Consider the following 115,343-nt stretch of genomic DNA (forward strand, 5'->3'; position numbering starts at 1 on the left):
CCAATCCATAAAAAAACCACCATAAAGGTGGTTTTTGACTGCTTCCGAATTCAGTCGCCCCGATATTCGCAGCCACTAGGACATGAGCGATACCTGCCAATCAAAAATGAAGGGTGCATTAGTTTTCGCAGTTAGTGCTTCGAAGATCGTGCCACATATGCACTTTTGAAACGAACCGCCGCCCTACTGCTACCGCCAAAGGTTCTACTCCAAAAAGCTTGAACCCCATTCGTTCATAGAGCCCTTGCGCACCCCTATTACCTTCGGTGACGGTGAGCTGAACGAGCAAAAGCTGAGGCTGAGATTTCGCAAAAGCCAAGACAGTGCGTAGCAGTTCATATCCGATGCCTTTCTCTCGATGAGCGAGTGGAACGTACATTCCGAAGAGCGTGGATTTGTGGTTGGCCTTTCTTCTTTTCTCAACAGAAAGGCCGACGACGCCAAGCAAATCCAAGCCCTCAAATGCAGCGAATACGACATCGGCAGCATCAGATCCAATATCCAGCCTTTTCTCCCACCAGCCGATGGACAAGGCTTCGCGCTCTTCGACATCTGAAGTAAAAGCATCGGGATGAAGACGGTAAGCCTCAAGCATCAGCGCTCGATATGCAGATGCATGATCCGGGATCAGTCGCTGAATCAACGTAGTCATAAGGGCGCATCTCATAATCGTGTAACGATTTTTCGTTTTGAAGGCCAACGCGACAGAGGCTGCGGTGCTCAGTCTCCAACAAATTGGCCATATGCGGTGGGGGAGGCCAATATTTTACTGCCGGGGTTCAAGTGTATGCCCACATATCCTGGGGAGTTACAAAAGCAGAATCGTATGAACCAGGAAAAATGCTGCCTAAGCTAGCGATTTCTGAATTTGATGATCAAAGGTATCGAGAAAATCGCACATGGTGATTTCTCCGAGATCTACAGCTTTAGCGCCGCCGGCAGCAATAAAGGTGACATCGGTGATGCCTAGGACGTTTAGGATCAGTTCTAAATATTGGGTAGCAATGTCACGGTCTCTAATGGGGGAGTCGCTGGTGTATACGCCTCCAGAGGCGAGCAGCACCGTCGCTTTTTTACCAGTCACCAGCCCTTTGCCATCAAGGCCTAAAGTCAGGCCTTTACGTACTACGTGATCCACCCAAGCCTTAAGCGCCGCGGGGACGTTGTAGTTGTAGACCGGCGTTGAAATAACCAAGTGATCGGTTTCGAGCAACTCGGCGGCAAGCTCATCGGATAGCTGCAACACGGTTTTCATTTCAGGCGAATGTTGGGTTTCAGGGGTGAAGTAAGCTTGCAGCCAAGAAGCCGTCACGAATGCAAGCGGGGTGGCCGTTAGATCCCGCACCTTGACGGTTCCTCTAGGGTTCGCTGCTTCCCACGCCTTCACGAATCGGCGAGTGAGCTGCCGGGAGATTGAAGCATCTCCACGTGAGCTGGTTTCTATCGTGAGTAGTCTGGACATCAAAGTAACTCCGGCGCCGTGACACGGCAGCATGTTTTTGCGTTGTCGCTTTAAGCGATGTGCGACACACTCTACTCAAAGAGATCTCTAGGCAGGAGTGATGTAAATATGATCGAGTCCATCTATATAAGTGATGGGTCATGATCGGAAATCTCAGTCTGGATCAGTTGCGGATACTTGCGACCATTGCGGATACAGGCAGTTTTTCGGCAACGGGGCGTCATCTGCGGCGTGCCCAATCGGCCATTAGTCAGTCGATTGCCACGCTTGAGTCAGTTCAAGGGGTGACGCTGTTTGATCGCAGCGGTCATCGTCCAACTCTCACCGAGGTGGGCAGAGTGCTAGTGGTTCAAGCACGCGCAGTGCTGGCAAGCGCCGCCCAGTTTGAAGCGATGGCAGCAAGTACGGCGGCAGGGGTCGAGCCGGAACTGGCTCTTGCCATAGACCCTTTAGTCCCCAGTGCCCCGCTCATCGAAAGCCTCGGCGCTATTCGCGAAGCTTTTCCTCATCTGGCAGTGAGTTTTTCCACAGAAGGCTTAGGCGGCGCAGAGCGCCGATTGCGCAACGGCGATGCGGCGCTGGCACTTTGTACCTTAATTCCCACGGTCCCAGACGATGTCACCGCACTGCCACTGCTCAGCGTCAACTTGAGGCCAGTAGTAGCCAGCGGGCATCCGCTGGCTAAATTAGGCCGTCGGGCAACAAGTGCAGACTTGACGCCTTATGTGCAATTGGTACTTTCCGATCCGGTATCTCCCGGCGGCCCTAGCTATGGAGTGACAGGCAGTCAGCAGTGGCGGTTTGTAGATTTGGCACGGCGGCTGGACTTTTTGCTCGCCGGGTTCGGTTGGTGCCGAATGCCAGAGCATCTGATTGCGGATCATCTGGCTTCAGGGCGCCTACTGCCGCTTGAGTTGGCCGCCGAGCTTGAGCGCACACCAGACACACTTACGATCTACGCAGCGCATATGCAAAATCGGTCTTTAGGAAAAGCGGGGCGGTGGCTTCTGAATGATCTGACCCGTCGTCTTTGCATCTGAGATACGAGGGCGACTAACGACTGCGGTTCGGTTTTCCAGTTGATCAAAGGGCTGATACGGTTAATCGAACGGGTCGTGCAGAAACTACGAGGGCTGTGATCTTCTGTGCGCTTTCGTAAGCCATGATGTGATGTCTACCCGCTTGCGGATATCTACCCCTTTTACGGCGTTATCGGTCACGCCAATATGGCAATCCTCATCACATCGCCTTAAGGTTCGGCCATCAGGTTTAATCAATTCATGAGCCGTCCTCACGCGACACTCGCTGACGGTATCAGTCAAGGAAGCAGCTATGCCGGTTACACCGACGCTCATTGCTGGATTCATGGTTGTCCATGGCAACCGACTGGACGTATTGCGCAGTCTGGTCGTTTCCTGGATGCGCCGTTATCCGCTGGCCCCGCTGGAGAATGAAATTGCCTTGGTACAAAGCAACGGCATTGCCCAGTGGTTGAAGCTCGCGTTAGCTGAAGATCCCCAGGAAGGCGACCTTGGCGGCTGCGGCATCTCTGCGGCGATAGACGTTCAACTGCCAGGAAGTTTCATGTGGCAACTGTACCGAATAGTGCTAGGTCGCGATGAAATTCCGGCAGCCTCGCTGTTGGACAAAGCCCCGCTGACGTGGCGCTTAATGCGATTGCTACCGTCGCTGATTGATCAGCCACATTTCGAACCCTTACAGCGCTTCCTCACGGCCGATACCGATTTGCGAAAGCGCTATCAACTGTCCGAGCGCTTGGCAGACTTGTTCGACCAATACCAGGTCTACCGAGCAGACTGGCTGGAAGACTGGGCGGCAGGCCGGCACCAGTTACGTAACGGTCGGGGAGAGGCTAAAGCCTTGACCCCCGCCAACTGCTGGCAAGCCGAATTGTGGCGTGCGCTATTGCTGGACGTTGGTGAAGAAGGCATGGGCCAGAGCCGGGCGGGCGTTCATCAGCGCTTTATCGAACGCATAAATACTCTGACCGAAGCGCCTGCTGGATTACCCTCGCGGGTCATCGTTTTCGGCATTTCCTCCCTGCCTGCCCAAGCGCTAGAAGCACTGGCCGGTCTGGCCAAATTCAGCCAGGTGTTGCTCTGCGTACATAACCCTTGTCGTCACCATTGGGCAGACATCGTCGCCGATAAAGACTTATTGCGGCACCAATACAAACGTCAGACGCGCAAAGCTGGAATGCCAGTCGTGCTGGACCCTGAAGCATTGCATCAACATGCCCATCCGCTGCTTGCGGCCTGGGGCAAGCAAGGCCGCGACTATATCAATCTGCTCGACAGCTACGACGACCCAAACAGCTATCGCGCAGCGTTCAGGGATGGGCGTATCGACTTGTTCAGTGAGAGCGAACCGCACACGCTCTTGAACCAACTCCAGGACGACATACTGGAGTTGCGCCCACTCAATGAGACCCGCGCGCTCTGGCCAGCTGTTGATCCCGCCCATGACCGTTCAATCCGTTTCCACGTTGCCCACAGCGCGCAACGTGAAGTCGAAATTCTTCACGATCAGTTACTGGCTCGCTTCAGTGCAAACGCCAATCTACGGCCCAGAGATGTCATCGTCATGGTCCCGGACATCGACAGCTATGCTCCCCACATTCGAGCGGTGTTCGGCCAGCTTGAGCGCGATGATCGACGCTTTATTCCCTTCACGCTTGCCGACCAAGGCCAGCGCGGTCGCGAGCCCTTGTTAATTGCGGTCGAACATCTGCTGAAAATTCCCGACAGCCGCTTCCCCGTCAGTGAGATTCTCGATCTTCTCGATGTCCCGGCATTGCGCGCCCGTTTCGGTGTTGAAGAGCGTGACCTCGTCACCCTGCATCGCTGGATCGAAGGTGCAGGTGTTCGCTGGGGGCTTAATGCTCAGCAGCGCGCCGGTCTCGGTTTGCCCGATGAGCTGGAACAAAACAGCTGGCATTTTGGCCTGCGTAGAATGTTGCTCGGCTATGCAGTGGGAGCAGGCGCGGCCTTTGATGGCATCGAACCCTATGACGAGATTGGCGGATTGGATGCTGCATTGATTGGTCCGCTGGTTGCTCTGATTGATGCCTTGCAGGTCGCGCACACCGAGCTTTCAATGCCGGCGACCCCGCAGGTGTGGGGCATGCGCATGCAGGCCTTGGTGCAGTTGTTCTTCAGGTCTGACAGTGAGCATGACGACTACTTGCTTGGCCAGCTTGAGCAACTCCGAGAAACCTGGCTGGAAACTTGCGAAACGGTCGGCTTGCTCGACGAGCTGCCGCTGACCGTTGTTCGTGAAGCGTGGCTAGCGGGCCTTGATCAAGGTCGCCTGTCGCAGCGCTTTTTGGCGGGCTCGGTGAATTTCTGCACGCTGATGCCGATGCGCGCTATTCCGTTCAAGCTGGTGTGCCTGCTGGGCATGAATGACGGCGACTACCCGCGCGCACAACCGCCGCTGGACTTCGATCTGATGGGCAGTGACTATCGCCCCGGAGACCGCTCGCGCCGGGAAGATGACCGATATTTACTGTTGGAAGCCCTACTCTCGGCCCGCGATCAGCTGTATATCAGCTGGGTCGGTCGCAGCATTCGCGACAACAGTGCGCGTCCGGCGTCGGTGTTGATTGGTCAGCTTCGCGATCACCTCGCCAGCGGTTGGACGCTGGAAGACGCCGTTCAACCTGAAGACACACAGAAACGCGATCCCGGCCAACAGCTGCTCCACGCGCTCACCCTCGAACATCCGCTACAGCCATTCAGCGCCCAGTACTTTCATCAAGACACCGGTTTTTTCAGTTACGCCCGTGAATGGCAGATGCTCCACCAGCCTCAAACCGTCGTGAAAGAATCCCTGTCGCTGCCCGAGTATGAGCAGGGCGAGCCCCTAAGCCTCCTGCAACTTCAGGATTTTTTGCGCAACCCGGTTCGCCACTTTTTCAGCCAGCGCTTGAAGATTTATTTCGAAGTGGCCCAAGCGCCGCTGGCTGATGAAGAGCCTTTTGTACTCGATGCGCTTGAGCGCTACAGCCTCAGCGAAAGTTTGCTCGGCGCCGCATTGACGTGCCCCGAGCAGGTGAGTGAGGCCTTAACCGCCCAAGCCCGAAGGTTGCAAGGCAGTGGACTACTGCCCATGGCCGGTTTCGGTACGAGCTTGCAAGAGGAGTTGATCGAGCCGTTGCCGGACCTGCTTCAGCGTTACCAGGATTTGCTGGTCCGCTGGCCCCGGCCGTTGAGCAGCGCGCTGCCAGTCAGCTTCATCCATAAAAAAATAAGTCTCGACGGCTGGTTGAGTGGTCTGCATCAAAACAACAACGGCGATTTGCTGGCCGTAACCGCGATCCCCAACGCCATCGGTTCGGAGAAGACCCGTAAATGGCATCGGTTGACGCGGCCGTGGGTGGTGCATCTGGTGGCCTGCGCCTGCGATCTGCCACTGAGTACCGCTGTGGTTGCCAGCGATGAAACGCTCTTATTGGCGCCGCTCGAGAAACAGTCCGCCATAAAAGCGCTTACCTATTTGTTAATGGCCTGGCAAACCGGCATGCAACGACCGTTGCCCGTTGCGGTTAAAACCGCATTCGCCTGGCTTGGCCAGCGTGATGAAAGCAAAGCCGAGGCCGCAGCCTGCAAAGCCTACGAAGGCGACGGCGTGAACACCGATGGTGAGCGACGGGAAAGTACCGCGCTGGCCCGCCAGTTCACGGATTTCGCTGCACTGACCGACAGCGAAGAGTTTGTCGGCTGGTGTGATGCCCTGTATCGACCTCTCTACGAAGCCGCTTGGCAATCCCTGTCCACCGAGGCCAGCGCATGAACGCCGACCAACCGCAGCAACCCACCGGCTCGCTGGCCCTGCGTTTCCCGTTGCACGGCAGCCAACTGATTGAAGCCAGCGCCGGCACCGGTAAAACTTTCACCATTTCTGCGCTGTACCTACGGCTGGTGCTCGGACACGGGGGGGTCTCAGGTTTCGGCCGCGAGCTATTACCGCCGCAAATTCTGGTCGTCACCTTCACCGACGCCGCCACCAAGGAGCTGCGTGACCGAATCCGCACCCGGTTGGCCGAAGCCGCCCGTTACTTTCGCAATGAAATTGCATCGCCCGACGGGCTTATAGCCGAGTTGCGTGACCAGTTCACCCCCGAACAGTGGCCGGCCTGCGCCAGCCGCCTGGACATCGCCGCACAGTGGATGGACGAAGCGGCCGTCTCGACCATTCACAGTTGGTGCCAGCGCATGCTGCGCGAACACGCGTTCGACAGCGGCAGCTTGTTCACCCAAACCCTGGAAACCGATCACAGCGAATTACTCAGCGAAGTCTTGCGCGATTATTGGCGGCGTTTCTGCTACCCCATGTCGGGAGATGCGCTGAAGTGGGTCCGTGCCCATTGGGGCGGACCCGCGACACTGCTGCCTCGGGTCCGCGCCCTGTTTGGCAGCGACCGAAATACAACGACCCAAGAACCCGCCGAACTCATCACGGCTGCCCTTGAAGAGCGCAAACAAGCGCTGCGTGCGCTGAAGTTTCCATGGACTAATTGGGCCGCCGAACTCCACGTTATTTGTCTCGACGGCGTCGCCTGCAAAGTGGTCGACGGCCGCAAGATGCAAGAGCGCTATTTCAGACCGTGGTTTGAAAAGCTCATCGCTTGGGCTGCCGATGAGGATCAGGAGGATTTGGACCTTGGCACCGGCTTCACTCGGCTCACCCCGGATGGCTTCGCCGAAGCGTGGAAAGGGCAAGCGCCCTCACACCCTGCCCTGGAAGCCATGCTGGTACTCCAAGCCAGTCTCGACACGCTGCCCACGCCGGATGCCGTCGTGCTCGAACACGCCGCGCAATGGGTGGGCCAGCGTTTTGAAGAGGAGAAGCGCCGGCGTGCGGAAATGGGTTTCGACGACATGCTGCTGCGGCTGGAAGCTGCGCTGCGCAGCACTGGCGGGGAGCGTTTGGCGACGTTGATTCGTGAGCAGTTTCCGGTAGCGTTGATCGATGAATTTCAAGACACTGACCCCGTGCAGTACCGGATTTTCGACAGTATTTACCGCCTCGAAGAAAACGACCCTGAGACTGGATTGTTCCTGATCGGTGACCCGAAGCAGGCGATCTACGCTTTCCGGGGTGCCGATATTTATACTTACCTGCGCGCACGGATCGCGACCACCGGCCGCTTGCACACCCTCGGCACAAACTTCCGCTCAAGTCACGCCATGGTCGATGCGGTTAATCATGTGTTCAACCTGGCAGAGCAACGTCCCACCGAGCGCGGTGCGTTTTTATTCCGGGACGGTGAGAACAATCAGGTGCCCTTTACCTCGGTCGCGGCCCAAGGGCGCAAAGAAATATTTACCGTAGAAGCGCAGCCAGTTGCTGCGCTGAACATCTGGCAATTACAAAGCGAGCAACCCCTGTCCGGCGCAATCTACCGGCAACAACTGGCGGCTACCTGCGCCAGTGAAATTGCCCAGTTGCTCATCAAGGGCCAGCAAGGCCATGCCGGTTTCGCGCATGCAGGTGAAACGGTACGCGGTCTGTTGCCAGCTGATATCGCGATCCTGGTGCGTGACGGTAAAGAAGCGCAGGCCGTGCGCGGCGAGTTATCGGCCCGAGGTGTGCGCAGCGTTTACCTGTCAGACAAAGACTCAGTATTTGCCGCTCAAGAAGCCCACGACTTGCTGGCCTGGCTCAAGGCCTGTGCCGAGCCGGACTCCGAGCGCTCCGTGCGTGGGGCCTTGGCCTGCATCACGTTGAACCTGTCGCTGGCTGAGCTTGAGCGCCTGAACCAAGACGAGTTGGCTTGGGAAGCGCGGGTAATGCAGTTTCGTGGTTATCGCACCATCTGGCGCACCCAAGGCGTGCTGCCGATGCTGCGGCGATTGCTCCACGACTTCCAACTGCCCCAAGCGCTGATCAGCCGCAGCGACGGCGAACGTATCCTCACTAACTTGCTGCACCTTTCTGAACTGATGCAGCAAGCCGCCGCCGAATTGGACGGCGAGCAAGCGCTCATCCGTCATCTCGGCGAGCACTTGGCATTGTCCGGCCAGGCGGGCGAAGAGCAAATCCTGCGGCTGGAAAGCGACGAGCAGTTGGTTAAAGTCGTGACCATCCACAAGTCCAAGGGACTGGAATATCCCTTGGTCTTTCTGCCTTTCATTTGCTCGTCAAAGCCGGTAGATGGCAGTCGATTGCCGCTGCACTTTCACGACGCCGATGGCAACGCGCACATCAGCCTGAAACCCACCGCCGTCTTGATCGAACAGTCCGACGACGAACGTCTGGCCGAAGATTTACGACTGTTATACGTAGCCCTGACTCGGGCTCAATACGCTTGCTACCTCGGCGTGACAGACCTCAAGCGCGGGAACAACAGCCATTCGGTACTGCACCGTTCGGCGCTGGGGTATTTGCTCGGCGGTGGAGTTTCGCTGGCTGAATCGGCGGCGCTCGCGATATGGCTACGGGACTTGGCAGAGGGCTGCACCGCGGTGAATGTCATGCCGCTGCCCATGCCTACCGCTGACACCTTCAGCCCGCCGCGCAACGACGCAATATTACTCAAGCCGCGTCAGCCAAAACGACGCGCCGCTGAGAACTGGTGGATCGCTTCTTACAGCGCGTTGCGTATCGGCGACACCATTACCGATGGCGACGAATCCCCAGACAGCCCGCAAGCGCAAAAGCTATTTGACGACGAACGACTCGACCCCGATGCCCCTCGCGAAGTATTGGTCAGCGGCGGTGATATCCACCGATTCCCACGTGGGCCCAATCCCGGGACTTTTCTCCATGGCTTGTTGGAATGGGCCGGAGTTGAAGGTTTTGCCGTGGTTGCAGCCCATCCGCTCAAGCTGGAAAAAGCTGTCGGCAGTCGCTGCAATCGTCGGGGTTGGGAAGGCTGGATTCCTACGTTGACCGATTGGATGCAGCACCTGCTGACGATGCCGCTGCGTTTGGCTGCGAACGAGCCACCGGTGTCATTAAGCGCCTTGGACCAGCCACACCAGTACCGCATCGAAATGGAGTTCTGGTTCGCCTGCCACAAAGTCGACGTGGCGCAAATGGACGCCCTGGTCCGGCGCTATACCCATAACGGCGCACCTCGGGCCAAGGCGGAAACCTTCTCGCTCAACGGCATGTTCAAGGGCTTTATCGACCTAACGTTCGAGCACCAAGGGCGTTATTACGTAGCCGATTACAAATCCAACTGGCTCGGCCCAGACGACGATGCCTACACCGAACACAACATGATCGCTTCGATTCTGGAAAACCGTTACGACCTGCAATACGTCCTCTACCTGCTGGCCTTGCATCGCCAGCTCAAGGCACGCTTGGCCGATTACGACTATGACCAGCACATGGGCGGCGCTGTGTATTTGTTCTTGCGCGGCAGTCGAGCGCCGAGTCAGGGCCTCTACTTCACCCGCCCGCCACGTGAACTGATTGAAGGTCTCGACCTGCTGTTTCAAGGCCAAACAATGCTTCAAGAAGATGCGCTGTCAGGAGAGCCCGCATGAGTCGCTCATTCGCCGAATTATTACCCACTGCGTTAGACGCGCAGAGTCTGTCGTCGCTCACCCCCCTGAGTCGAGTCGACGACCTGCTGTTGCTGTTGGAGCGTTGGGTCGAGCGCGGTTGGTTGCGCGCCTTGGACCGGGCATTTGTGGCGTTCCTCAGTGAGTTGGACCCGCAGGCTGACTCATTGGTATTGCTGGCGGCAGCGTTGACCAGCCATCAATTGGGCCATGGGCATGTGTGCCTGGACCTGTATGAAACCCTGAAAGAACCGGATTTCGCGCTGTCGTTGCCACCCGAAGGCGATGCGCAAATGGGTCCGATGCTACTGCCATCGCAACTACTGGAGGCATTGGACGGTAGCGATTGGTATGACGCCTTGGCCGCGAGTGCCTTGGTGGCACAAGCCGATGATCACAGCGAAGCGGCGGCGCAAAAACCGTTGGTGTTGTCGGATCGACGTTTGTATTTGCGCCGCTATTGGAGCTACGAACGGCGCATCGACAGCGCTTTGCGTCAACGTCTGGCGCAGCAGGACGCGGCACCGCAGGATTTGGCGCAACGGCTCGACGCGTTGTTTGGTAAAGCCAACCCTGCCCCTGACGCCCTGATCGATTGGCAAAAACTGGCGTGTGCGGTGGCGACACGCGGCGCCTTCAGCATCGTCACGGGTGGCCCCGGCACCGGTAAAACCACCACCGTGGTGCGTTTGCTGGCATTGCTGCAAGCCCCTGCCGTAGAGAGCGGGCAACCGTTGCGCATTCGTCTGGCGGCGCCCACCGGAAAAGCAGCGGCACGGCTGACTGAATCCATCAGCCATCAAGTTCAGTCGTTGGACGTGACAGAAGCCGTTCGACAGAAAATTCCCAGCGACGTCGCCACCGTGCACCGCTTGTTAGGCAGTCGTCCGGGCACTCGGCACTTTCGTCATCACGCCGGTAACCTGCTGCCGCTGGATGTGTTAGTGGTCGATGAAGCGTCGATGATCGACCTGGAAATGATGGCCAACCTGCTGGACGCATTGCCGCCCCACGCGCGATTGATTTTGCTCGGCGACAAAGACCAACTGGCCTCTGTAGAAGCGGGCGCGGTATTGGGCGATCTGTGTCGTGATGCCGAAACAGGCCGATACAGCCCGCAAACCCAAACATGGCTACAAGCGGTCAGCGGCGAAGACTTGGGCCGCAGCGGTCTGCAACAGGGTGACGCCCTGCAATTTCCATTGGCGCAACAAGTGGTAATGCTGCGGCACTCGCGGCGTTTTGTGCAAGGCAGCGGCATTGGTCAATTGTCCCGGCTGGTCAATCAACAGCAAGCGGGGGAAGCACGGGCCTTGCTCGCGGCACGGACCCACAAAGATCTTTTTGCGCTGGGCTTGAAAGGCGAGCAGGACCACGCATTTGAGCGCGTGTTGATCGAAGGGCACAGTCAAGGCACCGAAGGGCCGCAAGGTTATCGGTATTACTTGGGTCTGCTGGCGGATCAACGCCCGGCCGCGAGCGCTGCCCTTGAAGACCCCTGCTGGACACTCTGGGCGCGTTCAGTGCTGGAAGCGTTCGATTCGTTTCAGTTGTTGTGTGCCGTGCGCAAGGGACCATGGGGTGTTGAAGGATTGAACCAGCGCATCCCCCATGCGCTGTTCAACGCGGGGCTGATCGAAAGCGCCCAGCACTGGTACGAAGGCCGCCCGGTGCTGATGACGCGTAACGACTATGGGTTGGGGTTGATGAACGGCGACATAGGGATCACCCTGCGCCTGCCCGAGCGCGATGGCGTTGAGCCCAGCCGCCACGTATTGCGCGTTGCATTTCCCCGTAACGACGGCAGCGGCGGTGTGCGTTTTGTCCTGCCAAGCCGTTTGAATGACGTCGAAACCGTGTACGCCATGACCGTGCATAAATCCCAAGGCTCGGAATTTGCCCACACTGCGCTGATCCTTCCGGAAGTGCTGAACCCGGTGCTGACCAAGGAATTGATCTACACCGGTATCACCCGCGCAAAACACTGGTTCAGCCTCATCGAACCTCGCCCCGGCGTGTTCGAAGACGCCATCAAGCGCAAGGTCAAGCGGCTTAGCGGGTTGATGCTGGGTTTGTAACCACTGACGCATAAATCCGCTGAAAGGGTGTCCATCAATGCACCAACCCCATAAATCTGCGCACCCGATCCCCAGCGTCGTGTGCGCGGATCACTTGCGGCGCGGCGTCCACTTGAATATTGCCGTCCTCCATAAAAATCACCCGATCAGAGATCGACATCGCGAACTCCATTTCATGGGTGACGATGAGCATGGTCATGCCTTCTTTTGCCAGATCGCGAATGACGTTTAGCACGTCGCCCACCAACTCGGGATCAAGTGCCGAAGTGGGTTCATCAAACAGCATGATCTGTGGGTCCATTGCCAGCGCACGGGCGATGGCCACCCGCTGCTGCTGGCCACCGGACAATTGATGCGGGTACTTATGGGCATGAGCCAGCAGCCCGACCTTATCCAGTAGCGCGTAGGCGCGTTGCTCGCTTTCGTCTCGGTCTTGCCCGTGGTAGCGCGGCGCCAGGGTGATGTTGTCGAGAATGGTGCGGTGCGGGAACAGATTGAAGTTTTGAAACACCATTCCAATCCGCTGCACGCCCTGGCGAATTTGTAGGCTGTTAGGGTTGTCGCCTGCATGAATAAAGCTTTCGCCGAACAGAATAATCTCGCCCTGATCAATACTTTCCAAGCCGTTGATGGTGCGTATCAACGACGTCTTGCCTGAGCCGGACGGGCCAATAATAGAAATCACTTGCCCGGCGCGAACGTCCAGATCGATGCCTTGAAGCACATCATGCTGGCCGTAACTTTTATGGATGTTATTTAACTGCAACGCAGGCGCCGCACCGGGGCCGACATGCGAACGAACCAACGACGGCTGGGCGGTTAAATTCCCTCTCAGCGCGCTCAATCCGTACTCATCCAGTGTCTGAGGCGTGCGGTTGTTCATTTCCAGGTACTGTTCAAATCGCTGCAACAGCCAGCCAAATACCGTGACGATCAGCACGTAATACACCGCCACGGCGGACAAGGTTTCCATCACCAGAAAGTTTGTCGCGTAGAGACGTTGGCCCACTGTGAGAATTTCGGTTAGCGAAATCACCGACACCAGCGAGGTTAGCTTGACCACGGTGATGTATTCGTTGATCAGCGTCGGCAGGGAAATCCGAAACGCCTGTGGGATAACCACCAACCGCTGCAAACCGATCAGGCCGACACCCAGTGCGCGCCCGGCCTCCTTTTGGCCCTTGGCCACCGAAATCAACCCCCCACGATGGATCTCTGCCATGTACGCCGCCTCGGTCACGATCAAGGCGAACAGGCCGGAATAGAAGGGGTTCGATAACACCTCACGGGTAACCGGAAACAGCTGCGGCAGGTTGTAAACGAATACCACCAGCACCAACAACGGGACGCTGCGGAAGAACCAGATATAAATCGCCGCCGGTATGCGCAACCAGCGCGAAGTCGAAAGCTTGGCCGAGGCCAGCAGAAACCCGAGCACCATGCCGATGAACCAGCCTAATGCGCTGAGTTCGATAACGGTGATGCACGCTTCCCAAAAATCCGACACAGAAAACAAAGAAAAAAAGTAGGGCCATTCGAATTGCATGCACACCTCAAGCTGCCGGCTTCGTGGGAAGCCGGCGGGTCAAACGGGGAGAAGAATCAGTTGCTCGGTTCTTCGAGGTTGTATTTCTTCAACAGGGCGGCGTATTCACCGGATTTCTTGCTGTCATCGAAGGCTGTCAGCAACGCTTTATACAGCTCTTCATTTCCTTTTTTGACGAAGATGCCCAAGGTTTGTTGGTAGATGGAATGTTCGGTGCTGACCATCACCCGGCCTTTGGTGTGTTCGGCGATCATGCCGGCCGCCCCGTCGATTTCAACCTGAGCCTGAACGTTGCCGGATAGCAGCGCTTGGGTCACTTCCGGTGCCGACGGAAATTCGCTGACTGCGATGGCGCCCTTGTGGTTCGGCACACAGTAGTCAGTAGACAGCTTGTTGAATTGGGCTACCCAAGTTGTGCCCTTTTCCAGGCCGACTTTAAGACCGCAGAGGTCTTCCGGGACTTTCGGTTTAACCGTGCTGTCTTTGAGCACCATGATCGCTGCGCCGGTCTTGGCATAAGCAATGGTTTGAGCTTGAGTCTGACGTTCCGGGGTGATGTACATCCCGGAAATGATCGCGTCGTAATGGCCAGAGTTCAGGCCGAGGATCAGGCTAGGAAACTTGGTGTCGACGAAATCAGTCTTGAGGCCCATGTGTTTGCCCAGCATTGTGGACAGCTCAGGGTCCGAGCCTACGACGTTCTTGTCTTTGTCATACGACTCAAACGGCGGGTAGGTAATTTCCATGCCCACCTTGAACTGGCCAGGTGTCACGGTCGCTGCTGCTTGCGCCACGGTCGCGCCGAGGAGGGCGACGGCCAATACGGTCAAGCGAACGGCAGTGTTGTTCTTGTTGCGCATCGTCGGTGACTCCACAGTAGGAAAGGAACTGCATTGATCAAATGAATCGTTAAGGCACTGCATTTACGGCGCGTCCGGGGTCTGGTTTTTCAAATGCCCGAAACTCGAGGGTTTACGGGCTTTTTCCGGCAGGATGATTTCGCCGTTTTCCACCCGCTTGCGTAAGTACTGATAGGTTTGCAGCGCTTGGCCGAACATGTGCTCACCGATGGCGATTTCCTCGTAATCCTTGCCGGCCTGCGCAAAACTGGGCAGCGGCTTGATCTGCGTGTGGAAGTCGCAGGCGTAGAACAACGGAAAAGAATACCGCTCCTGACTCACTGTTCTAACCCGATGAGCCGTTGCAACGAACGTACCAGCGGTCATCACCTCAAGCATGTCGCCAATGTTCACCACTAAGGCGCCTTCCACGGGCGGCGCGTCGATCCATTGGCCTTGATCGTTCATCACTTCAAGGCCCGGCTGATCGGCGAGCAATATCGTGAAGCACTCGTAGTCGGTGTGCGCACCAATACCGGGCGCGTCTTGAGCGGTGTCGTCGAATGGGTAATGGATCAAGCGCAGTTTCGATGGCGGGCGCGTCACCATCGCATCGAAATAGCCCTCTTCCAGGCCCAATGCCAGTGCGAAGCCGTCGAACAACCGGCGGCCCAGGGCAAAGATCGCCGCGTAATAGGCTTGCACCGATTCCTTGAAATTGGGCAGCAGCGGCCACTCGTTAGGGCCAAGCAATGGCGTGTTGGCCAGCACCAAAGGGTCATCGGCGGGCACTTCGAACCCGACATCGAAGGCTTCTTTGTGATCCGGCTTGCCCTTGGCGTACACCTCTTCACCTTCGGGAACGAAGCCTTTATGGGTTTTCGAGGTGCCGATGTAATGCTGCATCTTGGTCTCGAAAGACTGATCGAAAAAGTCCTTGGCGGCTTGATACAGTCCCTTGATCAACCGCGCTTCGATGCCGTGGTTCTTGATGTACAGAAATCCGACGTCACGGGCCGCGGCGCCCAGTTTTTCGGCCACTGCTTGACGCTCTTCAAGGTCGGCGCTGAACAGCCCGGCAATGTCCACCATCGGGATGCTGTTGAAGTTAGCGGCCAGCGAGGGCGCTGCTTTGGGTAACAATTCAGGCATGGAAAAGCGCTCCTTAATGGCGAGACGAATGAGTAAAACGTTTGAAATGCTCGCGTTCGGCGTGGGCCATCCACACGTTGAGCGACCACAGATCGGCCACTGGAACGTTGGTAAATGGCAGATTGTGCAAATAGCCGTCGGCGCCAAACTCGGGGGTCAACGTGCTGACCTGATAGCCACGCGCTTGTTGTGAACGCCAGATCGCTTCCCAGTGGTGTTGATGGAAAGCCAACTCTTTGGCGTATTCCGGCGCGGCGGGGTGAGGGACTTGCGGGCCTTGGTCATACCCGACCCGAGCCTGAATGTGATGGACCCGCTCAACGAAGGCGCTCAGGTCGTCCTCGGGATCGTCGAGCAAGCGTTCGCAGGTGACGATCCAGTGGCTGATGTCGCTGGTGAACCGCAAATCGGGCAATTGGCGAATCAGTTCGAGGGTGACCCAGGGGTTGAACAACGACCGCGAGCGGTGGGTTTCAAAGCTGCACACCTGGCCGTGTTTACGCGCCAGCTCCAGTGCGCGGCCGAAAAAGTCTACCTGTTGCGGCAACTGCCAGCGGTCATTACCGGCCAGCACATTGACGAAACGCGGCGACAGCTCTGCGGCCCAAGCGAGTTTTTTGTCGAGATCCTGAAGGTGTTCGTCGACCGGCGCGGCTTGCTCGGGCAACACGTTATAAGCGGTGAACACGCTGCTGATGTAGCCCAGCCGATTGGCCCGCAGAAACGCGGCAAAATCCGCTCGTTCGCGGGCTTCCAGTGGAAGGCGCGCTTCGATGCCGTCAAAACCGGCTTCGAGCAGCTCCTCCAATGCTTGGACCTTACTGGCGGTATAGCCCCAAAGCGTTCGGAATATTTCCAGTTTCATCAACGACCTCAAAGATTCCTCGGGCTACGGCACAGCACGACAACGGCAAGACCGGGTCGGGCAACGGGGGGCAGCAGCAGAAAGAGGTAATCCTTGGGCCGAATCTCTGGGGTTTCGGTCCCGTGTGAGAATGATCTTAGGTGGAGGGCGGGACCGGGAAGAATAGGAAAGCTCAAATCGATAGTTCAGAGATTTATAAACTAACTGCGTCGATGACTACTACAGAACTACCCGAACCGCGCCGGTCCCACAGACGCGGTCATATTTACCCTCCCTGAATCCTTGCAGACTACTCCGAAGCAAACACCATTCCCTTAGTTTCCCCCAGCAACAGCGGGCGGTTCTGCTCAGTTACCACGCGGATGTAATCCCACAACAAGGTAATCCGCTTTAACTTCCGCAGATCCTCGCGGCAGTACATCCAAAACTGCCGCGTGATATTCACCTCATCTTCCAACACCGGCAGTAGCCGCGAATCTTGCGCGGCAAGAAAACACGGCAGTATCGCCAGCGACCGGCCTTGCAGCGCGGCGACGTATTGGGCGATGACGCTGGTGCTGCGCAGGTTGGCGCTGGCGCCGGGCAGCAGGTTGCTCAGGTACAGCAACTCAGAGCTGAACGCCAAGTCATCGACGTAACTGATGAACGAATGATTAGCCAAATCAGCGCTGCGTTTGATCGGCGCATGGCTGTCGAGATAATCCTGAGTCGCGTAGAGCCGCAGGCTGTAATCGCACAGCTTGCAGCACACATAAGGTCCATGTTCCGGGCGCTCCAGCGCGATCACGATGTCGGCCTCGCGTTTGGACAAACTGATGAAGTGCGGCAACGGCAGAATATCCACTGATATCGCCGGGTAAGCGTCGAGGAAATGAGTCAGCTGCGGGGTGATGAAAAAGCTACCAAAGCCTTCGGTGCAGCCCATTCGAATATGTCCGGACAGTGCCACGCCAGAGCCTGAAACTTGCTCGCACGCCAAGTGCAGCGTACTTTCAATCGACTCGGCATACCCCAGCAAACGCTGGCCTTCGGCGGTCAAAATGAAGCCGTTACTGCGGGACTTCTCGAACAGCAATGTGCCCAGTGCCGCTTCCAGAGAATTGATCCGTCGCGACACCGTGGTGTAGTCCACCGCCAACCGTTTGGCCGCAGCGCTAGCCTTGCGGGTGCGGGCGACTTCCAGGAAGAACTTGAGGTCGTCCCAGTTCAGTAGGTTTAACGACGTGATGTTATTTTGCATGTTGATCCGGTTTTTATGTGCGTTCTGGTTAGATGTTTGCACATCTATACTCCAAAACATGCCCTCGACCAAATTCAGGATCAGCGGCTCAGGAGACCTAATCAGCAAGGCCGCTCACCCCATTGCTAAACGAAGCTACATGCCATAACACCCTGCACAAAAATAATAAGCGGAGGAGTTTATGAAGAACGCTACAACTGTGGGCGCAGGTTCCGTCGGCGCCAACCCTGCAAAAAAGGTCGCATCCTATCGGCTCGCCGGCATGGCAAGCATGGCCGGTACCACCATCGAGTGGTATGACTTTTTCCTCTACGGCACGGCTGCCGCGCTGATCTTCGGCAAAATATTTTTCCCCGCACTGGACCCCATCACTGGAGTGTTGGCGGCTTTCGCCACCTACGCCGTGGGCTTTCTCGGTCGGCCGTTGGGCGGGATTATTTTTGGCCATTTCGGTGACCGCATCGGGCGTAAATCCATGCTGTTGCTCACGCTGATGATGATGGGGATTCCGACCATCGTAATCGGGCTGATCCCCTCCTACGATCAAATCGGCTATTGGTCCGCGTTGATCCTGGTGCTGATGCGCTTTCTACAAGGTATGGCGGTCGGGGGCGAATGGGGCGGAGCTGTGCTGATGGCGGTCGAACATGCCCCCGAAGGCAAAAAAGGCTTTTATGGCAGCCTGCCGCAGACCGGTGTCGGTGCGGGCTTAGTCTTGGCGTCGTTGGCCATGGGCCTGGTCGCTAAACTGCCTGAAGCGGATATGCTCTCTTGGGGCTGGCGCCTGCCGTTTGTTGCCAGCGTGGTCTTGCTGGGCATCGGTTGGTTGATCCGCCTAAAAGTGCCCGAATCCCCTGCGTTCGAAAAAATAAAAGCGCAGAACACGGCGGTCAAAGTCCCGCTGTTTCAGGTTTTGCGCAAACACCCACGGGAAACCTTGACGATTATCGGAGCCCGCACGGCAGAGAACGCCTGGTTCTACATGTCAGTAACCTTTGCCTTGGCCTACGCTGCCAACCAATTGCAGATCCCCCGGGCCGATGTGCTCAACGCGATTACCTGTGGAGCGGTGTTGTCGCTGTTCACCATGCCGTTTTGCGGCTACCTCTCGGACAAAGTAGGCCAGCGCCGCTTGTACTTCGCCGGGCTGTTATTGCTCTGCGCGTTTATCTATCCGTTTTTCGCCATGCTCGAAACCCGCGAGCCTGTATGGGTCTGGTGGGCAATGGTGCTGGCGGTCGGGGTGGTCTTCCCGATCATGTATGCCCCTGAATCGCTGTTGTTCGCCCGGCAGTTTCCGGCGGAAATTCGTTACAGCGGCATCTCGGTGTCCGTGCAACTGGCCGGCGTGTTGGGTGGCGGATTCGCGCCGATGATCGCCACCAAATTGCTGACTTACGCCGACGGCAGCCCGCATTACGTCATCGTCTACCTCCTTGGCATGGCCGTGATCGCGCTGTTCTGTACTGCACTGATGAAACCCGATCCGGCGCGGTATCACGCACCCTGAATAGATCTAAAACAAACGGCTTGATCTGAATTTTTCGCTGCCCCTACTGGGCCGTTCGAATACTGGAGAACTTGAATGAACGCTTTGCAGAGTCTTTCAATCAACAACACATCCGGCGCTGTTGCCCGAGTCAAACTGCTGATCGCGGGTGAGTGGGTCGATTCGAAAACCAATGAATGGCGCGACATTGTTAACCCGGCGACCCAAGAAGTCTTGGCGCAAGTGCCGTTCGCGACTGAAGCCGAAGTGAACGCCGCCGTCGCTGCCGCGAAGCAGGCGTTCCAAACCTGGCGCCATACGCCTATCGGTGCGCGGATGCGCATCATGCTCAAGCTTCAGGCGTTGATCCGTGAACACTCCAAGCGCATCGCTATGGTGCTGAGCGCCGAGCAGGGCAAGACCATAGCGGATGCCGAAGGCGACATTTTTCGCGGCCTGGAAGTGGTCGAGCATGCGTGCTCCATCGGCACCCTGCAGATGGGCGAATTCTCGGAAAACGTCGCAGGCGGAGTCGATACCTACACGCTGCGTCAACCTATAGGTGTCTGCGCCGGAATCACCCCGTTCAACTTCCCGGCGATGATTCCGTTGTGGATGTTCCCGATGGCCATCGCCTGCGGCAACACCTTCGTGCTTAAACCTTCTGAGCAAGATCCGATGTCGACCATGTTGCTGGTTGCATTGGCGGTAGAGGCGGGCATACCGGCTGGCGTGCTCAACGTGGTCCACGGCGGCAAGCAAGTGGTGGATGGAATTTGCACCCATAAAGACATCAAAGCTGTGTCATTCGTTGGATCCACCGAAGTGGGCACCCACGTGTACAACCTCGCTGGTCAACACGGCAAGCGCGTGCAATCGATGATGGGCGCGAAAAACCACGCTGTGGTTTTGGCTGATGCCAACCGCGAGCAAACTCTTAACGCGTTAGTGGGCGCGGGCTTCGGCGCTGCGGGTCAACGCTGCATGGCCACCTCAGTGGTGGTGTTGGTAGGCGCGGCTAAACAATGGCTGCCGGACCTCAAAGCCCTGGCGCAAAAACTCACGGTGAATGCCGGTAGCGAAGCGGGCACCGATGTTGGGCCGTTGATTTCCAAACGCGCTAAAGAGCGTGTGTTGAGCTTGATCGAAAGTGGGGTCCGCGAGGGCGCCAAGCTTGAACTGGATGGTCGCGGTGTCTCAGTGCCGGGTTTCGAAGATGGCAATTTTGTTGGGCCGACCCTATTTTCCGGCGTGACCACGCAGATGCAGATCTACACCCAGGAAATCTTCGGCCCGGTATTGGTGGTGCTGGAAGTCGAGACCCTTGATCAGGCAATTGCCTTGGTCAACGCCAACCCTTACGGCAACGGTACTGGCCTGTTTACCCAAAGCGGCGCAGCGGCACGCAAGTTTCAGAATGAGATCGATGTCGGACAGGTCGGGATCAATATTCCGATTCCTGTGCCAGTGCCTTATTTCAGCTTCACCGGCTCGCGCGGTTCGAAACTCGGCGACTTGGGTCCGTATGGCAAGCAAGTGGTGCAGTTCTACACCCAGACCAAAACGGTCACCAGTCGCTGGTTTGATGATGACAGCGTGAACGATGGCGTCAACACCACCATTAATCTGCGCTAAGTCATTGCCTGTAAAAGCCAGCGTGTGGGCGAGGGAAAATATGCGGCGGTTCAGATATGCCGGTTCGCCAACAAGTAGGCATCTACAGACTAAGGAGAATAACCATGAAAATCGCATTCATCGGCCTGGGCAACATGGGCGCGCCCATGGCGCGCAATCTGATCAAAGCTGGCCATTCACTGAATCTGTTTGACCTTAATAAAACTGTGTTGGCGGAACTCGGCGCGTTAGGTGCCACCATCAGCGCATCTCCCAAGGACGCATCCCAGGGCGTCGAGTTGGTGATCACCATGCTTCCCGCCGCGGCCCATGTGCGCAGCGTTTACCTAAACGAAGACGGCGTGCTGGCCGGGATTGGCCGTGGTGTACCCGCTGTGGATTGCAGCACGATTGATCCGCAGACCATCCGCGAGGTGGCGGCGGCAGCGGCCAAACAAGGCGTGGTTCTCGGCGATGCGCCGGTGTCGGGCGGCACTGGGGGGGCTCAGGCCGGGACACTCACCTTTATGGTCGGTGCCAGCCCACAGCATTTCGAAATGCTAAGGCCGGTCTTGGCGCAGATGGGTAAAAACATCGTTCATTGCGGTGACATTGGCACTGGGCAAATTGCCAAAATCTGCAACAACATGCTCTTGGGTATCTCCATGATCGGCGTCGCCGAGGCTATGGCTTTGGGCAATACCCTGGGGATCGATACCGGCATTTTGGCCGGCATTATCAACAGTTCGACCGGGCGCTGCTGGAGCTCTGAAGTCTACAATCCCTGGCCGGGTATCGTGGAAACTGCCCCGGCATCGCGTGGCTATACCGGAGGTTTTGGAGCAGAACTGATGCTTAAGGATTTGGGCCTGGCAACCGAAGCCGCAAGGGTCGCCCATCAACCGGTGATTCTTGGCGCTGTCGCGCAGCAGCTTTACCAGGCCATGAGCTTACGGGGTGAGGGCGGTAAGGATTTCTCGGCCATCATTGAGTCCTATCGTAAACCTGAATAAAACGCGGAGTTTGAAGGCCCTCAATAGGCGGGTATCATCCGCCTATTGGTCTCGATTCCGATGCCTTCTTGTGTGTGTGCCCCGAATGTCGTTGAAGTTCTGGAAATCGATGGACATCAAGCACAGCTTGAAGCAAAGGATCGTGGTGGTCTTTTCGCTGATGAGTGTGCTGGTGGCTGGGGTATTCGCCGTGGGCATTATCGTGACCGTGCACGTGGTCGAGAAAAGATTGACCACTGCCACACTCGGTCGGGATCTTCATCGGCTGATGGTAATGGACAGCGTTGAAAGCTGGAGCCACAAACCGGAAAAAGAAGAGTTGTTTTATGTCGAGGGCGGCGCCGGTGAACTTGCCATTGTCGGCGATTTAGCCGAGCTGGCGCCGGGCTTCCATGAGGTACACCGCGGCGAAAAAGCTTATTACGCTATGGTCGAGATGGTCAGTGGTCGTCGCTACGTGCTGCTGCGTGACCAGCGCAATTTTGAAAAGCGTGAAAGGATTTTGTTTGGGATCGTATGCGTCGGTTTTATCCTCAGCATCCTTCTGGCAATTTTATTGGGTCGCTTGTTGGCGCGCCGTGTGATGGCACCGGTGGTTAATCTCTCGCGTCAAGTCCGCTACCGCGATCAAATTCTTGAACTTGCCCCCGCCTTATCACCCAACTACGCCCGTGATGAGGTCGGCGAGCTTGCAGTATCGTTCGACGCCACCTTGGGTCGCTTGCGTGCAGCACTGGGTCGCGAAAAACTCTTCACCAGTGACGTCAGTCATGAACTGCGAACGCCGCTAATGGTATTGGCCAGCTCGTGTGAATTGCTGTTGGAAAGTTCTCTGCTTGATGATCGATCCCGTAATCAGGTCAAGCGCATAGCTCGGGCCAGCGCCGGGATGAGTCAGTTGGTTGAAACCTTTTTGATGCTGGCGCGGGTCGAGGGCAACGAAAGTCGACACGGGCCCCGCTCGACGCTGTTAGACGTTGCTGAAGAACTGGTCGATCTGTGGCGCAAGCCCATCGAGGAAAAGGGCTTGCAACTGCTGTTTGATCCGGGCGAAACCTTGCCTACATTGTTCAATGCAACTTTGGTGCATTCGGTGATGGGTAACCTGCTGCGCAACGCTTGGCACTACACAGACGTAGGCTTCATACGCCTAGCGCTGAACCCGCACGGTTTTGCCGTCGAAGACAGCGGTATTGGCATTCCTGAAAGCCTTCACGAAGCCATGTTCCAACCCTTCGTCAGGGGGGATGAACAGCGCGGTGAAGGACTGGGTCTTGGTCTTTCACTGGTACAGCGAATCTGCGAAAACCAGCATTGGACCGTCGCGCTCAGAAGCCTGAAGCCCAGCGGGTGTTGTTTTGAAGTTGTGCTGGATCCGGTTCCGCCTGTAGCCAACGTGTTGGCGAAGAACCCTTGAGGTGTTTGGGGCATACCGCCTCGCGTCGGACAGCCTTGAGATGCCGCTTTACATATCCGCGTGGGCGGCTTACTGCGGGTGACCAGTAGCTTCTACAGCAATTTGATCGAAGGGCAGTTTACTGAGCCGGTCACCCTGGCCCCTTCTGCACCTAAGCGCAGTCGCAAAGAGCTGACAGAGTTGGCCATGACCCATATTGGTGCCCAGGAAGCATTCGAGCGGTTGGTCGAGCTAGGGTAGGTAACAGCGGCAATGGCGGATGGGTCTCCGCCATGTGCTTTGACCTGCAATCGAGCTATCAAGCAAAAACAAAATACTTCCTGACCGTCTCAACCACTTCCCAAATCCCTTTCATGCCCGGCTCAACGATAAAGATATCGCCCGCACGTAAGTGAATAGGCTCCATGCCGTCCGGCGTGATGATGCAGTAACCTTCTTGAAAGTGGCAGTATTCCCACTTCACATAGTCCACGCGCCATTTGCCTGGAGTGCAGATCCAGGTGCCCATGATTTTGCTGCCGTCTTCAGAAGTGTAAGCGTTGAGGTTGACGGTGTGCGGATCACCTTCAAGCTTCTCCCATTTGCAGGCGTCAAGCACGGGCAGCGGGTGAGTATCGCGAAGGACGGTAATCGGCGTAGACATGGCAACTCCAGAAGGTAGGCGCGCGGTTAATAGCGCGCGGATACCATAGGGCGATTGCTTGATGGTCAGTTGTCTGTGCTCGACATCGAGGTATCCAGAAACGCTGAGGGCTACGAACCGACCGCGTCAGGTCGGCGCGTGCTGGGCAAGCCAATCAAGCGCGACGGCTATTCGCTCGGGGTGGTGCTCAAGGCGTCCACTAACATCTTGGCGTACCCCGGCAGTACGGAAAAATCAGTCGCGCATAACAGCAGTTTGCGATCAGCCCATGGGTCGCTCAGCGCAATGCTCCTCACCGCATGGGTGCGCTCGTAACGATCAACCGCAGCGCGCGGTACGATTCCCAGGCCCACGCCACGAGCAACCATACGCATTACCCCGGCAAACCCTTCGGCCCGCGCCCGAATTCGCAAGCGTTTGCCAACATGCAACGCTTGTTCTTCGAGGTAAATCGCTATCGCATTGTTGGCCGTCAAGGCCACATGATCGAAGTCCAGCGTTTGCGCAAAGCAGAGCGATTGATGGATGTTTAGCGGGTGATCAACTGGCATGACCAGTGCCAGCGGGTCATCGCGAAACGGCAGTGTTTGTAGATCACTGGCATCGACAGCGTCAGAAATGATGCCGATGTCTGCCGCGCCTTGACGCACGGCGTGTAGGATTCTCAAGCTTGGGTGTTCTTCCAGATCAACATCGATGGAGGGATGCTTGATCAAAAAATCCCCCAGCAGTTCCGGCAGGTATTCGGTCAGCGCGGAGGTATTGCACAGCATTCGGACCTGGCCTTTGAAGCCCTTGGCATAGTCTGTCAGGCAAAACTGCATACGGTCGACCTGCTGCAGGATCAGTCTTGCATGCCGGGCCATGGCCTTGCCGGCAGGCGTCGCTGTCACGCCGCGTCGTCCTCGCTCCAACAATGGTGTGCCCAATGATCCTTCAAGCGCCCGAATCCGGGCGCTCGCTGAAGCCAACGACAAATGACTGCGGCTGGCACCCGCCGTGATGCTGCTGCTCTCAGTCACATTGAGAAAAAGCCGAAGGTCGATCAGATCGAAGTGCATTTAAGTTCACCCTTGTAAACAGCCTCTGCCTATGCCGGAGGCTAGCTCAAAATATGACAGCTTTTCGCATGCGCTTGGCCGCGACATTATTACGTCATGAATACGCTCATAGAACTTTATCAGCATCTGGGCTGGGCGCTGTCGTTACTGGTGCTCTGTGTTTTTATGACGGCAGGCGTGGTCAAAGGCGTCATCGGCCTTGGCTTGCCAACGGTGGCAATGGGATTGTTGGGCTTGGCTATGGTGCCGGCGCAGGCTGCCGCTTTGCTGATCATTCCGGCGACGGTAACTAATGTTTGGCAGTTGGCGACAGGCGGCCAGTTACGGGCATTGTTCCGGCGGTTATGGACGATGCTGTTATTGATTTTTCTTGGCACCGGCCTGGGTACGCTCTGGTTGGGCGTGGGATCGGACCAGACTATGAACCGCGTGCTAGGCGCGGTCTTGGCGCTGTATGCGCTGAGTGGCTTATTCCTGCCGCCCCTGCATGTTGCACCGCGATTTGAGCGTTGGCTCGGGCCGCTTTGTGGATTGATTACAGGCATTTTGACATCTGCCACCGGATTATTTGCGATGCCTGCCGTGCCTTATTTACAAGCGCTAGGCCTGGACCGCAATCAGTTGGTTCAAGCATTGGGACTATCGTTCACCGTCTCGACGTTGGCATTGGCGGCGGGCCTGTATTGGCGGGGTGCGCTGGGCAGCGGTGAGATGGGCGCCTCATTGCTGGCATTAGTGCCCGCGTTGCTGGGCATGATGCTCGGTCAGTGGTTGCGCCAGCGCATCAGTGCGGCACTGTTCAAGCGGGTGTTTTTCGTTGGAATGGGGTTACTTGGATTGCATCTGTTAATGGCCTAGTCGAATCCTTGCAGCAATACCAGATGATTCGTGCGTGTGGGTCAAATAGCGGAGAAGCCGTGCGTCAGTTAGCCTTAGCCGGGGAGGGCGTTGTTTGCCTATCGCACTTCATGACCGACGAAGACATTCGCCTCAAGCCCTTGTAGGTCATTCTTCCTGAAGCCAACAGCGGTTACCGGCAACCGATTCATGCGGTGCACTACCGAAAACTCGCAATTGGCGCTGCGTATTCAATGTTTTCTCGACTTCCTCCAGAGGAAGCTGGCAAATTACGCCGCCTGAGGCTGAGCCTTTACCGATTATTTACTGCGCCGGGCTCGTTGATTGAGGCCGCTGCGGTTAGGCTGCTCGCTTTAGCCGAGCCAACTGATAGGGATGGACTGTGTGGGGTGCATGAATTTTCAACCGAGACACTGGCTTGCTGTGAGTGTGCTGCTTGGCACAATAGGTCTGACCGCCGGCTGCGCTAGCGACCCAGCGGGGGCCCACATTAAATTTATCGAGTTGGTTAACAAAGATCTGACCACCGCGTATCTGCCGGCCCATAACGAAGTCTCCAGTTGGGATGATACGTGGCAGATAGGACGCCAATCGGTGAATGTCGCTTGGCTGGCGCCCGTGAACCATGAGCGTTTGCCGCTGATTATTTATCTGCCGGGCCTCGGTGAATCGGCCACAGCGGGCGAGCAATGGCGCACCGCCTGGGCACAAGCCGGGTATGCCGTGTTATCGGTTCAGGGTCAGGCCTACGGCCCGGCTCTTTACCTGACAGGTCAGGCCCAGGCGGGCGTGTTTCGCGAGTTGGCGGCTGATCGCTATTCCAACGCTTCCCTCCGAGACCGGCTGAGCACACTGCAGAAAGTGTTAAGCGAAGTGCGGGCGCGGGCGGCTAAAGGTGAAGCGCAACTGGCGTCGATCGATTGGAGTCAAGTTGCCGTAGCCGGTTTTGATTTGGGCGCGCAAACCGCCGCTGCGGTGGCGGGAGCGGGACAAGTGGACGTCGCGACCGGTATTGATATTGAGCCCAAGGCTGTGTTGTTGATCAGTCCTTTTGCCGAAATCCAGGCCAAACCTGAGGTGTTCGCACGCATCGCTTCGCCCGTCTTGACAATTACTAGCCAAGACGACGAAGACCCGTTCAACTGGGTCAGTTCTAATCAGCAGCGCGAATTAGTGGGTGCATCCGTGACCGCTGCTGGCAGTCACCGCTTGAGGCTGTCGCGGGCTACCTACAAGACCTTGTCCGGCTCAGATTTGGTGCCCATTCCCACCGAAGGAAAGGAGTTAAAGGTGTCAGAGGACGATCATACTCCCGGGGGAAAATCCCACGCCAAGACCAAACTCCTTCGGTCTGGCGCTCACAGTCCTGTCGGGGCAGAGCCTGTTCCCGATCCGAAACAAGTAGCTTCGATTCAAGCGGTCAGCCAAGCCTTTCTCGACAGCCGGGTGAAACACAATCCGGCCGCCAGCGATTGGCTGCAAAAAACTGCACCGGGCTGGTTGGGAACTGCGGGCTGGCTGCAGTAACAAACGCCCGTGACCTGACCTTCAGTTAGTGATGTTCGCGGGTCGCACGGAATTTTACGTCGGGCCAGCGCTCTTCCATTAATGCAAGGTTGACGCGGGTCGGTGCCAGGTAGGTCAAGTGACCGCCGCCGTCGACCGCCAGGTTTTCCACGGCTTTGATCTGGAACTCTTCAAGTTTCTTCTTATCGCTGCAATCGATCCAGCGAGCTGACCACACAGTGATCGGCTCGTAAGCGCACTCGACCTTGTATTCCTCTTTCAGGCGGCTGGCGACCACATCGAACTGCAACACACCGACAGCACCCAGAATGATGTCGTTGCTGCGTGTCGGGAAGAACACCTGCGTGGCGCCTTCTTCGGCCAATTGCTGCAAACCCTGACGCAGTTGCTTGGACTTCAGTGGGTCTTTCAGACGTACGCGGCGGAACAGCTCCGGGGCAAAGTGCGGGATGCCGGTGAAGCCCAGGTTTTCGCCTTCGGTAAAGGTATCGCCGATCTGAATCGTGCCGTGGTTGTGCAAGCCGATGATGTCGCCAGCGAAAGCTTCTTCGAGCTGTTCACGCTCGGAGGAAAAGAATGTCAGCGCATCGCCGATCCGTACTTCTTTGCCCAACCGTACATGACGCATTTTCATGCCCTTGTCGTAACGGCCTGAGCAGACCCGCATGAACGCGATACGGTCCCGGTGCTTGGGGTCCATGTTTGCTTGAATCTTGAAGATAAAGCCGCTGAATTTCTCTTCATTGGGCTCCACGGTGCGTTCGTTGGCAACACGGGCTAACGGCTGTGGTGCCCAGTTCACAACGGCATCAAGGACGTGATCGACGCCAAAGTTACCCAGCGCCGTACCGAAAAAAACCGGCGTCAGTTGGCCGTCGAGAAATTCTTGTTGGTTGAATTCGTGGCAAGCGCCCTGCACTAATTCCAGCTGATCGCAGAAGCGGTTGTACTCGTCACCCAAGTGGGCGCGGGCTTCGTCGGAATCAAGCTTTTCAATGATTTTGACGTCGGTACGCTCATGGCCATGCCCGGCGGTGTACACAATGATGTAGTCGTCGGCCAGGTGATACACACCCTTGAAATCGCGATAGCAACCAATCGGCCAAGTGATCGGCGCGGCCTTGATCTTGAGTACCGCTTCGATTTCGTCGAGCAACTCAATGGGGTCACGGATGTCGCGGTCGAGCTTGTTGATGAAGCTGACGATAGGCGTGTCACGCAGACGGCAAACGTCCATCAACGCGATGGTCCGTGGCTCAACGCCCTTACCGCCATCAAGGACCATCAGTGCCGAATCCACTGCGGTCAGGGTGCGGTAAGTGTCTTCGGAGAAGTCTTCGTGGCCCGGGGTATCCAGCAGGTTGATCATATGATCGCGATACGGGAACTGCATGACCGAGGTGGTGATGGAAATGCCGCGTTGTTTCTCCATCTCCATCCAGTCAGACGTCGCATGGCGGTCGGACTTACGAGATTTCACCGTGCCCGCAATGGAAATCGCCTTGCCCATCAACAGCAGTTTCTCCGTGATGGTGGTCTTGCCCGCATCCGGGTGGGAAATGATGGCGAAGGTGCGGCGTTTCGCGACTTCGGCGGCCTGGTTGGTCATGGGAAATCGCCTGGCAGGTGATCAAAAAAGGGCGCAGATTATAGCTCAGTTGGAGGCAATAACCGAACCGTTCAGTCGATGCAAGGTGGCCAATTACTATCTTATGTGGGAACCTTTCGCACAGTAGAGACGTCCACTCCTCGGATAGAGCCAGTATGTGAGGCTGATAAATCAACACGTTAGCTTGACGAAGCTACGCTAATGGCTTGTGTTTTCGCCGAGGTTAAACCCTTACCGGCGACCCACCCGCTGCTCTTCGCGAACGTTATTGCAGTTATCAGTGCGGTCAGAATTGGCCCGCTATGGCAACGCGTTCGCCGACGGAAAAAAGGAGTCCGCCTGTGGCTAATCGCTATGGCAAGGGGCTATTGGGAGGTGCAATTGTTATTGCGCTTCTGGCCCTGCTGGTCCATTGGATCGGCATCAGTACCATCGTAAAGTACCAAGACGACCTGTGGTTCTACCTGCAAGCGCATTTGATTTTGGTCGTGGTTTCAATGCTGGCGGCACTGGTGGTCGGTATACCGGCTGGTATTGTCCTCAGCCGACCGAGTATGGTTCGTAGCGCTGAACGCTTCATGCAAGTTTTCAATATTGGCAACACCGTTCCTCCTCTCGCCGTGTTGGCCATTGCCCTTGGGATCCTCGGCATTGGCAGCGGACCCGCCATCTTCGCGCTGTTCCTGGCCTCGTTGCTGCCCATTGTGCGCAACACCTATGAAGGCCTGAAAAACGTTCAGGGCTCACTCAAGGAAGCGGCCGTCGGAATTGGCATGACACCGCGCCAAGTGCTGCTTCGCGTTGAGCTGCCTAATGCCGTGCCGATCATTATCGGTGGCGTGCGGGTCGCGCTGGCAATCAACGTAGGCACTGCGCCGCTGGCGTTTTTGATTGGCGCGAACAGCCTGGGCAGCCTGATTTTCCCAGGCATTGCACTGAACAATCAGCCGCAACTATTGCTCGGGGCGGCGTGTACCGCTTTGCTCGCGCTGTTGCTTGACGGTGTGGTGACGTTAGCCAGCCGTATCTGGCTGGAACGCGGCCTGACCCGCTGAGAGAGGAAAAACCAATGAAAAAATCATGCTTATTCATAGGCTTTGCCTTGCTGCTCTCTGGTTTGGCCAGCGCCGCTGAAAAACCGGTGATTCGTATCGGAGCTCGGGTATTTACTGAGCAAACGATCCTTGCGGAAATGACCGCGCAGTACCTCAGGACCAAGGGCTATGACGTCCAAGTCACCGGGGGACTGGGCAGTAACCTGGCACGTAGTGCTCAGGAAAGCGGGCAGCTAGACATGCTCTGGGAATACACCGGGGTGTCGTTGGTGTCTTACAACCACATCGCTGAAAAACTCGACAGCGCGCAATCCTATGCACGGGTTAAAGAGCTGGACCTGAAAAAAGGTCTGGTTTGGCTGGCGCCGTCCAAGTTCAGCAATACCTACGCGCTGGCATTGCCGAAAAAAATTGCTGATAAATACCCCCTAATAAACAGCATCAGCGACCTGACCAAGGTCTTGAAAGACGAGGCCAAGGAAGATCATATCGTTGCGCTGGATACCGAGTTCGCTAACCGTTCCGACGGTTTGGTCGGCATGGTCAAGGACTACGGCATGAACCTGAACCGGGAGAACACTCGCCAGATGGACGCCGGGCTGGTCTACACCGCGCTACGTAATGGCCAGGTGTTCGCCGGATTGGTCTACACCACCGACGGTCGTCTGAACGCGTTTCACCTCAAGGTGCTCGCCGACGACAAGCACTATTTTCCGGACTACACCGCGGCCCCGGTGATCCGCAAGGACTACCTCGACGCTCACCCGGACTTGGCTGCGCAGCTCAAGCCGCTTGCGGAACTGCTGGACGACGACACCATGCGCGCGTTGAACGCGCGGGTTGATGTGGACCACGACAGCCCCTCCCTCGTTGCCGCAGATTTCCTGCGCGAACATCCACTTAACTGATCAAGGAGAAGACATGAGCATCTTGAACACCTTCTCCCATCTTGACTGGTCGCTGATCCTGCACCTGACTTGGCAGCACATCACGTTGGTCGGCATCGCAGTGACCCTGGCGATTATTGTCGGCGTGCCGCTGGGCATCGTGATGACTCGCTTTCCGACACTGGCCGGACCGCTACAAGCCGGCGCCACGGTGTTGCTGACGGTGCCGTCGATTGCGCTGTTCGGCCTGTTGTTGCCGTTCTATTCAAAGTTCGGTCAAGGGCTGGGCCCGATGCCGGCGATCACCGCTGTATTTCTGTACTCGCTGCTGCCGATCATGCGCAACACCTATTTGGCGCTGACCGGCGTCGAGCCGGGGATCCGCGAAGCCGCCAAAGGCATCGGCATGACCTTCAGCCAGCGCTTGCGCATGGTTGAACTGCCGATTGCAGTTCCGGTGATCCTCGCTGGGGTACGTACTGCCGTGGTGATGAACATTGGCGTCATGACCATCGCCGCCACCATTGGCGCGGGCGGTCTGGGTGTACTTATTCTTGCTTCAATCAGCCGCAGCGATATGTCGATGCTAATCGTGGGCGCAGTACTGGTCAGTCTTCTGGCCATCTTCGCCGACCTGCTTCTGCAATGGCTGCAACGCACGCTGACTCCAAAAGGATTACTGAAATGAACAGTCCCAAGCAAATGATCGAGCTGCAGAACCTGACCAAGACTTTTCACACCAACGGCAAAGACGTCACCGCCGTGGATTCAGTGAGCCTGACCGTTAACGAAGGCGAGATCTGTGTATTCCTCGGCCCGTCGGGGTGCGGCAAGAGCACCACGCTGAAAATGATTAACCGTTTGATCATGCCAACCTCCGGCAAGGTGCTGATCAACGGTGAAGACACCAGCGGTCTGGACGAAGTGACCCTGCGCCGTAATATTGGCTACGTCATTCAGCAGATCGGTCTGTTTCCGAACATGACCATCGAAGAAAACATCACCATCGTCCCGCGCTTGTTGGGGTGGGACAAACAGAAGTGCCGCGACCGCGCTATCGAATTAATGGCGATGGTCAAGCTTGAGCCCAAGCAGTACCTGAGCCGCTACCCGCGAGAATTGTCCGGCGGTCAGCAACAACGGATCGGCGTGATCCGCGCCTTGGCCGCAGACGCGCCACTGTTGTTGATGGATGAGCCGTTCGGCGCGGTTGACCCGATCAACCGTGAGTCAATTCAAAATGAGTTCTTCGAGATGCAGCGGGCGCTAAACAAGACCGTGATCATGGTTAGCCACGACATCGACGAAGCAATAAAGCTCGGCGACAAAATCGCAATTTTTCGTGGCGGAAAACTAATTCAGGTCGACCACCCCGACACCTTGCTGGCACACCCAGCAGATGATTTTGTAAAAAGCTTCGTTGGCCAGGACAGCACCCTCAAGCGTCTGTTGTTGGTAAAAGCCGAAGATGCGGCGGACAACGCGCCGTCGGTCAGCCCTGAAACCCCGGTCGCCGAAGCGTTGGAACTGATGGACGAGCTTGACCGCCGTTACGTGGTAGTCACCGATGCCGAAAACAAAGGCCTTGGTTACGTTCGCCGCCGCGACCTGCACCGTCAAACCGGCACCTGCGCGCAATTCTTGCTTGAGTTCAATGCCACGGCTGCATTCGATGAGCATTTGCGGATTCTGCTGTCGCGGATGTACGAGTTCAACCGATCGTGGCTGCCGGTCATGGATGCCGAACGGGTGTTCCTGGGTGAGGTGACTCAGGAATCCATTGCAGAGTATTTAAGCTCCGGTAAGTCTCGCGGTGGCAAGACCAGCATTGTTTCTCCGGCTGAGTTGGTGGCTTAAGCGTAAGCAGTGTTGCTTGATCCAACGGATGAAAAACCATCTTTCTGGAGGAGCCAAGGTGTTAGCGATATGGCGAACTGATGCGCTACACATGGCGCTTCGCCAACAAGTCGGCCCCTACAGGGAATGCATGGTGTGCCTGGAATGGAACATCAACCATGTCACATGGGTCGGTTACGTAGGTCAGTGAAAGACAGCTCGCGACGGACGTGTGCAAAAACGCGACATTTTTTGTTGATCTCAAGGCTATCAAGTCCTAAAGTTCGCGCCGAACGTCCATGCTGGAAACGATCCATCCGGCTCAAGTACTGACGACGAGACAGCAAGGCCAAGGGAAGCGCTTTTCCCATGGCCTTTTTGCTTTCGGCGATGGCCTTGGGAAGTAGGCGAACCAAAGTGGGGATACACACGGAGGACGTTCATTCGCACCCATTGATTAATCCAGTTTGCCCGTAGGAGATCCAGCATGATCAAAGTCGAAGACTATTTTGAGCTCACCACCTTCAACAAAATGAAGGCGTTTGCCGATCAGCATGAAACCCCGTTTGTGGTCATCGACACTGCGATGATCGACAAGGCCTACGATGACCTGCGAGCAGGCTTCGATTTTGCCAAAATCTATTACGCCGTTAAAGCCAACCCGGCGGTTGAAATCATCAACCTGCTTAAGGACAAAGGCTCCAGTTTCGATATCGCTTCGATCTACGAGCTGGATAAAGTCATGGGTGAGGGTGTAACACCTGATCGCATGAGCTACGGCAACACCATCAAGAAATCCAAGGACATTCGCTACTTCTATGAGAAGGGTGTGCGGTTGTTTGCCACCGACTCTGAAGCTGACCTGCGCAACATCGCCAAAGCCGCGCCGGGCTCCAGGGTTTACGTGCGTATTCTCACCGAGGGCTCGACCACCGCCGATTGGCCGTTGTCGCGTAAATTCGGTTGCCAGACTGACATGGCCATGGACCTGCTTATTCTTGCCCGTGAATTAGGCTTGGTGCCTTATGGCATTTCGTTCCATGTGGGTTCGCAGCAGCGTGACATCAGCGTGTGGGATGCTGCGATTGCCAAGGTCAAAGTGATCTTCGAGCGTCTGAAAGAAGAAGACGGCATTATCCTCAAGCTCATCAACATGGGTGGCGGCTTCCCGGCCAACTACATCACCCGCACCAACAGCCTGGAAACCTACGCAGAAGAAATCATCCGTTTCCTCAAGGAAGACTTCGGCGACGACCTTCCAGAAATCATTCTGGAGCCTGGCCGTTCGTTGATTGCCAACGCCGGTATCCTGGTCAGTGAGGTGGTCTTGGTAGCACGCAAGTCGCGTACCGCCGTTGAGCGATGGGTTTATACCGATGTGGGTAAATTCTCAGGCCTGATCGAAACCATGGACGAAGCCATTAAGTTTCCGATCTGGACCGAGAAAAAAGGCGAAATGGAAGAAGTGGTTATCGCCGGTCCTACCTGCGACAGCGCCGATATCATGTATGAGAACTATAAGTATGGTCTGCCATTAAACTTGGCCATTGGCGACCGTTTGTACTGGTTGTCTACCGGTGCTTACACCACGAGCTATAGTGCTGTGGAATTTAACGGCTTTCCGCCATTGAAATCTTTCTACGTCTGATCAGAGCTATTCAGATAGCCCATGATGACCCATGGGCTTTTGACGCATGACCGTTATAACTTCTGAAGGTGTTCTTTCAGGACGTTCAGGCTCGGCACCATGCCCTTCATTGCCTCGTTAAGCTCATTTATCGTGCTGCTCTGAAATACCCGTGCAATCAGTCTATCGGGTTCGTCCAGTAATGCGCGGATGTTACTGAGATAGGCGTACAAGTCACTAGCAGCGATCAAAGTGTCTGTATAATCGTTCCGTGTCTTATTGGCGGTCTTAATAACAATGTCTAAAGCGCTGTCGGTGATGGTCAAATCTAAGCTGATATTACGTCGCGCGGCATAGATATCAATGCTCGCGTCCATAAAGTTAATGATTCTTGGGGTTATCAGCGAGACACCGTCTGAGAGGGTTGACGAGTGGAACGCGCTGTCGAAACATTTTTTCCAGGCATCATGGATATGAAGTTTTATTTGTTGAAGGAGAATGACCGGTGAGCTTGCGTGAAGGAAGGCTAAGCCTGCGAGAGAGAATGGAGGTTGTTGCAGGTTGAGGGTCGACAACGAATTGCTTCTCTGTGGCTTAGTCATCAACGCAGTAGCCCCTGCGAGCTGATGAGCAAAAAAAATCAAGTCAGCGATAAGCCCGCACAAATTATAATGCCCGTGCAACATTTGGTTAAATTCAATGGGCCAAGAATCTGATTTGTTTTTTGCAATAGGAAGAACATAAACAAGAGAGGGCTCTACCCGTTGCTTAAATTCCTTATCAGAAAACATATTCAGTTCTGTTTTTATGGAGTTAACCTGTTCGGGAAGATTTTTCAAAAATAAACGATAGTTTGCCAATACCTTAAGAAATGGCAAGTCAATTTCGGCGGTGCCCATAATGATTATTTATCTACAGTCCCCGGAGACCATCGTCCGTTAGGACATTAAGTCAGCGAGTTAATGGTAAGGTAACTTGGTAAGAGGGGTGGCCGCCTGCGCGGCACGCCCCTTTGCCTAGGTAAGGTTTATTGTAATCGAGTGTGCTTTTTACCCATGAATGGGGTTAAGGTATTTTTCCAATTGAATGGCGTAGTTAATCAACGTTAAGCTGCGTACATCGTCATCTTGCTCGGGCACATTGTTAAGCTCCAGAAAAAGATAAACGGAGTTAACAATTTTATCGAATTCTGTAGCAAAAATATTCCGATGTTCATTGATGATATGAATAGCCTTGATGAGCTTGATGCGTTCCACAATTCGGCCGATTTCTGCATCACGACTTGCAATATGGCTTGAGCAAGTATCTATTCTAGTCCGCAGACGATCTCTTTCTGCTACCAGATCTAAAAAGCTAAAAGTTGCCTTCGCGTTGTCAATTGATTTTTTAAGCTGATCGACTGCCAGTTGTATAAGTGCCATTTCCGGAGGTTGCACTCCCAGTTCAGCAATTTTTTCTGTAGTCAAAATAGCCTCTTGTGCCCCCGTTGCTACACCCTGTAGTTCAATAACTGCGATAGCCTCTGTGAGTACTGTGCGTTGCTGCGACCAGTCGCTTTCCTGCGCTTTTAAATGCTCTATCTCTGCCTTTAGACTTTGTGACTGAGTTTCGAAGCCGTCTAAATAACTAGTGGTAGCCGATGGGTCAAATGAACCACTGATGTTTGCCAAACATTTATTCAGTTTTTTTGCTTCTTCAAGCGTTTTGTCCACGGTATTGGTGAGAGATTTATTGACTTCATCGAGGATGTCTACTTGTTCATCAGGGTCATCGCATTGACGGTATTCGTCGTTCAGTTGTCGCAGTTTCGGGACGGTCAGATGGAACTCTACAGCCATCCGCTGACTTGATTCTTTGAGGATCTGGCGACCTGTCAATGCGGCATCAACCCACGTCGAGAACGTGCTGATCAGGTTTGGCAAATAACTGACTTTATTAAATGCTACCTGCGCTACTGCCATGTTGTTTTGCATTTCTGCAAGGCTACTGCTCATGACGTTTACATTGGGTTCGATGTAGTTTGCGTTCAGTTTTAGGGAGGTAACGTTGCTCTGAGAGTTCATGTTATAAATATCCAAATTTAATTAAAGGCCGCGGCGTTTGATTTCGTCATCTGCTTCTTTGAAAACATCCAGCAATTCATCGGCGGTTTCACCAATTAGCTTCCACGGTTCTACTACAGACCTGAAATGGGACTCAAACCGGTTCGCTTTTAGCACGTCTGTAATGGATTTCGCTTCATCTTGGGATTTGTCGGCATACAGAGAAAGCGCGTTCCATACAGTGACCAGGTTTTTGGTCGCCGCGTCGGCGTCGATCACTAGCAATTGCAAGTCTTGCATGTCCAATTCAATACGACTTAAATTTCCTGCGATGCTATTTTTCTGGCTTAACAGTTCGATATCCGCCGCTTGTAATTTTTTAAGTCGATTTCGTTCTTTACGGATTTTTTCGGCCTCGGATCCGGTATAGATTGCCATACCTAAACCAAATACACCGCCTGCTGCAGCTGACGCCAACGAGTCGCCCACTAGTTTTTTGTATTCTTTTGTTTTTTCATCAATGTCGAGGGTGCGTTGATTGATGACCACCTGTAATTTTTTGACTTCTTCGTGCAACGGAGTGTTTTTTATTGACGCTAATTTCATGCTTACTTTTGGGCGGACTGACAACGAAAGATCTTTGTCAAAATCGTGTAGCAGTACTTTAACGGCTTCAGCGTCAGCTTTACGCGCTTGGACTTTTTCCAACATCTTTGTTAAGTAGTACCCGAAATCTTTGGCCGTATCGAGACCGGCTGCATCTAATTCGATGTCCGGAAGTTCAATATTCATATCGATTTTTGCACGCTTTAGATCATCATATGTTTCAATATTCAGCTCCCGAAAAGTTTTACTGCCTTTGATTTCAGAAAGGACGCGTGACATGTCATCGCCGTATATCTGTAATTGACCCGCAAATACTTTTAGCTCACTGCCGATGGCTTTGATCTTGACGCTAATAGGGTTCCAGCGTGCTGCGTGGTTGTGCACCACAATAAACGTATCTCGAAAATCGTTGGCTGAGAGTCCTGGTCCTGCTCCGTCGGTATAGCCGAGGTAGGTAATGACATCTTGAACTGCGGTGGGGAGCGCTAATCCTGCGATTTCGTACATCCGAAGTTGAATGATTTCATTTTTTGTCAGTGTAATGCCTTTCCCCCGGATACTGTTTTCAGACCTGCCCGTTGATGCGTTTACAAACTCTTCAGGTGCGTTGATTGCGTTGTCTAAAATTGAATCGTTGTCATAGGTGCTATCTGTATTCGATGTCATAGTTCTTTCCCTTTTATGTTTCGTCAGCACCGATCCTGATGCTATTTGAATCTGCAATGTTAAGTGCAGTGCGACTTGCACTGGAGCCAGACTAGTGGGTTGTTATAGGGACTGTCAAAATAGAAAGATGGGCGAAGTGTGTAGGAAATGTCGAAAGTTAAGTAAGAACTTGGTATTGCATAACACTTACCAAGGTTATGGACCTAGGAGATCTGTATCAGTGTATTAGCTGAGGCCATTGATCCATCTCGTTAAATACTGAGCAGCGTTTTTAACGTGGATGAGAATGTTTACGATTTAAAAGGCACAATGCATCCCTCCGAATGTGTCGAGGTCTTTGAGGTGATAAAGAAAATCCTGTTTCAAGTGCACTGGATCTCAGGCATTAGCGCAGGTCTGGTTTTGGCAATTATGGGGGTTACTGGAGCGATAAGCTCCTTTCAAGACGAGTTGCTGGAGGTTTTCAATCCGCATGCGTTGCAGGTGGAGCGACCTGCTACCGGGATTTTGCCGCCGGTCGAAATGGTGAAAAAGCTGGAAGCCACTACTGGCAAAATTGTTTCCGCGTTGTGGGTCGTTACAGCTGGAGACAAAGCGGCGCAGGTGTCATTTACACCGCCGCTCGGCCAGATCCGTGGTGAACTGATCTATTTCGATCCTTACACGGGCTTACTGCTTGACGTTCATCTGGCTGGCGAGGACTTTTTCGAACGGGTTCTGCAGATGCACCGTTACCTGGTCTTGGGCGAGTTTGGTAAACAGCTCACTGGCGCAAGCACGTTGATCCTGCTGTTCTTTTGTGTGTCTGGTCTGTATCTACGTTGGCCGCGTCGGGTACTGAGCTGGCGTGTCTGGCTGGCTATGGACTGGGCAAAGAAAGGCCGCGCGTTCAAGTGGGACTTACACTCTATCTTCGGCACTTGGTGCTTGGTGTTTTACCTGGTGTCAGCCTTGACTGGCCTGATGTGGTCTTACAGTTGGTACAACAACGGGATGACCCGATTGCTCGCAGACGCAGCCTCAGGTGAGGCGCGCAAAAGTCCACGTGTTAGTCGTGGGCAGCCCCTGCCGGCGGGACCATTACCTACCGTGGATTACGTAGCGGTGTGGAATAGCGTCCAGCGGGTTGCGGGTTCCGAACTCATCAGCTGGAATTTGCGCCTGTCACCGGTGGCGGGCCAGCCCGCGACGGTTTATTACCTGCTGCGCAATGCCGAGCATCAACGGGCGCTGAACCAAATCACCCTCGACCCGGCGAGCGGCAAGGTCAGTGCTCAATCCCGTTACGCCGACAAGAGCCTGTCGGCCAAATTATTGATCAGCAATTACGCGTTGCATGTGGGCAGCTATTTCGGGATCGTCGGGCGGGTCGTCATGTCGCTGGCGGCGCTGATGATGCCGCTGTTTTTCATCACCGGTTGGTTGCTCTACCTGGATCGGCGGCGCAAGAAGCGCCAGATTGCGACCGCCCGCAATGCGCTGGCGGCCAATGTCGACGGCTATGCACCGGCTTGGTTGATCGCTTTCGCCAGCCAAAGTGGCTTCGCCGAACAGTTGGCATGGAAAACTGCCGGGCAGTTACAGGCCGCCGGGTTGCCAGTGCGCGTGCGGCCGTTAGCTGAGGTGACCGAGTGGGATTTACGCCAAAGCCGCAATGCGCTGTTCGTGGTTAGCACGTTTGGAGAGGGTGAGGCACCTGACAGTGCACGTGGGTTCGAGCGGGCGTTGCTCAGCCGGTCGTTAGCGCGACTGGACCTTAACTATGCAGTGCTGGCACTGGGTGATCGGCAGTACCAACAGTTCTGCGCATTCGCCAAGCGCCTGCATGACTGGCTAGCGGTACGCGGTGGTCGTTCGTTTTTCGCGCCCATTGAAGTAGACAGCGGTGACAATCATGCATTGCAACAATGGCAGCACCAGTTAGATGCGTTGACGGGCAGTGCGCCATCGGCCGTGTGGCAGTCTCCTGAGTTCGAACGCTGGGTATTGAGTCGGCGTGAGCTGCTGAACCCTGGCAGTGATGGAGCTAAGGTTTTCTTGGTAGACCTAATGCCGCCCTTCATCCGTGCGTGGGGAGCGGGTGACTTGGTGGAAGTATTGCCGAATGACAGCGCGGTACCACGCCGATACTCCATTGCTTCAATTCTAGCGGACGGTTGTGTACAGCTGATTGTTCGCCAGGAAATACACCCGGACGGTAGTCTGGGATTGGGGTCCGGACTGCTGACCGAGCATGCGCTGCAAGGTTCAGCGATCAGCCTGCGCCTTCGACGTAACAGCAGCTTCCATCTACCAAGCGAAACTGTGCCAATGATTTTAGTGGGAAACGGAACTGGATTGGCGGGCCTGCGCAGCTTGCTCAAGGCGCGGATTGCTCAAGGGCAGACGCGTAACTGGCTGATGTTCGGCGAGCGTAATGTGGCCCACGATTTTTATTGTCGCGACGAGCTGCAAGGCTGGTTGGCGACGGGCGATCTGGCGCGTCTGGATCTGGCGTTCTCGCGTGACCAGGCCGAAAAAATTTATGTGCAGGATCGCTTGCGTGAATCAGCCCATGAGTTGCGCGAGTGGTTGGCCCAAGGCGCGGTGATTTATATCTGTGGCAGCCTGCAAGGCATGGCCATGGGTGTCGAGGAGGTCTTGATTGAGTTGCTAGGCATTCACGAGGTCGAGCAGTTGGTCGAGCACGGGCGTTATCGGCGGGATGTGTATTGACTGAACGATTGGTGAGCGAATTCGCTTCTACAGAAAGTTGAAGTGCGCCCCAGAGGCTGGATTTATGTCCAACCTCTGGGGCGCACTTCAACTCTGCAGGGCTTCAGAGATACTACAGAACGATTACGCAGCATTACCTTCGATGAATTGCTCGGCGTAATGGCAAGCAACCTGACGGTTGTCGACCACGCGCAGCGCAGGTTCATCAGTGGCGCACAGTTCGGTCGCGTAGGGGCAGCGCTTGTGGAAGGCACAGCCGGTTGGCGGGTTGAGCGGGTTAGGCAATTCGCCGATGATTTTGATCTTCGGCTTGAGAGGGTCCGGGTGAATGGTTGGGGTCGCGGATAACAAGGCCCGCGTATACGGATGCAGTGGCCGGTTGTAGATCTCTTCCTTGGGGCCCATTTCCGCAGGGCGCCCGAGGTACATTACCAGCACGGTATCGGCGACGTGACGCACCACCGAAAGGTTGTGCGAAATGAACACGTAAGCGGTATTGAATTCCTGCTGCAAATCCATGAACAGGTTAAGCACTTGGGCCTGAATCGACACGTCCAGCGCTGAGGTCGGTTCGTCCGCCACCAGCACTTTGGGTTGCAGCATCATCGCTCGGGCCAGCGCAATACGCTGACGCTGACCACCGGAAAACATGTGCGGGTAGCGGTGGTAATGCTCAGGGCGCAAACCAACCTGTTGCATCATGGCTTGCACTTTCTCCCGACGCTCTGTGCGTGACAGATTGGTATTAATCAGCAGCGGCTCGCCCAGTTGGTCACCGACTTTCTGCCGTGGGTTTAGCGAGGCATAAGGGCTTTGGAACACCATCTGCACATCGCGTCGCAATTGTTTGAGTTCTGCTTTGCTGGCGCCGGTGACTTCCTGGCCGGCAATTTTCAGCGAACCGGAGGAGGGCTCCTCGATCAACGTCAACGCTCGGGCCAGGGTCGATTTGCCACAACCGGACTCACCGACCACAGCCAGGGTTTTTCCCGCTTCCAGCTCGAACGACACGCCGTTGAGTGCACGAACCAGCGCGTGCCCTTTGAACAGGCCGCGTGATACTTCGTAGTGACGGGTCAGGTCGCGGGCAGTAAGAACGACGGTCATTACGCGACCTCCTGGTTCAGCGGGTAGAAACAGCGAGCGAAGCTATGGTCTTTCAGGTCCAGACCAGGACGCTGGGTCCGGCAGTTGTCCTGAACGTAGGGGCAGCGCGGCGACAGCAGGCAACCTTGTGGCCGGTCATAACGGCCCGGCACCATGCCTGGCAGGGTCGCCAGACGATCGGCGCCCATGCTGTGCTCAGGAATCGCGGCCAGCAAAGCTTCGCTGTACGGATGACCTGGAACGTCGAACAAACCCGGCACCTGGCCAATTTCTACCGCTTGGCCGGCGTACATCACGCACACGCGCTGGGCGGTTTCAGCGACCACGGCGAGGTCGTGGGTGATCAGCACCAACGCCATGTCCCGCTCTTTTTGCAAACTCAGCAGCAGGTCCATGATCTGTGCTTGAATCGTTACGTCCAACGCGGTGGTCGGCTCGTCGGCGATCAGCAGTTTCGGTTCGCCGGCAATCGCCATGGCAATCGCAACACGCTGGCTCATGCCGCCCGACAGTTGGTGCGGGTAAGCATTTAAACGGGCAGCAGCACCGGGGATTTCTACTTTTTCAAGCAACTCAAGCGCACGTTGGCGAGCGGCTTTGCCATTCATGTTCAGGTGCTGACGCAGAACTTCTTCGATCTGGAAACCGACGGTGTAGCTCGGATTGAGCGCCGTCATGGGGTCTTGGAACACCATGGCCATGTCTTTGCCGATAATGCGTCGGCGCTGGCGTGAACTGAGCGTAAGCAGTTCATTGCCGTCAAAGTTCAGCGAGTCGGCGGTGACGACGCCTGGTTTTTCGATCAAGCCCATCAGCGCCATCATGGTTACCGATTTGCCGGAACCCGATTCGCCAACGATGGCCAGTACTTCACCCTTTTCCACGCTGATGCTCAAACCGTCTACCACCGGGATGGCTTTGGCGTCGCCGAAGCGGACGTTGAGATTCTTGATTTCTAGAAGTGACATACGAATCTCCTCAGGCGGCATTTTTGAGTTTCGGGTCCAGCGCATCGCGCAGCCCGTCACCCATCAAGTTGATTGCCAGCACGCTGAGCAAAATGGTCAGGCCAGGCAGACTGACTACCCACCAGGCGCGTTCGATGTAATCCCGAGCCGAGGCCAGCATCGTGCCCCACTCTGGGGTTGGCGGTTGTACGCCCAAGCCGAGGAAGCCCAATGCCGCAGCATCGAGAATCGCCGAGGAGAAACTCAAGGTCGCTTGGACGATCAATGGTGCCATGCAGTTGGGCAGCACAGTGATGAACATCAGGCGTGGCAGCGTGGCGCCGGCCAAACGGGCGGCAGTCACGTAATCACGGTTCAGTTCGCCCATGACCGCAGCTCGGGTCAGTCGTACATACGACGGCAAAGACACCACGGCAATGGCGATGATGGTGTTGATCAGGCCAGGGCCGAGGATGGCGACAATTGCCACAGCCAGCAGCAGTGAAGGCAGTGCCAGCATGATGTCCATCAGGCGCATGATCGACGGGCCAAGAATACGCGGGAAGAACCCGGCCAGCAGGCCCATGAGAATCCCTGGAATCAACGACATGACCACCGAGGACATGCCGATCATCAGCGACAGTCGTGAACCGGTGATCAGACGTGACAGCAAGTCACGCCCCAGCTCATCGGTGCCGAGCAGGAACTGCCATTGGCCTCCCTCCAGCCAGACCGGTGGGGTCAGCAGGAAGTCGCGGTATTGCTCGCTGGGATTGTGAGGAGCGACCCACGGTGCGAACAGCGCGCAGAAAACGACCAGGGTCATGAACATCAGCCCGGCAACGGCGCCTTTGTTCTGCGCAAATGCATTCCAGAATTCTTTGTACGGCGACGGGTATAGCAGGCTTTGATCGACTGCTACCGCGGATGTAGGTGTGTTCATAGGAATGATCTCAGCCGTGGTGACGAATGCGTGGGTTGGCAAAGCCGTAGAGGATGTCCACCACGAAGTTGACCAAAATCACCAGGCAGGCGATTAGCAGGATGCCGTTTTGCACCACGGGATAGTCCCGGGCGCCAATGGCTTCGATCAGCCACTTACCAATACCGGGCCAAGAGAAAATGGTTTCGGTCAACACTGCGCCGGCGAGCAATGTGCCGACTTGCAGGCCGAATACCGTCAGGACCGGGATCAATGCGTTTCGCAGTCCGTGGACGAAGACCACACGGGCGGGCGACAGACCTTTGGCGCGCGCTGTGCGCACGTAATCTTCGCGCAGCACTTCAAGCATCGAAGAGCGGGTCATCCGGGCAATCACTGCCAGCGGGATAGTACCCAACACGATGGCCGGCAAAATAAGGTGGTGCAGGGCATCGAGAAACGAACCAGGCTCGTCACTGAGCAGGGTGTCGATCAGCATGAAGCCAGTTTTGGGCGGAATGTCATAAAGCAGGTTGATGCGCCCGGACACAGGCGTCCAGCCCAGAGTCACCGAGAAAAACATGATCAGAATCAGGCCCCACCAAAAGATCGGCATTGAGTATCCCGCCAAGGAGATACCCATCACCCCATGGTCGAATAGGGATCCTCGTTTGAGTGCCGCAATCACCCCGGCCAGCAGGCCCAGGATGCCAGCGAAAATAAGCGCCGCAGTTGACAGTTCCAGCGTGGCCGGGAACAAAGCTTTGAATTCGGTCCACACGCTTTCTCGGGTGCGCAACGATTCGCCAAGATCACCGTGGGCGAGCTTGCCAACATAATCAAAGTATTGGGCGTAAAGGGGTTTATTCAGACCAAGGCGTTCCATGGCTTGGGCGTGCATCACCGGATCAACCCGGCGCTCCCCCATCATTACCTCCACGGGGTCGCCCGGAATCAAACGAATCAGGGCAAAAGTCAGCAGGGTGATGCCGAAGAAGGTGGGTATTAACAACCCCACGCGGCGGGCAATAAAACTAAACATCTTCTGGTGTACCTCATCAGCCGGTTAGGCGTGCGCCGACGAAGCTCGGGTGACGAGCCGCGCCGGTGTTTTTCTCTACTTCACCCGTGTAGTGGCAAAGTTATTAGTGGTCAGGGGGCTGATGTGATAGCCCTCGACATTTTTGCGCATGGCAGTGAACAGTTTGGGGTAAGCCAGGCTGATCCACGGTTGTTCTTTGTGGAACTCTTGCTGGGCTTTTTCGTAAAACGCAGCACGCTCAGCAGGATCTGTTTTGACGCGGGCCTGGGAAATGGCATCTTCGAATGTCTTGTCACACCAGCGTGCGTAATTCTCACCATTTTTTGCCGCATCGCAACTCAGATTTGGCGTAAGGAAGTTATCAGGGTCTCCGTTGTCGCCTGCCCACCCAGCAAACACCATGTCATGTTCGCCATTTTTGGCGCGTTTAAGCATTTCGCCCCATTCCAGAACGCGAATATCTACCTTGAGGCCAATCTGCGCCAAATCCGACTGCAACATCTGTGCGCCCACTAGTGGATTCGGGTTTGTGACGGCGCCACCATTGCGGGAGAACAGGGTTAATACCGTTCCCTCAGGTACTCCAGCTTCTTTAAGCAGCGCACGGGCTTTGTTCAGGTCGCGAGGCGGGTTCTGAATATCGGCAGCATAGCCTAGCAACGTTGGCGGGTACGGGTTGACGCCCTCGGTCGCCTTGCCTTCGCCGAACAATGCATGGATATAGGCCTTTTTGTCGAACGCCAGGTTGATCGCCTCACGCACACGCACGTCACTCAAGTATTTGTGGGACGTGTTTATGGCGACGTAGCTGGTCATCATGGCTTCCATCTCATCGATTTTGAGATTGGGGTCGGCCTTGATGTTGGCGATATCATCAGGTTTTGGGTACAGAGCAATCTGACACTCGTTGGCTTTTAATTTTTGTAGGCGGGTGTTGTTGTCCAGGGTTATCGCAAAAATCAGTGCTTCGCTAGGTACCTGTCCCTTCCAGTAATCCGGGTTGGCTTTATAGCGGATTTGGGCATCTTTGGCATAGCGAACAAGGATGAACGGGCCGGTGCCGATGGGTTTGCTGTTGAGGTCGTCAGTTTTACCGGACTTAAGCAACTGGTCGCCGTACTCCGCGGAGTAGATCGAGGTAAAGGGCATGGCCATGTCGCGCAGGAAGGGCGATTCGGGGCGGGTCAAGGTGAACTTGACGGTAGAGTCGTCGAGTTTTTCGACGCTCTTGAGCAGGTCGACAAAACCCATGCTTTCGAAGTAAGGGAACCCAATCAGTGACTTGTCATGCCAAGGGTGCTTTGGGTCGAGCTGGCGCTGGAAACTCCAGAGCACGTCGTCGGCATTCATTGTGCGGGTTGGTTTGAAATAATCGGTGGTCTGAAATTTCACGCCGTGGCGCAAGTGGAACGTGTAGGTGAGGCCATCCGGGCTGATCTCCCAGCTTTCGGCCAGGCCAGGGACCACATCCGTAGTGCCCGGTGCGAAATCCACCAGTCGGTTAAGGATGGTCTCCGCTGCCGCGTCGGCGGTGACGGCGGTGGTGTACTGGACGATGTCGAAACCTTCAGGGCTGGCTTCGGTGCAGACCACCAAAGGTTTGGCTGAAACGCTGACGGCGACACTGAACAACGCCAGTGCAATCGAGGTACGTAAAGAAAGTAATTTCAATATAAACCCTCCGCAAAGATCTGAATGGTGACGCCTGTGTGGATGATCACGGATGGCCCGGAACCCGCAGCAGGCGCCTTTGATGCGTTACAGAATGTTAAATGGAATTGTGGTCACGAAACGCAATTCCCGGATGTTGCCGTCAGCCTGGAACTCGCTGGCGCGGTGGGTGGTGTAACTGGCTTTGATGCTGCTGGCTTTCAATGGGCCACTTTGCAGGGTATACGCGGTGCCGAAACCGTATTCCTGGTGATGTTCGCCATTCATTTGCTTCACGTCATACGCAGTACCCGTGTAGTGGGTACCGTTGATGTCGAAGCCGTGTGCCGAGTAGATGCTGAATTTCAGACCCGGTACGCCGTATTTAGCCATGTTCAGACCGTAACCAATCTGGATCGACTTCTCGTTTGGTCCGTTGAAGTCGGACAGCAAGGAGTTGGCGAGGAAGATGGCGTTGGTTTCGTGGGCGTAGTCGAAAAAGGTGTCGCCCGCAACTTGCTGATACGCCAGCGTCAGGCTGTGCGCTTCGTGAGCCAGGGTGAATGACAGGCTGTACGTATCGTTGTCGATGGCGCCGAGTTTGCTCTGGCCGCTGTCCTTGGTTTTGTAGTAGTTAAAACCAGTGCTCAGGGCCAGGACTGATGGATCGCCCAGGTCGTGGTTGATCCCGATGTAGTATTGCTTCCAGAAATCTTCCAGGTCTGAGGCATAAAAACTTGCGGTCAGCGCCTTGGACGGTTTCCAATCTACACCAGCCATGCTCAAGCGGTCGGAAGTGATACTGCGGTCAGCGTACTCAGAGCGGAACTTGGTCAGGCTTTCTTCGGTACGCGGCGATACGCGGTCGAAGCTGCCGGCCTGGAATGAGAGGTTGCTCAGTTCGTCACTCTGTACGGCAAAACCTTGAAAGCTTGAAGGCAGCGCACGGTTGCCAATGTAGGCGATCACGGGTGTGTTCACTGACTGACGGCCGGCGGTTACAACCGTGTTGGATATACGGGCTTTGATGTTGCCTAGGCCCATTTTGCTCCATTGGTCGACAGCATTGCCGTTACTGTCTGTCAGTGTCCGGTTGCCGCCGCCAGCGATTCGAGCGTGGCCTCTCTCAAGCGCAACTTCGTTGTAGATAGCAGCTTCAGTCGCGAAGCCAACGACGCCCTGGGTAAACCCCGAGGAGTAATCGATGATCGTGCCCTGAGTCCAGGTATTACGACGCGCTGTCGGGACCGATACACCGTCTTTCTTGTAGCTGAACAGATCTTGACGAGTGCTTTGTTCTTTCGCAAAAAAGTTCTTGGTAGAACCCTTTATCGTTGAACCTTCGATGAAACCCTTAGCGTCTTCCTGGGCCTTGCTGGTGTTGAGCGTTGTCGGTTCGAATTCCTGACTGACGCTTTCTGCCTGTGCCATTGCTCCCATGGTGCAGATGGACAGGGCTAATAGTGCGGTACTGGCTCTTTTCACGTTAACGCTCCCTTATTACTTTTATAGAGCCAGTTTTTAGTTAATCTGGCTTAGATGGTGCTCGGTATCCGTCCCGCTCGAAGTAGTGGCAAATGCCAAGCGTCAAATCGTCGGAACGGCTTTGCTCGGGACGAGTATTTTTCTCCCAGCTTGAAACGGTTTTTATCAGGCGATCACTGACGCGAGCCCACGAAACCTAAAGTGCTTGGGCGGCGGAGTAAATAGTCCTAGGTGCTTCAGAGTTTGTAGGAAAAGTGCGTGGCGATAGTAGGTGGCTGCTTATTAGCAGTTACTTGCTTAACGCAGGCCTGTTTCCACTCTGAAAAAATGTCACCACGCTGGTAACAGCGTAGTGACATCGTTCTTACTTGCTAACGCTTACACCATAAAAGGAGTTCAAGCCGAATGGGCTGATCTTGAAGCCCTGGACGTTGTTGCGCATAGGTTGATAGACGGTCGAGTGCGCGATTGGCGTAATCGGCACGGCGTCTTTGAGAAGGTGTTGCGCCTGTTTGTACAGTTCGGTGCGCTTAGCCTGGTCAGGTGTTTCCTTAGCTTGCTTGATCAGGTTGTCGTACGGCTTGTCACACCACTTCGAGAAGTTGTTGCCGTCCATCGCATCGCAACCGAATAAGGTTCCCAGCCAGTTGTCCGGGTCACCGTTGTCGCCGCTCCAGCCAATCAGCATTGCGCCGTTTTCGCCTGCTTTGGCGCGTTTGATGTACTCGCCCCATTCGTAGGTAACGATTTTGGCTTTGATGCCGATTTTTGCCCAGTCTGACTGAAGCATCTCAGCCATCAACTTGGCGTTGGGGTTGTAAGGTCGCTGAACCGGCATCGCCCACAGGGTGATTTCGGTGCCTTCTTTGATACCGGCTTCCTTGAGCAGCGCTTTGGCTTTTTCAGGGTTGTAACCGGCATCCTTGATGGTGGTGTCATACGACCATTCTGTCGGCGGCATGCCGTTGACCGCTAGTTGCCCCGCACCCTGATACACAGAGTCGATGATTTGCTGTTTGTTGACGGCCATGTCCAGCGCTTGACGAACTTTCAGCAAGGCCATTGGGTTAGGTTCGTCGCTGCCTTTGATTTTTGGCATCACGTTGTAAGCGATATAACCCAGGTTGAAACCCGCCTGGTCAGGCATCTTCAAGTCTTTGTCAGCCTTGAGAGCGACGAGGTCTGCTGGGCGCGGGTACAGGGTAATCTGACATTCGCCTTTCTTCAGCTTCTGCATCCGCACCGACGGGTCGGTGGTAATAGCGAAGATCAGGTTGTCGACTTTGACGTCTTCAGGCTTCCAATAATCCTTGTTGCCGGTGTAACGGATGTTGGAATCTTTTTGATAGCTCTTGAACACAAACGGGCCAGTGCCGATTGGCTTCTGGTTAATGTCTTGAGCCTTACCTTCTTTAAGCAATTGAGCTGCGTATTCAGCAGACTGAATAGACGCGAAGCTCATGGCCATGTCTTGAATGAACGCGGCATCAACGGTTTTTAGAGTGAACTTGACAGTGTGATCGTCCAGCTTCTCGACTTTAACGATGTTGGTGTCCATCCCCATGTCAGTGAAGTACGGGAACTCGGTCGGGTAGGCTTTGCGGAACGGATCGTCTTTGTTCAGCATGCGGTTGAACGTGAACAACACGTCATCGGCATTGAAGTTGCGGGTTGGCTTGAAGTAATCAGTGGTGTGGAACTTTACGCCTTCACGCAAGTGAAAGGTGTAAGTCAGCACGTCCGGAGAGATATCCCAACTGGTCGCCAAGCCAGGAATAACAGCGGTACCGCCGCGCTCGAACTGGCTGAGACGATTGAACATAGTCTCGGCTGCAGCATCAAAATCGGTTCCGGTGGTGTACTGACCTGGGTCAAAACCGGCCGGGCTGCCTTCGGAGCAAAACACCAAGGAAGTAGGAGCTGCTTGGGCGAACGGAGCGCAGGCAATCAAACCTGCGCTGAGTAGAAACGGAATGACCGCTTGTTTGAGCATGGTGGCCTCAGTTGTTGTCATTTTTTAGTAGAGGGCGCGACCTTGTGAGCCGACCCTGCGGATACTTATGCAGGCGCCATACCCAAAGCAAGATGGTGGCGCCAATGAAGCGGCAAACAGTGGCACGAACGTACAGGAATGTCGCATAAATGTAATTTGACGCGCATTTGATCGTTTGCGTAGTCGTTTTCAGCAACCTCCTCTGCACCGACTAAGTGCGGTCAGGCGTGTGGAATGCACCCGGTTAGAGCAAAGGTGTTACTGAAGGCTATTTATTTAGACTCACGCCGTAGAACGGAGTGAGTCCAAACGGGCTAAGTTTAAAGTTTTGTACTTCTTTTCGAATGGGTTGGAAAATCTTTGAGTTGGCGATGGGCGTGATAGGCACTTGTTCCTTCAAAATGTGCTGTGCTTGCTGGTACAGCTGGATACGTTTTCCTCGATCACTGGTGACTTTGGCTTCTTGCACCAGCTTGTCGTAGGCAGGGTCACACCATCTGGAAAAGTTGCTCCCCTTTACGGCCGCGCAGCTATATAAAACCCCGAGCCAGTTGTCTGGATCACCGTTGTCGCCGGTCCAGCCATAGGTCAGAACGTCGTGTTCGCCGTTCTTGGCTCGCTTGATGTATTCGCCCCACTCGTAGCTGACAATTGTGGCTTTAATGCCGATCTTCGCCCAATCGGCTTGAATCATCTGCGCCGACATTCGCGCGTTGGGGTTGGAAGCACGTTGTACCGTCATGGCCCACAAACTGATTTCGGTGCCTGGTGCAATCCCGGCCTCTTTTAGCAGTTGCTTGGCTTTTGTCGGGTCGTAGGGGGCGTCTTTGATCGTTAGGTCATAACTCCACTGGTTAGGTGGCAGCGCGTTTTGCGCCAACTGCCCGGCACTTTGGTATACCGCTTTTATGATCGCAGGCTTATCGATGGCCATGTCCAGTGCCTGGCGTACATTGAGCTGATCCAACGGTTTGTGGGTCACGTTATAAGCCAAGAACCCAAGGTTGAAGCCGGGCTGACTGAGGACGTTGATGTCCGGGTCTTTTTCCAGCAGTTCAATGTCTTGTGGACGAGGGTACCCGCTGACCTGGCACTCGTTGGTTTTAAGTTTTTGCGCACGCACGGCGGCGTCGGTATTGATCGAGAAAATCAAGTTGTCGATCTTCACATCCTCCGGCTTCCAATACGCAGTATTGGCGCTATAGCGAATCTGCGAGTCTTTTTGATAGCGCTTGAACACGAACGGCCCGGTGCCGATGGGCTTCTGATTTATGTCTGCCGCCTTACCTTCTTTAAGCAACTGCGCGGCATATTCGGCGGACTGAACCGAGGCAAAGCTCATGGCAAGGTTTTGAATGAACGCTGCATCCACATTGTTCAGGCTGAAGCGGACGGTAAGGTCGTCAATTTTGTCGATGCTTTTAATTGTCGTGTTTAACCCCATGTCGTTGAAATAGGGCGATTCCGATGGGTATGCCTTGCGAAACGGATAGTTCGGATCAAGCAGGCGATTGAAAGTAAACAGTACGTCGTCGGCGTTGAAGTCTCGGGTCGGCGTGAAGTAATCGGTGGTGTGAAACTTCACATTTGCACGCAAATGAAAGGTGTAACTCAGGCCATCGCTGGAAACCTCCCAGCGCGTCGCCAGCCCCGGTTCGACATTTGTGCTGCCGCGCTCAAATTGTGTCAGTCGGTTGAACACCGTTTCGGCAGACGCATCAAACTCCGTACCACTGGTGTATTGGCTAGGATCAAAACCGGCGGGGCTGGCTTCAGAGCAATACACCAGCGTGCTGGCAGCCTGAGAAATCGGACTGCACGCCAATAGAGCGGTGGCAAGCAGTAAGGGTTTGACTGTTTTTCCCATGGGGGAGCTCCAAAGAGTGCGGCAATCGCGCTGGCGTTATTGCATCTGGACTTCGATCACTCCGTCGGCGTTGACGCCAACATGGCTGGTGCCAGCTTCGACCTCTGGAGTAGGGGCGCCGTCAGAGCGGGCGGCCTTCATCATCATGACGGGCGCGCGCAGGTACGGTTGTGGAAAGCCTGAGGTGTTGAGGTTCAGGTTTACCAGCTTGTAGCTTTTGCCACCCAAGGCATCGGTAACCAATTGCGCACGCATTTTAAACGCGGTCACAACATCTTTGAGGAGGGTATCTTCGCTGGCTTTGCGGGTAGTGGGTGCGATGGCGAAATCCATGCCGCCAATCTTCATACCGTCCAACAGTTGCGCTGTCAGCTTGGACAGCGCTGCAAAGTCGGTGCTCTCAAGGCGTAACTCGGCGCGTTCACGCCAGCCGGTGATTTTTTGTCCTTTGTCATCGTAGATTGGCGAACTGTTGCGAGTGCCCTGTCGAAGGGTAATGTCTTTTACCTCGCGGGCCTGGCTGATTGCCTTGTTCAGCGACTCGGTAATTTCCGTCGCGAGTTTGGCCGGGTCAGCGTTTTGGGCTTCGGTAAACAACGTCACTATCATTAAATCGCGCGGCACCTCTTGGCTGACTTCGGCGCGTACGGAAACTTGGTTGTAACGTGCCTCTTCGGCTAAGGCCGGGAAGCTGGCGAGCGTAGCGACACCGAGGGCAATCAGGGTAGCGGCGGGACGAAGGCTGAACATACAAACTCCTTGTTAAGAACATCTGCAGCGGATCACCGTCAGACGGAAAATCATCAGACTGACTATGACCTATTCTGGTTCCTGGAGGTGTGTGTCCCCTGAAAACGAATATTCCTTGTAGAAGTCCAAGGCCGCTTTCGCTCTTACAAGCCGAGTTTGTCGCGACTTTCGGCAGACCTTTCAAGGGCAGTAATGACTGCCTCAATCTGTGACGCTTTGACGCAGTTATGCTGTTTTGACATTAGCTTCGTTATACTCGGCGCGATCCGCCTGCATCGCTCATCAGGAGAGCTCATGCTCGCCCCCGTTCAGCTGCTTTCAGCTACTCGTCAGAACCTGTGGCGCCTGACCGTCATTCGTACGTTGGTGCTCGCCGCGCAAGCGGGTTCGGTGGGCATGGCCTATATGTTGAGCCTATTGCCGCTGCCATGGCTGCCCTTGGCAGTTACGCTGGGGTTTTCCATGGTGTTGTGCCTATTGACCGCCATCCGCCTGCGTACGTCATGGCCCGTGACCGAGTTGGAATACGCCGTACAACTGGCCCTGGACATGTTGATACACAGCGTACTGCTGTATTTCTCCGGCGGTTCAACCAATCCATTCGTTTCCTATTACCTGGTGCCGCTGACCATCGCTGCGGTGACTTTGCCGTGGCTGTATTCCTTGATGCTGTCGGGTCTGGCGTTGACCAGTTACACACTATTGTTGGTGCAGTTTTACCCAATGGGTACATTTCCCATCGCGCGGGAAAATTTGCAAATTTATGGCATGTGGCTGAGCTTCGCACTGGCAGCGGCGGTGATCACCTTCTTTGCGGCAAGGATGGCTGAAGAGCTCCGGCGGCAGGAACAATTGCGTGCCGAACGTCGAGAAGAGGGCCTGCGCGACCAACAATTGCTCGCGGTTGCAACCCAAGCGGCTGGCGCCGCTCATGAATTGGGTACACCCTTGGCGACCATGAGTGTGCTGATCAAAGAAATGCGCCAAGACCATCATGATCCGCTGCTGCAGGAAGATTTAGCCGTGCTGCAAGAGCAGGTTCAGCAGTGCAAGCACACCCTGCAACAACTGGTGCGCGCCGCTGAAGCCAATCGGCGTATGGCCGTTGAAGAGCGTGACGTGACTGAGTGGCTTGATGAGGCTCTGAACCGTTGGCACTTGATGCGCCCTGAAGCCAGCTATCGCTTCCAACTTGTGGGCCAAGGGTCGATTCCTCGGCTGGCGCCACCGCAAGACCTGACCCAGGCGTTATTGAATCTGCTGAACAATGCCGCTGACGCCTGCCCAGAAGGGCTGGAAGTGCGCCTGGACTGGGGCCCCGCTGAAATTTGCATCAGTATTCGTGACCACGGTGCCGGTGTGCCGTTGGCCATTGCCGAGCAAATCGGCAAGCCATTTTTCACTACTAAAGGCAAAGGCTTCGGCCTCGGTCTGTTTTTGAGCAAGGCCAGCGTGACCCGCGCCGGTGGCTCAGTAAAACTCTACAGTCATGAAGAGGGCGGCACGCTAACCGAGTTGCGCCTGCCCCGTGACGCCCGAGGAGACAAGCATGAGTGACGAAATTCAAGTCGAAGGCGAAGGCGAAGAGCTGCCGCATCTATTGCTGGTAGACGATGACGCGACCTTTACCCGTGTGATGGCACGGGCCATGAGTCGTCGTGGCTTTCGCGTCAGCACCGCCAGTTCAGCCGAAGAAGGCTTAATGCTGGCGCAAAACGACATACCGGAATACGCCGCGCTGGACCTGAAAATGACCGGCGATTCGGGGCTGGTGTTATTGCCCAAGCTGCTGGAAATCGATCCGGAAATGCGCGTAGTCATTCTTACCGGTTACTCAAGCATCGCCACGGCAGTCGAGGCCATCAAACGCGGCGCCTGCAATTATCTGTGCAAACCGGCCGACGCCGACGACGTTTTGGCTGCACTGCTGTCCGAACATGCAGACCTGGATACGTTGGTGCCGGAAAACCCAATGTCGGTGGACCGGTTGCAGTGGGAGCATATTCAGCGTGTGCTGACCGAACATGAAGGCAACATCTCAGCAACCGCTCGGGCCCTGGGCATGCACCGCCGGACCCTGCAGCGTAAATTGCAGAAGCGGCCGGTCAGGCGCTGAACAGGGGCTGAACGAATGTCTGCGGACTTCGCGAAGCGCCGCGGCGATCATTTATGATCGGCCCCGACGCGTTTTTTCTATCCCAATCGAGCTTGAATAATGAATCGCAACGCCGAGTATTCTGGGGTCAACGACGCCGTCCGCGGAGAATTCTTCCGTCGCGTCTGGAAACTGATAACGCCGTACTGGCGTAGCGAAGAAAAAGGCATGGCCTGGCTGCTGCTGGTTTCCGTGATTGCGCTGTCGCTGTTTAGCGTGGCCATTTCGGTGATGATCAACAGTTGGTACAAAGACTTTTACAACGCCTTGCAAGAGAAAAACGTAGAGGCGTTTACTCATCTGATTTTGTATTTTTGCGGTATTGCCGCCATCGCGATCCTCGGTGCGGTATACCGTCTTTATCTGACTCAAATGCTAACCATCCGCTGGCGACGGTGGTTGACCGAGCAGCACTTTGCCAAATGGCTCGCGCACAAGAATTACTACCAGCTTGAACAACATGGTTACACCGATAACCCTGACCAACGATTGTCTGAAGACTTGAATAGCTTCACTTCCAGCACCTTGAGCCTGGCGCTGGGCTTGATCCGTACCGTGGTCAGTCTGGTGTCGTTCTCGGTCATTTTGTGGGGCGTTTCGGGCAGCATCGAACTACTGGGTGTCACGATTCCCGGTTACATGTTTTGGGCTGCACTGTTATACGCCGCGTTGGGCAGCTGGCTGACTCACAAAATCGGACAGCGCTTGATCAAGCTGAGCAACCAACAGGAACGCTACGAAGCGGATCTGCGTTTCGCCTTGGTCCGGGTTCGTGAAAACGCCGAAAGCATTGCCTTTTCTAATGGCGAACCCAATGAGAATCAGCGGTTGAGCTCGCGCTTCGGCATGATCTGGGCCAACTACTGGAACATCATGAAGGTCTCCAAGCGTCTAACGTTCTTCACGGCCGGTTATTCACAAATCGCCACCGTGTTTGCCTTTGTTGTCGCATCCCCGCGTTACTTCTCGGGTGCCATCGAACTGGGCGGTCTGATGCAAATCAATTCGGCTTTCGGCAACGTTCAGGAAAACTTCAGCTGGTTCATCGAGGCTTACACCTCTCTGGCCTCGTGGCGCGCTACCTGCGACCGTCTGTTAAGTTTCCGGCAGGGCATGCGCGACAACGAAGCCCATACTTCGGACATCAAGGTTGACCGAGAGGGCAATGCGTTGCGTTTTGATAACTTGGCGTTGAAGCTGGCCGATGGTCGTGACCTGCTGGCCGGTGCCAATCTGGACATTGCTTCAGGTGATCGGGTCATGCTGAGCGGCCGCTCGGGCAGCGGAAAAAGTACGTTGCTGCGTGCGTTGGGTGGCTTATGGCATGAAGGACATGGCAGCGTGACGCTGCCCGCCGAGCGTTATTTGTTCTTGCCGCAACGGCCGTATTTGCCCATTGGTACGTTGCGCGAAGCCTTAAGTTATCCACAGGCGCCCGAAGCGTATCCGGCAGACCGTTACGCTCAGGTCCTGGAAACCTGCCGTTTGACTCATCTAATACCGCGTCTTGACGAAAGTGATCACTGGCAACGCATGTTGTCGCCAGGTGAGCAGCAACGCGTAGCCTTTGCCCGTGCGCTGCTTTACGCACCCAACTGGCTGTATCTGGACGAAGCGACATCGGCAATGGATGAAGAAGATGAAGGCGTGCTGTATCAGGCGCTGATTGACGAACTGCCGGGCGTAACTCTGCTCAGCGTCGGCCATCGCAACAGCCTCAAGCGTTTCCATCGTCGGCATGTGCGGATTGATGGCGGCCAACTGCGTGAACAACCCCAACCTGAGGCCGTGGTTTAACGGTCGTACAAAAGATGCTTGAAAGCAGCCAGCTTTTTGCGCATGTTGTCGTACAACTCGGTTGCGCTATCATGCGCGCTTATAAAGCTTTTTAGAGATTGATGTCGGATATGGATAATCAGAGCCCTGCGCCACGTGTTCGCAGAAAACACCGCAGCCTCGCCCAAGAGTTGGTAACTGATCTCTCCGAGCGGATTCGCGGTGGGCAACTGACACGCGGAGACAAGTTGCCGACCGAGTCGGCAATCATGCAAGAGCAGGGCGTAAGCCGTACGGTGGTACGCGAAGCTATCTCGCGATTGCAGGCTTCCGGTCTGGTGGAAACTCGCCATGGCATTGGCACCTTTGTGCTGGATACCCCGAGCCCGAGTGGTTTTCGTATCGATCCGGCGACCATTGTTACTTTGCGTGATGTGCTGGCGATTCTCGAGTTGCGCATCAGCCTTGAAGTTGAATCGGCCGGATTGGCCGCGCAACGTCGCAGCCCAGAACAACTTGCCGCGATGCGGACTGCGCTGGATGCGTTGATCGAAAGGGCGCAAAACGCCGCTGACGGTGTGTCCTCAGACTTTCAGTTCCATTTGCAGATTGCCCTGTCAACGGGCAACCGTTACTTCGTCGACATCATGACTCACTTGGGCACCAGCATCATTCCACGTACCCGTCTCAACTCCGCACATTTGGCCCATGACGATCAGCAGCAATACATGAGTCGCCTGAACCGCGAGCACGAAGAAATCTTCGAAGCCATCGCCCGCCAAGATTCCGATGCCGCCCGCGCCGCCATGCGCTTGCATCTGACCAATAGCCGCGAACGCCTGCGTCATGCGCATGAAGAGGCACAAAAGCAGCAGGCTTAACCCGGTGTACCCTAACCGCAGGACCGAATTCATCCAGGAAGGTCACGACGCGGCGCGCCATCAGATCACGCTGCCCGCGTTCTTGATGGATGGGTCCACAGAGCATTTGCAATCTTCTACCGGTATTCGATACCTCTGATCGGCGTTGATATCAAATTTCCAAAATCCTGTTGAGTCATCTCATTTCTAGTTGTACGATGACATACAACATCGGCTGAGAGGTTGGTGCGCTTCCTTCCATATTTTGTTGCTCAGGGTGTTCGAATAATGAATCCACAAGAACTGAAGTCCATCCTTTCTGCAGGTCTGCTGTCTTTTCCGGTTACGGATTTCAACGCTCAGGGCGACTTCCACAAGGCCGGCTACATCAAGCGCCTTGAATGGCTCGCGCCCTACGGCGCTACCGCGTTGTTCGCTGCCGGCGGAACCGGTGAGTTTTTCTCCCTCGCAGCCAGCGAATATTCTGAAGTCATCAAGACCGCGGTTGATACTTGCGCCAACAGCGTGCCGATTCTGGCCGGTGTCGGCGGATCGACCCGTCAAGCCATCGAATATGCACAGGAAGCCGAGCGCCTGGGCGCCAAAGGCGTCTTGCTGCTGCCGCACTATTTGACCGAAGCCAGCCAGGACGGCGTTGCCGCCCACGTGGAGGCGGTGTGCAAGTCGGTCAATATTGGCGTGATTGTTTACAACCGTAACGTCTGCCGCTTGACCGCTCCACTGTTGGAGCGTCTGGCCGAGAGCTGCCCGAACCTGATTGGCTACAAAGACGGGCTGGGCGACATTGAACTGATGGTTTCCATCCGTCATCGGCTCGGTGATCGCTTCAGCTACCTGGGCGGCTTGCCGACCGCCGAAGTCTACGCCGCTGCCTACAAAGCGCTGGGCGTTCCGGTGTATTCGTCGGCGGTGTTCAACTTCCTGCCAAAAATGGCCATGGACTTCTACCACGCCGTTGCCCGTGACGATCACGCCACCGTGGGCAAGCTGATCGACGACTTCTTCTTGCCGTATCTGGACATCCGTAACCGCAAGTCGGGTTACGCAGTCAGCATCGTAAAAGCAGGCGCGAAAATCGCCGGTTACGCCGCAGGTCCGGTCCGTACGCCATTGACTGACCTCACCGCAGAAGAGTTTGAAATGCTCGCTGCGTTGATGGACAAGCAGGGCGCTCAATAATAAATATGCACAACCAAGGCCGCTGAGTGATCAGCGGTTCTGCCTTTAGCTTTTCGTGCTTTTTTGGAGAATGCTCGTGTCTGATTCGAAACGTTTTGATAACTACATTGGCGGCGAATGGGTTGCCGGTTCGACTTATTCCTCCAACATAAACCCATCTGATCTGTCGGATGTCGTCGGCCAGTACGCTCAAGCAGATGTGGCGCAAGTCAACGCGGCTATCGACGCTGCCCGTGCTGCGTTCCCGGCGTGGTCTACTTCTGGCATTCAAGCACGCAGTGATTCGCTGGACAAAGTCGGCAGCGAAATCCTCGCGCGCCGCGAAGAACTAGGCACCTTGCTCGCCCGTGAAGAAGGCAAGACCTTGCCGGAAGCGATCGGCGAAGTGACCCGCGCTGGCAACATCTTCAAATTCTTCGCCGGTGAAGCCCTGCGTCTGTCCGGCGACTACATCCCGTCGGTCCGTCCGGGGGTCAACGTTGAAGTCACTCGCGAAGCGCTAGGCGTGATCGGTCTGATCACCCCGTGGAACTTTCCGATTGCGATTCCGGCCTGGAAAATCGCCCCGGCCCTGGCTTACGGCAACTGCGTGGTGATCAAACCGGCTGACCTGGTGCCCGGTTGCGCGTGGGCTATCGCTGAAATCATCTCCCGCTCGGGCTTCCCGGCTGGCGTGTTCAATTTAGTGATGGGCAGCGGCCGTGTAGTGGGTGACGTGATTGTCAAAAGCCGCAAAGTCGACGGCGTCAGCTTCACCGGTTCCGTCGGTGTGGGTCGTCAGATCGCGGTTGATTGCATTGCGCGTCAAGCCAAAGTACAGCTGGAAATGGGCGGCAAAAACCCACAGGTCATTCTCGACGACGCTGATCTCAAGCAAGCGGTCGAGCTGTCGGTACAGAGCGCGTTCTACTCCACCGGTCAACGTTGCACGGCGTCGAGCCGCTTCATCGTGACCGCTGGCATCCACGACAAGTTCGTTGAAGCCGTGGCCGAGCGCATGCGTTCGATCAAAGTGGGCCATGCACTGAAGGCCGGTATTGATATCGGTCCGGTCGTTTCAAAAGCCCAGCTGGATCAAGACATGAGCTATGTCGCGATCGGTCAACAAGAAGGCGCACGTTTGGTATCGGGCGGTGAATTGGTCACCTGCGACACCGAAGGCTACTTCCTGGCACCAACGCTGTTTGCCGACAGCACCGCCGAGATGCGCATCAGCAAAGAAGAGATCTTTGGCCCAGTGGCGAACATCGTCCGCGTGGCTGACTACGAAGCTGCACTGGCCATGGCCAACGACACCGAATTCGGCTTGTCGGCAGGCATCGCGACGTCTTCGCTGAAATATGCCAACCATTTCAAACGCCATTCGCAGGCCGGGATGGTGATGGTCAACCTGCCAACGGCGGGTGTCGATTACCACGTGCCGTTTGGTGGTCGCAAAGGTTCTTCCTACGGTTCGCGCGAGCAAGGTCGCTACGCGCAAGAGTTCTACACCGTGGTGAAAACCAGCTACATCGGCTCGTAAGTAACGCGAAACCGCTAGGAGCCACCTTGTTGGTGAGGCGTTAGACCTGACACGCCGCCTCGCCAACAAGTTCGCTCCTGAAGAGTTGTACGTAAAAGCTTTACCCGCCCAAAAAAAATAAATAGTGGGAGTACTGTTACATGCCGCACGCCAAGCCGACCCACGTCCGCTATTTGATTCTGCTCATGCTTTTTCTGGTGACCACGATCAATTATGCCGACCGTGCCACCATCGCTATCGCGGGCTCCAGCCTGCAAAAAAGTCTCGGCATCGACGCCGTTACCCTCGGCTTTATCTTTTCTGCGTTTGGTTGGGCCTACGTGGCTGGCCAGATCCCCGGCGGATGGCTACTTGACCGGTTCGGGTCAAAAAAAGTCTATGCCCTGAGCATTTTCACCTGGTCGCTGTTCACCGTGCTGCAAGGCTATGTCGGTGAATTCGGCGTCTCCACGGCCATCGTCGCGCTGTTCATGCTGCGGTTTCTGGTGGGTCTGGCTGAAGCGCCATCCTTCCCAGGTAACGCACGGATTGTCGCGGCCTGGTTTCCTACCGCCGAACGCGGCACTGCGTCGGCCATCTTCAATTCTGCGCAATATTTCGCCACCGTACTGTTCGCCCCGCTGATGGGCTGGATCGTTTACAGCTATGGCTGGCAACACGTGTTTGTGGTGATGGGCGGCGTCGGTGTGGTGTTTTCCGCAATTTGGCTGAAAGTTATCCACAGCCCGCGCAATCACCCGATGATCAACGAAGCCGAGTTCAACCATATTGCCGACAACGGCGGCATGGTCGATATGGATCAGGATAAGGGCAAAGGTGCCAGCGGTGGCCCCAAGTGGGACTACGTGCGGCAGCTGCTGACCAATCGCATGATGCTCGGCGTCTACCTGGGCCAATACTGCATCAACGGCATTACCTACTTCTTCCTGACCTGGTTCCCGGTGTACCTGGTTCAGGAACGCGGTATGACAATCCTGAAAGCCGGCTTCATTGCCTCCCTGCCAGCGATCTGTGGGTTTGTCGGCGGCGTGTTGGGCGGGATCATTTCTGACTACCTGTTGCGCAAAGGCCATTCGCTGACCTTCTCCCGCAAGGTACCGATTATCGGTGGGCTACTGTTGTCGACGACGATTGTCGCGTGCAATTACGTGGACATCGAATGGATGGTGGTCGGTTTCATGGCCCTGGCCTTCTTCGGTAAAGGCGTTGGCGCATTGGGTTGGGCCGTGGTTTCCGATACATCGCCCAAGCAGATCGCCGGTTTGAGCGGTGGTTTGTTCAACATGTTCGGCAACATCGCTTCCATCACTACCCCTATCGTGATCGGTTACATCATCAACTCAACTGGCTCGTTCAAGTGGGCGCTGGTGTTCGTCGGTGCCAATGCGTTGGTGGCGGTGATCAGCTATGTGTTCATTGTTGGTGAAATCAAGCGCGTCGAATTGACAGAACCGTCACCTAAGGGCCTGGCAATCGGCGATGGCGCCAAAAAACTTTCTCAAGCCAAATCCTGAGGAAACCGTGATGAACCTGATTCAACATGCCGATTCGCCACGCTACATTCAGTTGAATGCCCTCGATAACGTGGTTGTCGTGGTCAACGATCAAGGTGTGCCTGCGGGCACCCGGTTCGACAACGGTTTGGTAACGCTGGATAACGTGCCGCAAAGCCACAAGGTCAACTTAGTGGACATCGCCGAAGGGGAGCCTGTTATTCGTTACGGGCACACCATTGGTTTTGCCTTGCAAGCTATCCCGCGTGGCAGTTGGGTCAGGGAAGATCACCTGCGCATGCCGACCGCGCCGCCGCTGGACAGCCTGCCGTTGTCCACTGATGTGCCGGAACAGGGCGAGCCGCTGGAAGGTTTCACTTTCGAAGGTTATCGCAACGCTGACGGCACTGTCGGTACGCGCAATATTCTGGGCATCACTACTACTGTGCAATGCGTCACCGGGGTGCTTGATCATGCGGTCAAGCGCATCCGTGACGAGTTGCTGCCTAAATACCCGAACGTCGATGACGTGGTGGCGCTGACCCACAGTTATGGCTGTGGCGTGGCGATCACGGCAAAAGATGCCTACATTCCGATCCGTACCGTGCGCAACTTGGCGCGTAACCCGAACCTGGGCGGCGAAGCGCTGGTGATCAGCCTGGGTTGCGAGAAATTGCAGCCGGGGCAAGTCATGCACGAAAACGATAGCTCGGTGGACCTCGACGACCCGTGGCTGTATCGGCTTCAGGACTCGAGCCACGGTTTCGTGGAAATGATCGAGCAGATCATGGACATGGCCGAGACCCGCTTGAAGAAACTCGATCAACGTCGTCGCGAAACCGTGCCGGCGTCCGAGCTGATTTTGGGCATGCAATGCGGTGGGAGCGATGCGTTTTCCGGCATCACCGCGAACCCGGCGCTGGGCTACGCCTCGGATTTGCTGTTACGCGCCGGTGCGACGGTGATGTTCTCCGAAGTGACCGAAGTGCGTGATGCGATTTACTTGCTGACCTCGCGCGCGGAAACCGTCGAAGTGGCTCAAGAACTGGTTCGAGAAATGGACTGGTACGACCGTTACCTGGCCAAGGGCGAGGCCGACCGCAGCGCCAACACCACGCCGGGCAACAAGAAGGGCGGGCTGTCGAACATCGTCGAAAAATCCTTGGGCTCCATCGTCAAATCCGGACGCAGCGCGATCAACGGGGTGCTTGGACCTGGCGAACGCTTCACGCGCAAAGGACTGATTTTCTGTGCAACGCCGGCCAGTGATTTTGTCTGCGGTACGTTGCAGCTGGCGGCCGGGATGAATCTGCATGTATTTACCACCGGACGCGGAACGCCGTATGGCTTGGCAATGGCGCCAGTGGTGAAGGTGTCGACGCGCACCGAGCTGTCCCAGCGTTGGCCAGACCTGATCGATATCGATGCAGGGCGCATCGCCACCGGGCGCGCCAGCATCGAAGAGTTGGGTTGGGAGTTGTTTCACTTCTACCTGGACGTCGCCAGTGGCAGGAAAAAAACCTGCGCCGAAGCGCTACGCCTGCACAACGACATCACTTTGTTCAACCCGGCGCCGATCACCTGACGCCTGTGATCGATTAGCCCTAATGCATCGTGAGAATTCGCTGTCGCACAATCTGTATAGATGGACATAGCTCGGTTTCTCCCGCCGGTCCTTACCTCTGAACTTTAGCCAATATGCTGGCCTCCCTATTCTGTTGAGGCCACTCTGACGCGGCCTCCCTTTTGGCACTGCATATTTGCATAACCAGGGAGCACCCCATGCGAGCACTTACCTACCACGGCGCCCATGACGTAAGGGTTGATAACGTTCCAGATCCGGTCCTCAAAGACGCGGATGACATCATTTTGAAAGTCACGGCCACCGCTATTTGCGGGTCTGATTTACACCTCTATCGGGGAAAAATTCCCGCCGTGGAACATGGCGATATCTTCGGTCATGAATTCATGGGGGTTGTTGAGGAAGTGGGTTCTCAAGTTACGGCAGTGAAGCCAGGCGATCGGGTTGTAATTCCTTTTGTGATCGCGTGCGGCAGCTGCTTTTTCTGTCAGCAAGATCAGTTCGCAGCGTGCGAAACCACCAATACCGGACGCGGTGCGATTCTGAATAAAAAGTCAATTCCGCCTGGTGCGGCCTTATTTGGATTCAGTCATTTATACGGCGGCGTGCCAGGCGGCCAGGCTGAGTATGTGCGGGTGCCGAAGGCCAATACTGGGCCCTTCAAGGTGCCGGGTACGTTGGCTGACGAGAAAGTACTGTTCTTGTCCGATATTTTGCCTACCGCGTGGCAGGCCGTGTTGAACGCTGGTATCGGCAAGGGCTCCAGTGTTGCGATTTATGGCGCGGGACCGGTGGGGTTGCTTAGTGCGGCCTGCGCCAAGATGTTAGGTGCTGAAAAGATTTTCATGGTGGACCATCACCCGTACCGCCTGGAATACGCGCAGAGCACTTACGGCGTTATCCCGATCAACTTCGATGACGACGATGATCCCGCCGACACCATCATTCGCCAAACCCCGGGGATGCGCGGCGTGGATGGTGTGATCGATGCCGTGGGTTTTGAGGCCAAGGGCAGCACCACTGAAACGGTGTTAGCCACCCTCAAACTCGAAGGCAGCAGCGGCAAAGCCTTGCGTCAGTGCATCGCCGCCGTACGTCGTGGCGGTACGGTGAGTGTTCCGGGCGTCTACGCGGGATTTATCCATGGCTTCCTGTTTGGCGACGCCTTCGATAAAGGCCTGACATTTAAAATGGGCCAGACCCATGTGCAGCGTTATCTACCTGAGCTGCTGGAACACATCGAAAGCGGCGCGCTGACACCAGAGGCCATCATCACGCATCGGATGTCTCTGGAAGATGCAGTGGAGGGCTACAAAATCTTCGATAAAAAACAAGAGGATTGCCGCAAGGTGATTTTGACCCCGGGCATGAGTTCGCAAGCCAGCTAGTTTTGGTCAGCTCTGAGTTAACAGCGTGACGGCAATATGCACTGTTTTTGTGAGGTGTGTTCATGCAAATTGCACGGAGCTGCTCGATAAGTAATTTGTATAAGCGTTTGTTTTTATTGGTGATTAATCTTTAGTCGGAGCGGGCACGGAAGATGCTGTAAGCCTTCAGTGAGCTTCTAGCTCCGCCCTTTATCAATTCGGGCCAGGCGATCGTATTTATGAGTTGCCAGCCTTTTTGGAGAACCGTGATGAATGCTATCGACATGCTTGTTCAAGACCATGTACGGGTCAAAGAAATTCTTACTCAACTGAGTGAGTCTTCAGAGCGCGCCCTTAAAAAACGCGCCGATCTGTTGACTAAATTGGAGATGGAGTTGGTTATCCATACCCAGCTCGAAGAGGAAATTCTTTACCCTGCGTTTAAAGCTGCGGGCAGTAAGGAACAGGACATTATGTATTACGAAGCCAAGGAAGAGCACCGTACCGTCGATTCCCTGGTGCTGCCGGATTTGAAAGCTACCGACCCCGGCACGCCTGAATTCGCTGGGAGAGTCAAAGTGATAAAGGAACTGCTGGAACACCACATCGAAGAAGAAGAGGAGGAAATGTTTCCTCAGTGCGAAGAACTTTTAGGAAAAGAAAAGCTGGACGAAATTGGCAAGGAGATGGAAGTGCTGAAGGCTCAACTGAAGAAGTCGTTGATGGCCGATATGAAGGCAGCATGACAGGTGGATTTTCAAAAGGGCGCTCACTGAGCGCCCTTTTTTATAGTGATCGAATCAAAGCCCGTTCTGCTAGATGGAATCTTCGCTATGGACAGACGCTAGGCGCTTCACTCCGCGAACGAATAGGTTAAGTCTTCAATTGCTCTGAATTTTTTGCATCGCTTGGGTCGTTAATGAAATGCACTCGCGAACACCGTCATCGCTATTTCGAGCGAACGCCGCTTCGGCTCGGTGAAGGGTCGAGTCGATGTCACCCCTTAGCTGATCGTTCATTCCCTGATTACTGGACTGGGCATCTCTGACTTTCTGCAAGTTGATCTGACAGAGACTACTTTCGTTCCCCGCAAAAACCGGGAGCGTCAACGTGGTAGCGGTTAGGAACAATCCAATCAGTACACAACGCTTCATGGAAACTCCAATGACATGACGGCCAAGTGGCCTGAGCGGTTTTGATTATAGCGTGTTGAGTTCGGTTCCCTGCAGGGTGCTGAATAGTTGAGGTAAAAAAGCGCGAGATAGCGTTGGGTAGAGGTAAGGCCGTAGTTGTTGTTTTTGGGTCCCGTGCATCGTTTTGAGTTTTTTTCGGCTGAAGAATCTCGCCCATTCGTTTATCGGGTGTAACATCAGTGAGCGGTAAAGTGCACGCCAGGTTTCTGGTAAATAGTTTGCTTAAACAGAATTTTTCCCCGCTCTGGCTAACCCAAGTCAATGCCTACCCCCTGGATCGCAAGCTCGCGGGGTTGTCGGCGTTATAATTCCTGTTGTGCAGTTCTTCTTCCTCTGTAGTCTCAGTGAAGGTTTCAATAACCTAGGTGTGTACATGGATGACTTAAACGCATCAGACTTGAAATCGATCCTGCACTCCAAGCGCGCCAATATTTACTACCTCGAATATTGTCGGGTTTTGGTTAATGGCGGGCGTGTCGAGTATGTGACGGATGAAGGTAAGCGTTCGCTGTACTGGAATATCCCTATTGCCAACACCACGACAGTGCTACTGGGGACAGGAACATCTGTCACCCAAGCTGCGATGCGCGAACTGGCTAAAGCGGGTGTGCTGGTTGGGTTTGCGGGTGGGGGCGGTACGCCCCTGTTCAGCGCTAATGAAATCGATATCGAAGTGGCCTGGTTTTCACCGCAAAGTGAGTACCGCCCTACCGAATATCTTCAGTACTGGGTGCGTTTTTGGTTCGATGATGAGTTACGCCTAGAAGCAGCCAAAGCATTTCAACGCCTACGTCTGGAGCGAGTCAGGCAGCATTGGCTGACCAACCGTCCGCTCAAAGAGGCGGGCTTCCAAATTGATGCTGCAACCTTGGATGCTGCGCTGCAGCAGTCCCTTATGTACCTAAATGCGGCGCCGGATCACACTTTTTTGCTTACCGAGGAAGCGCGGCTGACTAAGCTGCTGTTCAAACTAGCGGCGCGCGCCATGAAATATGGCGATTTTGTTCGCGCCAAACGTGGCAGCGGTAACGATCCTGCTAATCGCTTTCTTGATCATGGTAATTACCTGGCCTATGGTTTGGCCGCCACCGCAACTTGGGTGCTTGGCTTGCCTCACGGCTTGGCGGTTTTACATGGCAAGACGCGCCGTGGCGGATTGGTGTTCGATGCAGCGGACTTGATCAAGGATGCGATGATTTTGCCTCAAGCTTTTATTTCCGCCATGCGCGGGGATGATGAGCAGGAGTTTCGCCAAGCCTGCATTGAAAGCCTGACCCGTAACGAGGCTCTAGACTTCATGATTGACAGCCTTAAAGCCGTGGCGCAGCAGTTGGGGAATTCGCAGAAGTGAATGTTTTGCTGATCTGCCAATGCGATAAACGAGCTTTAAATGAGAGTCGTCGTATTCTCGACCAGTTTGCCGAACGCCGTGGCGAACGTACTTGGCAAACACCGATTACTCAGCAAGGTCTCGACACTCTGCGGCGGTTACTAAGGAAGACAGCCCGGCGAAATACCTCTGTCGCCTGTCATTGGATTCGCGGCCGTGACCATAGCGAAATGCTGTGGATAGTTGGAGATGCTAGCCGTTTTAATGCCCAAGGTGCGGTACCGACCAACAGTACCGAGCGCGACGTGTTGCGGAGCCAAAATGAAAATGACTGGCATACCGGTGAAGACATCCGTCTGTTGGCTGGGCTGGCATCTTTGTTCCATGATTTTGGCAAGGCCAGTCAAGCTTTTCAGAACAAACTCAGCAGTAAAAAACCACTTGCCGATGCTTATCGGCATGAGTGGGTGTCTCTGCGTTTGTTTCAAGCCTTTGTGGGAAATGATAGCGATGAGGCCTGGTTGCAACGTCTTGCCTCTTTGACGAACGGCACAGAAGATAAAGGCTGGCAGGAGCGCTTACTAACACTGCGCGATGGCCTCAGCACACCCTCACCGCGTAGCCCCTTCAATATTTTGCCGCGTCTGGCTCGGGCCATCGGTTGGTTGATCCTCAGTCATCATCGTTTACCGGTGCAGCCTTATGACGAAGTGTTGCATTCACAAACACTGAAAAACCTGCCTCACGGAATAACGTCAGAATGGAACGCCGCTCGTCTTCAGGCTGATTTAAAGGAAAAAACTGCCTGCTGGACCTTTAAAAACTCGCTCCCGCTCGCTAGTAAGCATTGGTGTGAGCACGCCGCCAAGCTAGCTGAACGCATGCTGGCGCGCACCGGCTTCAGTACGACGGATTGGTTGGTAAACCCCTACGTTACCCATGTTTCTCGATTAATTTTGATGCTGGCTGATCATCACTACTCCAGTGAACCCTCGCACCCACGTTATGGCGATGCCGATTATCCGTTGTTCGCCAATACTGACCGCGAGACGGGGCAGTTGAAACAGCGATTGGATGAGCATCTGATCGGTGTTGCGGTACACAGTGGGCGTATTGCACACAGCTTGCCGCAGTTAGAGCGCCGGTTGCCGAGTATTGCCCGGCACAAAGGCTTTAAACGACGCAGTGCCGATGAGCGTTTTCGCTGGCAAGACAAAGCCTACGACCTCGCTACCGCGCTACAAGTACGTTCTGCCCAGCAGGGCTTTTTCGGCGTCAACATGGCCTCTACCGGGTGCGGCAAAACGTTGGCTAATGGCCGGATTCTTTACGGCTTGTCTGATCCGCAGCGTGGGGCACGTTTCTCTATCGCACTGGGCCTGCGTAGCCTGACTCTGCAAACCGGTCAGGCCTACCGTGATCGATTGAAATTGGGCGACGACGATCTGGCTGTTGTGGTCGGCGGTATAGCGATCAAAGAACTTTTCGACCGCGCCAGAGGGTCGCTGGATCGTAGCGGCTCAGAATCGGCCGAGCAGCTTCAGGACGACGACAGTTATGTGCATTACCAAGGCAGCCTTGAGGAGGGCGCGCTGAAAAACTGGTTAGGCAAAAACTCCGCCGCACAGCGTATGCTCGATGCTCCCGTTTTAGTCTGCACGGTCGATCATTTGATTCCTGCCACCGAAGGTACGCGGGGTGGACGTCAGATCGCACCGATGTTGCGGCTGATGACCGCTGATTTGGTGCTGGACGAACCCGATGATTTCGACCTTAACGACTTGCCCGCGTTGAGTCGTCTGGTTTACTGGGCTGGCTTGCTTGGCAGCCGGGTACTATTGTCTTCGGCAACGCTGCCGCCGGCTTTGATTCAGGGACTGTTCGCCGCATATCTGGAGGGGCGCCGCTCTTTTCAAGCCAATCGGGGAGTGCCCGGCCAGCGGTTAAACGTCTGTTGCGCATGGTTTGATGAGTTCGCCGCAGAGTCGAGTGAGCACATGGTTTCCGAGTCTTTTACTGATGCTCACAGCACTTTTGTGGGCAAACGCATTGCCAAGCTAAGGCAGGCTGAAGTACGTCGATTGGCGCAGATTCAGCCAGTGCCGATAACCGTGAGCGGCGCCCCAGAAATACGCAACGAGCTAGCAACTCACCTGCACCGGATGCTCCATCAGTTGCACCGGGAGCATCACAGTGTCGATCCGGTCAGCCAAAAGCGCGTCAGTTTTGGCTTGCTGCGCATGGCTAATATCGATCCGATGATTGATGTCGCCCAAGCAATTTTCAAATTGGGTGCCGAAACAGGTTGCCGAATTCACCTGTGCTGTTATCACGCACGTCACCTCTTGCTAATGCGTTCTGCTATCGAACGGCGTCTTGATCGGTTGTTAAATCGCCACGATCCAGAGGCTGTATTTGCCGACCCTGAATTACGCGCATGGCTGGATGCGAACCCCGAGCCAGAGCAGATTTTTGTGGTGCTGGCGTCACCGGTCGCAGAGGTCGGGCGCGATCACGATTACGACTGGGGTATCGTTGAACCGTCCTCTATGCGCTCGATTATTCAGCTGGCTGGACGCATTCGGCGGCACCGTCCGGGGCCGTGTCAGTCAGCCAATGTGTATCTGCTGGAGCGCAACGTAAAAGCGTTAGAGGGGAGAGCGCCAGCTTTCTGCAGGCCTGGATTTGAGAGCCCTGAATTTATGCTTGCCAGCCACAATCTAAGTGACGTGTTGAGCGTCGAGCAACTGAGCATGATTGACGCACGGCCACGGATTGTCGAGCGAGCTGAGTTGCAACCGCGCAGTAACTTGGTCGACCTGGAGCATGTGCGACTTCGGGCCTTGATGCTCGGTGAAAGCACGAAGTCAGGTTTGCCGGTGCCGCTTTGGTGGCAAACGCGGGCGGCGCTGTCTGGCGAGTTGCAGCGTAAACAGCGCTTTCGCGATGACCCGCTGGGGCATCAGCGCTATGTTCTACAGCCAGACGAAGATGAAGTGTTGAATTTCAAATTTCAGCAGGAAGATGGGCAATTAATTTCTGCGAATAACTTGCTAGAGAATTTCCCGCTGCAGTTCGGGCCACGCATTGGCTTCTGGGGAGAGCCGGATTACCTGACAGAGCTAAGCCAATTAGCCGACGAAAGAGATCTAGAACTTGCTGCCTGTGCACTACGGTATGGCGTGATTGATTTGGCCAAAAGTAACGCTGACAGGGGCTGGCGCTATCATCCCGCACTTGGATTTAGGGGGTTCTAACGCGAGAAACAAAAATGAGCGGCCAAAACCTCTAATGGAATAAGTAAGGAAACGCATCGGATTATGGAAAACTCAGCGGATATAAGTGAGATCAACGCCCTTAAAGCGCTGATCCATGGATTTATTCAAGAACGCTTACAAGCTAAGTTGGAGAAGCTAGGCGAAGGCGAGCAAGACAAATATCAGCAATTACTTGAAGCCCATCGGCCAGAGGTTTGGTTGCACGATGCTGCCCGTCGAGTTGGGCAGATTCAGTTGGTCAATTTTGGCCTCAAATTCACCCACCCCGATGCGCGCGGTAGTAGCGTGTATTTGCGCGATAGCGTGCAAGCCTCAACATTGCTGGGTACCCACAGTCTGGGCAGTGATCGTGATGATGACGTGGTTGGTAACGCCGCAGCATTGGATGTGTATAAGTTTCTCAAGCTGGAGCATGCAGGCAAAAGCCTGTTGCAGCGGGTTCACGAAGGCGACATCGCGTTAATCGCCGCATTGTCCAATCAGCCTGAGCAAGCTGCCGAATGGTTGCAGGCCTTCGCCGGTATCGTAGAAAGCAAAGGGCATCCGACCTCACACCGACTGGCTAAACAACTCTACTTCCCGCTGCCCGACGGCGGTTATCACTTGCTGGCCCCTTTGTTCCCCACCTCGCTGGTGCACCGTGTTTACGGCGATATCCAGCGTGACCGCTTTTCCGATGAGGCCAAGGCTGCACGCATGGCATACAAAGATAAGCGCCCTTGGGCGCACGGTTATCGGGAGTATCCGAATCTGGTCATTCAGAATTTCGGTGGCACCAAGCCGCAAAATATCAGCCAGCTCAATAGTGAGCGGCGTGGCGAGGCTTACTTGCTGCCGTCGTTGCCGCCTACTTGGCGCCGATCAGGGCTCAAGCCGCCTACTCAAGTATCGTCAATATTTGTCGGCTGGTTTTCTCGGCGTCCGCATGTGCGTGAACAGAGCAAGGCTTTGCGTGAATTCCTCGCCCGGACTGAACGCAATAATCTGGCCATTCGCGAGGTTCGCCGACAACGGGTCGCAGCGTTGTGCGATGAAGTATTGCAGTGCGCCGCCGAATTGCATGAATTGCCCGGCGGTTGGAGTGCTGCCAGTGACTGTCAACTGGACAGTGTCGAAGCGCTCTGGCTCGACCCCCATCGAGGGCGAACGGATGAGCATTTTGCCAGCCTGCGGCGTCGTGGTGACTGGGCTGAGGAAGTGTGCTCGCGTTTCGCCAAATGGCTGAATGCGACATTGCACAGCGAGAACAAGACGATGGGTGATGGCGAGTATCAGCAATGGGTTAGCGACCTTGATGCCGAATTAAAAATGATCCGCCTAGAGGTTGCCGACGATGAATAATGCGCCCCAAGGCCTGCTGTTATTACCCCGCTTGTACGTGCAAAACGCCAATGCCATTTCCAGCCCCTTAACTTGGGGTTTTCCTGGACCCAGTGCGTTTACCGGATTTGTCCACGCGCTCGGGCGTCGGATCGCCAGCGAGTTTGATCTGCATTTAGATGGGGTCGGAATCATTTGCCACAGGTATGAACCGCAGGTGTTTCAACCTGCGGGGCGGCGTACGCGGGTTTTCAGCTTGAGTCGCAACCCGATTGATAAAGACGGCAAAACCGCTGCCATTGTTGAAGAAGGTCGCGCCCATTTCGAGGTCAGCCTGCTGATCGGTGTGAATGGCGGTGAGTTGTTCGAGGGCAAGGATGTTTTAGTCGAGGTCGCCGAGCGGATCTTCCGCATCGCTGCTGGCTTGCGCTTGGCGGGAGGCAGCATTCTGCCCAATCCGAATGGGCGGCATTATTCGCCGCGTTTACAGTTGTGGCCTGAAGATCCCGCTGATGCCCGCACCCAGTCACGCAAGCTGCGTCGTCAAATGTTGCCAGGCTTCGCGTTGGTTGAGCGCCAAGACTTAATGGCGGCGCAAGGGACAAATCCGTTGGAGGCGCTACTGGATGTATCGAGGTTGAACTTCGAGCCGGAAGCGCCGGACCCACAAACGCCACAAACTGCTAATTGGAACCTGCGCCGCAAGCCCGGCTGGTTGGTGCCAGTGCCGCTTGGCTACGCGGCAGTATCACCCTTGTATGCCGCGGGCGTGGTTGCCAATGCGCGAGATAACCAAACCCCTTTTTGCTTCACTGAAAGCCTGCTTGGCCTGGGCGAGTGGTTAAGCCCACACCGCATCGACAATTTGCTTGATTTGCTTTGGTATCACCGCGCCGATGCAACTAACGGGTTATACCGCTGCAGCAACGACTTTTCTCCTCCGCAAATCCATGCATAAGGAAACTGCACAGTGGCTAAAATTGAATTAAAAACTGCATCCGTTCTGGCTTTTGAACGCAAGCTGGACCCGTCTGATGCGCTATTCAGTGCTGGACGTTGGGATGATCGCTCGGCGGCCACTCAGTGGCCAGCCATCGCAGTTCGTGAAAAATCAGTGCGCGGCACCATCTCCAACCGTCAAAAAAGCAAAGACCAAGATCCTGCCAAGCTGGATGCCTCGATTCAGTCGCCTAATCTGCAAACCGTCGATGTCGCCACACTGCCTAATGATGCTGACACCTTGCGCGTACGTTTCACCCTGCGCGTACTCGGTGGTGCCGGGACACCTTCAGCGTGCAACAACGTTGAATATCAGCAGCAATTAACAGCCACAGTACAAAGCTACGTAAGTAATCACGGGTTTAAAGAGCTCGCTCGGCGTTATGCCCTTAACTTGGCTAACGCGCGTTTTCTTTGGCGCAACCGTATGGGCGCCGAAGTCATCGAGGTACAAGTGCGGCACAAGCGTGAGGGTGGCGATGCGGCACTTTGGACCTTTGATGCCTTGAGTTTGCCTTGGCGTGATTTTGAAACGACAGGCCAAGCCACCGAAAGCCTGGCAGAGCTGGCCGCCGTGATCGAAAACGGTTTGGCCGGTAACGATTATGTCTTGCTCGACATTACCGCCTTTGCCCGTATCGGCGATGGCCAAGAAGTGTTTCCCTCTCAAGAGTTGATTCTTGATCGTGGGGACAAGAAGGGGCAAAAGAGCAAAACGCTTTACCAGGTCAGTGATGTCGCCGCCATGCACTCACAGAAAATCGGCAATGCTCTACGCACCATCGACACTTGGTATCCAGACGAGAACGGTCTTGGCCCAATCGCCGTGGAACCCTACGGCTCAGTCACGTCTCAAGGCAAAGCGTACCGCCAGCCAAAGCAGAAGCTGGATTTTTATACCTTGCTGGACAACTGGGTGCTTAAAGAACAGGTGCCGGAGGAGGGGCAGCAGCATTTCGTCCTTGCCACCCTGATTCGGGGTGGTGTTTTCGGTGACAGTGACAAGGGCTAAGCCATGGACCACTACCTTGATATTGGTTTGCGACCTGATCCGGAGTTTTCGCCGACGCACCTGATGAACGCTCTATATGCCAAGCTGCATCGAGCGCTGGTGGGGTTTCAAAACCCGGCTATTGGCATCAGTTTTCCAGATGTACAACCGGCGCGTCCGGCGCTGGGTGAGCGTCTGCGTTTACATGGTTCAGCCGCATGCTTGCAGCAGTTGCTGGCGCAGCCCTGGCTGACTGGCATGAGCGATCATGTGCAGCTAGGTGACGTGACGGACGTGCCCGACGAGGTGCAATACCGAAATGTCTGCCGAATTCAGGTCAAGAGCAGCGCGGAACGCTTGCGTCGGCGGCTGATGCGGCGCCATGGACTGACGGCAGAAGATGCCCGGCAACGTATCCCGGATAACGTAGAGCGTAGCCTCACCTTGCCCTTTATCAGCTTGCGCAGCCAAAGTACTGATCAGGCCTTTCGACTGTTTATCCAGCACGGACCGTTACAAAAAAATCCAATAAACGGCACGTTCAATGCTTATGGTCTCGGTAACGGAGCAACCATTCCTTGGTTTTAGATAATTACCCTTTTTTATTTCGCTGGACCGATGCGATATAAATCAGCGGTTTATGGCGGCCACTAAAAAAAGGGTAAATCGCGGTTAACGGACGTTAATCCCTCAAGAACAAAGTGTTATGCATTTTAAGGGCTAGTTCACTGCCGTATAGGCAGCTCAGAAAATGGCCAGCCCCGCGTGAAAGGTGACGCCTGCGTTCACTGCCGTATAGGCAGCTCAGAAAGAACTGATCCTGATGCACCGCTCAAAGCTGGCGTTCACTGCCGTATAGGCAGCTCAGAAATCCGTGGCTCGCCTGCGCACAAACAACGTGCCGTTCACTGCCGTATAGGCAGCTCAGAAAAATGTGTCTGGCGCCTCCGCTTGCCACGCAGGGTTCACTGCCGTATAGGCAGCTCAGAAAAACACCAACTTGGATAACGGCCTGACGCCGTCGTTCACTGCCGTATAGGCAGCTCAGAAAAAGGCGTCTGCGCTCAAGGCGTAACCGCTTGAGTTCACTGCCGTATAGGCAGCTCAGAAAAATACCCAGCCCCATGTTGATCGCGGCGTAGAGTTCACTGCCGTATAGGCAGCTCAGAAAATGTTTCGGTTGCCGTCGGCGCGGCAGGCGATGTTCACTGCCGTATAGGCAGCTCAGAAAACGGTGCTATCGCTGTATGCGCTGATATTTACGTTCACTGCCGTATAGGCAGCTCAGAAAATGCCCACCACGCCGAGGCGAATAAGTTAGTCGTTCACTGCCGTATAGGCAGCTCAGAAAAGCGGGAATGTGCCGGATTCAACTGGCCGCCAGTTCACTGCCGTATAGGCAGCTCAGAAATATGTGCGGGTTGCGTCGATCTTCTTTGCAGTGTTCACTGCCGTATAGGCAGCTCAGAAAAAGCAAGCTATCAACCAGATCGCTCGACATTGGTTCACTGCCGTATAGGCAGCTCAGAAAAGGAAGTAATGCCGTAACCCTGCCATGGCCAGGTTCACTGCCGTATAGGCAGCTCAGAAATTCATCGCACGGATTGCGAAATATCTTACCGAGTTCACTGCCGTATAGGCAGCTCAGAAAATCACAATGCAAATATCTGCACATCCAAGCCTGTTCACTGCCGTATAGGCAGCTCAGAAAAAACCACATGCATTGCCTTGAACTGCACGGCCGTTCACTGCCGTATAGGCAGCTCAGAAAGTCGTCGGTCAAGGGATTCCACTCGTCACCGTGTTCACTGCCGTATAGGCAGCTCAGAAAAAAGACATGTTTTCTTGGTGTAGTTGTCATCGGTTCACTGCCGTATAGGCAGCTCAGAAAAACTCCTCCTCAACACCTCAGATCAGCGCAATGTTCACTGCCGTATAGGCAGCTCAGAAACGGAGGAAAATCAGGGCGAACGTCAGAGCCATGTTCACTGCCGTATAGGCAGCTCAGAAAAACTCGGCAAGCGCTGGTCTGATCGCAAGGCAGTTCACTGCCGTATAGGCAGCTCAGAAAAACCACCCTCATCAGGTAGTCAGCGAAAAAGCGTTCACTGCCGTATAGGCAGCTCAGAAACAGTGTTTTCAATGCCAAGACCAATGCCTGCCGGTTCACTGCCGTATAGGCAGCTCAGAAAAACCAAAATTCGGCTGCGTTCAGGTGTCCCGCGTTCACTGCCGTATAGGCAGCTCAGAAAGAAAGATGAAAATCGTTTCCCTGGTAAGGATGGTTCACTGCCGTATAGGCAGCTCAGAAAATCTACAACGGCACGTTCGATTATGCGGCCACGTTCACTGCCGTATAGGCAGCTCAGAAAAACAGGGTTGATTTAGTGGATGGATTTTTCGTGTTCACTGCCGTATAGGCAGCTCAGAAATAAACACAAAGGTCCGGCAACGCATACGGCAAGTTCACTGCCGTATAGGCAGCTCAGAAAAGTCGTGACACTGGGCCTTCGCAGCGGTTTCCGTTCACTGCCGTATAGGCAGCTCAGAAAAAAGATCGGCAACCGTCTGGTAGCAGTGCCCAGTTCACTGCCGTATAGGCAGATTAAAAAATCTGACTCGTCATACGCAAATGAGGTCGCGGGGCCATTCCCGCCTATTTCAGCCTTCGGTAGCATATTCCGACAGAATCCGTGTTCGCCGCGCGCCAGCGCGGCATCTTCTAAACGGACGCGGCTAGACAAACTGTTTCATTGCGGCCTAAAACGCCAAAAGCCCGCTTTTTTAGGGCGGGCTTTTGGCTTGGGTTTGGTGGAGCCGGGGGGATTTGAACCCCCGTCCGCCAGTACTCCGCTGTCGGTACTACATGCGTAGCCATATCTATTAATTTAACCCTCAGCGGCCCGATTGGCAGGGCGCATTGGGTGAGTTGTGTAAGTTTTAGCCGCTTCGTCCACAACGTACTGCACGGCGATCCTGTTCTGCATGACAATCACTTCGAGTTTACAGGCATCCTCTAGTGATTGCTGGTACCGAAGTAACCAGAAGCTCAGGCTCTAGTCGTCGCAATTAAGCGGCGAGTGCGAATTCCTGGCCGTAGTTTTCGTCATTGGCAACTATAAAAGTTGCAACAGTGGATTTACGAGTTCTGTTACCAACTCGGCATGCACCTAAAGTTTCGCGACCAGCGTCGAATCCTAATCGGCCCCGATAGCAACCGCGTGAGCAGTCAAGCGGAGGAGTCTACCCGAATGAACGGAGTCCGTCGACCTCCTGTCTAGTGCGGCGCTGAAAAACAGGCCAGCCAAAGGCTGGCCGTGTGCGTGTGCTCAAATTACTTCGAGCCGCCGCCGTCGCCATTACCGGTATCGGTTTTGTCGTTTTGTTCGATTGCTTTGGTAGTGAGTTCGATACATTTCTTGTCATCACCCGCCTTGTGGGCGGCCATGGCTGACTTCTGAGTTTCCTCAAGATTCATCTTCTCGTCATTACCCAGGTTAGTGCTCGATGCCAAGCTGTCCTTGATGGTCTGCAGGTTCGCTCCACACAGGTCTTCAGCGGCGAATACCGGGGAAGCCAACAGTGCGGCAGTGAGGAACAACCCTGTGAGTACGGTACGCTTCATGTGTATCTCCTAAGCCTGTGGACTCGGAATCACCGGTCGATGAGGCCCGTCCGAGGTCTGTGATAAGCCCGTTCGTAACGGGCCTACAGAAATGGACTGTTGCGGTTCACAGGGGTTCTATTATTTCTGCTATCTCATGTGAAAAAGCCATCTATTGATGTTTTGGCGCCCTATGGGGGGGGCTTTTCAGCCTTCCATGGCGATTAAAGCGACTTAGGTCGAGTCACTCGATCTACCAGATAAACCAGCCCGTGGTAATCGATGCCGCTGTGTTGCGATAGGCCGATTTCACAGGTGCGGCTGGTTGAGATGCCTTCGTTGCAGAATTGCACGGCGTCTTTGAGCGTGCGCAACGAGTGCGCATTCAGCTCTGGCGTGGTGAAGCCTTTGTCGCCAGCAAACCCGCAACAGTGAATGCCCTCGGGAATAACCACGTTGACGCTGCACAACCGCGTCAATTCGATGAGCGCCTGGCTTTCGCCCAAATGCTGGGTGCTACAGGTCACGTGTACGGCAATCGGTTCTTGCTGCGGCGTGAAATGCAGCTTGTCCAGCAGGTGGGTGCGGATAAACCTAACCGGGTCATACAGGTCCAGGCGCGTATCTTTAAGGTCTTGGACCAGTCGCAAGGTACACGGGCTGGTGTCGCAGTAGATAGGATCAAGCCCGCCACGGCTGGCCGTTAGCAATGCCGCAAGCAGTTCCTGGCGTTTGTGTTCGGCCTGCTCGTTATAGCCCTTGGACGCAAATGGCTGGCCGCAACACAGGCTGTCTTGATTGTCCGGGAACACCACCTGATAACCGGCTTTTTCCAGCAGGCCTTGGGTTTTTTCCGACAGCGACATCTGTTCGCGATCACTGGCCGCCGGGCCCATGACCCGCGACACGCAGGCTGCCAAATACACAACCCGAGGACGCGAGTCGGTCACCGGTGGGCTGAAGCGAATCGCCCGTTCCGGTTGCGGCATCGCGGCGGTCCACAGGGGCACACGGCCGTCTGATGCTTTGGTCAGCGCAGCAGAGAGTTTCGCCAGGCGGGGGGCGCCCAGGAACATCCTCGCGCCATTGGCCACATGCAGGGTAAAGCGCGCACCTTGCAACGTGGTTTTGAAATGCTCGGCCAGCCAATTGGCGGTTTTGCCATGGGTGGCGTCACGGCTGCGCAGTTTCTTCACCAGCTCGCCGGTATTGATCCCCACCGGGCAACGTTGCGCGCACAGGCCGGTGGCCGCGCAGGTGTCGATGCCTTGGTAGTGGTAATCGCGTTCCAGCTCCGTGGTGTCGATGCCCGCGCGTTTCTTCGCTTGAATATCACGCCAGATAACGATGCGTTGCCGTGGGCTGAGGGTCAGTCCTTTTGATGGACACACCGGCTCACAAAAACCGCACTCGATGCATTTGTCGATGATTTCGTCTGCAGCCGGTAACGGCTTCAAATGCTTCAAGTGAATCTGCGGGTCATTACTCAACACGACGTCCGGGTTAAGGATGCCGTTAGGGTCGAGCAGGCGTTTGAGTTGCCACATCAGTTGATAGGCATCGCTGCCCCATTCCAGCTCAACAAACGGCGCCATGTTGCGCCCGGTGCCGTGCTCGGCTTTCAATGAGCCGCCGAACTCAACGGCCACCAACTGCGTGACGTCTTCCATGAAGGCCTGATAGCGCGCGACTTCCACCGGGCTTTCAAAGCTTTGGGTGAAGACGAAGTGCAAATTGCCTTCCAGTGCATGGCCAAACAGGATCGCTTCGTCGTAATGGTGCTTCTCGAACAGCGCGATCAAGCGTCGCACGCCCATCGCCAATTGCTCGACCGGGAAGGTCACGTCTTCGATGATCACCGTGGTGCCGGTTTTTCGCACCGCGCCTACGGCCGGGAAGGTGTCTTTGCGGATAGCCCACAGCCGCGCGTTTTCCAGCGGGTCTTCGGTGAAATCGACCTGCTTCTCCACCGCAAACGCGGCCAGCGAGCCCATGATCTGGGCGAGTTGTTCGTGCAGCAGTGGTTGCGAAGCGGCACGGGACTCTATCAGCAGGGCGCAGGCGTTTTCCGAAAGCTCGCGAACGAACGCAGGCATGCCCGGTTTGTTCTGCACCGAGCGCATGCTCCGGCGATCCAGCAGTTCGACGGCGGCAACCGGTTGGGTTTTCAGAACAGTGACCGCGTTACAGCAGGTCTCGACGTCTGGAAACACAATCAGGGCGGATGCTTTAAACGGATGATCGATGACCGTGTCGTAGGTGACCGCGCTGATAAATCCCAATGTGCCTTCGGAACCGACCAGCAAGTGGCTGAGAATATCCAGCGGTTCGTCAAAATCCACCAGCGCATTAAGCGACAAGCCGGTGGTGTTTTTCAGACGGTATTTATGGCGGATTTTTGCAGCCAATTCAGGGTTGGCCCGAGTTTCGCGGCCCAATCGCGCGAGGTTTTCCAGCAGGTCTGCATGGCTGTCGCGAAACGCGGCGACACTGCCAGCGTCCTCAGTGTCCACTCGGCTGCCATCCGCCAATACCAAACGGATGCCCGCCAGGGTGTAGTAGCTGTTTTGCGCGGTGCCACAGCACATGCCGCTGGAGTTGTTAGCCACGATGCCGCCGATTTTGCAGGCGTTTATCGAAGCCGGGTCCGGGCCGATTTTGCGTCCGAATGGCGCGAGCCACGCATTAGCCTGGGAACCGATAACGCCCGGCTGCAGGCGAATCTGCGTGCCTTCACCGCGTATTTCTCGACCGTTCCAGTTGTCTCCCAGCACTAGCAGTACCGAGTCGCTGATGGCCTGCCCCGATAAACTGGTGCCCGCCGCACGGAAGGTCACCGCGACGCGTTCGATCTGGGCCAGTTTGAGCAGCGACACCACTTCGTCTTCGGATTCGACGCGGATCACCAGTTTTGGGATCAGCCGATAGAAGCTGGCGTCGGTGCCAAAGGCTAAGGTCGACAGGGGATCGTCAAAGCGCCTGTTCTGCGGGATCAGCCGTTGGGCTTCGCGCACAAATGCAGCGGGCAGACTCATGCGTCCTCCAGGATCAGTACAACCAAGTCTTTCGGACCATGCGCGCCGTAAGCCAGGATTTGTTCGATATCAGCGGTTTTCGACGGGCCGGACACCAACAGTGCGTTAGTCGGCATACCGGTTGCCCATTGCTGCTGTTGCTGGACCTGATAAAAGTTTTCGTAAATCTCGCTGGCCTTGAGCAGGGCGAAATGCACCGGTGGTACCAAGCTCATCAAGCGTGGTTCTTCGCGGGTAGGCCAGATAATCAGGCTGCCCGTGGCGGCAATCGCGCCCAAAGTAGTCGTGAAACTGGCCGGGGTGTCATCGAACAACTCGGTTTTCCACTCTTCTATCGGCCGGTCATAAGCCTTGAGCGGCGGCAGTTCAGGGTGGATCGACCAATGCTCGCTGACCCGTCGCCCGTGGGGCGTGCCAGGGGCGATCAGCAGGCTAGGCAATTGCCGGTCGCTGACCAATTTTCCAAGCAACTCCGGCCATGCGCTTTCGGTACTGAGGTGGATTTCGGTGTGTACCGCTTCCATCAACTTGCGAAGTTGCGCGAGCCGCAATTCAGGGGCGTAGCTCCACGGGGTGGTAACCAGATCTACGTCGAAATTATCGGCAATCGGCGTCGCACCGGTCAGGCTGTGACGCAGTTTGTTAAGGATGTTCTGTCTGGCGCTCATTATTTGTTCTCACCCTGTTGGGCCAAATGCTCGCGGGCCAGTTCATGCAATGAGCGCGCAGCCGGTTTCGGTGCACTGTGATTTTGCGTCCACGGGCCGATGTTGTTGGGCGTCAGGTTGCGCAAGCGGGTGGCGAAAAAGCCGAACACGCGGTAAATAGCTGGCGAGCTGTTGAGCCAGGACCAGGCGTTCCAGATGAAGCGTTCTTTGCGCGAGTATTTGCTGCCTTGGCCACGCATGACTTTGTGCGGGTCGTCCGGGGATTTGACGTTTTCTTCCCGCAGGCGACGCAACAATGCCGGGATCGGGATTTTCACCGGACAGACTTCGCCGCACGCGCCACACAGCGACGAGGCGCTGGGGTGATCCGGGACTTTCTTCAGGCCGACCATGTGCGGCGTGATGATTTTGCCGATGGGGCCGGGGTAAACCTCGCTGTAAGCGTGACCGCCAATTCGGGTGTAGACCGGGCAATGGTTCATGCACGCGCCGCAGCGGATGCAGTTCAGCGTCTGGCGCAGTTCACTGTCGGCGAAGGCCTGGCTGCGACCGTTATCCAGCAGCACCAAATGCACTTCTTGCGGGCCGTCTAGCTCATGGGCTTTGCGCGGACCGGAAATCATATTGACGTAAGTGGTGATTGGAATACCCAGCGCCGAGCGGGTTAGCAGCGACAGCAGTGGCACCGTATCGCGCAAGTTTTCCACAACCTTTTCAATTCCGGTGACTGCGATATGCACCGGTGGCACCGTGGTACACATCCGCCCGTTGCCTTCATTTTCCACCAGTAACAGCGTGCCGGTTTCAGCGACGGCGAAGTTGACGCCGGAGACGCCGATGTCGGCTTCGAAGAATTTTTGGCGCAGGACTCTACGACCAATCTGGATCAGTTGATCGACATCGTTGGTGTAGTCCACGCCGAGTTTTTCGTGGAACAGATTGCCTACTTGAACTGCGTTTTTGTGGATCGCCGGCATGATGATGTGCGACGGTTTTTCGTGGTCGAGCTGGACGATGTATTCGCCCATGTCGGCTTCCAGGCACTCGACGCCGCGCGCTTCAAGGAAATCGTTCATCTCCATTTCTTCGCTGACCATCGACTTGCCCTTGATTACCTGTTTGGCTTCATGGGCCTGGACGATCGAGAGAACAATGGCGTTCGCTTCGTCTACTGTTTCTGCCCAGTGCACGGTCACGCCGTTGCGGGTCAGGTTGGTCTCAAGCAGTTCCAGCAAGTCGGGCAGTTTGGACAGCGCCCGGGCTTTGACCGCATTACCCAGCTCACGCAGGCGCTCACGTTCGTCGGCATCGCTGAAAGCCACGGCACGCTTGGTCATCAGCGAGTCCATGGCGGTACGGAAGTTTTTACGCAGCTGTGGGTCGCCCAAGGCTTTGTGGGCCCGGGCGCGGAAGTCTTCTTCGACTTCGACGACAGGAATTCGCGTATGGGTGTTCATTGCCCACCTCCAGTGCGTTGCCACAGAAAACTGGCCAAGTGCTGTCCGCGCAGTGATTCCTGCTGTTTTTCCAGCGAACCGTTGATGTTCATCAAGCAGCCGCAGTCGGCCGTCACCACTTGGGCTGCGCCGGATTCCTTCAGCGAGCGGGTTTTATCAGCGACCATCGCCCCTGAAATGTCCGGCATGCGCACGCTGAACGTACCGCCGAAACCACAACATTCGCTTTCATGGCCGTGATCAACCCGCTCCACGTTGCTCATCTGTGAGAGCAGCGTTCGGACGTGCAGGTGGGTGTTCATTTCCCGGCGTGCGGAACAGGAGGTGTGCAGGGCGACTTTGATCGGGGCGCCGTTGTCGTGCAGTTGAACCTTGCACACGAACAGCAGAAATTCGGCCAACTCATAGGTGCGAGCAGCCAGGGCATGGACTTGCTTTAGTGTTTCAGGCTCATCCTTAAACAAGTCGGGATAGTGTTCGCGCAGCATGCCGGCACAGGAGCCCGACGGCACGATGACAGGATAGTCGCCAGTAAATAACGCTAATTGTGATCGCGCTACATCACGGGCCTGGTCGGTGTAGCCGGAGGTGTACGCCGGTTGTCCGCAGCAGCTTTGCCCTTGGGGGAATTCAACCCGAATGCCTTCGCGTTCGAGCAGACGTATCGCGTCCATGCCAGCCTCTGGATAAAACAGGTCGACCACGCAGGTACCGAACAGGTAAACCCGCTCAGGTTTCACGTCAGGGTATTGGCGTGGTGCGGCGCGTGGCGGTGCGACACGGGTCGCATTCGGCACGGCGTTGTAATAAAGCTCGCTCATCAGGCGGTTTCTCCGGGTGGGCCCGGTTATCCGTCCAGCGCAGCGACTGAAAGATGAATCGCTGAAACTTTCTGCCGCGTTGCAGACCGGGTTATGAATGGTTGGCGCCGGGTGGTTAGTCCGGCGCCAGGTCGTTGCAGGGTGCAGTTACGGGTGGTGCGTCTTGCTATTAATCAGGTACTCAGATCACCAACATGCCGGTGAGCCAGTAAGCCTGGATCAACGTAATGCAACCGACGATGGCAGCAAAGAACAGGCTGTGTTTGAGGGTAAACCTAAACAGGTCGGATTCTTGGCCAACCAGACCGGTAGCCGCGCAAGCGACTGCAATCGATTGTGGCGAGATCATTTTGCCGGTCACGCCGCCCGAGGAGTTCGCTGCCACCATGAGCACGTCACTGACGCCTAATTGGTGAGCCGTTGTGGCTTGCAGTGAGCCGAACAGGGCATTGGAAGACGTATCGGAACCCGTCAGGAAAACGCCCAGCCAGCCGAGGAACGGCGAGAAGAACGGGAACGCAGCGCCGGTAGATGCCAGTACTAACGCAAGGGTGGTGGACATGCCCGAGTAGTTCATCACGAAGGCAAACGATAGCACCATGCCAATGGAGATGATCGCCCAACGCAACTCCATCAATGTTTCTTTGAACGTGCTCAGACCCGTTTGCGGCTTGATCCGTAGCACAATCATCGACAGCAGCGCCGAGATCAAAATAGCAGTGCCGGAGGCGGCAATCATGTCGAACTTGAACACCGCAGGCATCACGGTTGGGTTGACGACGACCGGTGCGACTTTGTAGACCAGTTGATCAAGGTGCGGGACTGGAATAGCGATGGTCCAGGCTTGCAGCGCACCACCTGCGGCGAACAATGCCTTGAACGGTTTGAGCGTCCAGATAGTGACGACGACGGTCAGAATCAGGAACGGGGACCATGCCTTAAAGATCTGGCCGCCGTTGTATTCCGACGCGATTGAGGTGCGTGGCAGACCAAAGCCGCCTGGGCTGCCGACTACTACTGCCGACGATGTTGCGCCGGCCATGGTGGCGCCGGCAGTGCGTTTTGGCTGCCACACTTTCAGGAACAAGGTCAGGGAAATCAGGCTGGCCAGTGCAGACACGATGTCCGGCAGTTCTGGACCGATGAAGTTCGACGTGAAGAACTGGCATACCGCGAAGCTACCACCGGCAACCAACGCTGCTGGCCAGGTTTCTTTGACGCCGCGCTTGCCATCCATGATGAACATCAGCCAGAACGGTACAAACAGCGACAGCAGAGGCAATTGACGGCCGGCCATTGCGCCGATTTTAAAGGCGTCGATCCCGGAAACCTGCCCGGCAACGATGATTGGGATACCCAGTGCACCGAACGCAACAGGCGCGGTGTTGGCAATCAGGCACAAGCCTGCAGCGTACAGTGGGTTGAAGCCAAGACCGACCAACAGTGCTGCGGTAATCGCTACCGGAGCGCCGAACCCTGCCGCACCTTCAAGGAAAGCACCAAAGCAGAACGCGATGAGCAACACTTGTAGGCGTTGGTCATCGGTGATGGTCAGTACAGAACTGCGGATGATTTCGAACTGGCCGCTCTTGACGGTCAGTTTGTAGAGGAATACGGCTGCAACAATGATCCAGGCAATGGGCCACAGGCCATAACCAAAGCCATAAATGGCAGAAGCAATTGCCATGTCAGTCGGCATGTGGAAAGCGAAAATCGCAATCAGCACGGACAACAGCATGGTGATCGTGCCCGCAACGTGCCCTTTAAGCCGAAATACGGCCAGTGCCGCGAAGAAAAACACGATGGGAATGACTGCTGCGATGGCCGAAAGGCCAAGGCTGCCGAGTGGGGTGTATAGCTGTTGCCAGGTTTGCATAGGTGGAGGCCCCTAATTATTGTTGGTCAGGCCCGGTGCCCTGTGTCGCTTGTACGTCGCGTAATGGTCCGGGACAGCCGTGAGCATAGCTGCCGTCGAACCGAGGCTGACAAACAAGTCGCGCAGTTCACCAGTCAAGCCTTTCGTTATGGCGAAAGGTCTTGCGACGCCGTGGAGAGTTTCCTTCGAACGTCGGCATTGGATAATTGGTAATACCAATTTACAATGTCTGGCCGCTAGGTTAGAAGCGTTACTACGGGTGTGTCAATTTGCCCTTCTAATACTTTCGTCGATTTACCGAAAATAAAGCCCTGATGGGCTGTTTTCAGTGGCTTCTGAGGGGTGTCAGCGCTGTGGCTATCGGCGAGAATAGGCGACCCGGTAAATGTCCGGGCGTTTGGAGAGCGTTATGGGGTTTGATCAGGTGCGTCAGCGGCGTTTGTCTGACGATATTGTCGAACAACTTGAAGGGATGATTCTGGAAGGCACCTTGAAGTCCGGGGAGCGCTTGCCTGCTGAGCGTACCTTGGCTGAGCAGTTTGGCGTATCTCGGCCATCCTTGCGTGAGGCAATCCAGAAGCTCACTGCTAAGGGGCTACTGATCAGTCGTCAAGGCGGCGGTAATTACGTAGTTGAGAATCTCGGGTCTACGTTTAGCGATCCGCTCTTGCACTTACTGGAGAGCAACCCAGAGGCTCAGCGCGATTTGCTTGAATTTCGTCAAACGCTCGAAGCGTCCTGTGCGTACTACGCTGCTCAGCGCGCTACTGATCTTGATCGTGATCGCCTGAGTGCGGCATTTGAGTTACTGCAAAGTTGTTATTCGCGGGTCGGCGAGGTGAGCCGTGCCGAAGAAGGCGAAGCGGATGCTAATTTTCACCTGGCTATCGCCGAGGCCAGCCACAACGCGGTGCTGCTGCATACGATTCGTGGCTTGTTTGATTTGCTCAAGCGCAATGTCGTGACCAACATCGGTGGCATGTACAAACAACGCACGGAGACGCGTGACATGCTGATCAACCAGCATCATGAGTTGTATCTAGCGATCATCGAGGGTCGCGCCGACGATGCGCGCGATGTTTCCAGCCGTCATCTGTTGTACGTTCAAGAAGTGTTGGAAGAGGTGCGGCAACAAGTGCAGCGAGCGGCGAGGGCGGAGCGGCGAAAGGGGGTTTGAGTGGGTTTTGAAGCTTCGCCAACACATTGGCTCCTACAGATACAGGTGTCTGTAGGAGCCAATGTGTTGGCGAGAATTCTATGCAGCTAGTCTTCCTTACCTTTGCTCCGAACCGCACGTTGCAGCTCGCGATCAGAGTCGCGCTCACGCTCGGTATGGCGCTTGTCGTATTCCTTCTTGCCTTTGCCCAGCGCAATTTCGCACTTGATCAAATGCGCTTTCCAGTAAATGGAAAGGGCAACGCAGGAATAGCCTTTTTGCTGGACCGCCGCGTTGAGCTTTTCGAGCTCGCGTTGGTTAAGCAATAGTTTTCGGGTACGTGTCGGGTCAGCGATGACGTGTGTGCTAGCAGTCGTCAACGGCGAGATATGGCTACCCATCAGCCACGCCTCGCCATCCTTGAGCAGCACATAACTGTCGACCAACTGCACCTTGCTGGCACGCAGACTTTTTACTTCCCAGCCAGCCAGGACCAGACCGGCTTCGAACTTGTGTTCGATGAAGTAATCGTGACGCGCCTTTTTATTTTGCGCGATGGTCCCTGTGGGGTGTTTCTTGAGCTTAGCCATAGGGGACGCATTATAGGGAGTCAGTGCGCTGTCGGCTATGGTGAACCTGCGTGCTTGAGCACGTTGATTGAATCCCGGACAATGCGCCTTCGATATTCATCAATTGCTTCATTGGTTTGAGCATCGCACATTGGCATCAGGCCAGATTTTCGTGAATGATGCAGACGCAATTTATTTGGAAGTGACGCTGACATGACTACCCATATTCAACGTTCAGCCCTGCTGCCTTATCCGGCTCAGGCGCTTTATGACTTGGTAAACGATGTCGCTCACTACTCAGAATTTCTGCCGTGGTGTTCTTCGGGCGTGGTACTGGACGTCAGCGATGCACACATGCGCGCTCGTGTAGAAATCGCCAAAGGCGGGCTTAGCCAACATTTTGTGACGCGCAACACGCTGGTGTCGGGGCAGTCGATCGAGATGAACCTGGAAGAAGGACCTTTCAGTCAATTACACGGCGTCTGGACCTTCAAGCAGTTGGGCGAAAAAGCCTGCAAAATCAGCCTGGACCTGTCTTTTGATTACGCGGGGCCGATCATCCGGGCAACCCTGGGGCCTTTGTTCAATCAGGCGGCCAATACGCTGGTTGATGCCTTTTGTCAGCGGGCAAAACAACTACATGGCTGAAGCGATAATCAAAGTCGAAGTGGTCTACGCTGCTATCGATCGGCAAATGCTGCTCAGCGTTGACCTGCCCACCGGGACTACGGTGCGTTCTGGATTATTTGCCTCAGGCATTGGTAACTTCTTTCCCGAGCTGGACTTGATGCATTGCCCGGTAGGAATATTTGGCAAAGCATTGAATAATGCCGACACACACGTACTTCTAGCCGGTGATCGAATCGAGATTTATCGAGCGCTGCTGGCTGACCCGAAAGAAATCCGTCGGTTGCGTGCTGCCAAGGCGGCGTTGGCCAAGGCCCAAGCCGATAAGCCTTAGATCGTTTGGGCGCACCGACTATCGGCAGACGTGAAAAAGCCCGACATGTCGGGCTTTTTCATGGGTGCTAAGCGCTGTGTGGCAACGTCACTGGGGTGACGTTTGCAACGGTACCTGGGTAGGAACCGGTACGGACTCAACTTTATCCACATCATTTTGGATCTGTTCAAGCAGCGATCCCGGTTTTGGCGGCTCGTCGGCTTTAGGCTTTTCGCCTTTGCCTGGCTCTACAGTCGTATCGCTGTGCTGGCCGAGAATGGCTTCGTCACGGCTCACGCCTGGCTTGAAATCACCGGAAAGACTGGCCAGTTGGTCATTGGCATTAAAAATAAGCGTCATGCGTTCCTGTTGGCGCTCACCGCCCCCAGGCTGCAGGCTATACAGATAATCCCAACGGTCAGTATGGAAAGTATCAGTCAGCAGAGGATTGCCCATAATAAACCGTACTTGCCGGCGGGTCATTCCCGGGCGTAACTGGTCTATCATGTCCTGCGTGACGACATTGCCTTGCTGGATGTCGATTTTGTAAACCCCGGGGATTGAACAACCGGCGAGTGCGATCAGTCCCACGAAGGTGAAACTGGCTAGCAGGAGCTTGGTGTTTTGCATCGGTGGGCGACTTCCACTATCTTGGCTGGGGAAACAAAACCCCGATCATACCCGCATTAAGAGAAGCTGCGAAGCAGCATCCGCGAGAAAGCTGACCATGGTTGAAAATAGCGAACTACGCAAAGCCGGACTTAAAGTGACCCTGCCACGGGTCAAAATTCTACAGATGCTCGATTCCGCCGAGCAACGTCACATGAGCGCCGAGGACGTTTACAAGGCACTTATGGAGGCCAACGAGGATGTTGGTCTTGCAACGGTTTACCGTGTGCTGACTCAGTTCGAATCAGCCGGATTGGTGGTTCGCCACAATTTCGACGGCGGTCATGCTGTATTCGAACTGGCTGATGGCGGCCACCATGACCACATGGTCAACGTGGAATCTGGTGAAGTGATCGAATTCTTCGAAGAAGAAATCGAAAAGCTCCAGAAAGGGATTGTCGAGAAGCATGGGTACGAGTTGGTGGATCACAACTTGGTGCTCTACGTGCGCAAGAAGAAGGTTTAACCCTTCCGGCAGTTACGATAAAGGCGACCTCAGGGTCGCCTTTGTGCTGTTTGGTGTTCAGCTTTTTGGCGTTCAAACCTTAGCGGTGAGAACCATCTTTTTCGCGTGGGCGAGGGATTCCTTGGTCAGGTCGATGCCGCCGAGCATACGTGCCACTTCTTCGATACGTTCGGTCTTGCTCAGCTTCGACACGGCGGTGCGCGTGACTTCGCTGTCTCGCACTTTATGCACGAATAGATGTTGGTGACCTTGGGCAGCGACCTGTGGCAAGTGGGTTACGGTCATCACTTGCCCGCGCTCGCCAAGACGACGCAAGAGTTGCCCAACAATTTCTGCCGTGGGTCCACCTATCCCGACATCGACTTCGTCGAACACCAGCGTCGGCACCCGCGAGGTTTGCGCGGTAATCACCTGAATCGCGAGACTGATACGGGACAGTTCGCCGCCCGAGGCTACTTTGGCCAGTGCTTTAAGAGGTTGGCCTGGGTTGGCGCTGACCAATAACTCGACCTGTTCCAAGCCGTTAGGCAGCAACTCGTTACTGATGTTGGGGCGAAGTTCGATGCTGAACCGTCCACCGGGCATCCCGAGTCGTTGAATTTCCTGCTCGACGGCCGACGCAAGGTTTGGTGCCGATAGTTGACGCAGGTCACTCAGTTCCCGCGCCTTGTCCTGATAATGACGGGCATAGGACGCCAATTCATTTTCGAGACGTTCAATGGATTCATCGCTGGCGTTGAGCGAATCAATCTCGTCCAGTAGCCGTTGCTGGAGCGCGGCAACATCCGTGGGTTGAATGCGGTGTTTGCGTGCCAGGGTGTAGATGATATCCAGGCGCTCTTCCAATTGCTGAAGGCGCGCTGGATCAGCATCGAAATGGTCCAGAAAGCGGTTTAGTTCGCCCACGGCTTCTTCAACCTGAATCTGCGCACTGGATAGCATGCTCGCAGCTTCACTCATGGCGGTCGGCGAGCTGGTGACAGCACTTAAGCGGTTCAGGCTGGCAGTCAGCGCAGTCAGGACATTGCCTGAGTCGTTTTCACTGCATTGCTCAACGACCTGTCGGCAAATGCTCAGCAGGCTTTCGGCGTTGGTGAGGGTTTTGTGTTCTTGCTCTAACTGCTCCAGTTCGTTTTCACCAAGACCCAGGCTTTCCAGCTCTTCAAGCTGGTAGCTGAGCAGTTGATGACGCGAGCGTTGTTCGTCGCCAGAGTTGGACAAACGTTCAAGCTCCTGTCGCGCCTGACGCCAGCGCTGGGCGGCTAAGTGAACCTGGCGGGCAAGGTCATTGGCGCCAGCGTACTCGTCGAGTAAGCGGCGGTGGGTGTCAGCTTTTAGCAGCGACTGATGTTCATGCTGACTGTGGATGTCGATCAAAAATTCGCCGAGTGACTTCAAGTCACCCTGAGGGCAGGGCGTGCCATTGATGTAGGCGCGGGAGCGGCCTTCAGCGGTAATGACCCGGCGCAGAATGCATGGGCCATCGCTGTCCAGTTCACGCTCCTGAAGCCAGGCCTGTGCTTCGGGGATGTCGGTCAGGTCGAAGGTGGCGAGAATATCGGCTTTGTCAGCGCCGGGGCGGACCACGCCACTGTCGGCACGATCGCCAAGCGTCAGGCCTAGCGCATCGAGCATGATCGATTTACCGGCACCGGTTTCGCCAGTAATTACACTCATGCCTCGGTCCAGCTCGAGATCGAGATGTTCAACGATGGCATAGTTATGTACAGACAGGTGCACCAGCATAAAGGCGGCTCCCAAGCTATTTGTCTGGTTATTTATACAGTGTTTTGTTTCTGGCTGACAATGCTCATCGTTAGCTCAATTTGGATGATGCACTGAAGTTTTAAGTCCTTTGAGTGATTTTCAGTAACTACGCGCTGACGAAACTCGACGCGCTTGCTCGCCACAGAGCTCTTGAAGCTGCAGATTAAGACCCCATATAGCGGAACAGAAGCGTGAGTTGAGCTCACTGAAGTAATTGAATGGAGAAATCTATGGCTGATGAACAGAATCTGGATACGCAGACTCAAGATCAGACCGCTGAAGCGGTTTTGGGTGATGACATGTTGGCGCTTGTTCAAGGGCTTGAAGAGCAACTGGCTGCCGCGCAGGACCAATCCCTGCGAGTTGCTGCGGATCTACAGAATGTCCGCCGCCGTGCCGAGCAGGATGTAGAGAAGGCTCACAAGTTCGCTTTGGAAAAATTCGCGGGCGATCTGCTTCCGATCATCGACAGCCTGGAGCGTGGTCTGGACTTGTCCAGCCCGGATGATGAAAGCATTCGTCCTATGCGCGAAGGCATCGAGCTGACACTGAAAATGTTTCAGGACACATTGAAGCGTTATCAGTTGGAGGCTATTGATCCACACGGCGAACCCTTTAACGCTGAACACCATCAGGCGATGGCCATGCAGGAAAGCGCAGAGGTCGAACCCAATAGCGTGTTGAAGGTTTTCCAGAAGGGTTATCAGCTCAACGGTCGCTTGCTGCGTCCGGCAATGGTCGTAGTGAGCAAGCCCGTTGCTCCGGCAAGGCCATCGATTGATGAGCAGGCTTGAAATCAGCCATCAGGCCCCCATTTAGAAGTCATGCGTTTAAGTGCTACCGCAATTTGTAAACGCAGTTGCGGCAACCAAATCCAAGTTTCAGGAGAAAGTAAACATGGGCAGAATCATCGGTATCGACCTGGGGACCACCAACTCGTGTGTTTCCATTCTCGAAAACGGCAACGTTAAAGTTATTGAAAACGCCGAAGGCGCGCGCACCACGCCTTCTATCGTGGCTTATGCAAAAGATGGCGAAATTCTGGTTGGCCAGTCTGCCAAGCGTCAGGCAGTGACCAATCCGCACAACACGTTGTATGCGGTAAAGCGTTTGATCGGTCGCCGCTTCGACGAAGAAGTTGTGCAAAAAGACATTCAAATGGTCCCGTACAAGATCGTCAAAGCTGATAACGGCGACGCTTGGGTCGAAGTGAACGGTCAGAAAATGTCGCCTCCTCAGATTTCGGCTGAAATCCTGAAGAAGATGAAGAAAACCGCCGAAGACTACCTTGGCGAAGCAGTAACTGAAGCGGTCATTACCGTTCCCGCTTACTTCAACGACAGCCAGCGTCAGGCGACTAAAGATGCCGGTCGTATTGCGGGTCTGGACGTTAAGCGCATCATCAACGAACCAACCGCAGCCGCTCTGGCTTACGGCATGGACAAAGCGAAGGGCGATCACACCGTCATCGTCTATGACTTGGGCGGCGGTACATTCGACGTTTCAGTTATCGAAATTGCTGAAGTTGATGGCGAGCACCAGTTCGAAGTATTGGCCACCAATGGCGATACGTTCCTGGGTGGTGAAGACTTCGACATTCGTCTGATCGACTACCTCGTTGACGAATTCAAGAAAGAAAGCGGCATGAACCTTAAGGGTGATCCGCTGGCTATGCAGCGCCTGAAAGAAGCTGCTGAAAAAGCCAAAATCGAGCTGTCTTCCAGCCTGCAGACCGACGTTAACCTGCCGTACATCACTGCAGACGCAACGGGTCCTAAGCACTTGAACGTGAAAATCTCTCGCGCCAAGTTGGAAGCACTGGTTGAAGATCTGGTTAAGCGCACTATCGAGCCTTGCCGTATCGCGCTGAAAGATTCGGGCATCGAAGTCGGTAAGATCGATGACGTGATCCTGGTCGGTGGCCAGACACGTATGCCGCTGGTGCAGAAGCTGGTAACTGAGTTCTTCAGCAAAGAAGCGCGCAAAGACGTTAATCCGGACGAAGCCGTTGCAATGGGTGCTGCTATCCAAGGCGCGGTATTGTCTGGCGACGTTAAAGACGTATTGCTGCTGGACGTTAGTCCGTTGACCCTCGGTATCGAAACCATGGGTGGCGTGTTGACTGCGCTGATCGAGAAAAACACCACGATTCCTACCAAGAAATCCCAAGTATTCTCGACTGCCGATGACAACCAAGGCGCGGTGACCATTCACGTTCTGCAGGGCGAGCGTAAGCAAGCGGCGCAGAACAAGTCACTGGGCAAGTTCGACTTGGCCGACATTCCGCCAGCTCCACGCGGCGTGCCTCAGATCGAAGTGACCTTCGACATCGATGCTAACGGCATCTTGCACGTAGGCGCCAAAGACAAGGCGACGGGTAAAACCCAGTCGATCATCATCAAGGCCAACTCCGGGCTGTCTGAGGAAGAAATTCAACAGATGGTGCGTGATGCTGAAGCCCATGCTGACGAAGATAACAAGTTCGTTGAGCTGGTCGCTGCCCGCAACCAGGGTGATGCACTGGTCCACTCGACTCGCAAAATGATCGTTGATGCTGGCGAGAAAGTAACTGCGGAAGAAAAAACCGCCATCGAAGCTGCGCTGACTGCTCTGGAAGCTGCCGTTAAAGGCGACGACAAAGCGACCATCGAAGCCAAGGCTGAAGAGTTGTCCAAGTTGACGGCTCCGGTTGCTCAGAAAATGTACGCTGAAGAAGCCGCGAAGCCGCAAGGCGCGGGCGACGCTCACGCTGAAGAGCCTGCAAAAGCCGACGACGTTGTCGATGCAGAGTTCGAAGAAGTGAAAGACCACAAGTAAGCGCGAGCCTACTTGAAAGCCAGTTGACCGCAGTCAGGCGGTCACTGGTAGGATGTCGCCGCGCGGGAGCTTGCTCCCGCGTTGGCGTGTCTGGAATAGACGAATTTTTCAGGCTGGCGGGTTTGACCCGAAAGCTATGCGGCAAAGCATCAAGAGTGCGAAGACTTATGGCAAAGCGTGACTATTACGAGATATTGGGGGTGGAGCGCGGCTCCAGTGAAGCGGACCTGAAAAAGGCTTATCGCCGTCTCGCGATGAAACACCATCCGGACCGCAACCCCGACGACAAAGTGTCCGAAGACATGTTCAAAGAGGCCAATGAGGCCTATGAAGTGCTTTCCGATACCGGCAAACGTGCGGCTTATGATCAGTATGGTCATGCCGGTGTTGAGTCGGGCGGCGGTGCCGGTTTTGGTGCGGGCGGTGCAAACTTCTCCGATATCTTCGGCGACGTATTCAGTGACTTCTTCGGCGGTGGCCGTGGCGGCGCGCGTGGCGGTGCCCAGCGCGGCAGCGACTTGCGCTACACCCTCGAGCTGAACCTCGAAGAGGCAGTGCGCGGTACTACCGTCAGCATTCGCGTACCTACCTTGGTCAACTGCAAGCCGTGCGACGGTTCAGGAGCCAAGAAAGGTTCGGCCCCGATTACGTGCCCGACCTGCGGCGGTATCGGTCAGGTGCGCATGCAGCAGGGTTTCTTCTCTGTGCAGCAAACCTGCCCGCGTTGTCACGGGCACGGCAAGATCATTTCTGACCCGTGCGAATCGTGCAAGGGCGAAGGCCGCGTAGAAGAATACAAAACGCTGTCGGTGAAAGTACCGCCTGGCGTTGATACGGGTGACCGCATTCGTCTGTCTGGTGAAGGCGAAGCCGGTACCCAGGGCGGGCCGACTGGCGATCTTTATGTTGTGATCAACGTTCGCGAGCACGCGATCTTCCAGCGTGACGGTAAGCATCTGTTCTGTGAAGTGCCCATCAGCTTCGCTGACGCAGCATTGGGCGGCGAGCTAGAAGTACCGACGTTGGACGGTCGGGTGAAACTGAAAATTCCGGAAGGCACACAAACGGGTAAGCAGTTCCGCTTGAAAGGCAAAGGTGTAGCTCCGGTACGTGGCGGCGGTGCCGGCGACTTGATGTGTCGTGTTGCAGTGGAAACTCCGGTCAACTTAGGCCGGCGTCAGCGTGAGTTGCTCGAAGAGTTCCGCGCGACCCTTGAAGGCGATAGTTCGCATTCACCCAAGGCCAGTGGCTGGTTTGAAGGTGTTAAGCGTTTCTTCGGCGATTTATAAGGGCTACCAAGAGGGCTGGGCATGCGACGTATTGCAGTTATGGGCGCCGCTGGGCGCATGGGTAAAACCCTGATTGAAGCCGTTCAGCAGACCTCGGGCGCAGGGTTGACGGCGGCGGTCGATCGTCCAGACAGCTCGTTGGTGGGCGCTGATGCCGGCGAGCTTGCTGCGTTGGGTCGGATCGGTATTCAGTTATCGGGTGACTTGGCCAAAGTGGCTGACGAATTCGATGTGCTAATCGATTTCACACACCCTTCGGTGACCCTGAAAAACCTGGCGTTTTGCCGCAAGGCAGGCAAGGCGATGGTCATCGGCACCACCGGATTCACGCTGGAAGAGAAGCAGCGTCTGGCTGAGGCGGGCAACGACATTCCAATCGTGTTCGCCGCCAACTTCAGCGTTGGCGTCAATTTGTGCCTGAAACTGCTGGATACGGCTGCTCGTGTACTTGGCGATGAGGTCGATATCGAAATCATCGAAGCGCATCACCGGCACAAAGTTGATGCGCCGTCAGGTACTGCGTTGCGCATGGGCGAAGTGATCGCCAGTGCATTAGGCCGAGACTTGGAGAAGGTAGCGGTTTACGGTCGCGAAGGTCAGACCGGTGCTCGTGACCGTCAAAGCATTGGATTTGCAACCATCCGTGCGGGCGACATCGTCGGTGATCACACCGTATTATTCGCTGCGGACGGAGAGCGCGTTGAAATTACGCACAAGGCTTCCAGTCGCATGACCTTTGCCAAGGGCGCTGTCCGAGCCGCCTTGTGGCTCAACGATCAGCCGCCTGGTCTTTACGACATGCAGGATGTGCTGGATTTGCGTTAATCATTCCTGAGGCAGTGAGAATCGGGTGGGAGCGAACTTGTTTGCGAAAGGAGTGGCGCGGCGTTGCAGTTGAGCCGAGTCGTTAGCTTCGCGAACAAGTTCGCTCTCACCTTAAGATTCCGGCCGGTTCACGTAAGGTCCAGCCCTATTTTTCAGGGGTTTTAGCACCGTTTTACGGCGCCTTGCGATGTTCCGTCGCATTGCCCTCCCTTTTAGGCTCATTGGCGGTAGACCAAAACACCCCTTTTCTGTAACCTACAGCTTTAGTGTGTCCACTAAAAGCGCGCAGATAATTCGAGAAGAAGCGGGGTGACGTGTCTACGTCATTCCGCTTTTTTACAACCTGCGAACGCCCTTTCAGGCTTTATTTACCGGGAGGTCTTCTTGACTAAGCCAGCCATACTCGCCCTTGCTGATGGCAGCATTTTTCGCGGCGAAGCCATTGGAACCGACGGTCAAACCGTTGGTGAGGTGGTGTTTAACACCGCAATGACCGGTTATCAGGAAATCCTTACCGATCCTTCCTATGCCCAGCAGATTGTTACCCTGACTTACCCGCATATCGGCAATACCGGTACTACGCCGGAAGATGCCGAGTCTGATCGTGTATGGTCAGCCGGGTTGGTTATTCGCGATTTGCCGCTGGTAGCGAGTAACTGGCGCAACACGATGTCCCTTGATGACTATCTGAAATCCAACAATGTGGTGGCGATTGCTGGTATCGACACCCGTCGCCTGACCCGCATCCTGCGTGAGAAAGGCGCCCAAAACGGCTGCATCATGGCCGGCGACAATATTTCCGAAGAGGCCGCGATCGAAGCGGCACGCAGCTTCCCAGGCCTGAAAGGGATGGATTTAGCTAAAGTGGTCAGCGTCAAAGAAAACTACGAGTGGCGTTCAGGCGTATGGAGTCTGGCGACCGACAGCCATCCGGAGATTGCGGCCGCTGATCTGCCATACCACGTTGTGGCTTTTGACTACGGCATCAAGCTGAATATTCTGCGCATGTTGGTAGACCGCGGTTGCCGCGTCACTGTGGTCCCGGCGCAAACCCCGGCCAGCGAAGTGTTGGCGCTAAATCCTGACGGGATCTTCCTGTCCAACGGTCCTGGCGATCCCGAGCCGTGCGATTACGCGATCAAGGCCATCCAGGAGTTACTGGAAACCGAGACGCCGATCTTCGGCATCTGCCTCGGTCACCAGCTGCTGGCACTTGCTTCCGGCGCCAAGACCCTGAAGATGGATCACGGCCACCACGGGGCGAACCACCCGGTTCAGGACTTGGATACCGGTGTAGTAATGATCACCAGCCAGAACCACGGTTTCACCGTCGACGAAAGCACCTTGCCGAGCAACCTTCGCGCAACGCACAAGTCGCTGTTCGACGGCACTTTGCAAGGCATAGAGCGTACTGACAAGTCCGCGTTCAGCTTCCAGGGTCACCCTGAAGCGAGCCCAGGCCCTACCGACGTTTCGCCACTGTTTGATCGCTTCATCGGTGCAATGTCCAAGCGGCGCTAACCGGTTGCCTTGAGATTTAGCACGCAGAGGGTTGGGCTGAACCCAGACGAAAGTGTCTGGCTGATCCGCCCAGCGCCCTGAGACAAATGTTCAAGACGGCTTGCCGACTGACCCAAGGATTTGAGTGACAACCCCATGCCAAAACGTACAGATATAAAAACCATCCTGATTCTCGGTGCCGGCCCCATAGTGATCGGCCAAGCCTGTGAATTCGACTACTCCGGCGCCCAGGCCTGCAAAGCCCTGCGCGAAGAGGGTTACCGCGTCGTCCTGGTGAACTCCAACCCGGCGACGATCATGACTGACCCATCAATGGCTGACGCGACCTATATCGAGCCGATCAAATGGCAGACGGTTGCCAAGATCATCGAGAATGAGCGTCCAGACGCTCTGCTGCCAACCATGGGCGGCCAGACGGCATTGAACTGCGCACTGGACCTGGAGCGCGAAGGCGTTCTGGAGAAGTTCGGTGTTGAGATGATCGGCGCCAACGCCGACACCATCGACAAGGCTGAAGATCGTTCGCGTTTCGACAAGGCAATGAAGTCCATCGGCCTCGACTGCCCGCGTTCCGGCATCGCTCACACCTTGGAAGAAGCCTACGTCGTACTTGAGAAGTTAGGCTTCCCATGCATCATCCGGCCGTCTTTCACCATGGGCGGCACCGGTGGCGGCATTGCGTACAACCGCGAAGAGTTCGAAGAGATCTGTACGCGCGGCCTCGACCTCTCACCGACCAAAGAGCTATTGATCGATGAGTCGCTGATTGGCTGGAAAGAGTATGAGATGGAAGTCGTCCGCGACAAAAAGGACAACTGCATCATCGTCTGCTCCATCGAAAACTTTGACCCGATGGGTGTCCACACTGGCGACTCGATTACCGTTGCGCCAGCGCAAACGCTGACCGACAAGGAATACCAGATCATGCGTAACGCCTCGTTGGCGGTATTGCGTGAGATCGGCGTTGAAACCGGGGGCTCTAACGTCCAGTTCGGCATCTGCCCGGACACCGGTCGTATGGTAGTGATCGAAATGAACCCGCGGGTTTCTCGCTCCTCGGCGTTGGCTTCAAAAGCCACCGGCTTCCCGATTGCTCGGGTCGCTGCCAAGCTGGCCATCGGCTACACCCTCGATGAATTGCAGAACGAAATCACCGGCGGCAAAACCCCGGCATCGTTCGAGCCTTCTATCGATTACGTCGTTACCAAGCTACCGCGCTTCGCCTTCGAGAAATTCCCCAAAGCCGACGCGCGCCTGACCACGCAAATGAAGTCAGTCGGCGAAGTCATGGCCATCGGCCGGACCTTCCAGGAATCCCTGCAGAAAGCCTTGCGCGGTCTGGAAGTCGGCGTCTGCGGTCTTGATCCTAAGCTAGACCTGAGCAATCCAGAAAGTATGGCTGTGCTCAAGCGCGAACTGACTGTGCCCGGCGCTGAGCGCATCTGGTACGTGGCAGACGCGTTCCGTGCTGGCATGACGGTTGATCAGATCTACAGCATGAACATGATTGATCGCTGGTTCCTGGTGCAGATCGAAGATCTGATCAAAGAAGAAGCGAAGATCAAGACCTTGGGTCTGGCGACCATTGATCGCGACCTTATGTTCCGCCTCAAGCGCAAAGGCTTCTCTGACGGGCGCCTGGCCACGCTGCTGGGTGTTACCGAGAAAAACCTGCGCCGTCATCGTCACAAGCTTGAGATCTTCCCGGTCTACAAGCGCGTTGATACGTGCGCGGCCGAGTTTGCAACAGATACTGCTTATCTTTACTCGACTTACGAGGAAGAGTGCGAAGCCAATCCATCGACCCGCGACAAGATTATGATTTTGGGCGGCGGTCCTAACCGTATCGGCCAAGGTATCGAGTTCGACTACTGCTGCGTACACGCGGCACTGGCGCTGCGCGAAGACGGGTACGAGACCATTATGGTCAACTGCAACCCGGAAACCGTGTCCACTGACTTCGACACTTCCGATCGTTTGTACTTCGAGCCAGTTACCCTCGAAGACGTGCTGGAAATCGTCCGCGTCGAGAAGCCTAAAGGCGTCATCGTCCAGTACGGCGGCCAAACCCCATTGAAGCTGGCCCGTGCGTTGGAAGAAGCGGGCGTACCGATTATCGGTACCAGTCCTGACGCCATCGACCGCGCAGAAGACCGTGAGCGCTTCCAGCAAATGGTCGAGCGCCTGAACCTTCGTCAGCCGCCGAACGCGACGGTGCGCAGCGAAGAAGAAGCGATTCGTGCCGCCGGCAAGATTGGTTACCCGCTCGTCGTGCGTCCGTCCTACGTATTGGGCGGCCGAGCAATGGAAATCGTCTACGAAGAAGACGAATTGAAACGTTACCTTCGCGATGCAGTAAGCGTGTCCAACGACAGCCCTGTGCTGTTGGACCACTTCCTCAACTGCGCCATCGAAATGGATGTCGATGCAGTCTGCGACGGTACTGACGTTGTCATTGGCGCAATCATGCAGCACATCGAACAGGCTGGTGTTCACTCCGGTGACTCTGCTTGCTCGCTGCCGCCTTACTCGCTGCCTGCGCATATCCAGGACGAGATGCGTGAGCAGGTCAAGAAAATGGCCCTTGAGTTAGGGGTGGTCGGCTTGATGAACGTGCAGTTGGCGCTGCAAGGCGAAGACATCTACGTGATCGAAGTCAACCCGCGCGCTTCGCGTACCGTGCCGTTCGTATCGAAATGCATTGGTGTTTCGCTAGCGATGATTGCTGCACGGGTTATGGCCGGCAAAACGCTGAAAGAAATTGGTTTCACCAAAGAAATCATTCCAAACTTTTATAGCGTAAAAGAAGCAGTCTTCCCTTTTGCCAAGTTCCCCGGCGTTGACCCGATTCTCGGCCCAGAGATGAAGTCCACCGGAGAAGTGATGGGGGTAGGTGACACCTTCGGCGAAGCTTTTGCCAAAGCTCAAATGGGCGCTAGTGAAGTATTGCCGGTGGGCGGCACTGCTTTTATCAGCGTCCGCGACGACGACAAGCCTTTAGTTGCCGGCGTCGCCCGTGATCTCATCAGCCTGGGCTTCAAAATTGTCGCGACCGCAGGCACGGCTAAAGTCATCGAAGCTGCAGGCTTGGAGGTGCGCCGTGTGAACAAGGTGACTGAAGGTCGCCCACACGTGGTCGATATGATCAAAAATGACGAAGTCACGCTGATCATCAACACTACCGAGGGTCGTCAATCAATCGCTGATTCTTACTCCATTCGTCGAAATGCCTTGCAGCACAAGATTTACTGTACGACGACCATCGCTGCGGGCGAAGCTATCTGTGAAGCGCTCAAATTCGGTCCAGAGAAGACCGTGCGTCGCTTGCAGGATCTACATGCAGGATTGAACGTATGACTAAGTACCCAATGACTGTCGAGGGCGCCCGCGCCCTCGAAGAAGAGTTGCATCACCTGACCAAGGTAGTTCGCCCCAAGCTTAGCCAAGACATCGGCACTGCACGTGAGCTGGGTGATCTCAAGGAAAATGCTGAGTACCACGCCGCTCGGGAGCAACAAGGCATGGTTGAAGCGCGTGTTCGTGATATCGAAGGACGCCTGCAGAACGCAGTCGTCATTGATGTGAAAACCATTGCCCATACCGGCAAGGTGATCTTCGGCACCACAGTAGAGATTGCAAACGTAGAAACCGATGAGCGTGTGCGCTATCAAATCGTCGGTGAAGACGAAGCGGATATCAAACAGGGCAAGCTGTCGGTTGGCTCACCTATCGCTCGCGCCTTGATTGCCAAGGAAGAGGGTGATGTAGTCATCGTCAAGACGCCAGGTGGCGTAATCGAGTACGAGATTGTCGAAGTTAGCCACCTTTAACCAAGGTCGCCCACTTTGTGCGGGGGCGATCATCTGGCAAGTCACTCAAACACTTTGGGTGGGCGGGCTGGTACTACTGCATCTAGCGATGTTGACAGTGCTTGACCAGACAGGCCTTGCACCGTTGCTGATTGATGAGGTTGCGAATCTTTCGGGCACGTTGCTGGTAGGATTTGCGGCTTTCTGTGTGGCATTGCAGATGGTTGTGCTGGTGCAGGCCGAGCGCTTCTCGAGTCTCTGGCTTGATGCGCGTGGGCAATTGCTGATGATTGCGACGTTGGCTTCAGCGAGCCATTACGTGCTGTATAGATGGTTGCCAGACGCTGTGCGTTGGCAATTGGTGAGTTATCTGGTGTTAGCATTATCCGGTTTGCTGCTGGTCATTCAGCCAGTGCCGGGTGGAAACGGCAGGGCGTGCGATGCACGCCCTTGACCGCTGTTATACAGCGCGATGTACGTTGGACAGTAACTTGTTTACTTTGGCGTTTTTGCGGTAAATCAGCGCCATTTTGCCAATGACTTGCACTAAATCCGCTTTGCCGACTTTGCATAATTCTGCAATGAGCGCCAAGCGACTTTCGCGGTCGAGGATGTTGAGCTTGATTTTAATCAGCTCGTGATCGCCCAGTGCGCGTTCAAGTTCGGCTGCAACACCTTCAGTCAAACCATTGTCAGCCACAGTCAATACCGGTTTCAGATGGTGACCAATAGATTTGTACTGTTTCTTCTGCTCTTGAGTGAGCGGCATAATCTGACCCCTGCGTCTGATCTTGTAAAAAGCGGCGGCTAGTTTACCCGAGCGAGTCCGGGACCGCCCAGTTAATCACGACTCGTTTATTTTTGAGGTGGCCCGTGGCCCGTTCCAAAACAAGCCATAACTGGCTGAAAGAACATTTCGATGACCATTACGTCAAAATGGCGCAAAAAGATGGGTACCGTTCGCGGGCAAGCTATAAGCTGCTGGAGATCCAGGAGAAGGATCGACTGATCCGGCCCGGCATGACCGTCATTGACCTTGGTGCAGCGCCTGGCGGATGGTCGCAAGTCACCAGTCGTCTGATCGGCGGCCAGGGTCGTTTGATCGCGTCGGACATTCTTGAGATGGACAGCATCCCGGATGTGACCTTTATTCTAGGTGACTTCACCGAAGACGCAGTGCTAGCCCAAATTCTCGAAGCGGTCGGTAATACACAAGTAGACCTTGTGATTTCAGATATGGCCCCCAATATGAGTGGACTGGCTGCTGTTGACATGCCGCGCGCTATGTTCCTTTGTGAGTTGGCGCTCGATTTGGCCGGGCGGGTACTGCGTCCTGGTGGCGATTTTCTGGTCAAGGTTTTCCAGGGCGACGGTTTCGACGTGTTCCATAAGTCGGTTCGTCAGGTGTTTGACAAGGTCCAGATGCGCAAGCCTGCGGCTTCCCGCGATCGGTCCCGCGAGCAGTATTTGTTGGGTCGTGGATTTCGCGGCATAAAAGGAGCTGAAAGTGTTGAGCGGCTTTGACGTAGAGGCGATAGCTTTTATTTAATAGCCTGCAAGCTAAGCATAAACGAATATTGTGTAGTCAAAGTTTCACAAAGGGTTACAGACGGCGCCTGCAACACCCGCAGGTAATGTAGTAAGTTAGGCCGGTGAAATCATGCGAGGCACGCTCCTGCGTGGGGCTTGCTTCAGAGGGTAGCTAATTGAACGATATGGCAAAGAATTTGATCCTGTGGTTGATCATCGCTGCTGTCCTCGTGACGGTCATGAACAACTTCTCTAGTCCAAACGAGCCGCAAACCCTCAATTATTCTGAGTTCATCCAGCAAGTTAAGGATGGCAAGGTCGAGAAGGTTGCTGTAGACGGTTATGTCATCACGGGTAAACATACCGATGGCGATACTTTCAAGACCATTCGTCCTGCTATTGCGGACAATGGCCTTATCGGTGACTTGGTTGATAACCATGTAGTTGTCGAAGGCAAACAGCCAGAACAGCAGAGCATTTGGACCCAGCTGTTGGTAGCGAGCTTCCCGATCCTGGTGATCATCGCCGTTTTCATGTTTTTTATGCGGCAGATGCAGGGCGGTGCTGGTGGTAAAGGCGGCCCTATGAGCTTCGGTAAAAGCAAGGCACGTCTGCTTTCTGAAGATCAAGTCAAAACCACCTTGGGCGATGTCGCAGGTTGCGATGAAGCCAAAGAAGAAGTGGGCGAATTGGTAGAGTTCCTTCGTGATCCGGGCAAATTTCAGCGTCTGGGCGGTCGAATTCCACGTGGCGTATTGATGGTTGGACCTCCAGGCACTGGTAAAACTTTGCTGGCTAAGGCCATTGCTGGTGAAGCCAAAGTGCCGTTCTTCACTATCTCCGGTTCTGACTTTGTTGAAATGTTCGTGGGTGTTGGCGCAAGTCGCGTCCGTGACATGTTTGAACAGGCCAAGAAACATGCACCTTGCATCATCTTTATCGATGAAATCGACGCAGTCGGTCGGCATCGTGGTGCGGGTATGGGCGGCGGTCACGATGAGCGCGAACAAACGCTTAACCAGTTGCTGGTTGAAATGGATGGCTTTGAAGTGAATGACGGCATCATCGTCATTGCCGCTACTAACCGTCCAGACGTGCTCGACCCGGCTTTGCTGCGTCCGGGCCGCTTCGACCGTCAGGTTGTGGTAGGACTACCGGATATTCGTGGTCGCGAACAAATTCTTAAAGTCCATATGCGTAAAGTGCCGATGGGCGAGGACGTTAACCCAGGCGTTATCGCCCGTGGTACGCCAGGCTTCTCCGGTGCGGACTTGGCCAACTTGGTCAATGAAGCGTCTCTGTTTGCTGCTCGCACCGGCAAGCGCATCGTTGAGATGAAAGAGTTCGAACTTGCCAAAGATAAAATCATGATGGGCGCTGAGCGCAAGTCTATGGTTATGTCCGAGAAAGAAAAGCGTAATACGGCCTACCATGAGGCCGGTCACGCTATTGTCGGTCGAGTGGTGCCTGAGCATGACCCGGTCTATAAAGTCTCGATCATCCCTCGCGGCCGGGCTTTAGGCGTTACGATGTTTTTGCCAGAGGAAGATCGCTACAGCCTGTCAAAGCGCGCGCTGATCAGCCAGATTTGTTCGCTGTATGGTGGGCGTATTGCCGAAGAGATGACGTTGGGCTTTGACGGCGTTACCACTGGTGCGTCCAACGACATTATGCGAGCCAGTCAAATCGCTCGGAATATGGTCACCAAATGGGGCCTATCCGAGAAGCTAGGTCCGCTCATGTATGCCGAAGATGAAAACGAAATGTACCTGGGTCGCGGCGGTGGCGGTCAGGGCTCAAGCGTTTCAGCAGAAACGGCGAGACTTATCGATTCTGAAGTGCGCAGTATCATTGATCAGTGCTACGGTTCGGCCAAGCAAATTCTGACCGAGCACCGTGACAAGCTGGACGCGATGGCTGATGCTTTAATGAAGTATGAAACCATCGATGCAGAGCAAATCGATGACATCATGGCAGGTCGTGCCCCCCGTGAGCCTCGAGATTGGGGTCAAGGAGGCTCGGGTACTCCGGTAGTTCCGTTGGACACACGTCCAGAAGCGCCTATCGGCGGTCCTGCTGCTGAAATCTAGGGTCTGACATGACTTCTGCGCTGTACCCAACCCGGTTGCCTTGCGGCAACCGGGTTCTTGATTTAGCCCGTACGCATGTTATGGGTATCTTGAACGTCACTCCTGATTCCTTCTCCGACGGTGGTCGTTTCAGCGGTCGCGACGCTGCCTTACGCCACGCTCAGGCAATGGTAGCAGCGGGTGCAACGCTGATCGATGTGGGGGGCGAGTCTACCCGGCCGGGAGCGCGAATGGTCTCCCCACTGGAAGAGCTTGAACGCATTGCGCCCGTAGTTGAGGTTATAAGCCGTGAGCTAGATGTGATCATCTCGGTGGATACGTCGACCCCTGCGGTAATCAGAGAGGCGGCGCGCCTTGGTGCCGGGCTTATCAATGATGTGCGCTCATTGCGCCGTGACGGTGCCTTGGATGCTGCCGCAGCTACTGGTTTGCCAGTGTGTCTGATGCATATGCGCGGCGAGCCCGAGAATATGCAGAATGACCCGCAGTATCAGAACTTGATGGCTGAGGTGCGCGCATTTCTTGTTGAGCGCATGGACCAATGCGCAAAGGTTGGAATTCCTAATGAGAGAATCATTCTCGATCCCGGATTCGGATTCGCTAAAAACCTCCAGCACAACCTTAGCCTGTTCAAGCATATGGAAGATTTACATGAACTTGGCAGGCCGCTGTTGGTGGGCGTATCGCGCAAGAGCATGATTGGACAAGTCCTGGGGCGTCCTGTGGCAGAACGGCTCTCTGGTGGCTTGGCTCTGGCAGTCATGGCCATGATCAAGGGTGCACGTATTTTGCGTGTACACGATGTTGCCGAAACTATCGACGTAGTGCGCATGATTGCTGCTGTCGAGTTGGCTGAATAAGAATGACGGAGCATATATGACTAGAAAATACTTTGGCACCGACGGTATTCGTGGTCGGGTGGGTCAGTTTCCTATCACCCCCGAGTTCATGCTTAAGCTCGGCTGGGCTGTTGGGATCGCATTTCGCCGATTGGGTGCTTGCAAGGTTCTCGTGGGCAAAGATACGCGGATCTCGGGCTATATGTTCGAATCAGCGCTGGAAGCCGGTCTTTCTGCAGCGGGTGCGGATGTGATGTTGTTGGGGCCGATGCCAACGCCAGCAATTGCCTACCTGACTCGAACTTTCCACGCTGAAGCTGGCATCGTGATCAGTGCATCGCATAATCCTCATCATGACAACGGAATCAAATTCTTCTCTGGCTTGGGCACCAAGCTTGCGGATGAAGTGGAAATGATGATCGAAGAGTTGCTCGACACACCAATGACGGTCGTGGAGTCCGACAAGCTTGGTAAGGTGTCACGCATCAACGACGCCGCTGGTCGTTATATCGAATTTTGCAAAAGCAGTGTCCCGACCAGTACCGATTTTGCAGGCCTGAAGTTGGTAATCGATTGCGCGCATGGCGCTACCTACAAAGTTGCCCCCAACGTTTTTCGTGAGTTAGGCGCTCAAGTCACTGTACTGTCTGCGCAGCCTAATGGGCTGAACATAAATGATAATTGTGGTTCGACCCATATGGGTAACTTGCAGGCTGCGGTGCTAGCTGAGCAGGCCGACCTCGGTATTGGCTTCGATGGCGACGGCGATCGAGTTTTGATGGTTGATCACACTGGTGCGCTTGTCGAAGGCGACGACCTGTTGTTCATTATTGCTCGTGATTTGCAAGAGCGGGGCAAGCTGCAAGGTGGTGTGGTCGGCACATTGATGACCAATCTGGGTGTTGAACTTGCTTTTGCTGAGCTTAATATCCCGTTTGTGCGCGCCCGCGTCGGTGACCGCTATGTCACTGCTGAAATTCTTGAGCGTAACTGGCAGCTTGGTGGTGAGAATTCAGGTCATATTGTTTGCTTTCAGCACACGACAACGGGCGATGCGATCATTGCTGCGCTGCAAGTGATATTAGCTTTACGTCGTCGAGGTGAAACTCTGGCGTTGGCGCGTCAATCGTTGCGCAAGTGTCCCCAAGTGCTAGTTAACGTACGCTATGCGGGGGATATCAACCCTGTCGAGCACCCTGCCGTCAAGGAAGCCTGTGAGCGTGTCACCGTTGCCATGGGCGGTCGCGGCCGTGTGCTATTGCGCAAGTCTGGCACCGAGCCGCTAGTGCGCGTAATGGTCGAAGGCGACGACGAGGTTATGGTTCGTGCTTACGCGGATGACCTGGCAAAACTGGTTACTGAGGTTTGCGCCTGATTTCGGCTTGCCAGTGTTGATGCGGTTGGGTAACATCTGCGCCCACTTTGACCGACGAGGTATAGCATGCGTCGCATTATGGTAGCTGGTAACTGGAAAATGCACGGTACCCGCGCCAGCGTCGCTGAGCTGACCAAAGGCCTTCGTAATCTGGTCTTGCCGAGCGGTGTTGATGTAGCAGTCTTTCCGCCTTTTTTGTACGTTAATCAAGTGATTGACGGACTCGGCGGTAAGGCAATTGCGGTAGGTGCGCAGAATTCTGCGGCAGAGTCTTCGCAAGGTGCGCTGACCGGCGAAATTGCTCCGAGTCAGCTTGCTGATGCGGGTTGTACGCTTGTATTGATAGGGCACTCCGAGCGCCGCCAGATAATGGGCGAGCATGACGATTTGCTAAATCGGAAGTTCGCAGCTGCTCAGGCGTGTGGTTTGACGCCAGTGCTGTGTGTAGGGGAAACCCTGGAGCAGCGCGAGGCGGGCAGGACGCTTGAGGTAGTGGGGCGTCAGCTTGGTAGCATCATCGAAGAGCTGGGTGTCGGTGCTTTTATAAATGCAGTCATCGCTTATGAGCCAGTCTGGGCTATTGGCACTGGACTGACTGCATCGCCCCAACAGGCGCAGGAAGTGCACGCAGCCATTCGTGCGCAGTTGGCGGCAGAGAATGCTGAGGTCGCGCAAGGTGTGCGGCTTCTTTATGGCGGCAGCGTGAAGGCGGCCAATGCGGCTGAACTGTTCGGCATGCCGGATATCGATGGGGGGCTCATTGGTGGAGCGTCCTTGAATGCAGATGAGTTCGGTGCGATCTGTCGCGCCGCGGGAAACTGAAAAAATGCTGGAAACAGTCGTAGTCGTTTTTCATCTGTTGGGCGCCCTGGGTGTTGTCGCTCTGGTATTGCTTCAGCAGGGTAAGGGTGCAGACGCCGGTGCGTCTTTCGGTGCAGGTGCTTCAAACACTGTGTTCGGAAGCCAAGGTTCCTCTACCTTTCTCAGTAAATTTACTGCTATACTCGCCGCTGGTTTTTTCATAACCAGCTTGGGGTTAGGTTACTTTGCTAAAGAGAAAGCTCACCAGCTGACTCAAGTAGGTTTACCAGATCCAGCGGTATTGGAAGTACCACAGCAAAAGCCGGCGGCAAGTGATGTGCCGGTGCTGGAAGCGCAAAAGCCGGCAGTTGTTCCTGCTGACGTTCCTCAAGCGCCAAAGCAGAAGTAAGCAGTCAGGCGGCTGATGCAGGGCCGCCAAAGAGTTGTATTGCCGAGGTGGTGGAATTGGTAGACACGCAACCTTGAGGTGGTTGTGCCCAATGGGTGTAGGGGTTCGAGTCCCCTTCTCGGTACCAATTATCAGCAAAGCCCGCAATTGCGGGCTTTCCTGTAGGTGGGAGCCTCGATTGACCCCGCAAGGGAACGGTCGTATACTCCCGCCCCAGCTTTGTCGCGGGGTGGAGCAGTCTGGTAGCTCGTCGGGCTCATAACCCGAAGGTCGTCGGTTCAAATCCGGCCCCCGCAACCAGTTTTAGCGGAGCCCCTTTTTAGGGGCTTTTTGTTAGCTGGACAGTTTATAACGCCGCTATTCGACGGCGTTTCAGGGATGGGCGTTTAGCCCATTTTTTATTTGCATCGCATGCACAAAGGGGGTTCAGGTGTCGAGCAAGCTAGAACAGTTGCAGGCCTTGGTGGCCCCGGTGGTCGTGGCCCTGGGCTATGAATGCTGGGGGATTGAGTTTTCAGCTCAGGGTCGCCATTCACTATTACGTATTTATATCGATAAAGAAGGCGGCGTTTTGGTGGATGACTGTGCAATAGTCAGCCGCCAGATCAGCGGTGTTTTGGATGTAGAAGATCCTATAGCCGTTGAGTACACCCTTGAAGTTTCGTCTCCTGGTATGGAACGCCCGCTGTTCACTCTTGAGCAGTTTGCCTTGCACGCTGGCGACCAAGTGAAAATAAAGCTGCGTTCACCCTTTGAGGGTCGTCGCAATTTTCAGGGCCTTCTCCGCGGGGTGGAGGAGCAAGATATTGTGGTGCAGGTAGAAGACCATGAATTCTTGTTGCCGATCGACTTGATCGACAAGGCCAACATTATTCCCAGTTTTGACTGAGACGCGGATCCCGCGGATCCAATGGCTTGCGAAAGGCGAGGCGTACGATGAGCAAAGAAGTACTGCTGGTTGTTGAGTCGGTGTCCAATGAAAAGGGCGTTCCGGCAGGTGTTATTTTTGAAGCGCTGGAGCTGGCTCTTGCCACCGCTACCAAAAAGCGTTTTGAGGATGAAGTCGAACTGCGTGTGGAGATTAATCGCCAGACGGGTAATTACGAGACGTTCCGACGCTGGACAGTTGTTGAAGATGAAGATCTCGACGACCCGGCGCATGAATTGGCTGTAGATCAAGCTCAGGAAAAACAGCCGGGTGCAGTTGCCGGTGATGTAGTTGAAATTAAAATCGACTCCATTGAGTTCGGTCGAATCGCTGCGCAGACTGCTAAACAGGTCATCGTGCAGAAGGTTCGTGAAGCTGAACGCGCTCAAGTGGTAGATGCCTACCGCGAGCGTCTGGGTGAAATCATTTCGGGTACTGTTAAAAAGGTTACGCGTGACAATGTCATCGTCGACCTTGGCAACAATGCCGAAGCGTTGCTAGCGCGTGAAGACATTATTTCGCGGGAAACTTTCCGCGTAGGTGTTCGCGTTCGTGCACTGCTTAAAGAAATTCGCACTGAAAACCGTGGGCCTCAGTTGATTCTGTCGCGTACTGCGCCAGAGATGCTGATTGAGTTGTTCCGGATCGAAGTACCGGAAATCTCCGAAGGGCTCATTGAGGTGATGGCTGCCTCACGTGACCCGGGTTCGCGTGCAAAAATCGCTGTTCGCTCCAAAGACAAGCGAATTGATCCGCAGGGTGCTTGTATAGGCATGCGTGGTTCGCGCGTTCAGGCTGTTTCTGGCGAACTGGGCGGAGAGCGTGTGGACATCGTGCTTTGGGACGATAACCCTGCACAGTTCGTAATTAACGCCATGTCGCCTGCTGAAGTGGCGGCGATTATCGTCGACGAAGATGCCCACGCAATGGACATCGCCGTTGGCGCAGACAATCTGGCTCAGGCCATTGGTCGCGGCGGTCAGAACGTTCGTTTGGCTAGCCAGTTGACTGGTTGGACCCTGAACGTCATGACCGAATCAGACATCCAGGCCAAGCAGCAGGCAGAGACCGGCGATATCTTGCGTAACTTTATCGAAGAGCTGGAAGTCGATGAAGACCTTGCCCAAGTGCTGGTTGATGAAGGCTTTACTAGCCTGGAAGAGATTGCCTACGTACCGTTGGAAGAAATGCTCAACATCGACGGCTTTGACGAAGAAACCGTCAACGAGCTTCGCGCTCGGGCCAAGGATCGGTTGTTGACTAAAGCCATCGCTACTGAGGAAAAGCTGGCAGACGCCCATCCGGCCGAAGACCTGCTCTCGCTTGAGGGTATGGACAAGGATTTGGCGATGGAACTGGCGGTGCGCGGCGTAGTTACCCGCGAAGACCTGGCCGAGCAGTCTATTGACGACCTGCTCGACATCGACGGCATTGACGATATTCGTGCCGGCAAGTTGATCATGGCCGCCCGAGCCCATTGGTTCGAGTAAGTAGGCGCGGCCTGAGGAGAGAAGTGCATGACGCAAGTCACGGTGAAAGAACTGGCCACAGTGGTCGACACACCGGTAGAGCGCCTGTTACAGCAGATGCGTGAGGCAGGTCTGCCGCACACCGCCGCCGAGCAAGTTGTGACCGACATAGAGAAACAAGCCCTGTTGACGCATTTGAAAAGCGGTCACAAGGCTAAAGTGGAAGAGCCACGCAAGATCACTTTGCAGCGCAAAACCACTAGCACCCTGCGCGTTGCTGGAAGTAAGAGCATTAGCGTTGAAGTACGCAAGAAGAAAGTTTTTGTACAGCGCAGCCCGGAAGAAATCGAAGCCGAGCGCAAGCGCGAGCTTGATGATCGTCGTGCTGTAGAAAACGCTGCGCGTCAGAAGACTGAAGAAGAAGCTAAGCGTCGTAACGAAGAAGATTCGCGCAATCAGCCTGCTGCTGCGCAATCGACTCCAGCCGTTGCCGCCGCTCCGGCACCTGCTCCAGTTGCTGAACCTGTGCGTGAAGCGCCGGTTGCAGCTACTCCAGTTGCTGATGCGCGCAAAAGAAACGACGAGCAGCGTCGTCCAGATAAGCCACGTGCCGATGACAACAATCGTCGTAGCACCGGTGGTGATGGCGACCGTAAAAACGCGCCGCATCGCGCCTCTGTTAAAGAGAAAGCGCCTGCACCACGCGTTGCGCCTCGTACCACCGACGAAGAAAGCGACAGCTTTCGTCGTGGCGGTCGCGGCAAGGCCAAGTTGAAGAAGCGTAATGCTCACGGTTTCCAGAGCCCAACCGGCCCTGTTGTTCGTGACGTTGCTATCGGCGAGACCATTACTGTCGGCGAGTTGTCAGCGCAGATGTCGGTCAAGGCTGCTGAAGTCATCAAGTTCATGTTCAAGATGGGTACTCCGGTGACCATCAACCAGGTACTGGATCAGGAAACTGCCCAGTTGATTGCTGAAGAGTTGGGCCACAAGGTCAGACTGGTCAGTGACAATGCCCTGGAAGATTCGTTGGCCGAATCGCTGAAGTTTGAAGGAGAGACGTTCTCCCGTGCGCCAGTAGTGACCGTAATGGGTCACGTTGACCATGGTAAAACCTCGCTGCTCGACTACATCCGTCGTGCCAAGGTTGCAGCTGGCGAAGCCGGTGGCATCACCCAGCACATTGGTGCATACCACGTTGAAACTGACCGTGGCATGGTGACTTTCCTTGACACCCCTGGTCACGCTGCGTTTACCGCAATGCGTGCCCGTGGTGCCAAGGCCACCGACATCGTGATTCTGGTAGTTGCTGCGGACGACGGCGTTATGCCGCAGACCATCGAAGCTGTTCAACATGCCAAGGCCGCCGGTGTTCCGTTGGTTGTAGCAGTGAACAAAATCGACAAGCCGGGTGCTGATCTTGATCGTATCCGTAGCGAACTGTCTGTTTACGGCGTTACGTCAGAAGAATGGGGTGGCGACACGCCTTTCGTCTCAGTCTCCGCGAAAGTGGGTACTGGTGTAGACGAACTGCTCGAAGCCGTCCTGTTGCAAGCCGAAGTACTGGAACTAAAAGCGACTCCATCGGCTCCTGGCCGTGGTGTAGTAGTTGAATCGCGTCTCGACAAAGGTCGTGGCCCGGTTGCAACTGTTCTGGTTCAAGACGGTACGTTGCGCCAAGGCGACATGGTGCTGGTAGGTTCGAACTATGGCCGCATTCGCGCCATGCTCGACGAGAACGGCAAATCGATCAAGGAAGCTGGTCCTTCCATCCCTGTCGAGATCCTCGGCCTGGACGGTACCCCGGAAGCTGGTGACGAACTCAGCGTGCTGTCGGACGAGAAGAAAGCCCGTGAAGTGGCTTTGTTCCGTCAAGGCAAATACCGTGAAGTCAAACTAGCGCGCGCTCATGCTGGCAAGCTGGAAAACATCTTCGAGAACATGGGCCAGGAAGAGAAGAAGACGCTTAATATCGTCCTCAAATCTGATGTCCGTGGTTCGTTGGAAGCGTTGAACGGTGCCTTGAATGGCCTGGGCAACGACGAAGTGCAAGTGCGAGTGGTCGGTGGCGGTGTCGGTGGTATCACCGAGAGCGACGCTAACCTGGCATTGGCTTCCAACGCTGTACTGTTTGGCTTCAACGTGCGTGCCGATTCTGGCGCTCGCAAGATAGTCGAGCAGGAAGGTCTGGATATGCGTTATTACAACGTAATCTACGACATTATCGAAGACGTCAAGAAAGCCCTCACCGGTATGCTTGGCAGCGACGTTCGGGAAAATATCCTGGGTATCGCGGAAGTACGTGACGTGTTCCGTTCGCCGAAGTTTGGCGCGATCGCTGGTTGCATGGTTCTTGAAGGTGTTGTTCACCGTAACCGTCCAATCCGTGTACTGCGTGAAGACATCGTTATCTTCGAAGGCGAGCTGGAATCCCTGCGCCGCTTTAAAGATGACGCTTCCGAAGTACGTGCCGGCATGGAATGCGGTATAGGCGTGAAGAGCTACAACGACGTCAAGGCCGGTGACAAGATCGAAGTCTTTGAGAAGGTCCAAGTGGCTCGCAGCCTCTAAGCCGCGAGCTTCAAGAGCCATGGTCGACCCCAGCATGCAAATGCCAAGCGGTCGTTCATGGGCTCTAAACGCAACGCCCGGTCTGACTTTTGTCAGGCCGGGCGTTTGCCGCTTTCAGACCGCGAGGGTTTCGCCCTAGGTCGGTGACAGGTAGTAGACATGGCAAAAGAATATAGCCGTACCCAACGTATTGGCGATCAGATGCAGCGTGAGCTGGCTCAGTTGATCCGCCGCGAAATCAAAGACCCGCGTGTCGGTCTGGTGACCATTACCGCCGTCGACGTCAGTCGTGACGTCGGTCATGCCAAGATTTTCATGACGGTGATGGGGCAAGACAGCGCCGAAGAAATTGCGCAGACCATCAAAGTGCTTAACTCGGCAGCAGGTTTCTTGCGCATGCAGTTGGCTCGCGAAATGAAACTGCGCAGCGTTCCGCAGTTGCACTTCCACTACGACGAAAGTGTCGTGCGTGGTGCTCATCTGTCAGCGCTCATCGAGCGTGCCGTTGCCGAAGATGGTCAGCACCCGGTAGGCGCTCCGCAAAGCATTACGCCAGACAGTGACAAGCCAGAAACCAGCAAGGAGTAACGCACATGGCCCAGGTCAAGCGTATACGCCGCAATGTCAGTGGGATCATCCTGCTTGACAAGCCTCTGGGATTTACCTCCAACGCTGCGTTGCAGAAAGTTCGTTGGTTGCTTAACGCGCAGAAGGCTGGGCACACTGGCAGCCTTGATCCCCTTGCAACCGGTGTATTACCGTTATGCTTTGGCGAAGCTACCAAGTTTTCCCAATATTTGCTCGATTCGGACAAAGCATACGAAACCAGAATGCAGTTGGGCAAAACCACCACCACCGCCGATGCGGAAGGCGATGTGCTACAAGTTCGTCCGGTAACCGTTGGTCGCGCCGATATCGAATTGGTTTTACCGGGTTTTCGCGGTGAAATCAGTCAGATACCGCCGATGTACTCTGCGCTAAAGCGGGATGGGCAACCTTTATACAAGTTAGCCAGAGCCGGGGAAGTGGTGGAGCGCGAACCGCGTTCTGTTACTATTGCGCGCTTGGAATTACTTGAGTGCGAAGCAGATACAGCGTGTCTCGCAGTTGACTGCACCAAAGGCACCTATATCCGCACATTGGTTGAGGATATTGGCGAAAAGCTAGGGTGTGGCGCTTACGTTGCTGAGTTGCGCCGTACCCAGGCCGGTCCTTTCAGCTTGGCACAAACAGTGACGCTGGAAGAGTTGGAGCAAGTACACGCCGACGGCGGCAACGAAGCGGTTGATCGCTTCTTGATGCCATCGGACAGTGGTTTGCTGCATTGGCCGCTGCTTCAATTTTCGGAACACAGTTCGTTCTACTGGTTGCATGGTCAGCCAGTCAGAGCACCGGATGCACCGCAATTCGGCATGGTTCGCGTGCAAGATCATGAAGGTCGCTTCATCGGTATTGGTGAAGTGAGTGAAGACGGGCGCATCGCGCCGCGTCGATTGATTCGGTCAGAATGACCGAACGAGGGTGGCTGTCAGTAGGCGCGGTCACAACTCATTTTAAAATACGGGGGTTTGCCCTCGGCCTATTGAAATCGTCTCTCTCGAGCGGTTTCCGTGATTAAGGATTGCCCACATGGCACTCAGCGTTGAAGAAAAAGCTCAAATCGTTGCCGACTACCAGCAAGCTGTTGGTGATACTGGCTCACCAGAAGTGCAAGTTGCACTGCTGACCGCCAACATCAACAAATTGCAGGGTCACTTCAAGATCAACGGTAAAGATCACCACTCACGTCGTGGTCTGATCCGCATGGTAAACCAGCGTCGCAAGCTGTTGGATTACCTGAAAGGCAAAGAAGTTAGCCGTTACAGCGCCCTGATCGGTCGTCTGGGTCTGCGTCGCTAATAGCGATGTCGATAGAGGTTGGTTGTCTGCCAAGATTTCTCGAGTTCACTCGATGGGTCTGGCAGGCTTCCAGCCTCAAGTTTTATCTGGACGGTCGATAGGTCCGAACCCTTTCACTGCCCAAGAATTCGCAAGAAACCAGTTCCCCCAAGAGCCACCAAAGAAGGTAGGAAACCGTGAACCCGGTAATCAAGAAGTTCCAGTTCGGTCAATCGACCGTCACCCTCGAGACTGGCCGTATCGCCCGTCAAGCTTCCGGCGCAGTATTGGTCACCGTTGACGACGACGTCAGCGTATTAGTGACTGTGGTCGGTGCCAAGCAAGCTGACGCAGGTAAAGGCTTCTTCCCTCTTTCCGTTCATTACCAGGAAAAGACCTACGCAGCCGGCAAGATCCCCGGCGGTTTTTTCAAACGTGAAGGCCGCCCCTCCGAAAAAGAAACCCTGACTTCGCGTCTGATCGACCGTCCGATCCGTCCGCTGTTTCCAGAAGGTTTCATGAACGAAGTGCAGGTTGTCTGCACCGTTCTGTCCACCAGCAAAAAGACTGATCCAGACGTTGCCGCCATGATTGGTACATCGGCTGCATTGGCAATCTCCGGTATCCCGTTCGACGGCCCTATCGGTTGCGCGCGCGTTGCTTTCCACGAAAGCACCGGCTATCTGTTGAACCCGACTTACGAGCAACTCAAGGCTTCGAGCCTGGACATGGTTGTTGCCGGTACGTCGGAAGCGGTATTGATGGTTGAATCGGAAGCCAAAGAGCTGACCGAAGACCAGATGTTGGGCGCCGTTCTGTTCGCCCATGACGAATTCCAGGTGGTGATCAATGCCATCAAAGAACTGGCCGCTGAAACAGCCAAACCTACTTGGGACTGGCAACCGAAGCCTGAAGCCACCGCTTTGCTGGCCGCGATTCGTGGTGAGTTTG

91 protein-coding genes, 2 tRNA genes, 1 other RNA gene, 1 pseudogene and 1 CRISPR repeat array (1 of these 96 running past the window's edge) are annotated in these 115,343 nt (G+C 55.2%); of the genes and pseudogenes, 61 read left to right on the top strand and 34 right to left on the bottom strand.

Annotated elements, in window-relative coordinates; all coding sequences use genetic code 11:
• Positions 1–118: 118 nt before the first annotated feature.
• Both QN378_RS15200 and QN378_RS15205 read right to left on the bottom strand, forming a co-directional pair.
• Complete coding sequence (locus QN378_RS15200; RefSeq protein ID WP_322206681.1) at positions 119–652, bottom strand: GNAT family protein; 534 nt, start codon at positions 650–652, stop codon at positions 119–121.
• A 195-nt stretch (positions 653–847) separates the two neighbouring features.
• Positions 848–1,462 carry an FMN-dependent NADH-azoreductase gene (locus QN378_RS15205; protein ID WP_322206682.1) on the bottom strand — a complete coding sequence of 205 codons (615 nt, stop codon included), beginning with the start codon at positions 1,460–1,462 and terminating at the stop codon, positions 848–850.
• Positions 1,463–1,602: 140 nt separating this feature from the next.
• Here QN378_RS15205 and QN378_RS15210 point away from each other — a divergent pair, with 140 nt between their 5' ends.
• The 4 genes from QN378_RS15210 (at position 1,603) to recD (ending at position 12,077) form a co-directional block, all read left to right on the top strand.
• Complete coding sequence (locus QN378_RS15210) at positions 1,603–2,502, top strand: LysR family transcriptional regulator (RefSeq protein WP_322206683.1); 900 nt, start codon at positions 1,603–1,605, stop codon at positions 2,500–2,502.
• 292 nt (positions 2,503–2,794) lie between these two features.
• On the top strand, positions 2,795–6,277 hold the full coding sequence (gene recC, locus QN378_RS15215) for an exodeoxyribonuclease V subunit gamma (protein ID WP_323550835.1): 3,483 nt from the start codon (positions 2,795–2,797) through the stop codon (positions 6,275–6,277).
• Entirely contained in the window at positions 6,274–9,981 is a 3,708-nt protein-coding gene (gene recB, locus QN378_RS15220; protein WP_323550836.1) for an exodeoxyribonuclease V subunit beta, read from the top strand. The genes recC and recB overlap by 4 nt, the downstream gene beginning before the upstream one ends.
• Positions 9,978–12,077: an exodeoxyribonuclease V subunit alpha gene (gene recD, locus QN378_RS15225; protein WP_322206686.1), complete on the top strand. Its 2,100-nt coding sequence runs from the start codon at positions 9,978–9,980 to the stop codon at positions 12,075–12,077. Before recB ends, recD begins: the two co-directional genes overlap by 4 nt.
• Before the next feature lie 34 nt (positions 12,078–12,111).
• On the opposite strand, the gene QN378_RS15230 is transcribed toward recD, so the two are convergent.
• The 5 genes from QN378_RS15230 to QN378_RS15250 form a co-directional block, all read right to left on the bottom strand.
• Positions 12,112–13,623: an amino acid ABC transporter permease/ATP-binding protein gene (locus tag QN378_RS15230; protein ID WP_322206687.1), complete on the bottom strand. Its 1,512-nt coding sequence runs from the start codon at positions 13,621–13,623 to the stop codon at positions 12,112–12,114.
• A 56-nt stretch (positions 13,624–13,679) separates the two neighbouring features.
• Positions 13,680–14,483 (bottom strand): ABC transporter substrate-binding protein, encoded by an 804-nt coding sequence (locus QN378_RS15235; RefSeq protein ID WP_322206688.1) that lies wholly within the window; start codon positions 14,481–14,483, stop codon positions 13,680–13,682.
• 63 nt (positions 14,484–14,546) lie between these two features.
• Positions 14,547–15,614 (bottom strand): isopenicillin N synthase family dioxygenase, encoded by a 1,068-nt coding sequence (locus QN378_RS15240; RefSeq protein WP_322206690.1) that lies wholly within the window; start codon positions 15,612–15,614, stop codon positions 14,547–14,549.
• Positions 15,615–15,627: 13 nt separating this feature from the next.
• Positions 15,628–16,479 carry a sugar phosphate isomerase/epimerase family protein gene (locus tag QN378_RS15245; protein WP_322206691.1) on the bottom strand — a complete coding sequence of 284 codons (852 nt, stop codon included), beginning with the start codon at positions 16,477–16,479 and terminating at the stop codon, positions 15,628–15,630.
• A 289-nt stretch (positions 16,480–16,768) separates the two neighbouring features.
• On the bottom strand, positions 16,769–17,719 hold the full coding sequence (locus QN378_RS15250; protein ID WP_322206999.1) for a LysR family transcriptional regulator: 951 nt from the start codon (positions 17,717–17,719) through the stop codon (positions 16,769–16,771).
• A 181-nt stretch (positions 17,720–17,900) separates the two neighbouring features.
• Between QN378_RS15250 and QN378_RS15255 the strand changes: the two genes are divergently transcribed.
• The 5 genes from QN378_RS15255 to QN378_RS15275 all read left to right on the top strand — a co-directional run bounded on the left by QN378_RS15255 (position 17,901) and on the right by QN378_RS15275 (position 23,492).
• Positions 17,901–19,229, top strand: a complete 1,329-nt coding sequence (locus QN378_RS15255; RefSeq protein WP_322206692.1) for an MFS transporter — start codon at positions 17,901–17,903, stop codon at positions 19,227–19,229.
• Between the two features lie 75 nt (positions 19,230–19,304).
• The gene (locus QN378_RS15260) at positions 19,305–20,843 is read left to right on the top strand and encodes a CoA-acylating methylmalonate-semialdehyde dehydrogenase (protein WP_323550837.1); all 1,539 of its coding nucleotides are present in this window, start codon (positions 19,305–19,307) and stop codon (positions 20,841–20,843) included.
• A gap of 104 nt (positions 20,844–20,947) precedes the next feature.
• Positions 20,948–21,835, top strand: coding sequence for a 3-hydroxyisobutyrate dehydrogenase (mmsB, locus tag QN378_RS15265; RefSeq protein WP_323550838.1), 888 nt, complete (start codon positions 20,948–20,950; stop codon positions 21,833–21,835).
• Positions 21,836–21,944: 109 nt separating this feature from the next.
• Positions 21,945–23,252, top strand: coding sequence for a HAMP domain-containing sensor histidine kinase (locus tag QN378_RS15270; RefSeq protein ID WP_322207000.1), 1,308 nt, complete (start codon positions 21,945–21,947; stop codon positions 23,250–23,252).
• Between the two features lie 78 nt (positions 23,253–23,330).
• Positions 23,331–23,492 (top strand): hypothetical protein, encoded by a 162-nt coding sequence (locus QN378_RS15275; RefSeq protein WP_323550839.1) that lies wholly within the window; start codon positions 23,331–23,333, stop codon positions 23,490–23,492.
• A gap of 58 nt (positions 23,493–23,550) precedes the next feature.
• Here QN378_RS15275 and QN378_RS15280 read toward each other — a convergent pair whose 3' ends face one another.
• Together QN378_RS15280 and QN378_RS15285 are read right to left on the bottom strand one after the other, a co-directional pair.
• Positions 23,551–23,895, bottom strand: coding sequence for a cupin domain-containing protein (locus tag QN378_RS15280; protein ID WP_297831243.1), 345 nt, complete (start codon positions 23,893–23,895; stop codon positions 23,551–23,553).
• Positions 23,896–24,062: 167 nt separating this feature from the next.
• Complete coding sequence (locus QN378_RS15285) at positions 24,063–24,956, bottom strand: LysR family transcriptional regulator (RefSeq protein WP_322206696.1); 894 nt, start codon at positions 24,954–24,956, stop codon at positions 24,063–24,065.
• 96 nt (positions 24,957–25,052) lie between these two features.
• Between QN378_RS15285 and QN378_RS15290 the strand changes: the two genes are divergently transcribed.
• The 3 genes and pseudogenes from QN378_RS15290 (at position 25,053) to QN378_RS15300 (ending at position 27,341) form a co-directional block, all read left to right on the top strand.
• Positions 25,053–25,814, top strand: coding sequence for a sulfite exporter TauE/SafE family protein (locus QN378_RS15290; RefSeq protein WP_323550840.1), 762 nt, complete (start codon positions 25,053–25,055; stop codon positions 25,812–25,814).
• Positions 25,815–25,855: 41 nt separating this feature from the next.
• Positions 25,856–26,096 (top strand): annotated as a pseudogene (locus tag QN378_RS15295) (LysR substrate-binding domain-containing protein); the annotation flags it as partial.
• A gap of 111 nt (positions 26,097–26,207) precedes the next feature.
• Positions 26,208–27,341: an alpha/beta hydrolase gene (locus QN378_RS15300; RefSeq protein WP_322206698.1), complete on the top strand. Its 1,134-nt coding sequence runs from the start codon at positions 26,208–26,210 to the stop codon at positions 27,339–27,341.
• Between the two features lie 25 nt (positions 27,342–27,366).
• Here the strand turns inward: QN378_RS15300 and QN378_RS15305 are convergent, their stop codons facing one another.
• Positions 27,367–28,950, bottom strand: coding sequence for a peptide chain release factor 3 (locus QN378_RS15305; protein WP_322167552.1), 1,584 nt, complete (start codon positions 28,948–28,950; stop codon positions 27,367–27,369).
• Between the two features lie 302 nt (positions 28,951–29,252).
• Here QN378_RS15305 and QN378_RS15310 point away from each other — a divergent pair, with 302 nt between their 5' ends.
• From QN378_RS15310 to QN378_RS15330, 5 genes are all read left to right on the top strand, one after another.
• Entirely contained in the window at positions 29,253–30,005 is a 753-nt protein-coding gene (locus QN378_RS15310) for an ABC transporter permease (protein ID WP_407074110.1), read from the top strand.
• Between the two features lie 14 nt (positions 30,006–30,019).
• Positions 30,020–30,913 (top strand): glycine betaine ABC transporter substrate-binding protein, encoded by an 894-nt coding sequence (locus tag QN378_RS15315; protein WP_322206700.1) that lies wholly within the window; start codon positions 30,020–30,022, stop codon positions 30,911–30,913.
• Positions 30,914–30,926: 13 nt separating this feature from the next.
• Positions 30,927–31,580, top strand: a complete 654-nt coding sequence (locus QN378_RS15320) for an ABC transporter permease (RefSeq protein WP_322206701.1) — start codon at positions 30,927–30,929, stop codon at positions 31,578–31,580.
• A gap of 14 nt (positions 31,581–31,594) precedes the next feature.
• On the top strand, positions 31,595–32,749 hold the full coding sequence (locus tag QN378_RS15325; RefSeq protein ID WP_322207001.1) for an ABC transporter ATP-binding protein: 1,155 nt from the start codon (positions 31,595–31,597) through the stop codon (positions 32,747–32,749).
• Positions 32,750–33,215: 466 nt separating this feature from the next.
• The gene (locus tag QN378_RS15330; RefSeq protein ID WP_322206703.1) at positions 33,216–34,376 is read left to right on the top strand and encodes a type III PLP-dependent enzyme; all 1,161 of its coding nucleotides are present in this window, start codon (positions 33,216–33,218) and stop codon (positions 34,374–34,376) included.
• A 53-nt stretch (positions 34,377–34,429) separates the two neighbouring features.
• On the opposite strand, the gene QN378_RS15335 is transcribed toward QN378_RS15330, so the two are convergent.
• From QN378_RS15335 to QN378_RS15345, 3 genes are all read right to left on the bottom strand, one after another.
• Positions 34,430–35,254 (bottom strand): hypothetical protein, encoded by an 825-nt coding sequence (locus tag QN378_RS15335; RefSeq protein ID WP_322206704.1) that lies wholly within the window; start codon positions 35,252–35,254, stop codon positions 34,430–34,432.
• A 150-nt stretch (positions 35,255–35,404) separates the two neighbouring features.
• Positions 35,405–36,418, bottom strand: coding sequence for an alpha-xenorhabdolysin family binary toxin subunit B (locus QN378_RS15340; protein ID WP_322206706.1), 1,014 nt, complete (start codon positions 36,416–36,418; stop codon positions 35,405–35,407).
• A gap of 21 nt (positions 36,419–36,439) precedes the next feature.
• Positions 36,440–37,669 (bottom strand): alpha-xenorhabdolysin family binary toxin subunit A, encoded by a 1,230-nt coding sequence (locus QN378_RS15345; protein ID WP_322206707.1) that lies wholly within the window; start codon positions 37,667–37,669, stop codon positions 36,440–36,442.
• Positions 37,670–38,011: 342 nt separating this feature from the next.
• Here QN378_RS15345 and QN378_RS15350 point away from each other — a divergent pair, with 342 nt between their 5' ends.
• Complete coding sequence (locus QN378_RS15350; protein ID WP_323550841.1) at positions 38,012–40,384, top strand: sulfite reductase flavoprotein subunit alpha; 2,373 nt, start codon at positions 38,012–38,014, stop codon at positions 40,382–40,384.
• Between the two features lie 123 nt (positions 40,385–40,507).
• On the opposite strand, the gene QN378_RS15355 is transcribed toward QN378_RS15350, so the two are convergent.
• The 9 genes from QN378_RS15355 to QN378_RS15395 form a co-directional block, all read right to left on the bottom strand.
• Positions 40,508–41,491 (bottom strand): peptide ABC transporter ATP-binding protein, encoded by a 984-nt coding sequence (locus tag QN378_RS15355; RefSeq protein ID WP_322206709.1) that lies wholly within the window; start codon positions 41,489–41,491, stop codon positions 40,508–40,510.
• Positions 41,491–42,459 carry an ABC transporter ATP-binding protein gene (locus QN378_RS15360; protein WP_322206710.1) on the bottom strand — a complete coding sequence of 323 codons (969 nt, stop codon included), beginning with the start codon at positions 42,457–42,459 and terminating at the stop codon, positions 41,491–41,493. Before QN378_RS15360 ends, QN378_RS15355 begins: the two co-directional genes overlap by 1 nt.
• A gap of 10 nt (positions 42,460–42,469) precedes the next feature.
• A complete protein-coding gene (locus QN378_RS15365; RefSeq protein ID WP_323550911.1) occupies positions 42,470–43,381 on the bottom strand; it encodes an ABC transporter permease subunit in 912 nt (303 codons plus the stop codon).
• A 10-nt stretch (positions 43,382–43,391) separates the two neighbouring features.
• Positions 43,392–44,402 (bottom strand): ABC transporter permease subunit, encoded by a 1,011-nt coding sequence (locus QN378_RS15370; RefSeq protein ID WP_322206712.1) that lies wholly within the window; start codon positions 44,400–44,402, stop codon positions 43,392–43,394.
• A 75-nt stretch (positions 44,403–44,477) separates the two neighbouring features.
• Positions 44,478–46,073 carry an ABC transporter substrate-binding protein gene (locus QN378_RS15375; protein ID WP_323550910.1) on the bottom strand — a complete coding sequence of 532 codons (1,596 nt, stop codon included), beginning with the start codon at positions 46,071–46,073 and terminating at the stop codon, positions 44,478–44,480.
• Positions 46,074–46,160: 87 nt separating this feature from the next.
• On the bottom strand, positions 46,161–47,537 hold the full coding sequence (locus tag QN378_RS15380; RefSeq protein ID WP_323550909.1) for an OprD family porin: 1,377 nt from the start codon (positions 47,535–47,537) through the stop codon (positions 46,161–46,163).
• A gap of 364 nt (positions 47,538–47,901) precedes the next feature.
• On the bottom strand, positions 47,902–49,530 hold the full coding sequence (locus tag QN378_RS15385) for an ABC transporter substrate-binding protein (protein WP_322206715.1): 1,629 nt from the start codon (positions 49,528–49,530) through the stop codon (positions 47,902–47,904).
• A 268-nt stretch (positions 49,531–49,798) separates the two neighbouring features.
• Complete coding sequence (locus QN378_RS15390) at positions 49,799–51,397, bottom strand: ABC transporter substrate-binding protein (RefSeq protein WP_323550908.1); 1,599 nt, start codon at positions 51,395–51,397, stop codon at positions 49,799–49,801.
• Between the two features lie 36 nt (positions 51,398–51,433).
• Positions 51,434–52,147: an SIMPL domain-containing protein gene (locus QN378_RS15395; protein WP_322206717.1), complete on the bottom strand. Its 714-nt coding sequence runs from the start codon at positions 52,145–52,147 to the stop codon at positions 51,434–51,436.
• Positions 52,148–52,441: 294 nt separating this feature from the next.
• Between QN378_RS15395 and QN378_RS15400 the strand changes: the two genes are divergently transcribed.
• The 10 genes from QN378_RS15400 to QN378_RS15445 all read left to right on the top strand — a co-directional run bounded on the left by QN378_RS15400 (position 52,442) and on the right by QN378_RS15445 (position 64,848).
• Positions 52,442–53,704, top strand: a complete 1,263-nt coding sequence (locus QN378_RS15400; protein ID WP_322206718.1) for an ATP-binding protein — start codon at positions 52,442–52,444, stop codon at positions 53,702–53,704.
• A complete protein-coding gene (locus QN378_RS15405) occupies positions 53,697–54,263 on the top strand; it encodes a response regulator transcription factor (protein ID WP_322167575.1) in 567 nt (188 codons plus the stop codon). The genes QN378_RS15400 and QN378_RS15405 overlap by 8 nt, the downstream gene beginning before the upstream one ends.
• Before the next feature lie 99 nt (positions 54,264–54,362).
• Positions 54,363–56,099, top strand: coding sequence for an ABC transporter ATP-binding protein/permease (locus QN378_RS15410; protein WP_322206719.1), 1,737 nt, complete (start codon positions 54,363–54,365; stop codon positions 56,097–56,099).
• A 110-nt stretch (positions 56,100–56,209) separates the two neighbouring features.
• Positions 56,210–56,959, top strand: coding sequence for a FadR/GntR family transcriptional regulator (locus QN378_RS15415; protein ID WP_322206720.1), 750 nt, complete (start codon positions 56,210–56,212; stop codon positions 56,957–56,959).
• Between the two features lie 267 nt (positions 56,960–57,226).
• Entirely contained in the window at positions 57,227–58,138 is a 912-nt protein-coding gene (gene kdgD, locus QN378_RS15420) for a 5-dehydro-4-deoxyglucarate dehydratase (protein WP_322206721.1), read from the top strand.
• Positions 58,139–58,214: 76 nt separating this feature from the next.
• Positions 58,215–59,660: an aldehyde dehydrogenase family protein gene (locus tag QN378_RS15425; protein ID WP_323550907.1), complete on the top strand. Its 1,446-nt coding sequence runs from the start codon at positions 58,215–58,217 to the stop codon at positions 59,658–59,660.
• Between the two features lie 140 nt (positions 59,661–59,800).
• On the top strand, positions 59,801–61,174 hold the full coding sequence (locus QN378_RS15430; RefSeq protein WP_322206723.1) for an MFS transporter: 1,374 nt from the start codon (positions 59,801–59,803) through the stop codon (positions 61,172–61,174).
• A gap of 10 nt (positions 61,175–61,184) precedes the next feature.
• Entirely contained in the window at positions 61,185–62,738 is a 1,554-nt protein-coding gene (garD, locus tag QN378_RS15435; protein WP_322206724.1) for a galactarate dehydratase, read from the top strand.
• A gap of 197 nt (positions 62,739–62,935) precedes the next feature.
• Complete coding sequence (locus QN378_RS15440; RefSeq protein ID WP_322206725.1) at positions 62,936–64,123, top strand: zinc-dependent alcohol dehydrogenase; 1,188 nt, start codon at positions 62,936–62,938, stop codon at positions 64,121–64,123.
• 248 nt (positions 64,124–64,371) lie between these two features.
• Complete coding sequence (locus QN378_RS15445) at positions 64,372–64,848, top strand: hemerythrin domain-containing protein (protein ID WP_322206726.1); 477 nt, start codon at positions 64,372–64,374, stop codon at positions 64,846–64,848.
• Positions 64,849–64,983: 135 nt separating this feature from the next.
• On the opposite strand, the gene QN378_RS15450 is transcribed toward QN378_RS15445, so the two are convergent.
• Positions 64,984–65,256, bottom strand: coding sequence for a hypothetical protein (locus QN378_RS15450; protein ID WP_322206727.1), 273 nt, complete (start codon positions 65,254–65,256; stop codon positions 64,984–64,986).
• Positions 65,257–65,668: 412 nt separating this feature from the next.
• Between QN378_RS15450 and cas1f the strand changes: the two genes are divergently transcribed.
• From cas1f to cas6f, 6 genes are all read left to right on the top strand, one after another.
• Positions 65,669–66,646, top strand: a complete 978-nt coding sequence (cas1f, locus tag QN378_RS15455) for a type I-F CRISPR-associated endonuclease Cas1f (RefSeq protein ID WP_322206728.1) — start codon at positions 65,669–65,671, stop codon at positions 66,644–66,646.
• Positions 66,643–69,882, top strand: coding sequence for a type I-F CRISPR-associated helicase Cas3f (gene cas3f, locus QN378_RS15460; protein WP_323550906.1), 3,240 nt, complete (start codon positions 66,643–66,645; stop codon positions 69,880–69,882). Before cas1f ends, cas3f begins: the two co-directional genes overlap by 4 nt.
• Before the next feature lie 63 nt (positions 69,883–69,945).
• Positions 69,946–71,244 (top strand): type I-F CRISPR-associated protein Csy1, encoded by a 1,299-nt coding sequence (csy1, locus tag QN378_RS15465; RefSeq protein ID WP_322206730.1) that lies wholly within the window; start codon positions 69,946–69,948, stop codon positions 71,242–71,244.
• The gene (gene csy2 / locus QN378_RS15470) at positions 71,237–72,181 is read left to right on the top strand and encodes a type I-F CRISPR-associated protein Csy2 (protein WP_323550905.1); all 945 of its coding nucleotides are present in this window, start codon (positions 71,237–71,239) and stop codon (positions 72,179–72,181) included. The genes csy1 and csy2 overlap by 8 nt, the downstream gene beginning before the upstream one ends.
• 12 nt (positions 72,182–72,193) lie before the next feature.
• Positions 72,194–73,234, top strand: coding sequence for a type I-F CRISPR-associated protein Csy3 (gene csy3, locus QN378_RS15475; RefSeq protein WP_322206732.1), 1,041 nt, complete (start codon positions 72,194–72,196; stop codon positions 73,232–73,234).
• A 3-nt stretch (positions 73,235–73,237) separates the two neighbouring features.
• Positions 73,238–73,801, top strand: coding sequence for a type I-F CRISPR-associated endoribonuclease Cas6/Csy4 (gene cas6f / locus QN378_RS15480; protein WP_322206733.1), 564 nt, complete (start codon positions 73,238–73,240; stop codon positions 73,799–73,801).
• Positions 73,802–73,936: 135 nt separating this feature from the next.
• Positions 73,937–75,825: direct repeats of the CRISPR family, unit length 28 nt; unit sequence GTTCACTGCCGTATAGGCAGCTCAGAAA.
• 197 nt (positions 75,826–76,022) lie between these two features.
• Here cas6f and ssrA read toward each other — a convergent pair.
• The 7 genes from ssrA to QN378_RS15515 all read right to left on the bottom strand — a co-directional run bounded on the left by ssrA (position 76,023) and on the right by QN378_RS15515 (position 84,674).
• Positions 76,023–76,422: a transfer-messenger RNA gene (gene ssrA / locus QN378_RS15485) on the bottom strand.
• Between the two features lie 125 nt (positions 76,423–76,547).
• The gene (locus QN378_RS15490; RefSeq protein WP_323550939.1) at positions 76,548–76,838 is read right to left on the bottom strand and encodes a hypothetical protein; all 291 of its coding nucleotides are present in this window, start codon (positions 76,836–76,838) and stop codon (positions 76,548–76,550) included.
• A 203-nt stretch (positions 76,839–77,041) separates the two neighbouring features.
• Positions 77,042–79,852 (bottom strand): FAD-binding and (Fe-S)-binding domain-containing protein, encoded by a 2,811-nt coding sequence (locus QN378_RS15495; RefSeq protein WP_323550940.1) that lies wholly within the window; start codon positions 79,850–79,852, stop codon positions 77,042–77,044.
• Complete coding sequence (locus QN378_RS15500) at positions 79,849–80,520, bottom strand: lactate utilization protein (RefSeq protein WP_322206739.1); 672 nt, start codon at positions 80,518–80,520, stop codon at positions 79,849–79,851. Before QN378_RS15500 ends, QN378_RS15495 begins: the two co-directional genes overlap by 4 nt.
• Entirely contained in the window at positions 80,520–81,977 is a 1,458-nt protein-coding gene (locus QN378_RS15505) for a LutB/LldF family L-lactate oxidation iron-sulfur protein (RefSeq protein ID WP_322206740.1), read from the bottom strand. Before QN378_RS15505 ends, QN378_RS15500 begins: the two co-directional genes overlap by 1 nt.
• Entirely contained in the window at positions 81,974–82,798 is an 825-nt protein-coding gene (locus QN378_RS15510) for a (Fe-S)-binding protein (RefSeq protein ID WP_322206741.1), read from the bottom strand. The genes QN378_RS15505 and QN378_RS15510 overlap by 4 nt, the downstream gene beginning before the upstream one ends.
• A 181-nt stretch (positions 82,799–82,979) precedes the next feature.
• Positions 82,980–84,674 (bottom strand): lactate permease LctP family transporter, encoded by a 1,695-nt coding sequence (locus QN378_RS15515; protein ID WP_322167607.1) that lies wholly within the window; start codon positions 84,672–84,674, stop codon positions 82,980–82,982.
• Positions 84,675–85,083: 409 nt separating this feature from the next.
• Between QN378_RS15515 and QN378_RS15520 the strand changes: the two genes are divergently transcribed.
• Positions 85,084–85,851: an FCD domain-containing protein gene (locus QN378_RS15520; RefSeq protein ID WP_322207002.1), complete on the top strand. Its 768-nt coding sequence runs from the start codon at positions 85,084–85,086 to the stop codon at positions 85,849–85,851.
• A gap of 86 nt (positions 85,852–85,937) precedes the next feature.
• Here the strand turns inward: QN378_RS15520 and smpB are convergent, their stop codons facing one another.
• Positions 85,938–86,420 (bottom strand): SsrA-binding protein SmpB, encoded by a 483-nt coding sequence (smpB, locus tag QN378_RS15525; protein WP_322206742.1) that lies wholly within the window; start codon positions 86,418–86,420, stop codon positions 85,938–85,940.
• A 192-nt stretch (positions 86,421–86,612) separates the two neighbouring features.
• On the opposite strand from smpB, the gene QN378_RS15530 reads away from it, so the two are divergent.
• Together QN378_RS15530 and QN378_RS15535 are read left to right on the top strand one after the other, a co-directional pair.
• Positions 86,613–87,047 (top strand): type II toxin-antitoxin system RatA family toxin, encoded by a 435-nt coding sequence (locus QN378_RS15530; protein WP_322206743.1) that lies wholly within the window; start codon positions 86,613–86,615, stop codon positions 87,045–87,047.
• Positions 87,040–87,360, top strand: a complete 321-nt coding sequence (locus QN378_RS15535) for an RnfH family protein (protein ID WP_322206744.1) — start codon at positions 87,040–87,042, stop codon at positions 87,358–87,360. The genes QN378_RS15530 and QN378_RS15535 overlap by 8 nt, the downstream gene beginning before the upstream one ends.
• Positions 87,361–87,447: 87 nt before the next feature.
• On the opposite strand, the gene QN378_RS15540 is transcribed toward QN378_RS15535, so the two are convergent.
• Positions 87,448–87,969 carry an outer membrane protein assembly factor BamE gene (locus QN378_RS15540; RefSeq protein ID WP_322206745.1) on the bottom strand — a complete coding sequence of 174 codons (522 nt, stop codon included), beginning with the start codon at positions 87,967–87,969 and terminating at the stop codon, positions 87,448–87,450.
• A gap of 97 nt (positions 87,970–88,066) precedes the next feature.
• Here QN378_RS15540 and fur point away from each other — a divergent pair, with 97 nt between their 5' ends.
• Positions 88,067–88,474, top strand: a complete 408-nt coding sequence (gene fur, locus QN378_RS15545; protein WP_322206746.1) for a ferric iron uptake transcriptional regulator — start codon at positions 88,067–88,069, stop codon at positions 88,472–88,474.
• Between the two features lie 72 nt (positions 88,475–88,546).
• On the opposite strand, the gene recN is transcribed toward fur, so the two are convergent.
• A complete protein-coding gene (gene recN, locus QN378_RS15550) occupies positions 88,547–90,220 on the bottom strand; it encodes a DNA repair protein RecN (RefSeq protein ID WP_322206747.1) in 1,674 nt (557 codons plus the stop codon).
• 251 nt (positions 90,221–90,471) lie between these two features.
• Between recN and grpE the strand changes: the two genes are divergently transcribed.
• The 8 genes from grpE (at position 90,472) to QN378_RS15590 (ending at position 100,956) form a co-directional block, all read left to right on the top strand.
• Positions 90,472–91,035 carry a nucleotide exchange factor GrpE gene (gene grpE, locus QN378_RS15555; RefSeq protein WP_322206748.1) on the top strand — a complete coding sequence of 188 codons (564 nt, stop codon included), beginning with the start codon at positions 90,472–90,474 and terminating at the stop codon, positions 91,033–91,035.
• 103 nt (positions 91,036–91,138) lie between these two features.
• Complete coding sequence (dnaK, locus tag QN378_RS15560) at positions 91,139–93,058, top strand: molecular chaperone DnaK (RefSeq protein ID WP_322206749.1); 1,920 nt, start codon at positions 91,139–91,141, stop codon at positions 93,056–93,058.
• A gap of 167 nt (positions 93,059–93,225) precedes the next feature.
• Complete coding sequence (gene dnaJ / locus QN378_RS15565; protein ID WP_322206750.1) at positions 93,226–94,347, top strand: molecular chaperone DnaJ; 1,122 nt, start codon at positions 93,226–93,228, stop codon at positions 94,345–94,347.
• A gap of 21 nt (positions 94,348–94,368) precedes the next feature.
• Complete coding sequence (dapB, locus tag QN378_RS15570; RefSeq protein WP_322206751.1) at positions 94,369–95,172, top strand: 4-hydroxy-tetrahydrodipicolinate reductase; 804 nt, start codon at positions 94,369–94,371, stop codon at positions 95,170–95,172.
• 384 nt (positions 95,173–95,556) lie between these two features.
• Positions 95,557–96,693 carry a glutamine-hydrolyzing carbamoyl-phosphate synthase small subunit gene (gene carA / locus QN378_RS15575; protein ID WP_322206752.1) on the top strand — a complete coding sequence of 379 codons (1,137 nt, stop codon included), beginning with the start codon at positions 95,557–95,559 and terminating at the stop codon, positions 96,691–96,693.
• 135 nt (positions 96,694–96,828) lie between these two features.
• A complete protein-coding gene (gene carB / locus QN378_RS15580; RefSeq protein ID WP_323550941.1) occupies positions 96,829–100,050 on the top strand; it encodes a carbamoyl-phosphate synthase large subunit in 3,222 nt (1,073 codons plus the stop codon).
• Positions 100,047–100,523 (top strand): transcription elongation factor GreA, encoded by a 477-nt coding sequence (greA, locus tag QN378_RS15585; protein ID WP_322206754.1) that lies wholly within the window; start codon positions 100,047–100,049, stop codon positions 100,521–100,523. The genes carB and greA overlap by 4 nt, the downstream gene beginning before the upstream one ends.
• Before the next feature lie 28 nt (positions 100,524–100,551).
• Positions 100,552–100,956 (top strand): MFS transporter, encoded by a 405-nt coding sequence (locus QN378_RS15590; RefSeq protein ID WP_322207003.1) that lies wholly within the window; start codon positions 100,552–100,554, stop codon positions 100,954–100,956.
• A 6-nt stretch (positions 100,957–100,962) separates the two neighbouring features.
• Here QN378_RS15590 and QN378_RS15595 read toward each other — a convergent pair whose 3' ends face one another.
• Positions 100,963–101,271 carry a YhbY family RNA-binding protein gene (locus QN378_RS15595; RefSeq protein ID WP_322206756.1) on the bottom strand — a complete coding sequence of 103 codons (309 nt, stop codon included), beginning with the start codon at positions 101,269–101,271 and terminating at the stop codon, positions 100,963–100,965.
• 104 nt (positions 101,272–101,375) lie between these two features.
• On the opposite strand from QN378_RS15595, the gene rlmE reads away from it, so the two are divergent.
• The 15 genes from rlmE to pnp all read left to right on the top strand — a co-directional run.
• A complete protein-coding gene (rlmE, locus tag QN378_RS15600; RefSeq protein ID WP_322206757.1) occupies positions 101,376–102,026 on the top strand; it encodes a 23S rRNA (uridine(2552)-2'-O)-methyltransferase RlmE in 651 nt (216 codons plus the stop codon).
• Positions 102,027–102,217: 191 nt separating this feature from the next.
• Positions 102,218–104,122, top strand: coding sequence for an ATP-dependent zinc metalloprotease FtsH (gene ftsH, locus QN378_RS15605; RefSeq protein ID WP_322206758.1), 1,905 nt, complete (start codon positions 102,218–102,220; stop codon positions 104,120–104,122).
• Between the two features lie 8 nt (positions 104,123–104,130).
• Positions 104,131–104,982: a dihydropteroate synthase gene (folP, locus tag QN378_RS15610; RefSeq protein ID WP_323549573.1), complete on the top strand. Its 852-nt coding sequence runs from the start codon at positions 104,131–104,133 to the stop codon at positions 104,980–104,982.
• A 16-nt stretch (positions 104,983–104,998) separates the two neighbouring features.
• Positions 104,999–106,336: a phosphoglucosamine mutase gene (glmM, locus tag QN378_RS15615; protein WP_322206760.1), complete on the top strand. Its 1,338-nt coding sequence runs from the start codon at positions 104,999–105,001 to the stop codon at positions 106,334–106,336.
• A 66-nt stretch (positions 106,337–106,402) separates the two neighbouring features.
• Positions 106,403–107,158: a triose-phosphate isomerase gene (gene tpiA, locus QN378_RS15620; protein WP_323549574.1), complete on the top strand. Its 756-nt coding sequence runs from the start codon at positions 106,403–106,405 to the stop codon at positions 107,156–107,158.
• A 4-nt stretch (positions 107,159–107,162) separates the two neighbouring features.
• A complete protein-coding gene (gene secG / locus QN378_RS15625; protein ID WP_322206762.1) occupies positions 107,163–107,546 on the top strand; it encodes a preprotein translocase subunit SecG in 384 nt (127 codons plus the stop codon).
• A gap of 41 nt (positions 107,547–107,587) precedes the next feature.
• Positions 107,588–107,673: transfer RNA gene (locus QN378_RS15630), tRNA-Leu, on the top strand.
• A gap of 96 nt (positions 107,674–107,769) precedes the next feature.
• Positions 107,770–107,846, top strand: a tRNA-Met gene (locus QN378_RS15635).
• A gap of 130 nt (positions 107,847–107,976) precedes the next feature.
• Positions 107,977–108,435 (top strand): ribosome maturation factor RimP, encoded by a 459-nt coding sequence (gene rimP, locus QN378_RS15640; RefSeq protein WP_322170719.1) that lies wholly within the window; start codon positions 107,977–107,979, stop codon positions 108,433–108,435.
• Positions 108,436–108,482: 47 nt separating this feature from the next.
• Positions 108,483–109,964 (top strand): transcription termination factor NusA, encoded by a 1,482-nt coding sequence (gene nusA, locus QN378_RS15645; RefSeq protein WP_322167628.1) that lies wholly within the window; start codon positions 108,483–108,485, stop codon positions 109,962–109,964.
• Positions 109,965–109,991: 27 nt separating this feature from the next.
• Positions 109,992–112,514 (top strand): translation initiation factor IF-2, encoded by a 2,523-nt coding sequence (gene infB / locus QN378_RS15650; protein WP_322206763.1) that lies wholly within the window; start codon positions 109,992–109,994, stop codon positions 112,512–112,514.
• Between the two features lie 159 nt (positions 112,515–112,673).
• The gene (rbfA, locus tag QN378_RS15655; RefSeq protein ID WP_322206764.1) at positions 112,674–113,102 is read left to right on the top strand and encodes a 30S ribosome-binding factor RbfA; all 429 of its coding nucleotides are present in this window, start codon (positions 112,674–112,676) and stop codon (positions 113,100–113,102) included.
• 5 nt (positions 113,103–113,107) lie between these two features.
• On the top strand, positions 113,108–114,025 hold the full coding sequence (truB, locus tag QN378_RS15660) for a tRNA pseudouridine(55) synthase TruB (protein WP_322206765.1): 918 nt from the start codon (positions 113,108–113,110) through the stop codon (positions 114,023–114,025).
• A 118-nt stretch (positions 114,026–114,143) separates the two neighbouring features.
• The gene (gene rpsO / locus QN378_RS15665; RefSeq protein ID WP_299832411.1) at positions 114,144–114,413 is read left to right on the top strand and encodes a 30S ribosomal protein S15; all 270 of its coding nucleotides are present in this window, start codon (positions 114,144–114,146) and stop codon (positions 114,411–114,413) included.
• A 176-nt stretch (positions 114,414–114,589) separates the two neighbouring features.
• On the top strand, positions 114,590–115,343 hold the beginning of the coding sequence (gene pnp / locus QN378_RS15670) for a polyribonucleotide nucleotidyltransferase (protein ID WP_323549578.1). It continues 1,352 nt past the right edge of the window; 754 of the gene's 2,106 nt are visible here — the first part of the coding sequence; the start codon lies at positions 114,590–114,592; its stop codon lies off the right edge, out of view.

Origin of the sequence: Pseudomonas sp. 10S5, assembly GCF_035019745.1 — a bacterium.
Lineage (GTDB): Bacteria > Pseudomonadota > Gammaproteobacteria > Pseudomonadales > Pseudomonadaceae > Aquipseudomonas.

What these genes read in the sequence shown, in the direction of transcription:
- QN378_RS15200 (WP_322206681.1), bottom strand. Translation starts at nt 652, where the DNA reads ATGACTACGTTGATTCAGCGACTGATCCCGGATCATGCATCTGCATAT.
- QN378_RS15205 (WP_322206682.1), bottom strand. Translation starts at nt 1,462, where the DNA reads ATGTCCAGACTACTCACGATAGAAACCAGCTCACGTGGAGATGCTTCA.
- QN378_RS15210 (WP_322206683.1), top strand. Translation starts at nt 1,603, where the DNA reads ATGATCGGAAATCTCAGTCTGGATCAGTTGCGGATACTTGCGACCATT.
- recC (WP_323550835.1), top strand. Translation starts at nt 2,795, where the DNA reads ATGCCGGTTACACCGACGCTCATTGCTGGATTCATGGTTGTCCATGGC.
- recB (WP_323550836.1), top strand. Translation starts at nt 6,274, where the DNA reads ATGAACGCCGACCAACCGCAGCAACCCACCGGCTCGCTGGCCCTGCGT.
- recD (WP_322206686.1), top strand. Translation starts at nt 9,978, where the DNA reads ATGAGTCGCTCATTCGCCGAATTATTACCCACTGCGTTAGACGCGCAG.
- QN378_RS15230 (WP_322206687.1), bottom strand. Translation starts at nt 13,623, where the DNA reads ATGCAATTCGAATGGCCCTACTTTTTTTCTTTGTTTTCTGTGTCGGAT.
- QN378_RS15235 (WP_322206688.1), bottom strand. Translation starts at nt 14,483, where the DNA reads ATGCGCAACAAGAACAACACTGCCGTTCGCTTGACCGTATTGGCCGTC.
- QN378_RS15240 (WP_322206690.1), bottom strand. Translation starts at nt 15,614, where the DNA reads ATGCCTGAATTGTTACCCAAAGCAGCGCCCTCGCTGGCCGCTAACTTC.
- QN378_RS15245 (WP_322206691.1), bottom strand. Translation starts at nt 16,479, where the DNA reads ATGAAACTGGAAATATTCCGAACGCTTTGGGGCTATACCGCCAGTAAG.
- QN378_RS15250 (WP_322206999.1), bottom strand. Translation starts at nt 17,719, where the DNA reads ATGCAAAATAACATCACGTCGTTAAACCTACTGAACTGGGACGACCTC.
- QN378_RS15255 (WP_322206692.1), top strand. Translation starts at nt 17,901, where the DNA reads ATGAAGAACGCTACAACTGTGGGCGCAGGTTCCGTCGGCGCCAACCCT.
- QN378_RS15260 (WP_323550837.1), top strand. Translation starts at nt 19,305, where the DNA reads ATGAACGCTTTGCAGAGTCTTTCAATCAACAACACATCCGGCGCTGTT.
- mmsB (WP_323550838.1), top strand. Translation starts at nt 20,948, where the DNA reads ATGAAAATCGCATTCATCGGCCTGGGCAACATGGGCGCGCCCATGGCG.
- QN378_RS15270 (WP_322207000.1), top strand. Translation starts at nt 21,945, where the DNA reads ATGGACATCAAGCACAGCTTGAAGCAAAGGATCGTGGTGGTCTTTTCG.
- QN378_RS15280 (WP_297831243.1), bottom strand. Translation starts at nt 23,895, where the DNA reads ATGTCTACGCCGATTACCGTCCTTCGCGATACTCACCCGCTGCCCGTG.
- QN378_RS15285 (WP_322206696.1), bottom strand. Translation starts at nt 24,956, where the DNA reads ATGCACTTCGATCTGATCGACCTTCGGCTTTTTCTCAATGTGACTGAG.
- QN378_RS15290 (WP_323550840.1), top strand. Translation starts at nt 25,053, where the DNA reads ATGAATACGCTCATAGAACTTTATCAGCATCTGGGCTGGGCGCTGTCG.
- QN378_RS15300 (WP_322206698.1), top strand. Translation starts at nt 26,208, where the DNA reads ATGAATTTTCAACCGAGACACTGGCTTGCTGTGAGTGTGCTGCTTGGC.
- QN378_RS15305 (WP_322167552.1), bottom strand. Translation starts at nt 28,950, where the DNA reads ATGACCAACCAGGCCGCCGAAGTCGCGAAACGCCGCACCTTCGCCATC.
- QN378_RS15310 (WP_407074110.1), top strand. Translation starts at nt 29,253, where the DNA reads ATGGCAACGCGTTCGCCGACGGAAAAAAGGAGTCCGCCTGTGGCTAAT.
- QN378_RS15315 (WP_322206700.1), top strand. Translation starts at nt 30,020, where the DNA reads ATGAAAAAATCATGCTTATTCATAGGCTTTGCCTTGCTGCTCTCTGGT.
- QN378_RS15320 (WP_322206701.1), top strand. Translation starts at nt 30,927, where the DNA reads ATGAGCATCTTGAACACCTTCTCCCATCTTGACTGGTCGCTGATCCTG.
- QN378_RS15325 (WP_322207001.1), top strand. Translation starts at nt 31,595, where the DNA reads ATGATCGAGCTGCAGAACCTGACCAAGACTTTTCACACCAACGGCAAA.
- QN378_RS15330 (WP_322206703.1), top strand. Translation starts at nt 33,216, where the DNA reads ATGATCAAAGTCGAAGACTATTTTGAGCTCACCACCTTCAACAAAATG.
- QN378_RS15335 (WP_322206704.1), bottom strand. Translation starts at nt 35,254, where the DNA reads ATGGGCACCGCCGAAATTGACTTGCCATTTCTTAAGGTATTGGCAAAC.
- QN378_RS15340 (WP_322206706.1), bottom strand. Translation starts at nt 36,418, where the DNA reads ATGAACTCTCAGAGCAACGTTACCTCCCTAAAACTGAACGCAAACTAC.
- QN378_RS15345 (WP_322206707.1), bottom strand. Translation starts at nt 37,669, where the DNA reads ATGACATCGAATACAGATAGCACCTATGACAACGATTCAATTTTAGAC.
- QN378_RS15355 (WP_322206709.1), bottom strand. Translation starts at nt 41,491, where the DNA reads ATGACCGTCGTTCTTACTGCCCGCGACCTGACCCGTCACTACGAAGTA.
- QN378_RS15360 (WP_322206710.1), bottom strand. Translation starts at nt 42,459, where the DNA reads ATGTCACTTCTAGAAATCAAGAATCTCAACGTCCGCTTCGGCGACGCC.
- QN378_RS15365 (WP_323550911.1), bottom strand. Translation starts at nt 43,381, where the DNA reads ATGAACACACCTACATCCGCGGTAGCAGTCGATCAAAGCCTGCTATAC.
- QN378_RS15370 (WP_322206712.1), bottom strand. Translation starts at nt 44,402, where the DNA reads ATGTTTAGTTTTATTGCCCGCCGCGTGGGGTTGTTAATACCCACCTTC.
- QN378_RS15385 (WP_322206715.1), bottom strand. Translation starts at nt 49,530, where the DNA reads ATGCTCAAACAAGCGGTCATTCCGTTTCTACTCAGCGCAGGTTTGATT.
- QN378_RS15390 (WP_323550908.1), bottom strand. Translation starts at nt 51,397, where the DNA reads ATGGGAAAAACAGTCAAACCCTTACTGCTTGCCACCGCTCTATTGGCG.
- QN378_RS15395 (WP_322206717.1), bottom strand. Translation starts at nt 52,147, where the DNA reads ATGTTCAGCCTTCGTCCCGCCGCTACCCTGATTGCCCTCGGTGTCGCT.
- QN378_RS15400 (WP_322206718.1), top strand. Translation starts at nt 52,442, where the DNA reads ATGCTCGCCCCCGTTCAGCTGCTTTCAGCTACTCGTCAGAACCTGTGG.
- QN378_RS15405 (WP_322167575.1), top strand. Translation starts at nt 53,697, where the DNA reads ATGAGTGACGAAATTCAAGTCGAAGGCGAAGGCGAAGAGCTGCCGCAT.
- QN378_RS15410 (WP_322206719.1), top strand. Translation starts at nt 54,363, where the DNA reads ATGAATCGCAACGCCGAGTATTCTGGGGTCAACGACGCCGTCCGCGGA.
- QN378_RS15415 (WP_322206720.1), top strand. Translation starts at nt 56,210, where the DNA reads ATGGATAATCAGAGCCCTGCGCCACGTGTTCGCAGAAAACACCGCAGC.
- kdgD (WP_322206721.1), top strand. Translation starts at nt 57,227, where the DNA reads ATGAATCCACAAGAACTGAAGTCCATCCTTTCTGCAGGTCTGCTGTCT.
- QN378_RS15430 (WP_322206723.1), top strand. Translation starts at nt 59,801, where the DNA reads ATGCCGCACGCCAAGCCGACCCACGTCCGCTATTTGATTCTGCTCATG.
- garD (WP_322206724.1), top strand. Translation starts at nt 61,185, where the DNA reads ATGAACCTGATTCAACATGCCGATTCGCCACGCTACATTCAGTTGAAT.
- QN378_RS15440 (WP_322206725.1), top strand. Translation starts at nt 62,936, where the DNA reads ATGCGAGCACTTACCTACCACGGCGCCCATGACGTAAGGGTTGATAAC.
- QN378_RS15445 (WP_322206726.1), top strand. Translation starts at nt 64,372, where the DNA reads ATGAATGCTATCGACATGCTTGTTCAAGACCATGTACGGGTCAAAGAA.
- QN378_RS15450 (WP_322206727.1), bottom strand. Translation starts at nt 65,256, where the DNA reads ATGAAGCGTTGTGTACTGATTGGATTGTTCCTAACCGCTACCACGTTG.
- cas1f (WP_322206728.1), top strand. Translation starts at nt 65,669, where the DNA reads ATGGATGACTTAAACGCATCAGACTTGAAATCGATCCTGCACTCCAAG.
- csy1 (WP_322206730.1), top strand. Translation starts at nt 69,946, where the DNA reads ATGGAAAACTCAGCGGATATAAGTGAGATCAACGCCCTTAAAGCGCTG.
- csy2 (WP_323550905.1), top strand. Translation starts at nt 71,237, where the DNA reads ATGAATAATGCGCCCCAAGGCCTGCTGTTATTACCCCGCTTGTACGTG.
- cas6f (WP_322206733.1), top strand. Translation starts at nt 73,238, where the DNA reads ATGGACCACTACCTTGATATTGGTTTGCGACCTGATCCGGAGTTTTCG.
- QN378_RS15490 (WP_323550939.1), bottom strand. Translation starts at nt 76,838, where the DNA reads ATGAAGCGTACCGTACTCACAGGGTTGTTCCTCACTGCCGCACTGTTG.
- QN378_RS15495 (WP_323550940.1), bottom strand. Translation starts at nt 79,852, where the DNA reads ATGAGTCTGCCCGCTGCATTTGTGCGCGAAGCCCAACGGCTGATCCCG.
- QN378_RS15500 (WP_322206739.1), bottom strand. Translation starts at nt 80,520, where the DNA reads ATGAGCGCCAGACAGAACATCCTTAACAAACTGCGTCACAGCCTGACC.
- QN378_RS15505 (WP_322206740.1), bottom strand. Translation starts at nt 81,977, where the DNA reads ATGAACACCCATACGCGAATTCCTGTCGTCGAAGTCGAAGAAGACTTC.
- QN378_RS15510 (WP_322206741.1), bottom strand. Translation starts at nt 82,798, where the DNA reads ATGAGCGAGCTTTATTACAACGCCGTGCCGAATGCGACCCGTGTCGCA.
- QN378_RS15515 (WP_322167607.1), bottom strand. Translation starts at nt 84,674, where the DNA reads ATGCAAACCTGGCAACAGCTATACACCCCACTCGGCAGCCTTGGCCTT.
- QN378_RS15520 (WP_322207002.1), top strand. Translation starts at nt 85,084, where the DNA reads ATGGGGTTTGATCAGGTGCGTCAGCGGCGTTTGTCTGACGATATTGTC.
- smpB (WP_322206742.1), bottom strand. Translation starts at nt 86,420, where the DNA reads ATGGCTAAGCTCAAGAAACACCCCACAGGGACCATCGCGCAAAATAAA.
- QN378_RS15530 (WP_322206743.1), top strand. Translation starts at nt 86,613, where the DNA reads ATGACTACCCATATTCAACGTTCAGCCCTGCTGCCTTATCCGGCTCAG.
- QN378_RS15535 (WP_322206744.1), top strand. Translation starts at nt 87,040, where the DNA reads ATGGCTGAAGCGATAATCAAAGTCGAAGTGGTCTACGCTGCTATCGAT.
- QN378_RS15540 (WP_322206745.1), bottom strand. Translation starts at nt 87,969, where the DNA reads ATGCAAAACACCAAGCTCCTGCTAGCCAGTTTCACCTTCGTGGGACTG.
- fur (WP_322206746.1), top strand. Translation starts at nt 88,067, where the DNA reads ATGGTTGAAAATAGCGAACTACGCAAAGCCGGACTTAAAGTGACCCTG.
- recN (WP_322206747.1), bottom strand. Translation starts at nt 90,220, where the DNA reads ATGCTGGTGCACCTGTCTGTACATAACTATGCCATCGTTGAACATCTC.
- grpE (WP_322206748.1), top strand. Translation starts at nt 90,472, where the DNA reads ATGGCTGATGAACAGAATCTGGATACGCAGACTCAAGATCAGACCGCT.
- dnaK (WP_322206749.1), top strand. Translation starts at nt 91,139, where the DNA reads ATGGGCAGAATCATCGGTATCGACCTGGGGACCACCAACTCGTGTGTT.
- dnaJ (WP_322206750.1), top strand. Translation starts at nt 93,226, where the DNA reads ATGGCAAAGCGTGACTATTACGAGATATTGGGGGTGGAGCGCGGCTCC.
- dapB (WP_322206751.1), top strand. Translation starts at nt 94,369, where the DNA reads ATGCGACGTATTGCAGTTATGGGCGCCGCTGGGCGCATGGGTAAAACC.
- carB (WP_323550941.1), top strand. Translation starts at nt 96,829, where the DNA reads ATGCCAAAACGTACAGATATAAAAACCATCCTGATTCTCGGTGCCGGC.
- greA (WP_322206754.1), top strand. Translation starts at nt 100,047, where the DNA reads ATGACTAAGTACCCAATGACTGTCGAGGGCGCCCGCGCCCTCGAAGAA.
- QN378_RS15595 (WP_322206756.1), bottom strand. Translation starts at nt 101,271, where the DNA reads ATGCCGCTCACTCAAGAGCAGAAGAAACAGTACAAATCTATTGGTCAC.
- ftsH (WP_322206758.1), top strand. Translation starts at nt 102,218, where the DNA reads ATGGCAAAGAATTTGATCCTGTGGTTGATCATCGCTGCTGTCCTCGTG.
- folP (WP_323549573.1), top strand. Translation starts at nt 104,131, where the DNA reads ATGACTTCTGCGCTGTACCCAACCCGGTTGCCTTGCGGCAACCGGGTT.
- glmM (WP_322206760.1), top strand. Translation starts at nt 104,999, where the DNA reads ATGACTAGAAAATACTTTGGCACCGACGGTATTCGTGGTCGGGTGGGT.
- tpiA (WP_323549574.1), top strand. Translation starts at nt 106,403, where the DNA reads ATGCGTCGCATTATGGTAGCTGGTAACTGGAAAATGCACGGTACCCGC.
- secG (WP_322206762.1), top strand. Translation starts at nt 107,163, where the DNA reads ATGCTGGAAACAGTCGTAGTCGTTTTTCATCTGTTGGGCGCCCTGGGT.
- nusA (WP_322167628.1), top strand. Translation starts at nt 108,483, where the DNA reads ATGAGCAAAGAAGTACTGCTGGTTGTTGAGTCGGTGTCCAATGAAAAG.
- infB (WP_322206763.1), top strand. Translation starts at nt 109,992, where the DNA reads ATGACGCAAGTCACGGTGAAAGAACTGGCCACAGTGGTCGACACACCG.
- rbfA (WP_322206764.1), top strand. Translation starts at nt 112,674, where the DNA reads ATGGCAAAAGAATATAGCCGTACCCAACGTATTGGCGATCAGATGCAG.
- truB (WP_322206765.1), top strand. Translation starts at nt 113,108, where the DNA reads ATGGCCCAGGTCAAGCGTATACGCCGCAATGTCAGTGGGATCATCCTG.
- rpsO (WP_299832411.1), top strand. Translation starts at nt 114,144, where the DNA reads ATGGCACTCAGCGTTGAAGAAAAAGCTCAAATCGTTGCCGACTACCAG.